Origin of the sequence: Uliginosibacterium sp. 31-16, from assembly GCF_030730865.1 — a bacterium.
Taxonomy (GTDB): domain Bacteria; phylum Pseudomonadota; class Gammaproteobacteria; order Burkholderiales; family Rhodocyclaceae; genus Uliginosibacterium.
Map to the genome: position 1 here is coordinate 457,908 of NZ_JAVALZ010000001.1, position 115,343 is coordinate 573,250.

Annotated in this window: 98 protein-coding genes (1 of these 98 only partly in view); 39 read left to right on the forward strand and 59 right to left on the reverse strand. The window is 62.7% G+C overall.

Going from position 1 to position 115,343, the window contains the following annotated elements; translation table 11 throughout:
• Positions 1-148 carry the start of a BMP family ABC transporter substrate-binding protein gene (locus tag Q9Q94_RS02190; protein WP_305978378.1) on the reverse strand. Its footprint begins 938 nt before the window's first position, so the window shows 148 of its 1,086 coding nt (coding positions 1-148); its start codon is at positions 146-148; the stop codon falls past the left edge of the window.
• A gap of 152 nt (positions 149-300) precedes the next feature.
• Here Q9Q94_RS02190 and Q9Q94_RS02195 point away from each other — a divergent pair, with 152 nt between their 5' ends.
• The 9 genes from Q9Q94_RS02195 (at position 301) to Q9Q94_RS02235 (ending at position 12,436) form a co-directional block, all read left to right on the forward strand.
• On the forward strand, positions 301-780 hold the full coding sequence (locus tag Q9Q94_RS02195; protein WP_305978379.1) for a nucleoside deaminase: 480 nt from the start codon (positions 301-303) through the stop codon (positions 778-780).
• Positions 781-855: 75 nt separating this feature from the next.
• Positions 856-2,313 carry a xanthine dehydrogenase small subunit gene (gene xdhA / locus Q9Q94_RS02200; RefSeq protein ID WP_305978380.1) on the forward strand — a complete coding sequence of 486 codons (1,458 nt, stop codon included), beginning with the start codon at positions 856-858 and terminating at the stop codon, positions 2,311-2,313.
• On the forward strand, positions 2,310-4,589 hold the full coding sequence (gene xdhB, locus Q9Q94_RS02205) for a xanthine dehydrogenase molybdopterin binding subunit (protein ID WP_305978381.1): 2,280 nt from the start codon (positions 2,310-2,312) through the stop codon (positions 4,587-4,589). The genes xdhA and xdhB overlap by 4 nt, the downstream gene beginning before the upstream one ends.
• The gene (gene xdhC, locus Q9Q94_RS02210; RefSeq protein WP_305978382.1) at positions 4,586-5,647 is read left to right on the forward strand and encodes a xanthine dehydrogenase accessory protein XdhC; all 1,062 of its coding nucleotides are present in this window, start codon (positions 4,586-4,588) and stop codon (positions 5,645-5,647) included. Before xdhB ends, xdhC begins: the two co-directional genes overlap by 4 nt.
• Complete coding sequence (locus Q9Q94_RS02215) at positions 5,641-7,197, forward strand: ABC transporter ATP-binding protein (RefSeq protein WP_305978383.1); 1,557 nt, start codon at positions 5,641-5,643, stop codon at positions 7,195-7,197. The genes xdhC and Q9Q94_RS02215 overlap by 7 nt, the downstream gene beginning before the upstream one ends.
• Before the next feature lie 20 nt (positions 7,198-7,217).
• A complete protein-coding gene (locus tag Q9Q94_RS02220; RefSeq protein ID WP_305978384.1) occupies positions 7,218-8,300 on the forward strand; it encodes an ABC transporter permease in 1,083 nt (360 codons plus the stop codon).
• Positions 8,297-9,217 carry an ABC transporter permease gene (locus tag Q9Q94_RS02225; RefSeq protein WP_305978385.1) on the forward strand — a complete coding sequence of 307 codons (921 nt, stop codon included), beginning with the start codon at positions 8,297-8,299 and terminating at the stop codon, positions 9,215-9,217. The genes Q9Q94_RS02220 and Q9Q94_RS02225 overlap by 4 nt, the downstream gene beginning before the upstream one ends.
• A gap of 377 nt (positions 9,218-9,594) precedes the next feature.
• Positions 9,595-10,923, forward strand: coding sequence for a guanine deaminase (guaD, locus tag Q9Q94_RS02230; RefSeq protein ID WP_305978386.1), 1,329 nt, complete (start codon positions 9,595-9,597; stop codon positions 10,921-10,923).
• Between the two features lie 133 nt (positions 10,924-11,056).
• A complete protein-coding gene (locus tag Q9Q94_RS02235) occupies positions 11,057-12,436 on the forward strand; it encodes a phosphomannomutase/phosphoglucomutase (protein ID WP_305978387.1) in 1,380 nt (459 codons plus the stop codon).
• Positions 12,437-12,761: 325 nt separating this feature from the next.
• On the opposite strand, the gene Q9Q94_RS02240 is transcribed toward Q9Q94_RS02235, so the two are convergent.
• The 3 genes from Q9Q94_RS02240 to Q9Q94_RS02250 form a co-directional block, all read right to left on the reverse strand.
• A complete protein-coding gene (locus Q9Q94_RS02240; RefSeq protein WP_305978388.1) occupies positions 12,762-14,153 on the reverse strand; it encodes an ABC transporter substrate-binding protein in 1,392 nt (463 codons plus the stop codon).
• Between the two features lie 164 nt (positions 14,154-14,317).
• Positions 14,318-17,725 (reverse strand): EAL domain-containing protein, encoded by a 3,408-nt coding sequence (locus tag Q9Q94_RS02245; protein ID WP_305978389.1) that lies wholly within the window; start codon positions 17,723-17,725, stop codon positions 14,318-14,320.
• 244 nt (positions 17,726-17,969) lie between these two features.
• Positions 17,970-18,587 (reverse strand): OmpW family protein, encoded by a 618-nt coding sequence (locus tag Q9Q94_RS02250; protein ID WP_305978390.1) that lies wholly within the window; start codon positions 18,585-18,587, stop codon positions 17,970-17,972.
• Between the two features lie 412 nt (positions 18,588-18,999).
• Between Q9Q94_RS02250 and Q9Q94_RS02255 the strand changes: the two genes are divergently transcribed.
• Genes Q9Q94_RS02255 through Q9Q94_RS02270 form a run of 4 tightly spaced genes read left to right on the forward strand, consistent with a single transcriptional unit; the run spans position 19,000 to position 23,244 of the window.
• The gene (locus Q9Q94_RS02255; RefSeq protein ID WP_305978391.1) at positions 19,000-20,781 is read left to right on the forward strand and encodes an alkaline phosphatase; all 1,782 of its coding nucleotides are present in this window, start codon (positions 19,000-19,002) and stop codon (positions 20,779-20,781) included.
• A 3-nt stretch (positions 20,782-20,784) separates the two neighbouring features.
• A complete protein-coding gene (locus tag Q9Q94_RS02260; RefSeq protein ID WP_305978392.1) occupies positions 20,785-21,258 on the forward strand; it encodes a hypothetical protein in 474 nt (157 codons plus the stop codon).
• Positions 21,255-22,037 carry an ABC transporter ATP-binding protein gene (locus Q9Q94_RS02265; protein WP_305978393.1) on the forward strand — a complete coding sequence of 261 codons (783 nt, stop codon included), beginning with the start codon at positions 21,255-21,257 and terminating at the stop codon, positions 22,035-22,037. Before Q9Q94_RS02260 ends, Q9Q94_RS02265 begins: the two co-directional genes overlap by 4 nt.
• A complete protein-coding gene (locus Q9Q94_RS02270; RefSeq protein ID WP_305978394.1) occupies positions 22,030-23,244 on the forward strand; it encodes an ABC transporter permease in 1,215 nt (404 codons plus the stop codon). Before Q9Q94_RS02265 ends, Q9Q94_RS02270 begins: the two co-directional genes overlap by 8 nt.
• Positions 23,245-23,281: 37 nt before the next feature.
• On the opposite strand, the gene Q9Q94_RS02275 is transcribed toward Q9Q94_RS02270, so the two are convergent.
• From Q9Q94_RS02275 to alaS, 4 genes are all read right to left on the reverse strand, one after another.
• Positions 23,282-24,313, reverse strand: a complete 1,032-nt coding sequence (locus Q9Q94_RS02275; RefSeq protein ID WP_305978395.1) for a low specificity L-threonine aldolase — start codon at positions 24,311-24,313, stop codon at positions 23,282-23,284.
• A gap of 144 nt (positions 24,314-24,457) precedes the next feature.
• Positions 24,458-25,201: a carbonic anhydrase gene (locus tag Q9Q94_RS02280; RefSeq protein WP_305978396.1), complete on the reverse strand. Its 744-nt coding sequence runs from the start codon at positions 25,199-25,201 to the stop codon at positions 24,458-24,460.
• Positions 25,202-25,459: 258 nt separating this feature from the next.
• Positions 25,460-25,768 carry a hypothetical protein gene (locus tag Q9Q94_RS02285; RefSeq protein WP_305978397.1) on the reverse strand — a complete coding sequence of 103 codons (309 nt, stop codon included), beginning with the start codon at positions 25,766-25,768 and terminating at the stop codon, positions 25,460-25,462.
• A gap of 14 nt (positions 25,769-25,782) precedes the next feature.
• A complete protein-coding gene (gene alaS / locus Q9Q94_RS02290; protein WP_305978398.1) occupies positions 25,783-28,434 on the reverse strand; it encodes an alanine--tRNA ligase in 2,652 nt (883 codons plus the stop codon).
• Between the two features lie 230 nt (positions 28,435-28,664).
• Between alaS and Q9Q94_RS02295 the strand changes: the two genes are divergently transcribed.
• Genes Q9Q94_RS02295 through Q9Q94_RS02305 form a run of 3 tightly spaced genes read left to right on the forward strand, consistent with a single transcriptional unit; the run spans position 28,665 to position 30,558 of the window.
• On the forward strand, positions 28,665-29,351 hold the full coding sequence (locus Q9Q94_RS02295) for an energy transducer TonB (protein WP_305978399.1): 687 nt from the start codon (positions 28,665-28,667) through the stop codon (positions 29,349-29,351).
• 53 nt (positions 29,352-29,404) lie between these two features.
• On the forward strand, positions 29,405-30,133 hold the full coding sequence (locus tag Q9Q94_RS02300) for a MotA/TolQ/ExbB proton channel family protein (protein WP_305978400.1): 729 nt from the start codon (positions 29,405-29,407) through the stop codon (positions 30,131-30,133).
• Positions 30,133-30,558, forward strand: coding sequence for a biopolymer transporter ExbD (locus Q9Q94_RS02305; protein WP_305978401.1), 426 nt, complete (start codon positions 30,133-30,135; stop codon positions 30,556-30,558). Before Q9Q94_RS02300 ends, Q9Q94_RS02305 begins: the two co-directional genes overlap by 1 nt.
• A gap of 226 nt (positions 30,559-30,784) precedes the next feature.
• On the opposite strand, the gene Q9Q94_RS02310 is transcribed toward Q9Q94_RS02305, so the two are convergent.
• From Q9Q94_RS02310 to Q9Q94_RS02375, 14 genes are all read right to left on the reverse strand, one after another.
• The gene (locus Q9Q94_RS02310; protein ID WP_305978402.1) at positions 30,785-31,240 is read right to left on the reverse strand and encodes a bacterioferritin; all 456 of its coding nucleotides are present in this window, start codon (positions 31,238-31,240) and stop codon (positions 30,785-30,787) included.
• A gap of 14 nt (positions 31,241-31,254) precedes the next feature.
• On the reverse strand, positions 31,255-32,511 hold the full coding sequence (locus Q9Q94_RS02315; RefSeq protein ID WP_305978403.1) for a DUF2325 domain-containing protein: 1,257 nt from the start codon (positions 32,509-32,511) through the stop codon (positions 31,255-31,257).
• Between the two features lie 142 nt (positions 32,512-32,653).
• A complete protein-coding gene (gene rpsD, locus Q9Q94_RS02320; RefSeq protein WP_305978404.1) occupies positions 32,654-33,265 on the reverse strand; it encodes a 30S ribosomal protein S4 in 612 nt (203 codons plus the stop codon).
• Between the two features lie 10 nt (positions 33,266-33,275).
• Positions 33,276-33,467, reverse strand: a complete 192-nt coding sequence (locus tag Q9Q94_RS02325) for a hemin uptake protein HemP (RefSeq protein WP_305978405.1) — start codon at positions 33,465-33,467, stop codon at positions 33,276-33,278.
• Positions 33,468-33,477: 10 nt separating this feature from the next.
• The gene (locus Q9Q94_RS02330) at positions 33,478-33,774 is read right to left on the reverse strand and encodes a hypothetical protein (protein ID WP_305978406.1); all 297 of its coding nucleotides are present in this window, start codon (positions 33,772-33,774) and stop codon (positions 33,478-33,480) included.
• A gap of 20 nt (positions 33,775-33,794) precedes the next feature.
• Positions 33,795-34,193: a DUF2149 domain-containing protein gene (locus tag Q9Q94_RS02335; RefSeq protein WP_305978407.1), complete on the reverse strand. Its 399-nt coding sequence runs from the start codon at positions 34,191-34,193 to the stop codon at positions 33,795-33,797.
• A complete protein-coding gene (locus Q9Q94_RS02340; protein ID WP_305978408.1) occupies positions 34,190-34,684 on the reverse strand; it encodes a MotA/TolQ/ExbB proton channel family protein in 495 nt (164 codons plus the stop codon). Before Q9Q94_RS02340 ends, Q9Q94_RS02335 begins: the two co-directional genes overlap by 4 nt.
• Positions 34,681-38,667: a cobaltochelatase subunit CobN gene (cobN, locus tag Q9Q94_RS02345; RefSeq protein ID WP_305978409.1), complete on the reverse strand. Its 3,987-nt coding sequence runs from the start codon at positions 38,665-38,667 to the stop codon at positions 34,681-34,683. The genes Q9Q94_RS02340 and cobN overlap by 4 nt, the downstream gene beginning before the upstream one ends.
• Position 38,668: 1 nt before the next feature.
• Entirely contained in the window at positions 38,669-40,951 is a 2,283-nt protein-coding gene (locus Q9Q94_RS02350) for a TonB-dependent hemoglobin/transferrin/lactoferrin family receptor (RefSeq protein WP_305978410.1), read from the reverse strand.
• Between the two features lie 311 nt (positions 40,952-41,262).
• Entirely contained in the window at positions 41,263-41,691 is a 429-nt protein-coding gene (locus Q9Q94_RS02355) for an energy transducer TonB (RefSeq protein WP_305978411.1), read from the reverse strand.
• Between the two features lie 2 nt (positions 41,692-41,693).
• Positions 41,694-42,830, reverse strand: coding sequence for a DUF1513 domain-containing protein (locus Q9Q94_RS02360; protein WP_305978412.1), 1,137 nt, complete (start codon positions 42,828-42,830; stop codon positions 41,694-41,696).
• A gap of 55 nt (positions 42,831-42,885) precedes the next feature.
• On the reverse strand, positions 42,886-45,144 hold the full coding sequence (locus Q9Q94_RS02365) for a TonB-dependent siderophore receptor (protein WP_305978413.1): 2,259 nt from the start codon (positions 45,142-45,144) through the stop codon (positions 42,886-42,888).
• Positions 45,145-45,484: 340 nt separating this feature from the next.
• On the reverse strand, positions 45,485-46,219 hold the full coding sequence (gene ugpQ, locus Q9Q94_RS02370) for a glycerophosphodiester phosphodiesterase (protein ID WP_305978414.1): 735 nt from the start codon (positions 46,217-46,219) through the stop codon (positions 45,485-45,487).
• 4 nt (positions 46,220-46,223) lie between these two features.
• Positions 46,224-47,522 (reverse strand): extracellular solute-binding protein, encoded by a 1,299-nt coding sequence (locus Q9Q94_RS02375; RefSeq protein ID WP_305978415.1) that lies wholly within the window; start codon positions 47,520-47,522, stop codon positions 46,224-46,226.
• 190 nt (positions 47,523-47,712) lie between these two features.
• Here Q9Q94_RS02375 and Q9Q94_RS02380 point away from each other — a divergent pair, with 190 nt between their 5' ends.
• The 3 genes from Q9Q94_RS02380 to Q9Q94_RS02390 all read left to right on the forward strand — a co-directional run bounded on the left by Q9Q94_RS02380 (position 47,713) and on the right by Q9Q94_RS02390 (position 51,049).
• Positions 47,713-48,120: a hypothetical protein gene (locus tag Q9Q94_RS02380; RefSeq protein WP_305978416.1), complete on the forward strand. Its 408-nt coding sequence runs from the start codon at positions 47,713-47,715 to the stop codon at positions 48,118-48,120.
• Between the two features lie 255 nt (positions 48,121-48,375).
• Positions 48,376-49,488: a 23S rRNA (cytidine(2498)-2'-O)-methyltransferase RlmM gene (gene rlmM / locus Q9Q94_RS02385; protein WP_305978417.1), complete on the forward strand. Its 1,113-nt coding sequence runs from the start codon at positions 48,376-48,378 to the stop codon at positions 49,486-49,488.
• Between the two features lie 76 nt (positions 49,489-49,564).
• Positions 49,565-51,049, forward strand: coding sequence for a DEAD/DEAH box helicase (locus Q9Q94_RS02390; protein ID WP_305978418.1), 1,485 nt, complete (start codon positions 49,565-49,567; stop codon positions 51,047-51,049).
• Between the two features lie 71 nt (positions 51,050-51,120).
• On the opposite strand, the gene Q9Q94_RS02395 is transcribed toward Q9Q94_RS02390, so the two are convergent.
• From Q9Q94_RS02395 to Q9Q94_RS02405, 3 genes are all read right to left on the reverse strand, one after another.
• Positions 51,121-51,558, reverse strand: a complete 438-nt coding sequence (locus Q9Q94_RS02395; protein WP_305978419.1) for a DUF192 domain-containing protein — start codon at positions 51,556-51,558, stop codon at positions 51,121-51,123.
• A 68-nt stretch (positions 51,559-51,626) separates the two neighbouring features.
• Positions 51,627-52,163 carry a pseudouridine synthase gene (locus Q9Q94_RS02400; RefSeq protein ID WP_305978420.1) on the reverse strand — a complete coding sequence of 179 codons (537 nt, stop codon included), beginning with the start codon at positions 52,161-52,163 and terminating at the stop codon, positions 51,627-51,629.
• A gap of 78 nt (positions 52,164-52,241) precedes the next feature.
• Positions 52,242-52,448, reverse strand: a complete 207-nt coding sequence (locus Q9Q94_RS02405; RefSeq protein ID WP_305978421.1) for a cold-shock protein — start codon at positions 52,446-52,448, stop codon at positions 52,242-52,244.
• Between the two features lie 390 nt (positions 52,449-52,838).
• On the opposite strand from Q9Q94_RS02405, the gene clpS reads away from it, so the two are divergent.
• The 5 genes from clpS (at position 52,839) to Q9Q94_RS02430 (ending at position 58,512) form a co-directional block, all read left to right on the forward strand.
• Entirely contained in the window at positions 52,839-53,150 is a 312-nt protein-coding gene (clpS, locus tag Q9Q94_RS02410) for an ATP-dependent Clp protease adapter ClpS (RefSeq protein WP_305978422.1), read from the forward strand.
• Positions 53,150-55,423, forward strand: a complete 2,274-nt coding sequence (clpA, locus tag Q9Q94_RS02415; protein WP_305978423.1) for an ATP-dependent Clp protease ATP-binding subunit ClpA — start codon at positions 53,150-53,152, stop codon at positions 55,421-55,423. The genes clpS and clpA overlap by 1 nt, the downstream gene beginning before the upstream one ends.
• A 362-nt stretch (positions 55,424-55,785) precedes the next feature.
• Positions 55,786-57,087: an isocitrate lyase gene (gene aceA / locus Q9Q94_RS02420; RefSeq protein WP_305978424.1), complete on the forward strand. Its 1,302-nt coding sequence runs from the start codon at positions 55,786-55,788 to the stop codon at positions 57,085-57,087.
• 89 nt (positions 57,088-57,176) lie between these two features.
• The gene (locus tag Q9Q94_RS02425; RefSeq protein WP_305978425.1) at positions 57,177-58,046 is read left to right on the forward strand and encodes a DMT family transporter; all 870 of its coding nucleotides are present in this window, start codon (positions 57,177-57,179) and stop codon (positions 58,044-58,046) included.
• Positions 58,047-58,134: 88 nt separating this feature from the next.
• Positions 58,135-58,512 (forward strand): STAS/SEC14 domain-containing protein, encoded by a 378-nt coding sequence (locus tag Q9Q94_RS02430; protein ID WP_305978426.1) that lies wholly within the window; start codon positions 58,135-58,137, stop codon positions 58,510-58,512.
• Positions 58,513-58,652: 140 nt separating this feature from the next.
• On the opposite strand, the gene Q9Q94_RS02435 is transcribed toward Q9Q94_RS02430, so the two are convergent.
• The 7 genes from Q9Q94_RS02435 to msrA all read right to left on the reverse strand — a co-directional run bounded on the left by Q9Q94_RS02435 (position 58,653) and on the right by msrA (position 67,681).
• Entirely contained in the window at positions 58,653-60,197 is a 1,545-nt protein-coding gene (locus tag Q9Q94_RS02435; protein WP_305978427.1) for a response regulator, read from the reverse strand.
• Between the two features lie 25 nt (positions 60,198-60,222).
• The gene (locus Q9Q94_RS02440; RefSeq protein ID WP_305978428.1) at positions 60,223-61,125 is read right to left on the reverse strand and encodes a response regulator; all 903 of its coding nucleotides are present in this window, start codon (positions 61,123-61,125) and stop codon (positions 60,223-60,225) included.
• Positions 61,122-64,958, reverse strand: coding sequence for a PAS domain S-box protein (locus Q9Q94_RS02445; RefSeq protein WP_305978429.1), 3,837 nt, complete (start codon positions 64,956-64,958; stop codon positions 61,122-61,124). The genes Q9Q94_RS02440 and Q9Q94_RS02445 overlap by 4 nt, the downstream gene beginning before the upstream one ends.
• Positions 64,959-65,040: 82 nt before the next feature.
• Positions 65,041-65,403 carry a sirohydrochlorin chelatase gene (locus tag Q9Q94_RS02450; RefSeq protein WP_305978430.1) on the reverse strand — a complete coding sequence of 121 codons (363 nt, stop codon included), beginning with the start codon at positions 65,401-65,403 and terminating at the stop codon, positions 65,041-65,043.
• 3 nt (positions 65,404-65,406) lie between these two features.
• On the reverse strand, positions 65,407-66,186 hold the full coding sequence (locus Q9Q94_RS02455) for a tRNA threonylcarbamoyladenosine dehydratase (protein ID WP_305978431.1): 780 nt from the start codon (positions 66,184-66,186) through the stop codon (positions 65,407-65,409).
• The gene (locus Q9Q94_RS02460; RefSeq protein WP_305978432.1) at positions 66,165-67,112 is read right to left on the reverse strand and encodes an MBL fold metallo-hydrolase; all 948 of its coding nucleotides are present in this window, start codon (positions 67,110-67,112) and stop codon (positions 66,165-66,167) included. Before Q9Q94_RS02460 ends, Q9Q94_RS02455 begins: the two co-directional genes overlap by 22 nt.
• The gene (msrA, locus tag Q9Q94_RS02465) at positions 67,109-67,681 is read right to left on the reverse strand and encodes a peptide-methionine (S)-S-oxide reductase MsrA (RefSeq protein WP_305978433.1); all 573 of its coding nucleotides are present in this window, start codon (positions 67,679-67,681) and stop codon (positions 67,109-67,111) included. The genes Q9Q94_RS02460 and msrA overlap by 4 nt, the downstream gene beginning before the upstream one ends.
• 92 nt (positions 67,682-67,773) lie before the next feature.
• Here msrA and Q9Q94_RS02470 point away from each other — a divergent pair, with 92 nt between their 5' ends.
• Positions 67,774-68,937, forward strand: a complete 1,164-nt coding sequence (locus tag Q9Q94_RS02470; RefSeq protein ID WP_305978434.1) for an aldose epimerase family protein — start codon at positions 67,774-67,776, stop codon at positions 68,935-68,937.
• A gap of 661 nt (positions 68,938-69,598) precedes the next feature.
• Here Q9Q94_RS02470 and Q9Q94_RS02475 read toward each other — a convergent pair.
• The 14 genes from Q9Q94_RS02475 to Q9Q94_RS02540 all read right to left on the reverse strand — a co-directional run bounded on the left by Q9Q94_RS02475 (position 69,599) and on the right by Q9Q94_RS02540 (position 85,400).
• Positions 69,599-70,489, reverse strand: a complete 891-nt coding sequence (locus tag Q9Q94_RS02475) for a symmetrical bis(5'-nucleosyl)-tetraphosphatase (protein WP_371929810.1) — start codon at positions 70,487-70,489, stop codon at positions 69,599-69,601.
• The gene (locus Q9Q94_RS02480; RefSeq protein ID WP_305979469.1) at positions 70,447-72,327 is read right to left on the reverse strand and encodes a nucleoside-diphosphate sugar epimerase/dehydratase; all 1,881 of its coding nucleotides are present in this window, start codon (positions 72,325-72,327) and stop codon (positions 70,447-70,449) included. The genes Q9Q94_RS02475 and Q9Q94_RS02480 overlap by 43 nt, the downstream gene beginning before the upstream one ends.
• Positions 72,327-73,361, reverse strand: a complete 1,035-nt coding sequence (locus tag Q9Q94_RS02485) for a glycosyltransferase family 4 protein (RefSeq protein ID WP_305978435.1) — start codon at positions 73,359-73,361, stop codon at positions 72,327-72,329. Before Q9Q94_RS02485 ends, Q9Q94_RS02480 begins: the two co-directional genes overlap by 1 nt.
• 4 nt (positions 73,362-73,365) lie before the next feature.
• The gene (locus tag Q9Q94_RS02490) at positions 73,366-74,307 is read right to left on the reverse strand and encodes an NAD-dependent epimerase/dehydratase family protein (protein WP_305978436.1); all 942 of its coding nucleotides are present in this window, start codon (positions 74,305-74,307) and stop codon (positions 73,366-73,368) included.
• The gene (locus tag Q9Q94_RS02495; protein ID WP_305978437.1) at positions 74,304-75,437 is read right to left on the reverse strand and encodes a glycosyltransferase family 4 protein; all 1,134 of its coding nucleotides are present in this window, start codon (positions 75,435-75,437) and stop codon (positions 74,304-74,306) included. Before Q9Q94_RS02495 ends, Q9Q94_RS02490 begins: the two co-directional genes overlap by 4 nt.
• Positions 75,438-75,439: 2 nt before the next feature.
• Positions 75,440-77,395, reverse strand: coding sequence for an asparagine synthase (glutamine-hydrolyzing) (gene asnB, locus Q9Q94_RS02500; RefSeq protein ID WP_305978438.1), 1,956 nt, complete (start codon positions 77,393-77,395; stop codon positions 75,440-75,442).
• A gap of 14 nt (positions 77,396-77,409) precedes the next feature.
• Positions 77,410-78,546 (reverse strand): glycosyltransferase, encoded by a 1,137-nt coding sequence (locus Q9Q94_RS02505; RefSeq protein ID WP_305978439.1) that lies wholly within the window; start codon positions 78,544-78,546, stop codon positions 77,410-77,412.
• 199 nt (positions 78,547-78,745) lie between these two features.
• Entirely contained in the window at positions 78,746-79,846 is a 1,101-nt protein-coding gene (locus Q9Q94_RS02510) for a glycosyltransferase (protein ID WP_305978440.1), read from the reverse strand.
• On the reverse strand, positions 79,843-80,403 hold the full coding sequence (locus Q9Q94_RS02515) for a glycosyltransferase family A protein (RefSeq protein ID WP_305978441.1): 561 nt from the start codon (positions 80,401-80,403) through the stop codon (positions 79,843-79,845). The genes Q9Q94_RS02510 and Q9Q94_RS02515 overlap by 4 nt, the downstream gene beginning before the upstream one ends.
• Positions 80,400-81,359 (reverse strand): glycosyltransferase, encoded by a 960-nt coding sequence (locus Q9Q94_RS02520; RefSeq protein ID WP_305978442.1) that lies wholly within the window; start codon positions 81,357-81,359, stop codon positions 80,400-80,402. Before Q9Q94_RS02520 ends, Q9Q94_RS02515 begins: the two co-directional genes overlap by 4 nt.
• Entirely contained in the window at positions 81,356-82,297 is a 942-nt protein-coding gene (locus Q9Q94_RS02525; RefSeq protein WP_305978443.1) for a class I SAM-dependent methyltransferase, read from the reverse strand. The genes Q9Q94_RS02520 and Q9Q94_RS02525 overlap by 4 nt, the downstream gene beginning before the upstream one ends.
• Positions 82,294-83,574, reverse strand: a complete 1,281-nt coding sequence (locus Q9Q94_RS02530; RefSeq protein ID WP_305978444.1) for a lipid II flippase MurJ — start codon at positions 83,572-83,574, stop codon at positions 82,294-82,296. Before Q9Q94_RS02530 ends, Q9Q94_RS02525 begins: the two co-directional genes overlap by 4 nt.
• 5 nt (positions 83,575-83,579) lie before the next feature.
• On the reverse strand, positions 83,580-84,593 hold the full coding sequence (locus Q9Q94_RS02535) for an NAD-dependent epimerase (RefSeq protein WP_305978445.1): 1,014 nt from the start codon (positions 84,591-84,593) through the stop codon (positions 83,580-83,582).
• A gap of 54 nt (positions 84,594-84,647) precedes the next feature.
• Entirely contained in the window at positions 84,648-85,400 is a 753-nt protein-coding gene (locus Q9Q94_RS02540; RefSeq protein ID WP_305978446.1) for a glycosyltransferase family 2 protein, read from the reverse strand.
• 65 nt (positions 85,401-85,465) lie between these two features.
• On the opposite strand from Q9Q94_RS02540, the gene waaC reads away from it, so the two are divergent.
• On the forward strand, positions 85,466-86,434 hold the full coding sequence (waaC, locus tag Q9Q94_RS02545; protein WP_305978447.1) for a lipopolysaccharide heptosyltransferase I: 969 nt from the start codon (positions 85,466-85,468) through the stop codon (positions 86,432-86,434).
• Entirely contained in the window at positions 86,431-87,705 is a 1,275-nt protein-coding gene (waaA, locus tag Q9Q94_RS02550; protein ID WP_305978448.1) for a lipid IV(A) 3-deoxy-D-manno-octulosonic acid transferase, read from the forward strand. Before waaC ends, waaA begins: the two co-directional genes overlap by 4 nt.
• A gap of 173 nt (positions 87,706-87,878) precedes the next feature.
• Here the strand turns inward: waaA and Q9Q94_RS02555 are convergent, their stop codons facing one another.
• From Q9Q94_RS02555 to Q9Q94_RS02580, 6 genes are read right to left on the reverse strand one after another with little or no spacing between them, the layout of a single operon-like run.
• On the reverse strand, positions 87,879-89,189 hold the full coding sequence (locus Q9Q94_RS02555; RefSeq protein ID WP_305978449.1) for a TolC family outer membrane protein: 1,311 nt from the start codon (positions 89,187-89,189) through the stop codon (positions 87,879-87,881).
• A 20-nt stretch (positions 89,190-89,209) separates the two neighbouring features.
• Positions 89,210-89,533 (reverse strand): rhodanese-like domain-containing protein, encoded by a 324-nt coding sequence (locus Q9Q94_RS02560; protein ID WP_305978450.1) that lies wholly within the window; start codon positions 89,531-89,533, stop codon positions 89,210-89,212.
• An 11-nt stretch (positions 89,534-89,544) separates the two neighbouring features.
• Entirely contained in the window at positions 89,545-90,192 is a 648-nt protein-coding gene (locus Q9Q94_RS02565; RefSeq protein WP_305978451.1) for a protein-L-isoaspartate O-methyltransferase, read from the reverse strand.
• 36 nt (positions 90,193-90,228) lie between these two features.
• Positions 90,229-93,369, reverse strand: a complete 3,141-nt coding sequence (locus Q9Q94_RS02570) for an efflux RND transporter permease subunit (protein ID WP_305978452.1) — start codon at positions 93,367-93,369, stop codon at positions 90,229-90,231.
• Complete coding sequence (locus Q9Q94_RS02575; RefSeq protein WP_305978453.1) at positions 93,366-94,460, reverse strand: efflux RND transporter periplasmic adaptor subunit; 1,095 nt, start codon at positions 94,458-94,460, stop codon at positions 93,366-93,368. Before Q9Q94_RS02575 ends, Q9Q94_RS02570 begins: the two co-directional genes overlap by 4 nt.
• Positions 94,457-95,110, reverse strand: a complete 654-nt coding sequence (locus Q9Q94_RS02580) for a TetR/AcrR family transcriptional regulator (RefSeq protein WP_305978454.1) — start codon at positions 95,108-95,110, stop codon at positions 94,457-94,459. The genes Q9Q94_RS02575 and Q9Q94_RS02580 overlap by 4 nt, the downstream gene beginning before the upstream one ends.
• A 158-nt stretch (positions 95,111-95,268) precedes the next feature.
• On the opposite strand from Q9Q94_RS02580, the gene Q9Q94_RS02585 reads away from it, so the two are divergent.
• From Q9Q94_RS02585 to Q9Q94_RS02605, 5 genes are all read left to right on the forward strand, one after another.
• Positions 95,269-95,505, forward strand: a complete 237-nt coding sequence (locus Q9Q94_RS02585; protein ID WP_305978455.1) for a FeoA family protein — start codon at positions 95,269-95,271, stop codon at positions 95,503-95,505.
• On the forward strand, positions 95,498-97,348 hold the full coding sequence (locus Q9Q94_RS02590; RefSeq protein ID WP_305978456.1) for a ferrous iron transporter B: 1,851 nt from the start codon (positions 95,498-95,500) through the stop codon (positions 97,346-97,348). Before Q9Q94_RS02585 ends, Q9Q94_RS02590 begins: the two co-directional genes overlap by 8 nt.
• Positions 97,345-97,629 (forward strand): DUF6587 family protein, encoded by a 285-nt coding sequence (locus Q9Q94_RS02595; protein WP_305978457.1) that lies wholly within the window; start codon positions 97,345-97,347, stop codon positions 97,627-97,629. Before Q9Q94_RS02590 ends, Q9Q94_RS02595 begins: the two co-directional genes overlap by 4 nt.
• A 124-nt stretch (positions 97,630-97,753) precedes the next feature.
• Positions 97,754-98,281 (forward strand): hypothetical protein, encoded by a 528-nt coding sequence (locus Q9Q94_RS02600; protein ID WP_305978458.1) that lies wholly within the window; start codon positions 97,754-97,756, stop codon positions 98,279-98,281.
• Positions 98,282-98,481: 200 nt separating this feature from the next.
• Positions 98,482-99,102, forward strand: coding sequence for a LysE family translocator (locus Q9Q94_RS02605; protein WP_305978459.1), 621 nt, complete (start codon positions 98,482-98,484; stop codon positions 99,100-99,102).
• Between the two features lie 6 nt (positions 99,103-99,108).
• Here Q9Q94_RS02605 and Q9Q94_RS02610 read toward each other — a convergent pair whose 3' ends face one another.
• A complete protein-coding gene (locus tag Q9Q94_RS02610) occupies positions 99,109-99,504 on the reverse strand; it encodes a membrane lipoprotein lipid attachment site-containing protein (RefSeq protein WP_305978460.1) in 396 nt (131 codons plus the stop codon).
• 136 nt (positions 99,505-99,640) lie between these two features.
• Positions 99,641-99,967 carry a multidrug efflux SMR transporter gene (locus Q9Q94_RS02615; RefSeq protein ID WP_305978461.1) on the reverse strand — a complete coding sequence of 109 codons (327 nt, stop codon included), beginning with the start codon at positions 99,965-99,967 and terminating at the stop codon, positions 99,641-99,643.
• A 231-nt stretch (positions 99,968-100,198) separates the two neighbouring features.
• Between Q9Q94_RS02615 and Q9Q94_RS02620 the strand changes: the two genes are divergently transcribed.
• The 6 genes from Q9Q94_RS02620 to Q9Q94_RS02645 all read left to right on the forward strand — a co-directional run bounded on the left by Q9Q94_RS02620 (position 100,199) and on the right by Q9Q94_RS02645 (position 106,803).
• Entirely contained in the window at positions 100,199-100,573 is a 375-nt protein-coding gene (locus Q9Q94_RS02620; RefSeq protein ID WP_305978462.1) for a YggL family protein, read from the forward strand.
• A gap of 165 nt (positions 100,574-100,738) precedes the next feature.
• Complete coding sequence (locus Q9Q94_RS02625; protein WP_305978463.1) at positions 100,739-101,452, forward strand: YebC/PmpR family DNA-binding transcriptional regulator; 714 nt, start codon at positions 100,739-100,741, stop codon at positions 101,450-101,452.
• Positions 101,453-101,590: 138 nt separating this feature from the next.
• On the forward strand, positions 101,591-102,937 hold the full coding sequence (locus Q9Q94_RS02630; RefSeq protein ID WP_305978464.1) for an esterase-like activity of phytase family protein: 1,347 nt from the start codon (positions 101,591-101,593) through the stop codon (positions 102,935-102,937).
• Positions 102,938-103,260: 323 nt separating this feature from the next.
• Positions 103,261-104,745 carry an efflux transporter outer membrane subunit gene (locus Q9Q94_RS02635; RefSeq protein WP_305978465.1) on the forward strand — a complete coding sequence of 495 codons (1,485 nt, stop codon included), beginning with the start codon at positions 103,261-103,263 and terminating at the stop codon, positions 104,743-104,745.
• 8 nt (positions 104,746-104,753) lie between these two features.
• Positions 104,754-105,872, forward strand: a complete 1,119-nt coding sequence (locus Q9Q94_RS02640; protein WP_305978466.1) for an efflux RND transporter periplasmic adaptor subunit — start codon at positions 104,754-104,756, stop codon at positions 105,870-105,872.
• 82 nt (positions 105,873-105,954) lie between these two features.
• The gene (locus tag Q9Q94_RS02645) at positions 105,955-106,803 is read left to right on the forward strand and encodes a DMT family transporter (protein WP_305978467.1); all 849 of its coding nucleotides are present in this window, start codon (positions 105,955-105,957) and stop codon (positions 106,801-106,803) included.
• Between the two features lies 1 nt (position 106,804).
• On the opposite strand, the gene Q9Q94_RS02650 is transcribed toward Q9Q94_RS02645, so the two are convergent.
• The 4 genes from Q9Q94_RS02650 to Q9Q94_RS02665 all read right to left on the reverse strand — a co-directional run bounded on the left by Q9Q94_RS02650 (position 106,805) and on the right by Q9Q94_RS02665 (position 110,162).
• Positions 106,805-107,665, reverse strand: coding sequence for an EamA family transporter (locus tag Q9Q94_RS02650; RefSeq protein ID WP_305978468.1), 861 nt, complete (start codon positions 107,663-107,665; stop codon positions 106,805-106,807).
• Between the two features lie 207 nt (positions 107,666-107,872).
• Positions 107,873-108,172, reverse strand: a complete 300-nt coding sequence (locus tag Q9Q94_RS02655; protein ID WP_305978469.1) for a DUF3861 domain-containing protein — start codon at positions 108,170-108,172, stop codon at positions 107,873-107,875.
• A 68-nt stretch (positions 108,173-108,240) separates the two neighbouring features.
• A complete protein-coding gene (locus Q9Q94_RS02660; RefSeq protein WP_305978470.1) occupies positions 108,241-109,239 on the reverse strand; it encodes an MBL fold metallo-hydrolase in 999 nt (332 codons plus the stop codon).
• 101 nt (positions 109,240-109,340) lie between these two features.
• Positions 109,341-110,162 (reverse strand): helix-turn-helix domain-containing protein, encoded by an 822-nt coding sequence (locus tag Q9Q94_RS02665; protein ID WP_305978471.1) that lies wholly within the window; start codon positions 110,160-110,162, stop codon positions 109,341-109,343.
• A 74-nt stretch (positions 110,163-110,236) separates the two neighbouring features.
• Here Q9Q94_RS02665 and Q9Q94_RS02670 point away from each other — a divergent pair, with 74 nt between their 5' ends.
• Positions 110,237-111,349 (forward strand): pectate lyase, encoded by a 1,113-nt coding sequence (locus Q9Q94_RS02670; RefSeq protein ID WP_305978472.1) that lies wholly within the window; start codon positions 110,237-110,239, stop codon positions 111,347-111,349.
• A 230-nt stretch (positions 111,350-111,579) separates the two neighbouring features.
• On the opposite strand, the gene metH is transcribed toward Q9Q94_RS02670, so the two are convergent.
• A complete protein-coding gene (gene metH, locus Q9Q94_RS02675; RefSeq protein ID WP_305978473.1) occupies positions 111,580-115,269 on the reverse strand; it encodes a methionine synthase in 3,690 nt (1,229 codons plus the stop codon).
• Positions 115,270-115,343 lie beyond the last annotated feature (74 nt).

The window sequence follows — 115,343 nt, forward strand, 5'->3', positions numbered from 1 at the left end:
GGGCATAGGTCCAGCCGTGATCACCGGTCGGGCCGATGTAGATGAACCCGGCCTTGAGCGGATCTGCGGCCTGCACAGACGCAATGGCAAACACACCGGCACACACTGCAAGCATGCGCGAAAGCTTTGAAAAACATCCATATGGCATTCTGATCTCCTGGTTTGGGGGCTGACAAAATGGAGCCGACCGGGACACTGTAGTCATCCGCCGGGCACGCGCCTATGGCTGCTTGCTTATGTGAGTTATCAGGGCACGCCGCACCGATAAGGAGCACGATCCAGCTTCGACAAGGAGAGATGATGAGCGATCAGGATTTGCATTGGCTGCGCCGCAGCTTTGAGCTCGCGCTGGCGAGCAGGAATGCCGGCAAACACCCGTTTGCCGCGCTGGTCGTCGCCCCGGATGGCCGCGTGGTGGCCGAATGCGGCAATGACTCACGCCCGCCGGGCAACCCGACCCGGCATGCAGAACGCGTGGCCGCCGCTCGCGCAGCCACCCTGCTGAGCCCGGCCGAGCTGCATAGCTGCACCCTGTATTCAAACGCCGAGCCCTGTGCAATGTGCGCCGGTGCCATCTATTGGTGCGGCATCGGGCGGGTCGTGTATGGGCTGGCAGAGTCCAGCCTGCTCGCGCTGACCGGTAATGATCCGGAAAACCCCACGCTATCCCTGCCATGCCGCAGCGTCTTCGCCAGCGGTCAGCGTCGCATAGAGGTCATCGGCCCCTTGCTGGAAGAAGAAGCGGCTATTGCACAAAAAGGGTTCTGGATTCCGGGATAAACACTATTCCAGATTCGCAGGGGCGCTGGGCATGGCAAATGCTAGAAGTCAGGGACAACAATGGAATCCAAAAACATGTCCCAACGCCCCATCCAGTTCTGGTTCCGCGGCCGCCTCACCGAGGTCCGCGACGTATCACCGCAGCGCACCGTGCTTCAATGGCTGCGCGAAGACATTCACGCCACCGGCAGCAAGGAAGGCTGCGGCGAAGGCGATTGCGGTGCCTGCACCGTGGTCATCGGCAGCCGTGACGACAGCGCCCGCGGCGGTGTCCGTCTCGAAGCCGTCAACAGCTGCATCCAACTGCTGCCGACGCTGGACGGCAAAGCCTTGTTCACGGTCGAAGACCTCGCCCGGGCGGATCAGCTGCACCCGCTGCAGCAGGCCATGGTGGAAACCCATGCGTCGCAATGTGGTTTCTGCACGCCTGGCTTCGTGATGTCCCTGTGGGCGGATTACGAGTCGCGCGACGCCGCCCCGACGCGCGACGAGATTGCAGGCTGCCTGTCGGGCAATCTGTGTCGCTGCACCGGCTATCGCCCCATCATTGATGCCGCCCAGCAAGCCTGGCAGCAGCCGGCATGCAAGATGGATCGCCAGCCCCTGCGCGCCACGCTCGACACCTTGGCAGCCATGCCGGCGCTGGATTATCAGAGCCACGGCCAGCGCTTCATCGCACCGCGCAGCATCGCCGAGCTGGCCCGGCACTGCGAGGCCATGCCGCAAGCGCGCCTGCTGGCGGGCTCCACCGACATCGGCCTGTGGGTCACCAAGCAGCTGCGCCAGCTCGGCGACATCATTTATCTGGGCGCGCTGGAAGAGCTGAAGGCCATCGTGCGCCAGGACGACTGCACCGAGATCGGTGCGGGCGCCTCACTGAGCTCGGCCTTCAGTGCCCTGACGCAGGATGAGCCGCACTGGCAGGAACTGGCGCAGCGCTTCGCGTCTTTGCCCGTCCGCAATGCCGGCACCCTGGGGGGCAACGTGGCGAACGGCTCGCCCATCGGCGACTCGATGCCCGGGCTGATCGCGCTGGGGACCCAGATCGTCCTGCAGAAGGGCGAACAGCTGCGCAGCATGGCACTGGAAGACTTTTACCTCGCTTACCAGAAAACCGCGCTGGCCCCCGGCGAGTTCGTACGTGCGCTGCGCATTCCGCGCGCCGTGCCCGGTCGCCTGTTCCGCAGCTGGAAGGTGAGCAAGCGTCAGGATCAGGATATTTCCGCCGTGTGTGCCGGTTTCGCCCTGACGCTGGGCGATGCCGGCCGCATCACCAGCGCCCGTCTCGCCTTTGGCGGAATGGCCGCCACGCCGCGCCGCGCATCGGCTGCCGAGGCTGCTCTGCTCGGCCAGCCCTTCGAACTGCGCAGTGTCGAAGCGGCGATGGCCGCCCTCGACACCGATTTCCAGCCACTGGACGACATGCGTGCCTCGGCCGCTTATCGCCTGATGGTGGCGCGCAACCTGCTACGCCGCCTGTGGCTGGAGCACAGCAACAATGCACCACTGCGTATTGCCGAGGTGTCAGCATGAGCGTCGGCCAATCCATCCAGCACGACAGCGCGAAGTTGCACGTCAGCGGTCGCGCGACGTATATCGACGACCTGCCGGCGCCCGCGGACTGCCTGCATGCGGCCTTCGGCCTGGCAAGCTGTGCCCATGGCCGCATCCTCAGCATGGATCTGGCGCCGGTACTGGAATCACCGGGGGTCATCACGGCGCTCACCGCCCGGGACATCCCGGCTCACAACGACTGCGGCCCCATCGTTCACGACGACCCGATCCTCGCAGACGGACTGGTGCAGTTCATGGGCCAGCCGATTTTTCTCGTCGTTGCCCGCAGCCATGAAGAGGCGCGTCAGGCAGCACGCTGCGCGCGAGTCGAATACGAAGCTCTGCCCGCCATCCTCGACATTCCGGCGGCAATCGCAGCCGAATCCTGGCTGATGCCACCAGTACAGGTCGCCAAAGGCGATGCCGCCGCGGCGCTGGCTGCGGCACCACACCGCCTGCAGGGGCACGCCACCCTGGGCGGACAGGAACACTTCTACCTCGAAAACCAGATCGCACTCGCCTTGCCACGCGAACAATCCAGCCTGCATGTGCACTGCTCGACCCAGCACCCCACCGAGATGCAGCACGGCATCGCCCACATGCTGGGCTGGGCCGCGCACCAGATCAGCGTGGAATGCCGGCGCATGGGTGGCGCCTTCGGCGGCAAGGAATCCCAGTCTGCCCAGGTCGCCTGCGCCGCCGCCCTGGCCGCCTGGAAGACCGGGCGGGCCGTGAAGCTACGCCTCGATCGCAACGATGACATGTGCATCACCGGAAAACGCCACGATTTTGCCTACGAGTGGGAGGTCGGCTTTGACGATCGCGGCCAGCTGCAGGGGCTGGCGATCACACTCGCCTCACGCTGCGGTTTTTCCACTGACCTCTCCGGCCCGGTGAACGACCGCGCGATCTTTCATCTCGACAACTGCTACTACCTCGACGCCCTTGCGGTACGCAGCCTGCGCTGCCGTACCCACACCGTCTCGAACACGGCCTTCCGTGGTTTCGGTGGCCCGCAAGGCATCTTCGCCATCGAGTACCTCCTCGACGATATTGCGCGCCATCTCGGTCTGGATCCGCTGGATGTCCGGCGCGCAAATTTCTACGGCCTGCCGGGCAATGAATCCTGCACCATGACGCACTACGGCATGTCGGTGCAGGACAACGTCGCCCCGGCGCTGGTCGATGAACTCGCTGCCGACTGCGACTACGCAGCGCGGCGCGAAGCCATTGCCTGCTTCAACGCGACAAGCCCGATCCTCAAGCACGGCATCGCCCTGACCCCCGTAAAGTTCGGCATCTCCTTCACCGCCACGCATTACAACCAGGCCGGCGCCCAGGTGTGCGTGTACGCCGATGGCTCGGTGCTCATCACCCATGGCGGCACCGAGATGGGACAGGGTCTGCACACCAAGGTCGCGCAGATCGTGGCACAGGAGCTGGGGCTGCCCATGGAGCGGGTGCGCCTCTCCGCCACCGACACCAGCCGCGTGCCCAACACCTCGGCCACCGCAGCCTCCAGTGGCACCGACCTCAATGGTCAGGCAGCCCTCGACGCCGCACGCAAGATCCGCAAGCGCCTGGCCAGTTTTTTCTGCCTGCGGCATGGTCTGAAGCCGGGCAAGGTTGAATTCACACTGGACGGCGTACGCGCAGGCGAGGTACGCGAGGACTTCGCCAGTCTGGTCGCCGCGGCCTACCGCGCGCGCATTCAGCTGTGGGACTCCGGCTTTTACGCCACACCCAAAATCCACTACGACGCGGGCAGTCTGCAAGGCCGGCCCTTCTTCTACTTCGCTTATGGCGCCTGCTGTGCCGAGGTGGTGATTGACACCCTCACCGGCGAATCGCGTGTGCTGCGCGCCGACATCCTCCATGACGCCGGCCGCTCGATCAACCCGGCGCTGGATATCGGTCAGATCGAGGGCGGCTTCATGCAGGGCATGGGCTGGCTGACCAGCGAAGAACTGGTCTTCCGCAAGGATGGCTGGCTCGCCACGCATGCCCCGTCCACCTACAAGATCCCTGCCGTGTCCGACTGCCCGCCGGTTCTCAATGTAAAGCTCTATGACAATGCCAACACGGAGAACAGCATTCACAAATCCAAGGCGGTCGGTGAGCCGCCCTTGATGCACGGTTTCGCGGTTTTCTTTGCCTTGCGGGATGCGGCCTGTGCGGCAGCCGGGCGTGCCGTGGCACTGCAGGCCCCGGCCACCCCCGAGGCCATCCTGCGGGCCATCGGAGAGTTGCCATGAATGCCTGGCAAGCCCTGCCGGACTGGCTGGCACACGAAGGCACGCTGATGCTGGTCAGCGTCGCCGGGGTACGCGGTTCGACCCCGCGCGAAGCAGGCGCCAGCATGCTGGTCAGCACACAGCACTGCTGCGACACCATCGGAGGTGGCCGCCTCGAATGGGAAGCTATCGCCCATGCGCGCGAGTTGCTGCTGCAAAAACCCGCATCCCCAAGCCTGCTGCGCCTGCCGCTGGCCGCCAGTCTGGGGCAATGCTGCGGCGGCATAGTCTGGCTGCTGTTCGAACGCATCGAGCACAGCGAAGCGGACGCCTGGCAAACACGCGTAGCAGCGCTTGAGAATGGCTGCAATCTGTCGCGCCAATGCGTCGAAGGCTCGGCTTCGGAATGGCACATCGAATTCGCAAGCGGGACGGATGCGGCAACGGCGGCAGCACTTGATCTGGGCGCTGACGCGACCGCTGGCAACTTCCGCGTGAGCGCTACTGCGCCGTGGCGCTTCCATCAGAAAATTTCCTTGCCACAGTTCCCGGTCACGATCTTTGGCGCGGGTCACGTTGGTGAAGCCATCGTGCGCGCCCTGCTGCCGCTGTCGGCGCAGATCCGCTGGGTGGATACACGCGAAGACGTATTCCCTGCAGAGCTCGCTTCCACAGTGCAGTGCATCCAGACCGACGACCCGGTGCAGGAGGTTTGTACTGCCAGGCCCGGCAGCATGCTGCTAGTGCTGACCCACAGCCATGCGATAGATCTGGAGTTGTGCGCGGAAGGGCTGCAACGCAAGGATCTCGCCTTCTTCGGCCTGATCGGCTCGCAAGCCAAGCGCACGCGCTTTGAGCAACGCCTGCTCATGCGCGGACTTGGCGCTGAGCAGCTCGCTGGCATGACTTGTCCGATCGGCATAGCAGGAATCCGCAGCAAGCAACCCGCAGTGATCGCCGCCGCAGTGGTCGCACAACTCCTGCTGGTGCGCGAAGACGTCGCACGCCCCCGTAACACAGTCATCTCCCCCCGCTCCGACGCACACCTCAACACCAAAATCGGGCTTCCCCTATGCTGATCCCGCCGCCCCCAAATCACCCGCGCCCGCTCCCCGCCGGTGAGCCACGCCTGCAGCTGCTCAATATTTCCAAACGCTATCCGGGCGTGCTGGCCAATGATCAGGTGAGCCTGAATGTGATGCCGGGTGAGATCCACGCCGTGCTTGGGGAGAATGGTGCCGGCAAGAGCACCCTGATGAAGATCATCTATGGTGCTGTCCAGGCGGATAGCGGGCAGATCCAGTGGAACGGCCGTGAGGTCAGCATCGCCAATCCCGCAGTGGCCCGCGAACTGGGCATCGGCATGGTGTTCCAGCACTTCCAGCTTTTCGAAACGCTCAATGTCACGGAGAACATCGCGCTCGCCCTGCCTCCCGACACAGACCTGAAAACGCTGGCCGTGCGCGTACGCGAGGTCTCCGAAAAATACGGTCTGCCACTGGACCCGGAACGTCTGGTACATGCCTTGTCGGTGGGCGAGCGCCAGCGCGTGGAAATCGTGCGTTGCCTGCTGCAGAACCCGCAATTGCTGATCCTCGATGAGCCCACCTCGGTACTCACCCCGCAGGCGGTACGCAAGCTTTTTGAGACCCTGCGCAAGCTGGCCAGCGAAGGCGTTTCAATTCTCTACATCAGCCACAAACTGCATGAAATCCAGGCGTTGTGCGACCGCGCCACGGTAATGCGCGGCGGCTGCGTAACCGGCGGCGCCAATCCGCGTCAGGAGTCTACGGCCAGTCTGGCGCGCATGATGATTGGCCGCGATCTGCCGGTCTGCCACGCCCCCGTTTATGCCGGTGAGGTCAAAGCGGCGCTGGAAATAGACAGCATCAGCCGCCCCAAGGACGACCCTTTCGGCGTCACTCTGGAAGACATCTCGCTCACCGTGAACAGCGGCGAAGTCGTTGGCATCGCCGGCATTTCCGGCAACGGCCAGGCCGAGTTGCTGGCCGCCCTGTCGGGTGAGAGCACCGGTCGGTCCGATTCGGTCCGAATCGCCGGCCTCCCAGTCGGACATCTGCATGCCGGGCAGCGGCGCGATCGCGGCTTGAGCTTCGTGCCCGAAGAGCGTCTGGGTCGCGGCGCAGTGCCATCCATGTCTCTGACCCAGAACGCCATGCTCACCGCACACCGCCAGCCCGGACTGAGCCGCTTCGGCCTGCTGGACTTCAAGGCCGCGCGCGACTTTGCCCTGCGTTGCATCGAACGCTTCGACGTACGCTGTAACGGGCCGCAAGCGGCGGCGCGCAGCCTCTCCGGCGGCAATCTGCAGAAGTTCATCGTCGGACGCGAAATCATGCAGGCGCCGAAAGTGATGATCGTCGCGCAACCGACCTGGGGCGTGGATGTGGGCGCTGCGGCCACCCTGCGCCAGACCCTGCTCGATCTGTCCCGCGAGGGCGTCGGCGTGCTGGTCGTCTCGGAGGAGCTCGAAGAACTTTTCGAAATCTGCGACCGCATCGCCGTGCTGGCCGGAGGACGCCTGTCTGCCGCCATGCCCAGGAACGAAACCAATGCCGAACAGATTGGCTTGCTGATGGCCGGCCAGGCCGCGGCAGCATCCGTCTGATCAGGGAAAAGAGAAAACCCATGTCCTTGCTCACGCCCCGCACCAATCCATCCAAACTCATGCAATGGGCCGCGCCACCGCTTGCCATCCTCGCGACCTTGCTGACCGCAACCGTCCTGTTCTATGCGCTGAACAAACCTCCGCTGCAGGCCTTTTACGTCTTCTTCATCGAACCGCTGGAAACCGAAAATGGCTGGAGCGAGCTGGCGCTCAAGGCCTCGCCGCTGATCCTCATCGCCCAAGGTCTGGCCCTGGGTTTTCGCGCAAGGATCTACAACATCGGCGCAGAAGGACAGCTGCTCATGGGCGCGATCTGCGCCTCAGGCGTCGCCATCTACACCGATGGCATGGATGGCGACTGGATTCTGCCGCTGATGGTGCTCGCCGGTGCCATTGGGGGCGGCCTCTGGGGCGCACTGCCGGCCTGGCTCAAGACGCGCTTCAACGCAGAGGAAACCCTGACCACCCTGATGCTTACCTATGTTGCAGTCCAGTTGCTGGCCTGGCTGGTCAGCGGTCCCTGGCGTGACCCCGGCGGCAGCAACTTTCCGCAATCCATCATGTTCAGTGAACCCGCCTTGTTCAATGCCTTGTTCGAAGGCCTGCGCATCAACAGCTCGGTCATCATCACGCTGCTGGCTGTCCCCTTGCTGTGGTTATTCGTGAAACGCAGTTTTCTCGCCTATCAACTGGCTGTCGGGGGGCAAGCCCCCAGCGCCGCACGTTATGCCGGCTTCTCGGCCCAGCGCACGGTGTGGATCAGCCTGGTCGTATCGGGCGTCACGGCGGGCATCGCCGGTGCCGCCGAAGCTGCGGGGCCGGTCGGGCAACTGACCCTGTCACTGTCGCCGGGTTACGGTTTTGCCGCCATCATCGTGGCCTGGGTGGGTCGTCTGCATCCGATCGGGATTGTCTTTTCCGGCTTGTTGATGGCGCTGATCTACATTGGGGGTGAAGCTGCACAAGTCTCGATGCAATTGCCCTCAGCCGTCAGCTGGCTGTTTCAGGGCATGCTGCTGTTCTTCCTGCTCGGGGCCGATGCATTTGTCGATTATCGCCTGAAACGTCGCAAGCCATTTGTCATCAAGGAGGCACAGGCATGATTGAACACCTCATCCCGGTGCTGATCGGCACCCTGGCAGCCGCAACACCATTGATATTCGCCGGACTGGGCGAGCTGGTAACCGAAAAGAGCGGGGTCATCAATCTAGGCGTCGAAGGCATGATGTTGATTGGTGCGGTCGCCGGTTTCGGCGCAGCCTTGCACTGGGGCCTCTTCGCAGGATTTGTTGCGGGTGCGCTGGCCGGTGCCTTGGCAGCCCTGCCCTTCGCCCTGCTGACCCTGAGTCTGGGCGCGAACCAGGCGGCATCAGGTCTGGCGCTGACCATCTTCGGCAGCGGCTTGTCGGCCTTCGTCGGCCAATATCTGGTCAGCGAAAGCCTGCCCGGTCTGCAGCCCTGGCCGATCCCGGGCCTCTCTGCGATTCCGGTGCTGGGCCCCATTTTCTTCAACCAGACGGTCGTGGTTTACCTCTCCTATGCCGCCGCGATTTTCGTCACCTGGGTGCTGGCGAAAACACGCTGGGGGCTGGTGCTGCGCGCAGTGGGCGAAAGCCCGGAAGCCGCACACACCATCGGCTATCCGGTCACATCCATCCGCTACGCTGCTGTGTGCTTCGGTGGTGCCATGGCTGGAATTGCCGGCGCCTATCTGTCCACGGTCTACACGCCACTCTGGGTGCAGAACATGACCGCCGGGCGCGGCTGGATCGCCGTGGCGCTGGTGGTTTTTGCCACCTGGAAACCGCTGCGTCTCCTGCTCGGCGCCTATCTTTTCGGCGGCATGACCATCCTGCAATTGCACGCCCAGGGGCTGGGCGTCGACCTCCCCTCTCAATTGCTGTCAGCGATCCCCTACGTCGCAACCATCGTGGTGCTGGTGTTGATCTCGCGTGACCGGGCGCTCCTGCAACTCAACCTGCCCGCCTCGCTGGGCAAGCCCTTCATTCCGGGGGGCTAGGGCGTGTTCACAGTAGGCAAGGGGATTGCGTTGAGGCATGGAGCTTGCGGGACAAGGCACGCGCCGCAGTACGGGGTGCTTCCCCCGTACAAGAAGCGTAACGCCGTAGCGCGGGCTCCATGCCTCAACCCGGAGGGCGCGCACGAAATGACGCCCTGGCCGCGTTACAGCTCCTCGTCAGGGGGCCACCCTGTCTTCGTCACTGTGCCTTGCCACGCCGCCATTTCGTGCGCGCGCAACCCCTCGCCTACTGTGAACACGCCCTAGACTCCGTTACCAATCACTCGCCGGATGGACGGATGATTGACAACCGCCCCCGGTGCGCACGGCGCCCGCAGCGCGGATAATCAGACATCACAATCATTCGGAGTGAGCTCATGAACCCTTTGCCCGGCGCGATACTGGTACGCGGCTCGATCCTGCATTTCCTCGCCGATCCCGGCCCGGAAGATGACTCCTCAGCCTGGCAGTACTTCGAAGACGGTGGCCTGCTGGTGCAGGACGGCCTTGTCAGCGCGTGCGGCAACTGGAATGACGTGCTTGCCACCCTGCCGGAACTGAGCCGAGACGCCGCCCGCTACTTAGATTATCGCGGCAAGCTGATCCTGCCCGGCTTTGTCGACAGCCACGTGCACTACCCCCAGATGCGGGTCATGGGCTCCTTCGGACGTCAGCTGCTGGACTGGCTGGAGGACTACACCTTCCCCGCCGAGGCCAGCTTTGCGGATCGCGCGGTCGCCGAACAGACGGCCAGCTTTTTCCTCGACCGCCTGCTCGCCCACGGTACGACCACCGCATCGGTTTTCGCTACGGTGCACCCCCACTCGGTCGATGCGTTTTTCGAGGCCGCCGAAGCACGCAATGTGCGCATGCTCTGCGGCAAGGTCCTGATGGACCGTAACTGCCCGGACGATCTGCGCGACGACCCGCAATCCGCCTGGGCTGATTCGCGCAGCCTGATCGAGCGCTGGCACGGCAAGGGCCGCCAGCGCTACAGCGTGACACCGCGTTTTGCGCCCACCTCGACCGAAGCCCAGCTCAAGGTCGCCGGCGATCTGTTCGCCAGCGCCCCGGATCTGCATCTGCAATCGCACCTGTCGGAAAACCAGCGCGAAGTCGCCTGGGTCGGTGAGCTATTCCCCGGCCGGAAAAACTATCTTGATGTTTATGCCCACTTCGGCCTGATCGGCGCACGCAGCATCTATGGCCACGGAATCCATCTGGACGCAGGTGAGCTTGCCCGCATGGCGGAAACCGGCACAGCCATCGCGTTTTGCCCGAGTTCCAACCTCTTCCTCGGCAGTGGTTTTTTCCACTACCGTGCGGTCAGCGCTGCGGGAGTGCCGGTCGGTCTGGCCAGCGACGTGGGTGGCGGCAACAGCTTGTCCAGCCTGCGCAGCATGGCTGCCGCCTACATGATCAGTCAGGCCCAGCATCACGCCTTGTCGCCCTGGCGAGCCTGGTATCTGGCCAGTCTGGGTGGCGCCCGCGCGCTGTCGCTGGACACGTTCATCGGCAACTTCACCCCGGGCAAGGAAGCCGACTTTGTCGTGCTCGACGCGGCGCCAATCCCCGAACTGGCTTTCCGCTGGAGCTTTGCAGACAGTCTGGCAGATCGCCTGTTTGCACTGATGATGCTGGGCGACGAACGCTGCGTGGCCGCCACCCATGTCATGGGCCAATGCGTACACAAGCAAGCTGCCTGAGCGCGTGAGGCAGATCCGGCATCCGGATTTCCAGTGTTTCCAGTACCCGGACGGACCGCACACACCACGCCTTTGCCGGCACGTCACAATCCCCCCGGTATAATCCGGGCATTGTTCAAACAGGGCTTCAAGCATGGCTTCTCCCGCACCCGAAATCTTCAAGGCCTACGATATCCGCGGCATCGTCGGCAAATCCCTCACCGTCGACACCGTACGCGCCATCGGCCAGGCACTGGGCTCCGCTGCCATCGAACAAGGCCAGAAAACCATCGTCATCGGCCGCGATGGCCGCCTGTCCGGCCCCGGCTTCGCTACCGCGCTGGCGGAGGGCATCATCGCCACCGGCACCGACGTGATCGACATCGGCTGTGTGGCCACCCCGATCACCTATTTCGCGGCCTACCACCTTGGTGCCAACTCCTGCGTGTCGATTACCGGCAGCCACAACCCGCCGGATTACAACGGCCTGAAGATGGTGCTGGGCGGCCAGACCCTGTATGGCGCGATGATTCAGGATCTGCGCCAGCGCATCGTGGAAGGCCGGCTGACACATGCCTTTGCCCCGGGCAAGATCACTCACACCGACGTGCGCCCGGCCTACATCGAACGCATCCTGAGCGACGTGAAGCTCGCCCGCCCGATGAAGATCGTGCTGGATTCCGGCAACGGTGTGGCCGGCAACACCGCGCCGGAACTCTTCAAGCGTCTGGGCTGCGAGCTGACCGAGCTGTTCTCGGAAGTTGACGGCAACTTCCCGAACCACCACCCGGATCCGTCCAAGCCCGAGAACCTGCAAGACGTGATTGCCGCCCTGAAAGCGGGAGATGCTGAAATCGGTCTGGCCTTTGATGGCGACGGCGACCGCCTTGGTGTGGTCACCGAGGATGGCGAGATCATTTACCCGGACCGCCAGATCATGCTCTTCGCTGCCGACGTGCTGTCGCGCGTGCCCGGCGGCCAGATCATCTTTGATGTGAAGTGCACCCGCAACCTCGCTCCGTGGATTCGCAAGCACGGTGGCGTGCCGCTGATGTGGAACACCGGCCACGCACTGGTGAAGACCAAGCTGCGCGAAACCGGCGCCCCGCTGGCGGGTGAGATGAGCGGCCACATGTTCTTCAAGGAGCGTTGGTACGGTTTCGACGACGGCCTGTACACCGGCGTGCGCCTGCTCGAAATCCTGTCGCGCAGCCCGGACGCCAACGCCATTCTCAAGGCGCTGCCAGACGCGCTGTGTACGCCCGAGCTGAACATCAAGATGAGCGAAGGCGAACCCGTCGCACTGGTCGAAAAACTCAAGGCCGTAAAGTTTGAAGGCGAAGTCGAGCGCATCACCATCGACGGTCTGCGCATCGAGTTTGCCGACGGCTTCGGCCTGGCCCGCTCCTCCAACACCACACCGGTCGTCGTATTGCGCTTCGAAGCGGATACCGCTGCAGCACTGGAACGCATCCAGGTCGAGTTCCGCAACAAGATCAGCGCCGCCTGGCCGGGGATCAAGCTACCGTTCTGAGCGGCATCAAGCATGCAAAAGGCCAGCCCGCAAGGCTGGCCTTTTTTGTATGTATCACACCCTGGAAGCCGCATGTAGCGGAGGCCTACGGGCAGGTCGCCCGAAGACGCTTGCGTACCGGTCTTTCCCGGCACACCGCGCTGTAGAACAAGGCGGGAAGCGGCTCTGCGAACGCCACGAAGTCCGCCCTTGTCCGCGGCATCAAATCGACTGTCGTGGTAGGCAACCGGCAGATGCCGGACGGGGAGTCCCCTGCGCAACTCACGCGAAGCAGGTGACTCCCGTCTGTTCTCGCCCTCACATGGCCAGAGAGAAGAGCCCGACGCTACTCTTTGGTACGGGTGATCAGCGATGCGCTCTCATCTTCCTTGTACGCGTAGAAGAACCGGCCATTATGGATTTCACCCATGACGACCATGTTGGCGCTGATCGCCTCGTGGTCTCCCGGCGTAAAAGGCTGGTCATAACGGGTGACCACGGTAGAACGTGCCGAGTACTGAAGATTTTCCAGCGCGGAACGAATGCGTTCGCTGTCGGAACAATTGCACTGGTACATCGCCAGGAACAGCAGACGCAGGGCATCGTATGTCTGCGAAGCGGCCACGCCAGACGGAATGCTGGTCACCATGTTGACCTTGCGATAGGTTTGGCCAAATGCGTATGTCACCCCGCCCCGTTCGTCTTCAATGAAGGTCACGGCGGCACGCGCGCCCTCTGCAGCGGGGCCCGCCAGATCGGTAAACGAGCGCTGCGACATCGTCCAGGTCCCCACCAGCGGCACTTTCCAGTTCAGCTTGACCAGGCTTTTTGCCACCATCGCGTCTTCGGCGGCGAGACCGTAAAGAGCGATGGCTTTGGCACCGGCTGCGCGGGCCCTGGCCAGTTGCGCAGTCATGTCCTGATCGCCGATCTTGAAGCTCTCGATGGCAACCGGCTTGATCCCGCGTGCGGTCAGATCAGCCATGGCGTTTGCCTTGCCGCCCTCACCGTAGGGAGTAACGTCATGCAGGATGGCGATTTCGGTGATCCTTCGCCGATCAACCAGATCCTTGAACATGGCCTTGGTCTGGAGTGAATCCCGGCCTGCTACGCGGAAAATGAAGTTAGGCGTATTGGGCGGCAGATTGGCTTGGCGCGTGATTTCGCCGCCTGCGGCAGCGGAAACGATCAAGGGAATTCTGGCTTTCTGCAGAAGCGGGACGGCCGCATTTGCCACGGCAATATTTGCAAAGCCGACAACTGCTGACACCTTGTCCTTCTCGATGAGTTCCTTGGTCAGGTCCGCGCCAATATTGGCTTTTGCCTGATCGTCTTTTTCGATCAGCTCGATTTTCCGCCCCAGAACACCACCAAAGCGATTGACCTCATCCGCAAAAACACGCGCCCCTCCGCGAATGCTTTCGCCCATATCGCTTGAAGACTGGCCCGTGAAGGGGCCGATTACACCAATTTTTATTGTCTCCTGCGCGTGTGCTACACCCGCAATACAGACTCCCAGAGCAACGACATATTGCCTAAGCATTTGGTTCTCCTTTGAAAGCAGCTTGTCTCGAATCTTCGCTATTTTTTCAGTTTTATCGGTTATCGCATTTTCATTCCAGCGAGTTAGCGATATGCAAATTGGGACACTATTCCAGCCTTCAGTCTTTCCATATACGAGAAAACCGCATCTGTACGAACACCTGCAAAAAGGTAGCGTAATCCTTGGCGGCGGCATGGCAGGTCTATCGCGCAACGGACGGGACCGAGGCTATTGCCTGCTGTGGCAGGGCCAGCGCAGATGCAGGCGGGGTGCCGCTCACGCGTACGCAGCTCCAGGCAACGGCTCGAATGCAGATTTTGCTGCATGAGATTGATGCCCCGCCTATGGCTTGAGACGTGTCAAATCTGCAACAGCTTCACGAACTCCTCGGCTGGCACCGGCTTGCTGCGGAAGTAGCCCTGATACATGTCGCAACCGTGTGCCTGCAGGAAGGCCAGTTGCTCGGCGGATTCGACGCCCTCGGCCAGCACCTTGAAACCCAGTGCGTGGGCCATGCCGATGATGGCGAGGGTGATCTCGCGATCGTCACGGTCGTGACAGATGTCATCAATGAAACACTTGTCGATCTTCAGCACATCCAGCGGGAAGCGCTTCAGGTAGGCCAGCGATGAATAGCCGGTACCGAAGTCGTCAATCGCCAGGCGGATCTGGCGTTTCTGCAGCCACTCGAGCAGCGCGCCGGCATCGTGGCTCTCATCCATCAGGATGGATTCGGTCAGTTCGAGTTCCAGGGCCGTGGGGGGGTAACCCGTCTCATGCAGAACGGCCTCCACCTGCGCCCCAAAAGAGCCGTGCCGGATCTGATGGCCGGACACGTTGACTGCCAGCACCAGTGGCGGCAGGCCGGCATCCAGCCAGGCACGGCCCTGGCGACAGGTTTCATGCAGCACCCAGGCGCCGATTTCGCTGATCAGCCCGGTTTCTTCAGCAATCGGAATGAAACGTCCCGGCGGAATCAAGCCTTCGTCCGGATCCTGCCAGCGCACCAGAGCCTCGGCGCCGACGATGCGGTTGCTGCCAATATCCACCAGCGGCTGATAGAAAACCCGCAGCTCGTGCCGCACCAGCGCCCGCCGCAAGCGCGCATCCAGGCGGATGCGATCCTGTGCGGCGTGGGTCATGCTCTCCGAGTAATACTGGAAGCTCCCGCGCCCTTCCGCCTTGGCGCGATACATTGCAGCATCCGCCTGCTGCAGCAGACTCTCGGCGCTATCGCCATGGCTTGGGAAAAGGCTGATGCCGATGCTGGCACTGCTTTGAACTTCGATTCCGTTATCCAGCTGAAAGGGCTGGTCCAGCGCCGCAAGCACCTCGCCGGCTACCCGTGCGGCATCTTCCAGACGGTTCAGCCCTTCGAGCAGGATGGTGAATTCATCGCCACCAAGGCGCGCAAAGAAATCGCTGGCGCGCAAACGGCCGGACAGACGCTTGGCGACCTGCTGCAGCAACTGGTCTCCGAGCAGGTGACCAAAGCTGTCGTTGATGTCCTTGAAACGATCCAGATCGAACATCAGCAGAGCCAGCAGACCACCATCGCGGCGGGCCGTCGCCAGAGCATGATCGAGCCGCGAGAACAGCAGCAGGCGGTTGGGCAACTGGGTCAGCGGATCATGATGGGCCAGATAATCGAGACGCTCTTCGGAGGCCTTGAGGGTCGAAATATCGGTAAACACCTGCACGTAACTGGTGACTTCACCGTTTTCGTCGCGCACGGCGTTGATGCTCAGCAACTCGGGGAAGGACTCGCCGCCTTTGCGCCGGCTCCACAGCTCGCCCTGCCAGCTGCCCTGTTCAAGCACCTGTTTCCAGATATCGGCATGAAACGCCTCATCGTGCTGCACTGCGTACAGAAAGGACGGCTGCCGGCCCAGGACTTCATCGGCACTGAATCCGGTCAGCCGGCAGAAGGCCTCATTGACCATCACGATCGCCTGCGCCGCATCGGTCACCATCACGCCTTCCTGCGTATTCTCGAACACGGTTGCGGCTTGCCGAAGCGCCGCCTCCGCGCGCTTGCGCTCGGAAATATCGGTATGCGTGCCGGACATGATCAGGGGCTTGCCATCCGTATCCCACTGAACGAGCTTGCCGCGCGTCAGCACCCACTTCCAGTCGCCCGTGGCGGTGCGGATACGCATCTCCACCTGATGCGCAGGGGTTTTGCCGGCCAGATGCGCCTCAATCGACTCCATCGCCCTGGCAAGATCGACGGGATGAACATGCTCGCCCCATTTCTCCGGAGAGATATCCAGGCCACCGGGTGGATAGCCCAACATGCTGGCAAAACGCGGGCTGATATCGAACTGACGGGTTTGCACATTCAATTCCCAGAAGCCCTGATCCGAACCTTCGATCACCCGGGCGTAGCGCGCCTCGCTTTCCCGCCAGGCATCGGCAGTCTGCTTCTGCACGCTGATATCCTGCAGCGCTCCGCGAATCTTGACCAGCAAGCCATCGACATAGACCGGTACGGCGACCGAACGCACCCATTTGCGCTTGCCAGTCGCCGTGGTCAGCTCCAGCTCCAGATCGTAGGGCGTACCGTCGCGGATCAGCCGCGCCAGGGCGGACTCGATCAGTACCTGCCAGCGCCCCTCGTAAAACTCCAGTCCGAATTCGATATCCGGCCGTTTTTCAAGATCCACTTCGTGAATCTCTGCCAGCTCGCGGGTCCAGGTGCCACGCCGGCTGACCGGATCCATTTCCCAGCCGCCAACGTGCGCCATCGCACTCATGTCCTGCAGCAAGGCATTGTTCTGCCGCAAGTTCTCCTCCATGCTGCGACGCTCGGTTTCATCGCGCGCCACCAGCACCCAGCCGACACAGCTGCCGTCATCCAGCCGCACGGCAGCACCACGCAGATGGACCGGAATGCGGCGTCGCTGGCCGTCGATCAGCACCCCGTCACAGGCGAGGCCCTCTTGCGCCGCAAGAATGCGGGGCCCCAGATCGCCCAGAGGGTGCACACCAGCCTCGTCCAGCGGGGCAAACACCACGGCCATGAACTGCCCGTGCGCTTCTCTGGCCGGCCAGCCGGTGAGCTGTTCAGCGGCTGCATTCAGATAGGTAATCCGTCCATCGGGATCTGCCGCAATGATTGCATCACCAATGCTGTCGAGGATCACCGCGCGCAGCTGGCCACCGGCCTCCAGTCGCCACCAGGCACGTCGCAGAACCTCGCACAGGGCACTGACCATCAGACCATTGGCGAGCAGGAAGCACCACTGGAACAGATCGTGGAGCTCGGCAAAACGAAAACTGAAGCGCGGCTGGATCAGGAAGAACTGCGCCCCCAGAGAACACACCAGGGTCGCGCTCAGGCCCGGCCCGAAACCGCCTGCCGTTGCGCTGAGGATGATCGGCAACATCAGGATGATCAGCAGCGGACGCTCGCCGTCAGGGATACCGATGGCCGCCAGCACGAACAGGAAGGCCCCGCTGGCAGATACCGCAAAGCCATAGCTCAACCAGCTCGGCCAGCCCAGCAAGGCCTGCTGCCGGACCGGCACGGACTCCCGTCCGCGGGGCGGCCCACCCGCTCCCGGCACAGAGCGCAACGCAAAAAACAGCAGCAGGGAGGTGACCAGAACAAAGCTCACCCCTTTGGCATTCGATAACCAGACGATACGGGACACGTCTGCTATCTCGGCCAGCAGCTGGTCGGACAGGAAGATCCACGCCAGCGCAAAAATGGCATAGCCCACGGTGACGCGCAAAATGAACCGCTGACGAGCTGTTGAAGCCATCAAATCCTCACAAGAGCAGCCGGATCCGAGTCAACGCACACACGTTTTCGGGCGAATCAGCGATCCGGGAGTGACACCGAGGGGAAGCGTCGCTGCAACCTGCAGAACAACGCCTGTCTTCAGCATACTCAGGCCTTGCAGACATGACAATGAGCCAGACCGGCAGGGGCGGAACATCTGCCGTGAATGCGCAGACGCAAAAAGGGCGCCCGCAGGCGCCCTGTCATCCCCTCTGCAACGATGCTCAGAAACGGTAGCCGAAGCCCAGGCCGGCGGTCACCGGGTTCAGGCCGACCTTGCCAACCTTGTCGCCCCCCACGGTCACATCGGTATCCATCCTGATGTACTTGAGGTCCAGATTGATCGACCAGTGCTTGTCGAGCATGTAATCCATCCCGATCTGGAAGGCGGGTCCAAAACTCGAACGCTCAACCTGCGCTGCACCGTCCAGAATGTTGCTGCGCTTGCTGAAGATCGTGTAGTTCAGGCCCAGACCAACGTAGGGCTTGAACGCGCCCAGGTCCGTAGCGTGATATTGCAGCAGCAGCGAAGGTGGCAAAGCCCTGATCCGCCCCTGCTTGGTGCCTCCCACCTCGATGTCGATGCCTTGCGGATAGGTCAGCACCAGTTCGGTCGCGATGTTCTTGGTGAAGAAGTAGCTGATGTCGACTTCCGGAATCCAGCGGCTTGCCGCCTCGACCCGGACGGAGCCGCCCAGAGGCAGACCTTCGGACTGGGCGTTGTCGAAATCAACGAACACCGCACGGGCACGCACCTGCCACGGGCTTTCCTGGGCGAATGCGGAAGACGTTGAAAAAGCAGCCGCCATGGCCAATACCGCAGCCAGCATTGTTTTATTCATGAAGCTTCTCCTCTGTTGGACTGAATGACACGCCTGCCTCATTGGGCAGTGTTTTTGATTTTAATCAAAAAGCCCTTTTTGACAATATGGGAATAGCCCTTACCTTGTTCGTGCATTCCCAGGCGTCGCCTCAGTGCCGATCGCGAAAACTCACGCGGGGGTCCGCCCCGGCGCCAAAGCGGGTACGCAGCCCGCTGCGCGAGGAATGTGCGCAAGAAACCCGCGTGCTCGCAGAGGTCCGACGTAAAAGGCTCTCGAAGCCCCCTGCCTGCAGAGGCACGTCAGATGCGGCTGTGCAGGCGGGGGAATTGTGACAAGACCATGACCGGCAGATGACGGCGGTCTGTCAAAATCATGTAACGTGCAACGCCTACCCTGCGGACCTTGCCTTTCCTCCTTCAAGGATTCCGCCATGCGTTTCACCCGTCTTCCGCTTGCGGCCGCGCTCTGCGCCGCAGTGCTCGCTCTGCCTGCCGCAGCTCAAAGCATTTACCCCTTGAACCGTGCCGAGATCCTTGCCGGCTCGCGTTTCGATCTGAAGGTCGAATTCCCCGGACTGGTCGACGCCTCCACCGCCAAACTCAGCATCAATGGCAAGGATGCCGCAAGCGTTGTCGGGAAAAGTGCTGACTTCATCTACCGTGAGGATGGCAAGGACGTCACCAGCCTGATCCTGCGCGATGTCGCACTCAGCAAGGCCGGCAAATATACGGTCGAAGCCAGCGACGGGACGAACACGAAGAAGGTGGTCTGGAATGTTTACGCCACGCCCGCCAAGGCTGCGGCAAAGAACGTGATCCTCTTCATCGGTGACGGCTTCTCGGTCGCCCACCGCACCGCGGCACGCATCCTCTCCAAGGGCATCGAAGACGGCAAGCTCAATGGCAAGCTGGCCATGGACGAGTTGCCGGCAATGGCCCTGCTGAGCACCCAGGGCACCGATTCGATCATCACCGACTCGGCCAACGCAGCGCACGCATACACCACCGGCCACAAGAGCTGTGTCAATGCGCTGGGCGTATATTGCTCGCGCGCCGCCGGCTCGCTGGATCACCCCAGGGTCGAAACCCTGGGCGAGCTGGCCAAGCGTCAGGGCTACGCCGTCGGCGCCGTGACCAATTCCGAGATCGAGGATGCCACGCCGGCCGCGATGATCGCGCATACGCGTCGTCGTTCGGACTTCAACGACATCGTGAAGATGTTTTACGACAGCAAGATCGACGTGATCATGGGCGGCGGCTCGCCGAACTTCCTGCCGCAATCCACCCCGGGCTCCAAGCGCAAGGACGACGTGGACTACATCGGACAATTCAAGAGCGCCGGCTACGCCTTCGCGACGACGAAAACCGAAATGGCCGCAGCCGCAGACAATGACAAGACCACCCGCCTGCTCGGCCTGTACAACACCGGCAACATCGACGGCGCACTGGACCTGAAATTCCTCAAGAAGGGATCGGTCAGCAAGTTCCCGGATCAGCCGGATGTGGTCGAGGAGATGAAGGCCGCAATCAAGATCCTGTCGCGCAACAAGAAGGGCTTCGTGTTGATGGTTGAATCGGCCCGCATCGACAAGTATTCGCACTCGATGGATGCCGAACGCGCGATCTACGACACGATCATGTTCGACAAGGCCGTCGCCGAAGCGAAGAACTGGAGCAAGGCCAACGGCAACAACACCCTGATCCTTGTCACGGCAGACCATTCTCACGGCGTGAGTGTCGTCGGCACGGTCAATGACGATGCACCGGGCAACGACATGCGCAACAAGATCGGCACGTACGAGGATGCCGGCTTCCCGAACTACCCGGCGCCGAACGCCGAAGGCTATCCGGAAAAGGTGGATGTCTCGAAACGCCTGCGCCTGGTCTTTGCCAACACGCCGGACTACTACGAAACCTTCCGTCCCTACATGGATGGCGAGAACGTGCCGGCCATCAAGAACGCCGACGGCGTGATGGTGGCGAACGAGAAGTACAAGGACGTTCCGGGCGCCGTGTTCCGCACCGGCAACCTGCCCAACACCGGCCCGCGCGGCGCTAACCAGGGCGTGCATACCGGCGACGATGTGGTGCTGACCGCTGGCGGCCCGGGCTCCGAAAAGGTCCACGGCCAGATGGAAAACACCGACCTGTTCCGCGTGGTGGCCGATGCCCTCGCGCTCGGTAAACCGGCGGCGGCCAAGGCCAAGAAGTAAGCAATGCCCTTTGCACCTCGAACCGGCGGCGCGCGCCGCCGGTTTTTGCTGGCACTCCCCGGCATGCTCGCCTTGCTTGCCAGCCCGCTCGCACGCGCGGCCGAACTGCTGACATTTGACGGTCTGTACAAATCCAACACCGTGCTGGGTCTGAAGTTCGCCGACCGCACTCTCGCCCTCAAGGGCGAAAGCGTACGCCTGCGCGGCTACATGGCACCGCCACTCAAGCCCGAAAGCAAGTTCTTCGTGCTCACCCGCGAACCGGTGGCAATCTGCCCTTTCTGCTCCTCGGACGCCGAATGGCCCGTCGACATCGTAGTCATCTACGCCAGCAAGACCGTCATTCCCTCCAATTTTTCCGAGCGCCTCGAAGTCGAAGGCCGGCTAGAAGTTGGTAGCTACACGGATCCGGTGACCGGCTTCGTCAGCCAGCTGCGCCTGCGCGATGCGGTGTTTCACAAGATCAAGGACCAATGAAGCACGGCAATCTGCGCCTCAGTGCGCTCCGTTTCCGTTTTCCCGGCGCCCCCGCTGATCTGCTCGCCATCGAGCATTTCGCACTGGCCCAAGGCCAGACCCTGGGCGTCCGTGGCGCATCCGGCGCGGGCAAGACCACCCTCCTGCATTGCCTCGCCGGGATCGAGTCCGTCAATGCCGGCAGCATCCTGTGGGGCGATACCGATATCGCAACACTGAGCCCGCGAGAACAGACGCGCTGGCGTCAGCAAAACCTGGGCCTCGTCTTCCAGGACTTCCACCTCGTCGAAGGCCTGTCCGCGCTGGACAACGTACTCCTGCCAGCCAGCTTTACGGGCTGGAGAGCTTCACCCCGCCTGCGTGAGCGGGCAGGCGATCTGCTCAGCCGCGTCGGCATTGCCTCTCCGGGCCGGCGAGCCGAACTGCTCTCGCGCGGCGAACGCCAGCGCGTGGCCGTCGCCCGCGCACTCCTCTTCGCGCCACGGGTGCTGCTGGCCGACGAGCCCACCGCCAGCCTCGACCCGGAGAACCGCGCCATCATCGGCGAGCTGTTGTGTGAACTGGCAGGCGAGCACGGCGCCACGCTGGTTGTCGTCTCCCACGAAGACAGTCTGCTGGCGCGCATGGATCAGCAGATGGATTTGCGCGGCGGCACGCTGCAGGAGATCGTTCCCACGCTCCTGCGTGGGAGCGCAAAGCCGGACGCTCTGCGTCCCGACGCGGAGCGTCACCCACCGAGCTCCCACGCAGAGCATGGGAGCCATCCGAGCCATGTTTAACCCCTTTCCCATCGTCTTCGCCGACTACCGCCGCAACCGCCTGCTGGTCGGCATCACCCTCGCCCTGATCGCTCTCGCCGTCGCCATCGGCGTCGCGGTGATCGCGCAAGAACGCGCCTTGCGCCAGGGCAGTGCTCGCGCGGCAGACGATTTCGATCTGCTCGTCGGCGCCCCCGGCAGCCCGACCCAGCTGGTGCTCACGAGCGTCTATCTCAAGCTGCAGTCGATTCCCCTCGTCAGTGGTGAGGTGCTGGCCAGAGCGAGCACGGCGCGCGGCGTGCGCTATGCCGCACCGATTGCCTTCGGCGACAATTATCGTGGCCACCCGATCGTCGGCACCATCGCCGACTTCGCCAGCCGTGTCAATGCCTTGCCACCTGTCGAAGGGCGGCTTTTCGCGCAACGCGGCGAAGCCGTGATCGGCGCCGATGTGTCACTCGCTCTGGGCGCGCAGATTCACCCCGAGCACGGCGCGCATCACCACGACGATGACGAGGACGCTCACAAGCACGCGCTGAGCTATACGGTCGTTGGCCGCCTTCCCGCACGCCATAACGTATGGGACAGCGCGATTCTCGTACCCGTCGAAGACGTGTGGACGCTGCACGAATTGCCCAGCGGCCACCCTGCCGGCAGCACGCAGATCGGCCCGCCCTGGGACGTGACGCAATTGCCGGGCGTGCCGGCCATCGCCGTGAAGCCGGAATCGGTCGCCGCCGCCTACGGCCTGCGCGGCCAGCTGCGGACGAATGAAAGCATGGCGCTGTTCCCCGCCGAAGTCCTCAACGATCTGTACAGCACGCTGGGCAATGTGCGCGACGTGATGTCGCTGCTCGCCATCGCGACGCAGATCCTCGTCGTCGTCGCAGTGCTGATGGCCCTGCTCGTCGGCTTTCTCGCCCGCGCACGCCAGTTCGCCGTGCTGCGCGCGATTGGCGCTGGCAGCAACTATGTGTTCACGGTGATCTGGCTGGAAGTCAGCCTGCTGGTGGTCAGCGGCGCAGCCATCGGGCTCCTGCTCGGCTACGCCGCATCCTGGCTGCTGATGCAATGGATCGCACCACGCATGGGCTTTGCCATGCCGGTGTCGATCGGATCAGAGGAGTTGCTGCTGGCCACGAGTCTCGCCGCCTCCGGCCTGCTGATCGCCACCCTGCCGGCCTGGCTCTCGCTGCGTCGGCCGGTGGCGGAAGGACTGAAGGCTTAGAGGCTGCAGAGCCAGGCTGGACGCGGCTCGTCAGGCATCAGCCAGCCACGCAGAGGCTGCGCAGATCGTCCAGCAACGCATCCACCGTCTCGGCCTCGATATCCCAGGAGCACATGAAGCGCGCCGCGCCGCCAATGAAATTGTAGAAGCGCCAGCCACGCCGGCGCAGCTCGGCCGCCACCGCATCAGGCACGTCGACGAACACGCCATTGGCCTCGGTCGGTGCGACCAGGCGCAGACCCGGCAGGTCAGCCAGCCCTTGCGACAAACGCTGCGCCATCGCGTTGGCATGCGCGGCGTGGCGCAGCCACGCACCCTCTTCCAGCATGCCCAGCCAGGGCGCGGCGAGAAAACGCATTTTCGAGGCGAGCTGCCCCGCCTGCTTGCAGCGGTAGGCAAAGTCTTCGGACAGACGCCGGTCGAAGAACACCACCGCCTCGCCCACCGGCAAGCCCATCTTGGTGCCGCCGAAGCACAGCACATCCACTCCGGCGCGCCAGGTAATGTCTGCCGGACTCACCCCCAGCGAGGCCACCGCGTTGGCAAAGCGTGCGCCGTCCATGTGTACGCGCAAGCCGTAATGGCGGGCCTGGGCGCAGATCGCCGCAATTTCTTCCGGGCGATACAGCGTGCCGAGTTCAGTCGCCTGGGTCAGGGTCACCACCTTCGGCTTGGGGTAGTGAATGTCCGTGCGCTTTTCCACCAGCCGCGCCACCTCGCCCGGGTTCAGCTTGCCGAACTCTCCCAGGGCAGGCAGCAGCTTGGCCCCGTTGGAGAAAAACTCGGGCGCGCCGCATTCATCGGTGATCACATGCGCCAGTTCATGGCAGATCACGCTGTGATACGACTGGCACAGGGAGGCCAGCGCCAGCGAATTGGCCGCCGTGCCGTTGAACACGAAATACACATCACAATCGGTCTCGAAGATCGCGCGCATGCGGTCCGATACCCGCCGCGTCCACTCGTCATCGCCATACGCCATGGCGTGCCCGGCGTTGGCTGCGACCAGCGCGCTGAAGGCCTCCGGGCAGACGCCCGCATAATTGTCACTGGCAAAGTGTTGCGGCATGGTGTTTCCGATGCGGCAGAGCCGGAAAAGTACGAGAAGCAGACATTCTAGGTGGCTGCGCGAGGCTTGAGGCAATCCGCATCAATGCGGCGGCAACAAAAAGCCCGCACGCGGCGGGCTGAAAACATAACGGCGATGCGGATCTCAGTTGATCACAACGCGGGCGTTCAGGGACTGAACCGGACGGTTGTTCGGATGGTGCATCGTGTGCGAGAAGTGCTCGAACTGGGCTTTTTCGGCCTGCACCGGGCTCTTCAGCACGATCCAGGACACGCCTTCGCTGCATGGAGGCGTGGTGAGTGAACCGCTGAAATAGTAGTACGCGTGGTTCTTCGGCAGCAGTTCAGCGGCAGAAAGTTTGCCAGAGAATTCGTGTTTCTCGCCAGCTGTCTCAGGCATCTGATCCCAGATGCGGGCAATCGCGCTCTGTGCCTTGCCCGGGACGAACATCACGGCCACCACAGCCAGCTGGCCATTTTTGTCCTGGTGAACAAGATGCCCCTCCATCGGGAAGGCCTTGCCATGAATTTCGTTTTCGCTCGGCGCATGAAAGTGCGCCTGCTTGAGTTCATAAGCATGCCCACCCAGCTTGACCCAGCTGCCGGGAGCAAAGTTCGCCTGGATCGTGTGGCCGTTATTGAGGACTTCGGTAGCCTGCGAGGTGTAGGAGAACGTCAGTTTCGGTACTGCGGCTTTGACTTCGCCGGTGATATTGACCGGAGACTGGTTCTTGCCCAGCGAACAGCTGGCGAATTCAGGCGCCAGCTCGCCCCAGTGCTCGGGCGCCGCCTCACCCTCATAACCCCAGTGCGCACCTTCCGCAGCCATGACTTGCGACATCGTCAGCGCAGCCGCGCTACCCAACAGCCAACCAGAAAGCTTCTTCATTTGAACACTCCGTTTTTATTTGAGGGATCGGTGCCGCTGACGCGTCCGCGCCAGTCTTGCACCGCAGCAATTCTGTTCCCCTGCGATACCGCATGTCTGTGTGACAGATCAACACGCACCAGAAAAACCAGACTCATGTGAAGAAAACCCGGACACGAGCTGCTGCAGGCCTGATCCACAGGCAACAAAAAGCCCGCACGAGGCGGGCTGAAGAATGAGGCTGGACGCGGGTCTTCGGGCAGTTCTCAGGGCAGGAAGCTAGCGCGTTTTCGGGCTCAGCGAACCACGGTTGTAGTCCTTGTCGCCGGGCATCAGCGTGCGCCCCACGCCGAACAAGCCGCCCTGCGCTTCAGCCGGACGGACATTGTTCTCGGGATACTGCGCGGCCGCTTTCCTGGCAACTTCGGCCTTCTTGGCATCGACAAATTCCCAGCGTCCAGTCGGGTACAGCAGCACCTTGTCGCCGCTGGCTGTGGTGGCCTCGACCGGCGTGCGATCGGGTTCCGCGGCAGGCTGACTCTGCGCCTGCGCGGCGGCACTCAGGCCGCAGCACAGACACCAGATCAAGGCGCGTGACAGCCTCACAGCTTGCCCGCCACCCAGGTCGCCACCCCGGCCAGCGCACCGGGCAAGCCCGCCGGATCGGTGCCACCGGCCTGGGCCATGTCCGGACGACCACCGCCCTTGCCGCCCACCTGCTGGGCGACGAAGTTCACCAGCTCACCGGCCTTCACCTTGGCGGTGAGATTGGCGGTGACGCCGGCGATCAGCGAGACCTTGCCGTCGTTGACGGCAGCCAGCACCACGGCGGCAGAGCCGAGCTTGTCACGCAGCTTGTCGACCGCTTCGCGCAGGGCCGGTACGTCCGCGCCTTCCAGCGTGGCCGCCAGCACCTTGATGCCATCCACATCCACAGCCTGATCGAGCAGCGCATCGCCCTGATTGCTGGCGAGCTTGCCTTTGAGCGCGGCAATTTCCTTTTCCAGCGCGCGCACGTTGTCCAGCGTCTGCGCCAGCTTGGCCGGCACTTCGCTGACTTGCGCCTTGAGCACGCCGGCCACTTCAGAGAGTGCCGCGTCACGCTGCAGGATGTAGTTCATCGCGCCTTCGCCGGTCACCGCTTCGATACGACGCACGCCTGCGGCCACGCCACCTTCGGCCACGATCTTGAAGAAGCCGATGTCACCGCTGCGCGCCACGTGCGTGCCACCGCAGAGTTCGCGGCTGGAGCCGATATCGACCACACGCACGCTCTCGCCGTACTTCTCGCCGAAGAGCATCATCGCGCCGGTCTTCTGTGCGTCCTCGATGCCCATCACGCGGGCCTGCGCCGCGGCGTTCTGGAGGATTTCGCGATTGACGATCTGCTCCACCTTGAGCAGCTCGGCGTCGGTCACCGGCGCATTGTGAGCGAAGTCGAAACGGGTCTTGTCGGCGTCGACCTGCGAGCCCTTCTGCTGCACGTGGTTGCCCAGCACTTCGCGCAGGGCCTTGTGCATCAGGTGGGTGGCAGAGTGGTTGCGCGTGGTGGCGGTGCGGCGGTTGCCGTTGACGCGCGCGTCGATGGTGTCGCCAATGCGGATTTCACCTTCCATGACACGGCCATGGTGGCCGAACACGTCGGCCTGAATCTTGATGGTGTCTTCCACCGCGAAACGTGCGGTAGCGTTCTGCAGCGCGCCGGCATCACCCGCCTGACCGCCGGACTCGGCGTAGAACGGGGTGTTGTCGAGCACCAGCACGGCGTCGTCGCCGGCACGAATCACTTCGACAGGGCTGCCGTCGACGTAGAGGCCAGTCACCTTGGCGTCTTCCACCATGAGTTTTTCATAGCCATGGAAGTGAGTCGCCGCGCCGTTGTATTCGAGGCCCTGCGCCATCTTGAACTTGCCTGCAGCGCGTGCCTGCTCGCGCTGGCGATTCATCGCGGCATTGAAGCCGGCCTCGTCTACCGACAGGCCGCGTTCGCGCAACACGTCGGCAGTCAGATCCAGCGGGAAGCCGTAAGTGTCGTGCAGTTTGAAGGCGAGTTCGCCATCCAGCACCTGCGAGCCGGAAGCAGTCATCACGCTCAACGCGGACTCCAGGATTTCCATGCCGTTGGCGATGGTCAGGAAGAAGCGCTCTTCTTCATTCTTCAGAACCTCGGTGACGCGGCGCTGCTGATTGACCAGTTCCGGATAGGCCTTGCCCATCTCGCTGGCGAGTACATCGACCAGCTTGTAGAAGAAGGGGGTACGCGCGCCCAGCTTGTAGCCATGGCGGATGGCGCGGCGGGCAATGCGGCGCAGCACGTAGCCGCGGCCTTCGTTGCTCGGCACCACGCCGTCAGCCACGGTGAAGGCACAGGCGCGGATGTGATCGGCGATCACCTTCAACGAGGGCGAAGCCGGGTCGATCTCGGTGGCGCCAGCAGCCTTGAGCACGTCCTGCGTGGCAGCCAGCAGAGTCACGAAAAGATCGATCTCGTAATTGGTGGCAACGTTCTGCAGCACGCGGGTCAGCCGCTCCAGGCCCATGCCGGTATCGACGCTGGGCTTGGGCAGCAGGTCCATCACGTAGTTACCGTTCTCGTCGATGCGGCGGTTGTACTGCATGAACACGTTGTTCCACACTTCGGTGTAGCGGTCGCCGTCTTCATCCGGGCTGCCGGGAGGGCCGCCAGCCACGCTCGGGCCGAAGTCGTAGAAAATTTCGGAGCACGGACCGCACGGGCCAGTGTCGCCCATCATCCAGAAGTTGTCACTGGCATAACGCGCGCCCTTGTTGTCGCCGATACGCACCACGCGCTCGGCCGGCAGGCCGATTTCCTTGGTCCAGATTTCGTAAGCCTCGTCGTCTTCCGCATACACGGTGGCCCACAGCTTGTCCTTGGGCAGCTTGAAGACTTCGGTCAACAGCTCCCACGCGTACTTGATCGCGTCCTGCTTGAAGTAATCGCCGAAGCTGAAGTTCCCCAGCATCTCGAAGAAGGTGTGGTGGCGCGCGGTGTAGCCGACGTTTTCCAGATCGTTGTGCTTGCCGCCGGCGCGAATGCACTTCTGCGCGGTCGCCGCACGCGTGTAGGGGCGCTTGTCGAAGCCGAGGAAAACGTCCTTGAACTGGTTCATCCCGGCATTGGTGAACAGCAGGGTCGGGTCGTCCCCTGGCACCACCGGGCTGGACGCCACGATCTGGTGACCTTTGGATTCGAAATAGTTCAGGAAGGTGGAGCGGATCTCGGAGGCTTTCATGGCAGGCCGATACGAAAAAATCGTTGGAAATCAGAGCCCGCGATTCTAACCCGGATGCCGCTGCGAGGCGAACCCGCGCGTACCGCGCGCAGGGGCGCCATGGCCCGGACACCACGGGAGCGACTTGACGCCACCCAAACAAATGCGAATAATTCGCAACTGCAAATCAGATTTATTCCCGACGACCACCTCCACTCCGGGCGGTCGCCGTTTCCCGCCGAAAGCCCGTCATGCATGCCAACCTTTCCGCCCCGCAATTCTCCGACCGCGCACTCAGCCTGGCGGCCGTGATCGGCCTGCACATTGCGGCTGGCGCAGGCATGCTAATGCTCGCCCAGCCAGTGATCCAGCAGATGCTTGCGGCGCCGGTGCTGATCGAACTGGTTTCGCCCGCACCGCAAGAACCGAGCGCGCCCGAACCGCCCCGGCCGGCTCCGATGAAACCACGCAGCGCGCCGGCACAGCGGCCGCAGGCTGCGCCACAAGCCGTCGCCCCCAAATTGGTGCAGACCGCAGCCCCGGCACCTGCCGATGCGCCGACCATCAGCGCCGCACCCGTCCAGAAAGAAACCCCCGCCGCGGCCGTGCCTTCCGAAGCCGTCGCCAAAGCTGGTCCGGCGGTGGTGGAAGCCATCCAGGCGCCCCGCCATGACGCGGACTATCTGCTGAACCCGAAACCCGACTACCCGCGCGCTTCGCGCTCGCTGGGGGAAGAAGGCAAGGTCTGGCTGCGCGTACAGGTCAGCGAGGATGGCAGGCCCCTGCAGGTCCTGATCGACACCACGTCCGGTTACCAGCGTCTGGATCGCGCCGCACGCGAAGCGGTCTCCAGCTGGCGTTTCGTGCCAGCCCGTCAAGGCCAGACCAATGTGGTTGGCTGGGTCCGGGTACCGGTCCTGTTCGAGCTGAATCACTGAGGAATCGCTGATTTTTCGCGGCGGAAGCCGCTCCCACCCCCGAGAAAAACATCATGCAAACGCAAACGACTCTGGGCTTTGCCCACTTCATCACCCAGGCAGATGGTCTGGGCAAGACCCTGTTCGTGATCCTGATCCTGATGTCCCTGGCATCCTGGTACTTCATCCTCACCAAGGCCATTGCCAAGCTGCGCCAGCGCCGCGCCTCGCACAAATTCGTCGAACTGTTCTGGAATGCCAGCTCGCTCGACGAGGTGCGCAACGAGATCAACACCCACGGTGCCCCGGAACCCTTCTCCCACCTGACCAGCCACGCCCTCTTCGCCCGTGAGCACCACCAGCGCACCGGTGGCGGCAAGCTCGGCGAAGCCGGCGGTCTGGGCGAATTCCTGACCCGCAGCATGCGCAAGGTGATCGACGAAGAAACCGCCAAACTCGAAAACGGCCTGACCGTACTCGCCACCGTGGGCGCCACCGCCCCCTTCGTCGGCCTGCTCGGTACGGTGTGGGGCGTATATGGCGCTCTGGTTGCCATCGGCATGAGTGGCGCCGGCACGCTGGACAAGGTCGCCGGCCCGGTCGGAGAAGCGCTGGTGATGACCGGTCTGGGTCTGGCCGTGGCGATCCCGGCAGTCGTGGCTTACAACAGTTTCACGCGTCACAACCGTCTGACTCTGTCCAGCCTGGATGCCTTCGCCCATGACCTCTTCGCCTACCTCACCACCGGCGCTCAGGTCGGCCAGCAGGCCGGCAAGCTGCACAGTCTGCAAGGAGCCGCGTGATGGCTTTCGGCGGATTCAACAAGGAGGGCAACTCAGCCCCCATGGCCGAGATCAACATGGTCCCGCTGATCGACGTGATGCTCGTCCTGCTGGTGATCTTCATCCTCACAGCGCCGCTGCTCACCCACGCCGTGAAGGTGGAGCTGCCCCGCACCTCCAGCAGCGAAAACCGGGTGCAGGCCGAACGCATCGAAATCGCGCTGACGCCGGAATCCGACATTTTCTGGAATGGTGAAAAGCTCGACGCCGCCGGGCTCGACGTCCGCATGGCCAGCGCCGGCGCTGGCGTGACCGATGCAGCCAGCGCGCCGGAAATTCACCTGCGTGCCGACAAGGCCACGCCGTATGACGCGGTTGCCAAGGTGATGGCGGCGGCGGCCCGGGCCAAGCTCAGCAAGATAGCTTTCGTCAGCCAGCCCGAGTAAGGCTGACAAGCAAAAAAAGGCGACATACGAGTCGCCTTTTTTGTTCGCCCTGCCAGGGCATGCCCCGAAACCCGCATCCAGACTGACTCTGCAAGCACTCACCTCGAATAGTATTGTCTGGCAAGCCTTTTCAGGCATGCACTCTGAAAACACCCGCCCGCATCGGGTCTTCAGACAGGCACAAAAAAGCGGCCCGCAGGCCGCCTTGCTGGATGCTGCTCTGCGATCAGTTTTCAAACGGGCTCAAATCCCCCGGCTTGCGCAGCATCTTGTTCACTTCGTCCAGATGCAGTTCCTCGGCCACGATCATCTCGCGCGCGTATTCCTCGAGCAGCACGGAGTTGCCTTCGGCGATCTTGAGCAGATCGTAGTAGCCGGCCAGTGCATTCTTCTCGTGTTCCAGACTCTCACGCAGGATGTCGCCAATGTCATGCTGTTCGGTTTCCAGAAGGGCGCCGATTTTCAGCGAGGGATGCCCGCCCATGAGCGTCACCAGTTCGCCCGCCTTGTGGGCATGGGCCAGACCTTCGCTGGCGTTGTCCTTGAGCCAGGAGACGATCGGGATGCGGTTGTAGCCATACACCATCAGCGAATAATGGGTGTAGCGCACCACGCCTGCCAGCTCGATTTCCATGATGCGGTTGAGCGCGGCAATGGCTTTCTTGGTGTCTGATTTGTTCATGTGGGGCTCTCCTGTCAGGTCTGCTGAAATCCGGAACTCACGGCGGTACCGGTAGATGCAGTCTGGACGGAGTCCGGGCTCTCTACAAGTACGTCGCTTAACAGACACCGCAAACCACGTGCCAGACCGGCAGCACTGGGGTTTTCGACAAAGGTGCAGCGCTTGCCGGTGCGCTTGCAGTGGTCTTTCACCCGCCAGTAGGCGTTATGGCTGATGCAGCCGGTCTGGCAGATCACCAGATCGGCCGCGCCAAGTGCGGAGTCGAGTTGCCCGAAGCGATCCTCGATGCCCCCGTCGTGGTGCAGAAATTGCCCGCCGGCCTGCTCGACCAGCTTGCGATACACCACCACCACGCTCTCGCGGCCACCCACACAGAGGATGCGATGCCCCTCCAGCGAAGCCACCGGCTCCGCGGCACGCGGCAGGGCCACAGAGCTGGCCGCCGGCGCAGGGGCGCGCACCGGCTCGGTCATGGCTTTGCGCAGACGTTCATTCTCCAGGCACAGGCGGGCGTTGCGCTCTTCCTGATACGTCAACTGCTGCTCCAGGCGCCGCCGGATCTGCGTATCGGGGGCTGCGCGCAGTGCGGCAAGCTCCTCGCGCACGCCAGCCAGTTCGCTGGTCCGGCTGATCAGTTCGCTACGCGTACGGATCAGCTGCGCCTGCACGCGTTCAAGCTCTGCCGCTTTCTCCTGCACATTGCGCTCGCAACGCTGCTGCGCCGCAGCCAGCGCACGCCCCAGCGTGATGTTCTCGTCCTGCAACGCGTGATAGTGCGCAATATTCAGGCGCAGTGACGCACCGGCCTGATGCTGGATCATGTGCAGTTGCTGGCTCACCTGCTCGGCAAACTCGGCATCACAGGCCGGATGCGTCAGCACCGCCCACAACGCACCAGCGATTTCGCCCGCCGCGATGGCCTGCTGCCAGGCCTCCTCCAGCCCGGCACGCCCGCGCAGTTTGCGCAACACCTTCACCACCGGCGCGTGGCGCAGCTCCAGATCATCCTGGATGACCTCGGCCATCCGGTTGCGTGTACGCGCCAGCTGAACAACAGCCGAGTGCAGGGCATAGTCATCCATGCGCGCGGTTTCCGGTAGCGCCTTGCCCGCCAGGCGACGCAACACCGGCAGCGGCAGACACACCCCGATCACCGGGCAATGCACATGCGAAGGCAGCTCCCACAGGCGACGGCGCCTCGAACCCTGCTTCAGCACCACCGGCTGCGCAGCCGGCGCGAAGGTCTGCTTGATGAAACTGGTTGTGAACATGGCAAATTCCCCGATCAAGACGGCATCAGCCAGAAGGTCCATTCCGTTGCAGGATCAAGCCGATCGCGAAGACAAGCCGCAGACAGTGCACCGGGCACGGCAAGGCGAAGTCGACAAAGAGCGGATTGATCCTGCGACGGAATCAAAGGCGCTGGGCGTAGTACTCCACGACGAGCTGCATCTCCAGCGGAAAGGGAATGTCGTTGATGTCCGGCAGATGACTTACCGTGACCGCGCAGTTCGCTTCGTCAAAGCTCAGCCACTCCGGCCGGCTCAAGGCCAGATCGGCCAGGCTGGCTTTCACCACCAGCAGTTCGCGACTCTTCGCCCGGATGCTGACGACATCCCCGACGCGCACACGGAAAGACGGGATGTTGACCGGTTTGCCATTGACCAGCAGATGGCAATGATTGACGAGCTGGCGCGAGGCCGGAATCGAACCGGCAAAGCCGGCGCGGAACACCACGTTGTCCAGCCGGCGCTCCAGCAACTCCGCCAGCTTGGCACCGGCAGAATCACGCGAGCGCCGCGCATCCGTCACCAGAATGCGCATCTGGCGTTCGGACAGACCGTAGTTGAAGCGCAGCTTCTGCTTCTCCAGCAACTGCAGGCCGTAGCCGGATTTGCGCTGCTGCTTGGCGCCATGCTGGCCGGGGCGCTGATTGCGCTCGGCGATGGTCTTGCGCGACAGGCCGGGCAGATCGACGCCCAGGGCGCGCATGACTTTGAGACGGGGGCCGGTATAACGGGACATTGAATTCTCCTTATTTGGTGAGGATCAGCTTGCCGTTGCGCGTGGCGCGCAAGGTGTAATGCATGCCCTGATGCTCGATGATCAGGGTACTGGCCGCACCGAGCAGGCTGCGGCTGGAAATGACAGGTTCTGCGGGCTGCAGCGTTGCCGCAGCGGATGCGTTGCGCGGCAGAGGCATGGCCGGGGCGAGTGCGGTGCTCATGCGCGTCCCCTCAGTGCAGCACGGCATGCTGCGCACGTTCGGCCAGTGCCTTGCGCTGGGCCGCCTCGTCCTGCTGGCGGGCATCCAGTTCATTGCCCAGACGCAGCCAGACCTCCGCCAGCTCGTCGCAAGCCCGCGCCAGCAACGGATCGGTATCCGGCCGCCCGGCCAGGGTTGTCAGGTGCTGGACCAGCGCTTGCGCCTTGGCACTGCTCATGCCGTGCGCCGCCGAACAGGTCAACAGATGCAGGGCCGCCGCCATCAAGGTGGCCGGGCGGGCTGCGGCGAAATCGGGATCGATATTCATGAGCGTGCTCCTATCAGGATTCAGGGTTGTGCAGCGGGCGCGCTGGCCGTGCCTTCGGGCACGTACACCATCGAACCATCCTTGAGCCGGTAAGCCACCCCGGCTTTCTCTCCATCACCGCTGCCAATCTGGCCCTTGGCCTGGTAGCGGGTGATATTCTGGCCTTCCTTCATGGTGATTTCCATGTCCGGCTGGCCCGGATTCTTGATGACGGTGACGTTTTCCGCGCCGAAGGGATTGGCCGGGCTCTGCGCCACGCTCACGAGCAGGGCGGCGATGATGACGAGGAACACGTCGATCAGATTCACCACCGAAAGGATCGGGTCGTCGCCTTCGTCCTCGTGCAGGAAGCTTGAGGTCCGTGCGCGACGCGGCACGGCGGCAACGGCCTGCTCGATGGCCGCCTCGGGCGCGTTCATGCGAGCACCTGCTGATTCAGCCAGACCATTTCTTCGGCCAGCCAGCGACGGCGCACACCCACGACGAGGAAGGTGATCGAGGCGGCAATCAGCGCCAGAATCACCGCCGAGAAGGCGATAGTCAGGCTCATGCCGACGTTGCCGAGATTGCCGTCGGACAATGAACGCAGCGCCGGGCCCATCGGAATCATGGTGGCCACCAGCCCGAGCATCGGTGCCACGCGGGTGGCGATGCGCGCCTTCTCCAGCAGTTTGTGGGCGGCCACGTCGAGCGCTTCCGGATCATGCAGGCGATGCTTGCGGGCATGCGCGATCAGCGCGTAGCCGCGCCCGCTGGCAGGCTGATGGCGATAACGCAGATACGCCTGGATGCAGAATTCCCCCAAGGCCCAGAAAGCGTAGAGAAAAAGAATGGCGATCAGGGCCAGCACCGGCAGCAGAAAGAGCTGGCCGATGTCATACATCATGGTTTCAAGCGGATTCGGGGTCATGCGGATACCTTGCGAAAAGCGGGGTTGAAAGAAGGAGACAGAAAACTGCGCAACGCGCCGCCGCCAAAGGCGCAGAGCATCAGCGCGCCACCGAGCAGCCAGGCCAGCGAGGCGGGCGGCGGCACAGGCGGTTCGACCTTTTCGAGCTTCATGCCCTGCACCGGTGGCGGGCTGGAGAGCGGCTCCGGGCGGGCCTCTTCAGCCTGCCTTCCTGAAGATGAAGGCTGCGTCTGCCCTGCAGCCGTTGCCGCCTGCAGACCGAAGCCAGGCGCGGCTGTCGAGGCATTGGCCTTTACAAACTCGCGGAAGGCGGCATTGCTGCTGTGGATGTCGAAACGCTTGGAGAGATTCTCGTAACGCTGGGCCAGCTGCTTGAGCGTGGCCGCGTCGGTCTGCCAGTAGTCCTTGCGCGCGGCCTCCAGCATGCGTTCGATCATCTGCGCCTGAGCCTGCGGCGCGTGCTGCTCGAACCACTTGTCCATGCCGAGCTTGTACTTGTCGCGCACATAGACCTCGGCGAATTCCTGCCACTGGTCATCGCGCACGATTTCCGGCGCCACCGCCGTCCAGCCCCAGAAATTGTTCATCGAGTCGAGCATGTTCAGCGCACCGGAGTAGCCCTCGGCCTGCATACCCTTGATCCAGCCCGGATGGAAATTGCGCGTGCGCAGCTCGGTGGCGAGGAAGCCCGCTGCCGTCTCGGTGCGCGCCGCACGTGGATCACGCAGATTGGAGATCAGCAACTCCGGCGCCCGGCCGGTGAGGTGGCGCACCGCCAGGCCAATGCCACCCAGATACTGGAAGGGGTCGTCGGTGGTGAGCATGCCGTAGAGGTTGGACGAGCGCGCGAGCAGCGCCGCCTCCACGCCCTTGAGGTTCTCGGCGTAGAGATTCACGCCATCGAGCTTCTGGCCCCAATCCTTTTCGTCCGGACCGTAAGCGTATTGCATGCGCGCCAGATACAGATTGGCGAGCTTCGCATCGGCTTCCTTGCCCTTGCTGGCAAAGCTGTCGGAGGCGAGCGTGGCGTCATTCAGTCCGGTGCCATAGCCGCCGGATTCGCCGCTGAAGATGCGCGTATCCGCCCAGGCCGCGAGCCTGGCCTCACTCAAGCCGCGCCCGGCAAGCGCGGCGCGGATCTTGTTGGAGGCGGCACGCACGGCGTTGTCCGGCTCGTTCTGGCCAGCCGCCAGTTTCACCGCCTCGGCCAGCCACTTCATGGTGTTCGGAAAGTGGTCGCGATACAGGCCGGTGGCGGAGAGCACCACATCGACGCGCGGACGCTTGAGTTCTTTCGCCGGGATCAGCTCCACGCCATTCAGGCGCCCGCCTTCGTCCCATTTCGGGCGCACGCCGAGCGCGGCCATGGCCTGCGCTTCGAGCACGCCGGCATGGCGCATGGTCTCCACGCTCCACAGCGAGTACGCGAGCTTCTGCGGCGCCTTGCCGTGGCGCTGACGATACTCGGCAATCATCGCTTCGGTGGCGAGCTGGCCGGCTTCCCAGGCCGCCCTGGTCGGAATCTTGGAGGGGTCGAAACCATACAGATTGCGCCCGGTAGGCAGCGAATCCGGATTGCGCACCGGATCACCGCCGGTGCTGGTCGGCAGGAATTCGCCATTCAGGCCGGCGAGCAGACCAGTGATTTCCGGGTTGGCATCCAGACTCGTCCACAGCGCCTGGGCACGCTCCACATCGGCACGCAGGGCGGCGTCGCGGATCTCGCCGATCGGCGCGCCCTCGAGCAGGTGGTGACGCAGCAGCGCGAAGGGCTTGCTGACGGCGAGCTTCTCGTAATCGACCGCAAAGACTTCCTGCGGCTCATTCGGCTCCAGGCGCTTGTAGAAGTCATTCCCCAGCATGGTCATGACCGTATAAAGCCGCAGCTCGTCGGACTTGTTCACGCCGAAGCTGTGCAAGCCGTAGGGCTGCAGCGTCGCCGCCAGCGCGTGCAGGTGATCGTGCAGCGCGGTGATCCAGCTGGCGAAATCGGCCTCGGCGCGCGCCGGCGTCCAGCCCATGTCCTCGAACATATGCAGTTTCGCGCCGGTGCGCAGCAGATCGCGCTTGAGTGCCTCCTTCACGCCGCCTTCATCCTGCTGAACCCAGGTATGCAACTGGTCGTGCATGGCGTTCAGTTCGGTGTGCAGACCGGCCGGACGGAAGCTCGGCGTCTGGTGACTGACGATGCTGGCACGCCCACGCCGCTTGGCCTGCAGTGCCTCGCCCACGTCGTCGACAATGTAGGGATAGACCACCGGAATGTCGCCGAGGACCACGAAGGGCTGATCATCCATCGACAGGCCGCGCTCCTTGCCCGGCGTCCACTCCTGCGTGCCATGAGTGCCGAAATGCACCAGCGCATCACGATTGCTGCGCGCCCACAGATAGGCAGCCATGTAGAAATGGTTGATGGATTCCTTGGTGGAGTGATACAGCGCGGTCTCCTGATCCTCCTTGCGTTCGCCACGCGGTGGCACCGGCATGAAACTCACATTGCCGACCTGCAGACGCGGAATCACGAAGCCCGCCTCACCCTTGAGCGTGTAAGCCATGCTGCTCTGCTCCGGCTCGCCCCAGCGCGCCAGCACTTGAGCGCGCAACGCTGGCGACTGTGCCGCAAACCAGCGCCGGTACTCGCTCATCGGCAGCCATGCAGCGAGACCCGCATCCAGCAAGGGTTGCAGCTGACCATCCCTGTAGAAGGCCGCCAGAAGCCGGCCTAGAGACTGCGTCAATTGCGTTTCGTCCACCGCCTCGGTGCGGTAACCCGCAGCCTGCATGGCGGTGAGCGTCTGCGCAAGGCTCCTGGGCAGATTCAGGAAAGAGGCCGAGAGATTCTTCTCACCCGGCGGGTAGTTGTAGAACAGGATGGCCACGCGCTTGTCGGCGTTCGCCGTACGCCGCAGCTGGGCGAGATTCATGGCCTTGGCGGCGATCGCGCGAACCTGCGGAGCGATGGCTTCGACCTTGCCGCTCTTCTTCTCGATGGCCGAGGCAATCATCGGGTCCATCGCCCCGGCGATTTCGGCCTGCACCAGATAGAAAGGCAGGTCGATCAGGCGCATGCCTTGCGGGTCTGCCTGCCAGTCAGCGGTGTCGCCACGCCGGTAGGGAATGGCCTGAATCACCGGCACGCCGAGGCGCTCGAACTCGGCCTTGCGCCCGCCCGCGTCGTACATGATCTGGCTGGAGACCAGCACGTCGATCAGGCGCTTGCCACCCGGCGCGGCCATTTTCAGGAAAGCGTCCTCGACCATCACCGGCGTGTAGAACACCAGTGCGCGACCGCCGAGGCGCTCGACATCGGCCACCAGCGCATCGACATAGGCGGCATCCACGGCCGAGATGTAGGACTGATGGATCGCAATGCCCACCACCGGCTGACCCGGCTTGCCCGAAACAGCCAGCGCCTCGTCAGCACGCGTGGTGACGATGTCGGCCAGCTTCGGGTGATAGTAGGCAGCCGCCGGCAGGGTCTGCAGCGCGGCAATGCCTTCGGCGCTGCGCAGCTTGAAGACGCGTGCGGCAATCAGCTGGGCCGCAGCATCCAGATTGCGTCGCCCGCCATTGCTGATGTAGCGCTGAATGTCCTGCGCCAGCGCACGATCCAGCCCGCGCGCCTCGACGCGCTCTCCATCCAGCAGCAGGCGCGGCGTGCTGCGCTCGCTCCAGGCCGGGCCCAGCTTGCCGAGCAGGAACTCCAGCAGACCGGGACGCGGCGTGTCGACAATCAGCAGATCAGCATCCTTCGCAAAGCGGGCCAGGCCCGCTTCGTCGAGCTTTTCCACATAGCGCGCATCGAGTTCGAAGCCCTGCTCGCGTGCGGCCTGCGAGAGTACCTCGAACTTGCCGGCCGGGGCTGGCGCAGCGGTCAGCCAGGCCACACGCGGCTGCGCGGCGAGCGCCGGATTGACGCCGATGAGCAGCAGGAATCCGCACAGGACCAGCAACGCACCGAGAAGCTTTTGCCACGGATGCATATCAGTAATCAAACTTCACGCTGAGGGCAATATTGCGCCCCGGCTGGGTATAGAACTCGGGCGACGGATCGGACGCGCTCATACCGGAACGACGCACGTCGCTCCACAGGTAATAGGTCTTGTCGAAGACGTTGTTGAGCGCCAGATTGACGCGCAGCTTCGGCTGAACCTGCCACCACGCAGCCAGATCGTTCACCCCGTAACCGGGCGTGCGGTAGTAGTTGGTGCTCGAGTCGTCGATATGATCCTTGCCCGCCGCCGCACGCAGACGCCACTCCGCGCCCCACTGCTCCGAGGGAGTCCATTGCGCGGCGAGATTCATGCGCTTGGGCTCGATGCTGTTGAGCGGCTTGCCGCTCGACTGGTCGTAGCCATGCGTGATGGCGAAACCGGCCGACAGGCGCAGCGCCGGAGTGGCCTGCCAGTAACCACGCCAGTCACCGCCGCGGATCACCACGCGCGAGAGATTCTGGTACTGATAGGTGCTGAACGTGACACCACCGCTGACCACTGCGTTCGGGTCACCCGCCGGCAGGATCACGGAGTCGATGAAGTTCTGATAGCGGTTCTCATACAGGGCGAACTGGCTGCCCCAGTGCTTGCCCGAATACTTGGAGCCAATCTCGAAACTGCGGCTGGTTTCCGGCTTCAGATCCGGATTGCCGACCAGCGCGTAGCGCTGCGAGTTGTTGTAGAAGTAACGATTCACTTCCTCGTAATTCGGGCCGCGATAGCCTTCCAGATACTGGGCGTACAGGTTCCAGTCCGCACTCATGCCATACAGGGCGGCAAGCTTGGGCGAGATGTGGCGGCCATCCTTGCTCACCGCAGTGCGTCCATCGGTGCGGTTGTAGAGCGGATCGCTCTCCGGCTGCAGCTTGAACTGGTCATAGCGCAGACCCGGCGTGAGCTTGAACTGGCCGAAGCTGATCTCATCCTGCACGAACAGGCCCAGCTGGTCGGTATGGCCGCGCGGATAGTCCGCCTTCGGGAAGACCTCGCCGATGAACACATTGGAGCTCACACCCGTGGCGAGATTGGTCCAGGTGGTGGTTTTGGATTCCTCAGTCTCGGAGCGCAGGAAGTCCGCCCCCCAGATGGCCTGCTGCGGCAAGCCGAGCGTGAAGGATTTTTCCTGCAGCAGATTCAGCCCGGTATGCGTCTGTTCGTACTTGAAGCGCTGATCCACACTGCAGTTGGCCGTGCCGATGGTGCTGGCCGAGCATGTCGCCGAGGTATTGGTCCGGCGCTGGAAGTTCTGGTTGTCAGTCGTCTGTTTCTGCGTGTACAGCTTGGTGCCGAGGCGATCAAACCAGCTGGCGTCCGGCGTGTAATCATGATCGAACACAATGCGGTCGCGCGTGATCGAATCGATACCGGTGTTGGTGGTAATCCGCGTCAGCGTATTCGGCGACGTCGCACTGGTATTACCCATGCGCTGTGCGTCGATCTCGCTCTCGCCTTCCTTGTGCTCCAGCGTCAGCTTGAAGCGATGCGCCATGTTCGGCGTAAACACCAGCTTGCCCAGCACGTTGCTCTGTTCATACTTGAGCGGGTTGGGCGTGCTGCGCTGCAGCCCCTGCACATCATTCGCCCCCTGATTGTCGCTCTCCTCGCCCTTGGCATGCCCGAGCATCAGCAGAGTCTGGAACTTGTCGCCGCCCGTGGCGACATAAGCCATCGCGCGCTTGCTGTTGTCCACCGAGTGATAACCCAGCTTGCCGCCGGTAGCGAAGCTGCGCCCCTTGAGCAGATCGGCCGGATCAAGAGTCAGGAAGCCCAGTACGCCACCAATGGCGTCTGAACCATACAGGCTGGAAGACGGTCCACGCACCACTTCGACCTGCTTGAGGAATTCGACAAAAGGAATGTCGCGATTGCTGGCGTCGTAATTGGTGGTGCCGGGGCTGCGGAAATCCGCCACCCGTACCCCATCGGTCAGCATCAGCACGCGGTTTTCTTCGATGCCACGAATATTGACGTGACTGGAACCGAAGCGGCGCGGATCCGACGGCAGACTGACGTCCGGCTCGTCGGCCAGAGCGTCAGCCAGACTACGCGAACCATGCTGCTCGATCTGCTTTTGCGTCACCGCAGTAACCGTACCCGCGACATCATTCGCGTGTACTTGCGAGCGCGTGGCCGTCACCACCACCGGTTTCAGTTCCGTTGCGTCCGCCGCCGGAGCGCTTTGCTGCGCCACCGCCATCACCGGCAGAGATCCCATCACCGCCATCACCAGTCGGGACACACCCGAAACACCCCCAGCCATCATCTTTTTCATCGCACCAATCCCGAAACGAAAAGACGCTGGCTGGCTGACACTGGATCGCTGGCTTGCGTGAATCAAAAAGATTGCCGGCCGAGCCGGCCGGCAACCCCAGGACGTGGGCCGCCCCCCCCCCACAGGAGCGCTGTCCTCACGCCACAACTCATCATCCTGAAGCCCCTACGGCGCCTTGATGATGAAGCAGATTATACATTAATGAGAATCATTCGCAACAAATCCAAAAGCATCCCTCTGTCGATCCGGTCAGTTTTGCTTTGTATATCGCCACCTGCCCTGCCTTTGTACAAAAAGACAGGGCCAGATGCTCAGGGCGCCGCTGGCGAAGACCCGCGGATACCGGGCACGATGTCAGGCACGCCTTTGAGTGGCAGCTCGACACGCTTGCTGAAGTTCACCGGCATCACCACGCTGACCGCCCGCGGCTGGCCGTCGCTGGCCCAGGGCTGGAAGCGCATGTCGCGCGCACCACGCACGACAGCGCCATCAAGCTCCCGCGAACCACTTTCCTCAACCAGGCGTACTTGCTGGACGCGCCCTTGCTCGTCCACCCATAGCAGGCATACGACCCGCCCTGCCGGCAAGCCGAAGGTCCGGCTCGATGTCAGCCGTACATTGAGCGGCTCGCGAACCTCCATCCTGTCAAAGCTCACGACTTCGCCAGGCCATTCTCCGAGCTGGAGGCTTGCACACGCAGCCAGAAACAGGCCTAGCGCCATCAAGCACAGAGCACGCATGCTCATGCCTCCAGCAGCGCCCAGTGATTGTCCGGCGACATCGGAATCGGCCAAGCCAGCATCTGCGACTTGTCCCGCAGGTGCCAACGCACCGGGCCCTTCTCGCCAGCGATCAGGAATCCACCATCTTCATCCGGACCAGACAAGGCCCCGGCACGGTGGAACTCGCCAATCAGCGACAGTTTTGCCGCTTCGCCCGGATGCCACAGCAGCACTTTCCCGGAGAGTTGGGCGCTGAGAATGAAGCCTCCGCCGGGGCCAGCCATGATGTCGCCGGTGTAGCCTTCGCCCAATGGCGACTGGGTCGGGATGGAGAGTTCCTTGCCGTTCCACACAGCCAACGTTGGCGCGTTCTTGCGCGCTTCAGACGTTTCGTGCTCGCCCTGCATGGCAATGCCGAGCAGGACCTCACCCTTAGGCGTTTCATTCCAGGCCAGATGACGCAGGGACAGGCGCTGATCGCGCAAGGACCATTGGCCGAGCAGCTCGCCATTGGCAGGATTGATCCGCACCAGCGAGGAGGCCATCTGGTCCAGATCACGCTTGCTACCCTTGTCGGTGTAGCGGATGCCACCATTGGCTATCAGCAGCATGCCCTGCGCATCCTGCGTGAGCTGATGCGGATCCATGCCGTGCGTAGGCCACTCGGCTACTTTCGCGAGCGTGTCGACACGGCGCACGCTGACCCAACCCAGGCCAGTTTTCTGATCGATTTCGGTGGTAAAAAAGTGTCTGGCATCTGCCGCCAGCTCGATGTGCCCACCCGACACTCGCCCCGACTCTGTCGCCAGATCAAGCAGGCGCACCTGCTTGCCGTCGGCATCTGCACGCATCACCCACAGCCCGTGGCGATAGGCCAGCGCAAGATAGCCCTGCCCGCCCGGCAGACCCATCAGACCGTGCCCGCGCGAGGCCACCGGAATGGCGGACTCCAGACGAATTGCCGCCGCCGTCCAGTCGATGGCGAGTACTCCCACATAGTCGCCTGCCTCGCCCGCCAGCGGCGCAGGCAAAGATGCGCCGCTACGCCAGCCTGCCAGCAGGCGGGTCGGTTTGCTGCCTGCAGCCAGGGCCGGCAATGGAAGAGAGGCGGCGGCCAGCATGGCGGCGGCACTGCGCAGGAAACTTCGTTTGTCCATCAGAAACTCCAGAAAGCAGAAAGGCCCGCACGAGGCGGGCCCGGCAACAGAAAACTCAGAACTTGTAACTGGCCGTCAGCTGGAAGTTACGTCCCTTGCCCGGAATGTAGTGCCCCCGGTAGACGTTGTCCGCATACAGCTTGTTGGTCAGATTATTGGCATTGAGCTTGAGGCCCAGTTCGCGTGTGACCTGGTATTCGAGCATCGCGTCATAGGCCACATAACCATCCACCTGGAAGCTGTTGACCAGTTGCGGGTACATCTTGGTGCGGCCGGTAGCGCCCGCACCCACGCGCCAGTCGGCGCCGATCTTGTACGTCGTCCACAGCGAAGCCTGATGCTTCGGTATCAGCCCTGGACGCGTACCCACTGGTTCCGAACCGGTCAATGCGCCTTCACGAACTTTGGCAACCGGAATCCAGGTGTAGGAGAAGAAGGTCTCCCAGTTCGGCGTGATGCGACCAGCGATGTCGGTCTCGAAACCCTTGGCATAACGCTCGCCAGAAAGAACGTAGTTGTCAGCATTCACCGTGTCGGCATCGGTATTGCGCTCGTTGTACTTGGTCGAATGGAAGAGCGCGAAGCGTGTGCTCAGGTTGCCGCCAAAGAGATCAAGCTTGCTGCCGATCTCGATGTTGCGACTCTTTTCCGGATCGGTATTGCTGCCACGCACATCGTACTGATAGGTGTCACCTGCCGTATTGAAGGACGTGCCATAGGACAAGTGAAAGGAGGCTTCCGGCGTCGGCTGGTAGAGCACACCGAAACGCTTGGAGAGCAGCTGGTCGTGCCGGCTGCGATCTGCAGTGGGCGCTCCGGTCGTGGTGTTGTAGGTGAAGTATTGACCGCCCATGTAGTCCCAGCGCAAACCACCCAGCAGCTTCCAGTGCTCGGCCACCTGCAGCATGTCCTGGAAATAGGTGCCCGCAGACAGGGTCTCGAACTCGGCACTGCGCACCGCGGCACGCCCACCTTCGTTGACACCAGAAGTTCCATCCGTGTCGCCCAGGGTGGTCGTGCTCTTGTTGAAGGTTCCCAGCAGGCTGAACGTCGTCTTCTCTTCGTGGTTGGCATCCACACCGGCCAACACTTCATTCTTCAGACCGAACCAGGTGAACTTGCCCGAGAAGTCGCTTTGCAAAACCTGTGTGTCATAGTCCATGACCTTGTTGTTCGAACCACGGGTCAGCACGGTACTGTCGCTGATGTTCGAACCGAGTACCGCTTGGCCGTTCGGCTGCGAGGTGGCCCCGGCAAAACGCACCGCACTCGCACGCTGATCGCGCTCGTACTTGCCAGCACGGAAACTGGTCTTGAGCTCCCTGCCACCACCGAAACGATGGATATGGGTCACGGTGCCATGAGAGACATCGCTGTTGCTGTAGTCGCTATCCACTCCGTAGTAGGCACTCGGGTCCTTGTCGACCAGGGTGTTGCCGGTGTTGTCTGCATCCGGCTTCAACCAAGGCAGGCCGTAGTTGATGCCGTTCCGGTTTTTCAGGTAGTAAAGGCCAAGCTGGAATTCGTCGCGTTCACCGATTCCGTAGCGATAGTTGGCGGCCATGCCTTCCTTGTCGACCGAGGAGCCTGCGCCATTGTTTTCAGCCTGGTTTTTCACGCCGGTCAGACGCAGGGCCGATGCGGCCCCTGTGACAAAATTCAGGTCCGCCTCAACCCGGCCAAACTGATGACTGCCGTAGGTCACATCAATCTCGTGCTGATCCAGCATGAAAGCCTGCTTGCTGACCTGATTCACCACGCCGCCGGTCGAGCCACGCCCGAAGAGCATTGAGGCAGAACCACGCATAACTTCGAGACGGTCGTAATTGAAGGTATCGCGCTCGTAAATGGCCGGATCACGCATGCCATCGACCAGGATGTCGCCCGTCTGCTGCAGGGAGAAGCCACGCAAGCGGATGTCCTCTTCGCCACCCTCGGCCGCCAGAAAAGTCACACCTGAAGTCACGTGCAGCACGTCCTTGAGCGTATCCAGGCTACGGTCGTCGATAAGTTTTTCAGTCACCACGGTCACAGACTGTGGAATGTCGCGCAGAGCCTGCTTGCCCTTGCCAATGGTCGACGTGACAGCCTGATAGGTTTCCTTGGCCTCCGTCTCGACAGGCTTGTCCGCTGTCACTTTTACGGTGGGCAGCGTCTTTTCATCCTTGGATGCAGTCGTTTTGGCGGGTGTCTGAGCCATCGCACCAAGCGGATGGGCCAGTGCCAGAGACAGCAGCGCCAGACGCACGGCCTGTGTCAAACGCAATACCGGGTTAGGGGGAGGAACAGCGCCAGGCGCAACTGCGGCATGCATCGTGAAGATCTCCGTCAAGGTAATGGCTGCTTCGCAAGGAGCCAGAACACCCCGACCCGCGAGCAAACCGATTGTTTTAATTGCATGAATTAATTCGCGAATGCGAATGATTCGCAATTTAACCCGATTTTACAAAAGAGACAATGCTTGAGAAGATTTTTCCCGGGATGCATAGCGAAAACGCCCGGCAGTCCTGCCGGACTCCGGACCGGCCGGCCAGTGTGTGCCACACCACCTGCCGCTTGTGCGGAGGGAAGGACGTCGAGACAAGGGGATACGCTCTGTCAGACCGTCAATGTGCGCCTCTGCGGGAGGCTGCACAGTCAGGCCCGGAGCTGTTTCAGCCGCGCACGCGGTCAGGGCGGTCGGTAATGATGCTGTCGACACCCCAGCCAAAGAGTTCGCGAGCGCGAGACGGGGAGTTTTCGGTATAGACCGCCAGCAGATACCCGGCAGCCTTGATGGCACGCGCCTGCCCGATGTCGAGCCCGGCGCTGTCGACATGCAGGGCAATGACGCCCAGCCGGGTACAGCGCGCCTGCCAATCGGCGGGAAGATCTTCGACCAGCAAGGCGAGTGGCTGAAGAGGCGCTTCCCGCCTTGCTGCGCAGAGGGCCTCCTCGGAGAATGAGGACAGAAGCGGCTGTACCGCCATACCCTCATGAAACGCCCGCACCATGCGGGTCACCTGTGTGGCAGTTGCGACCTCATGGCCCATGGCCGGCTTGATTTCGATATTGGCGGCAAGTCCCAGCGCACGGCATTGCACCAGTGCCTCATGCAAGGTCGGCAAACGGGTAGCGGCAAAAGCCGGATGATGCCGGATGCCGGCATCCAGCCCGGCAAGTAGCGCATCGCAACTGTCACAGACCCGACCGGCACCATTGGTGGTGCGCTCCAGGGTTTCGTCGTGAATCAGCCAGGGCGTGCCGTCAGCGGAGAGCATGACGTCGAACTCAACACCCTGGCTACCGAATTGCGCCGCGATAGCCAGCCCTGGCAGCGTATTTTCCGGCGCCAGTGCACCGCCGCAGCGGTGCGCCATGACACGCGGACAGGGCCAGCCGGAACGCACGATCTCAGTTCATGCGGCCGCTGCGGATACGCTGCACCGCATCGTCCAGCCCCTGTTTGGAAGGCTTCTTGTCCGCAAACACCTGCTCCATCTCATCGGCCAACACACGGCGCACACCGGCGCGGTGGCCGTAGGCACTGGCGGCAGAGAAGGGGCTGACCGGCTTGAAGGTCAGCTGGGCAATGGCGACACGCTGGGCCGCCAGTTCATCCTTGAGCAGTTTGCTCGCCTGCGTGGCAAGCAGCCCCGCCGAACTGAGCGGCAGGTAACCGGCATTCACCTGCCAGTCGACCTGATTCTGTGGCGCCAGCCAGAAACGGACGAAGGCAGCGGCCAGCTTGTATTCCGACGCACTGCGGCCAGCAGCGACCCACAGCGCCGGGCCGTCAGCCCAGGTGTTCTGCGGCGCACCGTAGGCATCGTCGTGGTACGGATAGCTGCTCACTCCCACCGGGAACGCGGAACTGCGCACGAGGGTCGGGAACGCAGCGGAGGGGCCGACCAGCACCGCACACTCGCCCGTGGCAAAGCGGTCTTCGCCCTCGGTAGAACGGCCAAAGTAGTGCAGGTAGCGCGACTTGTACCAGGTGCTCATCTTGGCGATGTGCTTGACCTGAATAAGGCCGTTGACGGCAATCTGTTCGTTTTTGCCGCCCGTGACAAAGGCCTGATTGTTCCAAGCACTGGCGTTCTCGATCAGGGTGGAGACCGGTTGCGAAACCGTCATCGGGCAGGTCACGCCGTTTTGATAGAGCTTGCCGAGCACATCCTGCCATTCATTCCAGCTCTTGGGCAGGGCGCTCAGATCCGCGCCCGCCTTGCTCAGGGCGTCCTTGTTGAAGAACACCACCGGCGTCGACAAACCCACTGGCAGCGCCAGCGGACGCCCGCTGGCATCAACCGCCGACGGGACCATGAAGCGCGGCACTGGCAGGGTCTGCAGAGGCTCACCGGCATCCTTCATGACCTGCCACAGCGGTTTGAAACGCCGTGCGCCAATCAGGCTTGCCTCATCTTCGGCGTCGGCCAGAATCGTCAGTTGCGATTGGCCACCCTGCCCCCACGGACGGTCCGACAGGGCGATCCGGCCGAGTTTGCTCTGGGCATTGAAGCGCTCGACCAGCGCGGCAAGTTCATTCCCCTTGTCTGCCCCCAGCTGGTGACTGAGCTCAATTGTCAGGCTGGACGCCGCCGACGCCGCAGGCGCTTTCTGGGCAGGAGCGGCCTGCGCGGGGATGGCGGCCAGCGCCAGAACAAGGGAAACCAGCAAGCCTTGGCCTGCGCGAGAGGGAATTGCGTGCATGAAGAACTCCTGAAACACCACGACCGGGAAGCGAATTATAGGCACAGCCGCAAAGCGGGCCGAGACCACCGGACGCGCCGGCCTCCTCACGTGACAGACGGTTCCGGGGGATGTTCAGCAAAACATCTCTTGATTCAAGCCAGCGCTGGATGTGTCGTTAAAAACTGTATCCAGCCTGAACCTTGCGCCCATGAAAGCCTCTCGCCCCATCCTCCTGCCGTTGTTTGCCCTGCTGCTGAGTACGCTCACGGCCTGTGAACAACTGGGCATTACCGACCCCGCCAAACTGGCCGAAGCCAAGGATGCAGAAGGCAAAGCCATCGGCAGCGCCTGTCGTCACGCCGGTCGTGCGCTGGAAGACTGCTACACGCTGAACCCCGGCGCACTGAAAGCGTCGGTTTTCAACGGCTGGAAAGACATGAACGACTACATGGCGCAGAACAAGATCGAAACGATCAAGCCCGAACTGCCTGTCGCCCCTCCAGACAAACGCAGCAAGACTGCGGCGGCCGAGGAAGAAGATCCGGTCGAAGAAGCTCCGCCGGCAAAAACCAGCGCCCGCAAACGGGTGGTGAAAGCCGACTCGGGGGCGCACTGAGGCGAACGGATAAGACACCGCCTGAAGAGCCGCCCCGGACAAGGATCGCCAAGCACCTGCTCCAAAGACGCGCTCTACGCGCGGCTCTCCCAAGCCATTCCTTGCAGACCAAGGCCAGGTGCGGCTCACACGGCAGCGTCTCCCACGATTATCCGGCGAGAAATCCTTGCCACGACCCGTCTGCGGTAAAAGCATGGTCCTGCGCCCGGGGCTGGGCTACCATCCGGGCCTGCCAAATTGCTGTGAACCATCACGATGTCTGCCACCGCCAAGGGTTTGATCCTTCTGTGCCGTCCCGGCTTTGAAAATGAATGCGCCGCCGAAGCCGAGGGGCTGGCCCAGCGCGCCGGCATGCATGGCCGCGCCCGCACCGCTCCGAATTCGGGTAGCGTGCATTTCGTCTTCGACGAAGTTTTCGACTGGGATCTGGCCCTGCAGGCAGCCCCTTTCCATTCACTGGTTTTCGCCCGCCAGCGCAGCGTATGGCTGGAACGGGTCGCCAACATGCCGGAGGACGACCGCGTCACGCCGCTGATGCGGGCCATCCTTGATCTGGGCATCCGCTTCGGCCGCCTGGAAGTCGAAACCGCCGACACCAACGAAGCCAAGACCCTGTCCGGCTTCCTCAAGCGCTTCATCCCGCACATCGAACGTCAGCTCAAGGCGACCGGATTCCTGCGCAACAAGCCGGAGCTGCCGACCCTGCACCTGTTCTTCAAGGATTCCAGCCAGGTTGATCTGGGCCTGAGCAAGCCCGACGACGCCTCACCCTGGAACATGGGCATCGCCCGCCTGCGCATGCCACGCAACGCGCCGAGCCGCTCAACCCTGAAACTGGCCGAAGCCTTCGACGCGCTGATGACCGAAGAGGAACGCGAGCAAAGCCTGCGCGCCGGTCTTTACGCCGTCGATCTGGGCGCCGCCCCCGGCGGCTGGAGCTTCCAGTTCGCGGAGCGCGGCATACACGTTTTCGCCGTCGATAACGGGCCGCTGGCTGACTCGCTGAAAGCCACCGGCATGGTAGAGCATGTGAAGGCCGACGGCTTCAACTGGCGCGCGCCGCGCAAGCAAGTCGAGTGGCTGGTCTGCGACATGGTCGAACAACCTGCCCGCGTCGCCCAGCTGGTATCGGACTGGGTTGCCTCGGGCAAGGCCAAGCGCTGCATCTTCAACCTCAAGCTGCCCATGAAGAAGCGTTTCGACGAACTGAAGAAATGCCGTCAGATCATCGATTCGCGCTTCAAGCTGCATGGCGACAGCTACGTGCTGCGCATCAAGCACCTGTACCACGACCGCGAAGAAGTCACGGCCTATCTGGCAAAACTCCACCCACACGCAGCGGAGTCAGACAAGCAATACCGGCGATGAAACCGGTTGACGGTTATACTGTCTTGTTTTCCTTGAAAAAAGTCAGCGGCTCGTCTGCTGCGCACATCACACCAATATGAGTTTTGCCGATCTGGGGCTCAGCCCCGAACTGTTGCGCGCCGTCACCGAAGCCGGCTACACCGAACCCACGCCGATCCAGGCACAGGCCATTCCGGTCGTGCTGGCCGGCAAGGATGTCATGGGTGGCGCCCAGACAGGTACCGGCAAGACCGCGGGCTTCACCCTGCCGCTGCTGCAGCGCCTCCAGCCCTACGCCAGCACCAGCACTTCGCCGGCCAAGCATCCGGTACGCGCCCTGATCATTGCGCCGACCCGCGAACTCGCGGTGCAGGTGCACCAGTCCGTCGTGACCTACAGCAAGTACGTGCCGCTGCGCTCCACCTGCATCTATGGCGGCGTGGACATGAAGGCTCAGATTGCTGAACTCAAGCGCGGGATCGAAATCGTCGTCGCCACGCCCGGTCGCCTGCTGGATCACGTCGAGCAGAAAACCATCCTGCTGCAAAATGTTGAATTCCTGATCCTCGACGAAGCCGATCGCATGCTGGACATGGGCTTCATCCCGGACATCCGCCGCATTCTCAATCTGCTGCCGGCCAAGCGCCAGAGCCTGCTGTTCTCGGCCACCTTCTCGGAAGAGATCAAAAAGCTCGCCGACAGCATGCTGCGCCAGCCGCAACTGATCGAAGTCGCGCGCCGCAACGCGGTGTCGGAAAACATCACCCACCTCGTGCATCCGGTTTCCAGTCACGTGAAGCGCGATCTGCTCGCCGACATCCTGAATGCCGGTGCCGATGGTCTGGGCCAGACGCTGGTCTTCGTGAATACCAAATTTGGTTGCGCACGACTGGCTCGCCACCTGCAGAAAGAAGGCATCTCGGCCGACGCCATCCATGGCGACAAGAGCCAGCTGGAGCGTACTGCCGCCCTGGAAGCCTTCAAGAGCGGCGCAATCCGCGTACTGGTGGCCACTGACGTGGCTGCGCGCGGGCTGGACGTGGATGACCTGCCCTACGTGGTGAATTTCGAGATCCCCGGCACCCCGGAAGACTACGTGCACCGCATCGGCCGCACCGGTCGCGCCGGCAAGCAGGGTGCAGCCGTGTCGCTGGTAGCGCCGGACGAACTCTACAAACTGGCGCAGATCGAGAAACTCATCAAGTTCAAGATCCCGCAGCAGGAGATGCCCGGCTACGGTCCGGAAACCACGGTCGAGGAACTGCGTCGTTACCGCAACAGCCATAGCCGGCCGCGCGCCCAGGTAGCGGATGATGGTTTCGACTTCAACCGCCCCTACGACAGCAGCTCCGAATTGAAACCCACGAGCCGTCGTCCGGCCCGCTCGCAGCCCCGCAGCAGCGCACCTGCCAAGCCCCAGATCGCTGCAGACGGGTTTGATTTCAGCGCCCCCTACACCAGCAAGAAAACCCCGGAAGGCGCAGCGGTCACTGCGAGTGAAAGTCCGCTCGCCAAGGTCGAACGCAAAAAACCTTCACGCGGTCTGGCCTTCCTGCTGGGCGGCTCCCGCAAGACAGAGTAAGCCACAAGCCCCTGCCTGCAATGCAAAAGCGCCTGATCCGGGCGCTTTTGCATTGCAGGCAGGGCAAGGGTTCAGCGCTCTGCCGGCCCGGCGATACCCTTGACCGTCGTACCCGCTTTGATGCCCTTGGCGCTGAACCAGCCCTGGTTCATCTCCAGCGCATAGCGGATCGGCTTGGTCGCACAGTGATTGGTCTCTGTTTGCGGCTGCATGTCAGCCAGATTGACGATCTGTCCGGCCTCGTCGATGAACGCGATCGACAGCGGCAGCAAGGTGTTTTTCATCCAGAAGCAATACGGCTGTGACTGTTCGAAAACGAACAACATGCCGTTCTGCTGCGGCATGCTCTTGCGGTTCATCAAGCCGAGTTCGCGCTGCGCCTGGGTCGCGGCGACCTCTGCCTGAATCCGGTACATGCCGATCGACAGATCGACAGTTTTCGGTGCCTGTGCACCAATGCTCAGGGAGACAGTCGACAACAACGCGGCAAGCGCAAAACGGACATTCATGGCGTGCATCCTTTGGGGGTTCGCGTGCATTCTAACGGGCATTCAAGCCTCGCATCGGCCACTGTTGCTCAGGCGAGACGCCACTGCCCCGGCAGCAGATCGCCGAGCCGGTAATCCCCGATCGAGACGCGGATCAGGCGTAGGGTCGGCAAACCCACCTTGGCGGTCATGCGCCGCACCTGACGATTCTTGCCTTCACGCAATTCGATACGCAGCCAGCTGGTCGGGATGTTTTTGCGCTCGCGGATCGGTGGATCGCGCAGCCATAACCAGTCCGGCTCGGCAACCTGCTCGGCCCGACACGGCCGGGTCACGAAATCCCCCAGTTCAAGCCCTGCGCGAAGCCGCTCCAGTGCTTGCTCTTCAGGCACCCCCTCGACCTGCGCCAGATACACCTTGGGCTGTTTATGCTGAGGATCGGCAAGCCGGTGCTGCAGGCGTCCGTCGTCGGTCAACAGCAGCAGGCCCTCGCTGTCGGCATCCAGCCGGCCAGCCGCATACACACCTTTTTCGCTGACGCATTCGGCCAGCGTGCGCTGACCCGGCTCACCGGTAAACTGGCTGAGCACGCCGAAGGGTTTGTTCAGAAGAAGAATGCGTGACATGGCAAGGTATCAACAGGAAAACAAAAGGCCCGTCTAACGACGGGCCTTCAGGCTGCTCGTAGCGTGAGCAGCTCTGGATCAGGATGCGCGCTGGATGTTGGAAGCCTGCTTGCCCTTGGGGCCTTGCAGCACTTCAAACGAAACTTTCTCGCCTTCCTTGAGCGACTTGAAGCCGTTCATGTTGATGGCGGAAAAATGCGCAAACAGATCCTCGCTACCGTCGTCCGGCGTGATGAAGCCGAAACCCTTAGCGTCGTTGAACCACTTCACGGTACCAATAGCCATAACCCTCTACCTCTTCCTTCTTCCTTTGGTTTATCAGTCTCGATCCCGTTCGCACGGGTGTGCTTCTTGCGTCACCAGCGTCGCCGCCGATGCCATGTTGCGTGTTGCACCATGGCGGAGCACAGTCGGCTTTTACGCCTTGCCATCCGGGCCGTCAATAGACCCCGACCGCAGCGTTGGCATGAATACGACAGCACATCGACGCGGTGCACCAGAAACCTTCGGGCACGTGGATTGCTTGAGTCAGGACAACAGGGCACTTGTGCATCCAGGCCGCGGCGAGCAATCCGGAGGCTCTTGGCGCCCATTCGCGGGAAAGCCGGAATAGCGCGCTATTCCAGTGGAAGAACGGAACTTGATGTATGGGTCGGAGTCATTAGAATGGGGCTCATGGCACCTCGCAAACAACAAAACGCAACAACTCTGGAAGCGGAGCGCACCCGGCTACAAGCTCCGCCGATGTTCAAGGTTCTGCTGCTGAATGACGATTACACCCCCATGGACTTCGTCGTGAATGTGTTGCAGAAATTTTTCGGGATGGACCGCGAACAGGCTACGCGTGTCATGTTGGCAGTGCATCGTGAAGGCAAGGGCGTCTGCGGGATTTTCCCGCGTGACGTGGCGGCAACCAAGGTCGAGCAGGTCGGCAGTTTTGCACGTCAGAACCAGCATCCGCTGGCGTGCGTGATGGAGGAAGCATAATGATTGCCCAGGAACTGGAAGTAAGCCTGCACATGGCTTTCGTGGAAGCCCGGCAGAAACGCCACGAATTCATCACCGTGGAGCATCTGCTGCTCGCGTTGCTGGATAACCCCTCCGCCGCCGAAGTGCTGCGCGCCTGCGCCGCCAATGTGGACGAACTGCGCCGCGAACTGACCAACTTCATCAACGAACACACGCCGACGGTCTCGGGCAGCGAAGAAATCGACACGCAGCCGACGCTGGGTTTCCAGCGCGTGATCCAGCGCGCCATCCTGCACGTGCAGTCTTCCGGCAAGAAAGAAGTGAACGGCGCCAACGTGCTGGTAGCGATCTTCGGCGAAAAGGATTCGCATGCCGTGTTTTTCCTGCAACGCCAGGGCATTTCACGCCTGGATGTGGTGAACTTCATTTCCCACGGCGTATCCAAGGCCGGCCCGGCGGCGCCTACGGAAAAGAAATCTCCGGAGGGAGAGGGTGGCGAAAGTGGCGAAGGAGAGGCGGCCGGTGCAGGTGGCGCACTGGAGGCCTATACCCAGAACCTCAACCAGCAGGCTCTGGTCGGCAAGATCGACCCCCTGATCGGCCGCGACAAAGAGCTTGAACGCGTGATCCAGACCCTGTGCCGCCGCCGCAAGAACAATCCGCTGCTGGTCGGTGAAGCGGGCGTGGGCAAGACCGCGATTGCCGAAGGTCTGGCGCGCCACATCGTCGAAGGCCGCGTGCCCGAGGTGCTGGCCGAAGCGCAGGTTTACGCGCTGGATATGGGAGCCTTGCTCGCCGGCACCAAGTACCGCGGCGATTTCGAGCAACGCCTGAAAGCCGTGCTCAAGCAGTTGATCGACAATCAGAACGCGATTCTCTTCATCGACGAGATCCACACCCTGATCGGTGCAGGCGCTGCGTCGGGCGGCACGCTGGATGCGTCCAACCTGCTCAAGCCGGCGCTGTCATCGGGCCAGCTCAAATGCATCGGTGCGACGACCTACAACGAATTTCGCACCATTTTCGAGAAGGATCACGCCCTCTCGCGGCGCTTCCAGAAGGTCGACGTGACCGAGCCCTCCGTGCCGGAGACGATCGAGATCCTCAAGGGCCTCAAGAGCCGCTTCGAGGAGCACCACGGCATCAAGTATTCATCGGCGGCGATTACCAGCGCGGCAGAACTGTCGGCGCGTTACATCAACGACCGTCACCTGCCCGACAAAGCCATCGACGTGATCGATGAGGCCGGAGCAGCCCAGCGCATCCTGCCCAAGAGCAAGCAGAAAAAGACCATCGGCAAGGGCGAGATCGAAGAAATCGTGGCCCGCATCGCGCGCATCCCGCCGCGCTCGGTCTCCAACGACGACCGCGCCGCGCTCGCTACGCTGGACCGCGACCTGAAGAATCTGGTCTTCGGTCAGGAAGTCGCCATCGACGCGCTGGCCAAGGCCATCAAGATGAGCCGCTCGGGGCTGGGCAATCCGGCCAAGCCAATTGGCAGCTTCCTGTTCTCCGGCCCCACCGGCGTCGGCAAGACCGAAGTGGCCCGCCAGCTCGCCTACACCATGGGCATCGAACTGGTGCGTTTCGACATGTCGGAATACATGGAGCGCCATGCGGTCAGCCGCCTGATCGGCTCGCCCCCCGGCTATGTCGGTTTTGATCAGGGCGGCCAACTCACCGAGGCCATCACCAAGAAGCCGCACTGCGTGCTGCTTCTGGATGAAATCGAAAAAGCCCATCCGGACATCTACAACATCCTGCTGCAGGTGATGGACCACGGCAAGCTGACCGACAACAACGGACGCGAAGCCGACTTCCGCAACGTGATCATCATCATGACCACCAATGCCGGTCAGGAAACCATCCAGAAAACCACGATGGGTTTCACCAACAGCCGCGAGGCTGGCGACGAAATGGTCGAGATCAAGAAGCTGTTCACACCGGAGTTCCGCAACCGGCTGGATGCCGTGATTTCGTTCAAGGCGCTGGATCGCGAAGTCATCATGCGCGTGGTCGACAAGTTCCTGATGCAACTCGAAGGTCAGTTGCAGGAGAAGAAGGTCGAGGCCTACTTCACCGAGGCGCTCAAGACCTGGCTGGCCGACAAAGGTTTCGATCCGCTGATGGGCGCACGCCCGATGGCGCGCCTGATTCAGGACACGATTCGCTCGGCGCTGGCCGACGAGCTGCTGTTCGGACGCCTGGCACATGGCGGCAAGGTCAGCATCGATATCGGCAGCGAAGGAAAGGTCGTGCTGGAATTCGAAGAGGAAGAAGTCCACGCCTGAGCATTCAGGCGAATCACGCAGGGGCCGCGCAAGCGGCCCTTGTCTTTTGCTCTGCCCTGCTTGCAGAGCCTCATCTGGCGGACCTCTCCAGCCCTGCCGCCGCCTCAAGCAATGCTGGAGCTGTTTTCCAGTGCGCATGCCTGCAGATCGAGGCCGGGAGCGCCTCTCCGGACAGGGCATGTTCCGGTCGCCAACCCTCTTCGTTAACGGTTGACGTTCGCCACAATGCTGCTTTGCACACCAGCTAGAGCAAACCCCTAGGCTTGTTTTGCTGCTTTGCAGCAGCAGTTTTCCTATACTGGACTCGCACCGGTCACAACAACATATTCGCCGGTGAGCATCCACCCAACAGGAGAACCGGCATGACCCGCAGCGAACACATCAGGAAGATCGAGCAGGACTGGCAAAGCAACCCACGCTGGCAAGGCATCCGCCGCGGCTATTCAGCGGAAGACGTGGTCCGCCTGCGTGGCTCCGTGCATGTCGAGCATTCGCTCGCACGTCTGGGCGCCAACAAGCTCTGGCAACTGCTCAGGCAGGAAGCTTTCGTCAATGCACTGGGCGCGCTGACCGGCAATCAGGCCATGCAGCAGGTCAAGGCCGGCTTGAAAGCCATTTACCTCTCGGGCTGGCAGGTCGCGGGCGACGCCAATCTGGCCGGCCAGATGTATCCGGACCAGTCGCTCTATCCAGCCGATTCGGTGCCGGCCGTGGTGCGCAAGATCAACAATACCTTCACGCGTGCCGACCAGATCCAGTGGTCGGAAGGCCACAACCCGGGCGACGCCGGCTGGGTCGATTATTTCGCCCCGATCGTGGCCGATGCCGAGGCCGGCTTCGGCGGCGTGCTGAACGCCTTCGAACTGATGAAGGCGATGATCGAAGCTGGCGCCGCCGGTGTGCACTTCGAGGATCAGCTCGCCTCCGTGAAGAAATGCGGCCACATGGGCGGCAAGGTACTGGTGCCCACACGTGAGGCCGTCGCCAAGCTGGTCGCAGCACGCCTGGCGGCCGACGTACTCGGCGTGCCGACCCTGCTGGTCGCCCGCACCGATGCAGAGGCCGCCGACCTGCTGACCTCCGACGTCGATCCCAATGACCGGCCATTCTGCACCGGCGAGCGCACCCAGGAAGGCTTCTACCGAACCAGAGCAGGGCTGGAGCAGGCCATTTCGCGCGGTCTGGCCTATGCGCCGTATGCGGATCTGGTCTGGTGCGAAACAGGCAAGCCTGATCTGGCCTATGCCAAAGCCTTCGCCGAAGCCATCCACAAACAGTTCCCGGGCAAGATGCTGGCCTACAACTGTTCGCCCTCCTTCAACTGGAAAAAGAATCTGGACGACGCCACCATCGCCCGCTTCCAGCACGAGCTGGGGGCAATGGGTTACAAGTTCCAGTTCATCACGCTGGCCGGCTTCCACAGCCTGAACTACTCGATGTTCAACCTCGCCCACGGCTATGCGCGCAACAACATGAGCGCCTTCGTCGAACTGCAGCAGGCCGAGTTCGCCGCCGCCGAACGCGGCTTCACGGCAGTGAAACACCAGCGCGAAGTCGGCACCGGCTATTTCGATGTCGTCACGCAATGCATCGAAGGCGGCCAATCCTCCACAACGGCGCTGAAGGGCTCGACCGAGAACGAACAGTTCTTTGACAAGCATTAGAGCCGGCACAGCGCCACTCGCGCTATGCTGCATGCGGCGCCGGGCCTTCAGCCCGGCGCCGTTTTCATTTTGCTGCGACGGACTGTCTGATGAATGTGCTGTGGATGTTGCTGGCCTGTTTCCTGTTCGCCACCATGGGCGCCTGCGTCAAGCTGGCCGGGGGGCATTTCAACATCGGTCAGACGGTCGGGATCCGTGGCCTGGTGCCGCTCCTGCTGATCGGAGCCTGGGTGCTGTGGCAGCAGCAGACACTGCGCTCGATCCACTGGAAGAGCCACCTCTATCGCTCCACCGCCGGCACCCTTGCCATGCTGATGTATTTCTCGGCGATCTCGCGCCTGCCTCTGGCCACCGCTGTGACGCTGAACAACACTTCGGCCCTGTTTCTGGCAAGCATCCTCTCGCTGCGTCAGCCGCCGCCTCGCCTCGTGCTCGGAGCCCTGCTGCTGGGGTTCGTCGGTGTCGCGCTGGTGCTGCAACCCACCTTCTCGCAGGATCAGTGGCTGGGCGGGGTGTTCGGCTTGGGCTCGGCCATGCTGGCCTGCGTTGCTCAGCTCAATCTGCGTGAGCTTGGCCGGGCGGGCGAGCCGGAGTGGCGTACGGTATTCCTTTTCTCGGCCACCAACACGTTGCTGGCACTGCCACTGGCGCTGCTTCAGCCTTCATCGCCGGCACAGGCAGGCGGCGGCCAGTGGGCATTCCTGCTCGCCGTGGGGCTGTGCGGAGGCGTGGGACAACTGGCGCTGAGCCGGGCCTTCGGCCTTGGCAAGGCCATCGTGACAGCCAGCATCGGCTACAGCACGGTGATCTTTTCCAGCCTCTTCGGCATGCTGCTGTGGGGGGACAAACTCTCGCTGCTGTCCTGGCTCGGCATCGCCCTGATCATCGCCGCCAGTCTGATTACCACTCATCCAGCCACATGGGCACGCCACCCTGTGCAGCATGGCAGCCACGAGTGAGGGGTTCTATAGTCAGAGTGTGAAAGCCTTCCGGCTGAGCACGTCGCGAAGGGCTTTCCTCTACAAAACCTGCCCGAGGAGATGCTCCATGATCACCACCGACGTCAGCCCCGAACGGGTCGAGATGCGTGCCTACGGCACGGTGACCCTGGCCGACTGCAAGGCCTTTGAAGAGGTTTCAAACTACCGCGTGCTGTTCAACCGGCCGATCGACCTGCTTTTCGATCTGCGCAGCATGACCGGCTACTCGCTGGATGTCGCCATTGAGGAATGGCGTTACGTGCGTGCTCACCCGAGCGACTTCCGCAAGGTGGCACTGCTCACGGACGATCAGTTCGTGACTTGGGGGGCGTGGTTCTCGCAGTTTTTCACGGAAGCCGACATCCGCATCTTCGAAACCGAGCGGGCGGCACGCCACTGGCTGGACGGCGACAGCCTGCTTGAAGAGGATATCATCGTGCACTGACGGCAGGTCTGCCAAGCCGCACAGAGCGGACCTGTGCGGCATGCACGCCCGGAAAGCCGCACCAGGCAAGCCTGAGCGCGCGACACCCTTGTACAGACCCGCCAGAAGCGGCTCTCCAAGCAAGCGCTAGTGAGCTCGCCTCAACGAGGCAAATCCAGCAACAGCATCGAAATGTCGTCATGTCCGGCCAGATCGCCCAGGTGCCGATGCAGGGCCAGACGCAAGGCGTCCAGACGATTACCCGCTTCGGCAAGCAGCAAGGCACGCTGCACTCCCTCGAAACCGAAGGCCGTTCCGGCAGGCCCCTCGGCCTCGATCAAACCGTCAGAACACAGTAGCAGCTGGGCATGGTCACTCCACTCCAGCGCTTGCACCAGCACATCCTCCGCGCGCCAGGTCTGGATCCCCAGCGGCAGCTGGTCCGCCAGGAAACGCTGGGTCACTTCACCATCCGGTCCGATGCGCAGGACATCCGGCACGCCGCCCAGCCAGAGCGAACCACTGCGCACCTCCTGATCCAGCACGACCAGGGCGGCCGACACGAAACGGCCGACCGGCAGCAGTTCGGTCAAGGCGTTGTTGAGCATCAGCACCATGCGGCGCAGCGGCATTTCATCTTCCACCGCCCGATAGAAATCATTCACGATGGCCAGCCCGCTCATGGCCGCGGCCAGCCCGTGGCCCGTGGCATCGGCGAGCATTGCATAGAGCTTGCCGCGCTTCGAGCGCGCTGCCAGCACAATGTCGCCGGAGAAGCGGTGGGTCGGCATCACGCTATGCTGCACGCCGCTCTGCTCCAGCGCGTCACGGCGGATGTGGCGCTCCATGATGTCCTTGGCCAGTTCGGCCTCGGCCTCGGCCTCGTCGTGGTACTGCTGCAGGCGCGCAGCGTTGTCGGCGAGCTGACGCTCCACCCGCTTGCGCTCGCTGATGTCACGCACCACGGCAATGAACAGGCGGCGATCGGCGACCGGCAATTCACTGACACAGATTTCGCAGGGGAAGCGCCGGGCATCCAGACGTCGCCCGATGACTTCGCGCAGACTGCCAATGAAATGCTGATCCTTGCCATGCAGATGCGCACTGAAAGCATCTTCCCAGCGTCCGTCAGCCACCGCTGCATCAAGCAGCAGGCCGCGGATATCCATGCCCTGCAGCTCGCTCTCGCGACAACCGAATACGCCAGCCGCCGAGCGATTGGCGCCAACCACGCGAAACACCGAGTCAAAGGTCAGAATGCCATCCACCACGGCGTCGGACACCGCGGCTTCGCGCTGCCGCGCTTCCTCGCGGCTGACCTGGAACTCCAGCGCACGCGCCAGATTCTGCATCTTGGCGGCGAACACCTGATAGGACAAAGGCTTGTTCAGGTAATCGTCCGCCCCGGCCTCCAGCCCGCGCACCACGTCGTACTCGGCATCCATGGCCGAAACGATGACGATCGGCACCCAGCGGTCACCGCCCAAAGCACGGATCTGCCGGATGGCGTCAAAGCCATCCATCTTCGGCATCATCAGATCCATCAGCACAATATCGGGCCGCTCCGTTTTGCAGAGAGCGACCGCCTCCTCGCCATCCTCAGCCATCAGGATCTGGAACTCGAGGCGGTTCAGATAAGCACGCAACAGTGCCCGGTTGGCCTGGGTATCATCGGCCACCAGTACGCGGAAATTGCGGAAACTCACTTGCGACTCTCCATTCCAGATCGCATCACGCAACATCCTCCCCAAGCAGGAAGCTGACTTCCACGGTGTTGCCATTGCCCCTGTAGCTCAGATCGGCAAACGCCATCTGGCGTGAAACCGCAATTCCCCGGCCGTTCGGAGCAAACGCCCGGTCCGGCGAAATGGTCAGGAACTGCTGCCATTCGAAACCAGGCCCCTGATCTGCGATCACCACCTTCATCACCCTGGCATCACAGCGCACGCTGACCGACACCCGCTTGTCACGGTTTTCAGGCAGGGCCTGACGACGTTGCACTTCGTCGAGCCAGCTCTCCTCGCTTTTGAGACGCGCCTTGGTCTGAAAGTCGATTCCCAGATTCCCGTGCTCGATGCCATTCACCAGCAACTCGGCCAGCCCCATCGCTACGGTCTCGCCATCCTGTGCCGACAAAGCCAGCAAACCGGCCACCGCCTCGGCTTCGTCCAGCGTACTCAGCACGAATTGCGCTTCCCTGAGCAGCAGCACCGCCCGCGAGTGATTCGCCATGCGCTGCGAAACATCGGCCCAGCGCGCGCGATCATGCAAGGCGGCACGTACGATGGACAGCAACGCCTCGGAGCGGAAAGGTTTGGTCAGGTAGTAATGCGCGCCGGCGGCCAGGCCTTCGCTGACCTGCTCGGGATTGGCCGCAGCCGTCTGCATGATCACCGGCAGGTGTTTCATGCGCGCATCCGCCTTGATCCGCTTGAGCATGGACAAGCCATCCAGCTTGGGCATCATGCGATCCATCACCACTACATCGAAATCGTAGGGGCGTGCATCCAGCGTCTTCCAGGCCAGCTCAGGATCTTCAAAGAAGGTCAGCTGATAGCCGGTGTCCGACAGGTATTCGCCGATGATCTCAAGATTCAGCGGTTCATCATCCAGAACCAGCAGGGATGCACTCATGCATCGTTCCTCACATCAATTGATTCGGTAGCGCTGCCGGGTAATGGCTGCAGCGGCAAGCGCACCACGAATTCGGCTCCACCCTCGGGGCGGTTGCGCGCGCAGATGCGGCCGCGATGCGCCAATACGATCTCGCGACAGATTGCCAGACCCAGCCCGGTTCCGCCAGCCACTGATCGGGTCAGGCTGCTCTGGGTGAATCGGTCGAAGATCTGCTCCAGCTCTGCCGCCGGAATACCCGGCCCCTCATCGATCAGCGTGATTTCAACCATCCCGCCGGCAGGCACTTCGCCTGCCCGCCGCCCGCCGTCATCATCGATGATCCGGGTCTGCAAGCTCACCCGACTACCTGCGGGTGCAAATTTGACCGCGTTGGATAGCAGATTGCGCAGGACCTGCCCGATCCGGGGCACATCCATCCACACGGCCGGCAGACGGGCCGCATCAATGCGGCTCAGCGCCAGCTGACGCGCAACGAACAAGGCTTCAAATTCGCGTACCACGTCATCAAGCAAAGCAGGCAGATCTGCCGCCTGCAGTCGCAAACTGATACGCCCGGCTTCCAGTTTGGCCAGATCAAGCAATTCATCGAGCATGCCGAGAAGGCGCTCACCACTGTCCGCCACCCGCGTGAAGTAGTCGCACACCTTGTCTGGCGTCAGGCGCTCGGCGCGATCCACCCCGAGGCGGGCGAAACTCAGGATGGCATGCAGCGGCGTGCGCAACTCATGCGACAGCTGGGCGATGAAATCCGATTTGGCCGCACTGCCGCGCTCCGCGTTCTCCTTGGCCTGGAGCAGATCAGAAGTCTGCTCCAGCACCAGCAGACGCAGCTGGTCGCGATGTCGCAGCAGTTCATTCTCGGCCGCTTTCTGCTCGGCCAGATCCTGCACCAGCAACCAATACGCCACACCGTCTTCCGCCATTTCACCCTGCCCGACCATCACCCCGCTGACCATCACCGGAAGTTCCTGCCCCTCGGCCCCGAGCATGAACATCTCGAAAGGCTGCATCACCCCGGTGCGGCGGATTTCTTCGACCTTTGCTTCGCCCTGAACGAGAAACCGCCGCAGCACGAGGTCCTGATAGTTCATCTGCTGCAAGCACTCTTCACTGCGTCCAAGCAAGCGCTGCAGGGATGGATTAACGCGCAGGAACTGACCATCACGCCCCAGCAAGGTGATCCCCAGTGGCGCGTTGTGAACCAGCGTATCGAGACGCTCCAGCGCGTGACGCCGGGCTTGCTCGGCCTCACGCAGGGCGCTTACATCGTGGTGAACGCCGATGAGCACGCGCTTGCCATCGGCATCCCGAACGAGTTTTTCATACAGGACAATGTAACGCTCGCTTCCCAGCCGGTCCCGCAGCAGGAGCTCGCAACTGAGCACTTCACCATCGTCCCGCTCCAGCAAGGCACGATCCAGCGCTTCTATCTGTGCAGCCGCCGCCTCAGGCACGAATTCAGCCATGTGCCGACCATTGAAGGCATGCTTGGACACGCCGTGAAAATCGCTGAGGGCCGTATTGGCCAACACCCAGCACAGGCTTTCGTCCTTGACATAGGTGGCAAACGGCAAGGCGTCAAACACGGTCTGCAGAAACTCCCGGGTACGCGTCTGACGCAGCAGGCTGGAGGTCAAAGCCGCCTCTTTCTCCAGCAATTCGGTGACGTCACTGTTGGAGGTAATGATCAGGCGCGCACCATCCGGGTCCAGACATACCACCTTGCGCAGATGCACCCGATGCAGTTTGCCATCGGCATAGCGGATGGGAACCTCCCTTTCGCTCATCACGCCGGGCCCGATGGAAAACAGACGATCATCGGCCTGCACCGTTTCCTGCGCGACCTCGGGCAAATTGAAATCCCAGGTCGTCTTGCCGATCATCTGCTCGGGGGTCATGCCGTATGCACTGCCCAGCGCGCGATTGACCATCACATAAACATGACTTTCGTTCTTGACCCCCACTGGTGTCGGAATCGCATCGAACACGTCCTGCAGGAACGCCCGGTTGCGCGTCTGGCGTGCCAGCGTATCGCGCAACTCACGCTCCAGTGCGCGCGTCTCGCTCACATCCAGGGTCACCCCGATCACCACGCGCTCACCATCCGTACCGGTACAGGCGACCTTGCGGATCAGGGTCTGATGCGCATTTCCGGCGGCGTCCAGCAGCACATGCTCGCTCTCGATGACAGCATTGCCGGCAAACCCGTCAAAGATTGAATCCTCTTCCCGCTCCACCGCCTCGGCCACCTCAGGATCCGCGTGCTCGAAAGAAGTGGTACCGATGATTCTGTCGGCGCTGCAGCCATGAAAATCGGCATGCGCCCGATTGGTCATCACATAGCGATGCTGGCGGTCCTTGACGAACATCGGGTGTGGCAAAGCGTCAAACAGTTGCTGGAGGAACTGGCGCAAGCGTGTCTGGCGTGACAGGGTTTCGCGCAAATCAAGCTCGGTGCGCCGCAACCGGGTGATCTCGAAATTCGAGCCGATGATGATGTTCTTGCCGTCCACATCCGTGCAGGCCGCCTTTGTTACGGCCCAGTAACGCAACTCTCCGGTTTTGCGATCCGCAACGCAGTCTTCCTTGCTGATCACCTCGCCGGCAAAGATGCGCCGGTCTTCCTCCTCGATGGCGAGCCCGACCTCGTCACCAAACAATTCACGCGAAGACAGACCGATCATGTCCTCCACCCGCAAGCCCCACTGCTCGGCGATCGCCGCATTGGCCATCAGGTAACGGCTCTCGGCATCTTTCACGTAGATCGGATGCGGAATCGTGCGGATCAGGCGCTGAATGAAGGCTTCTACATTCATCGACAACTGCCCCATGCGCCGGGCGTAATCACGTACCTCGCTCTGATCCTCGTAGGTAGAGACCACCACATGCTGTGCGTTGCGGTCAATGCAGCGGCTTTTGGTAATCCGCAGAAAGACCCGGCGCTGCGCACGCGCGATGTCGAACCAGTCTTCCACAACATGGGGGCTGCCGGTTTCCAGAGTCAGGCGGTCCAGAGCCTCCAGGCGTTCGGCCATTTCACTGTTCACCATGTAGTGAGCACGCTTGCCGATGGCTTCGCCGGCCTGCATGTGCATGGCCTGGCAATAGGCACGATTGACCAGCACCAGCACACCTGCGGTGTTTTTTACCGACATGGGCAATGGCAAGGCATCAATGACGCCCTCCATGAAACTCTGATAATGCGCGCGCTCACGCGTCAGCTCGACCTCATCGGTCGCATCGGACAACGCACCGGTCACGAAGCTGCGGTCCGGCGTCACGCTGGCGCGCACCCGCAGCCAGCGTTTTTTGCCATCCGGCATGCTCACGGAGACCAGTTCATCAAACCGCCCGGCCTCATTCCATGCTTCACGCAAAGCGCGCAACAGGCGGCGACGCTGCTCGCGGCTCAGGCACCGCAGGAAACAGCGCAACGGCGAACCGCTGGCGTGCGTCTTGCCCATCAATCTCAGGCAGTGATCGGAACAGAACAGACTGTGGCGACGGGCATCGAACTCCCACACCCCGTCCTGTGTCGCTTCAAGCGCCCGCTCCAGACGCGCCCGGCTGTAAATCTGCCCCTCGGTCATCTCGCGCGCGCGCTGCTCGGCCCAGTGCTGACGATCAAACAGGCTCCAGGACAGGATGAAGATGACCCCCAGCCCCAGCGCAGCAAGCCCCCAGACCTGCCCCCCCAGCACCAGCAACACACCGCCAAGACTGAGCAGAGCCGCCAGCACGCTGGCCAGAACGCGGATCCCCGACGACCAGCCTCCAGCTCCGGCAAGGACTGCCTGCGCAGGACGGTCGGGCTTCGGGTTCGAGTGCATGCCGGGTTTTACAAATGAAGGGTGCAACCCGCTTATACGGCAGATATGCGCCGGAATGTACCTGCCCCCAAGGGAGGCAGGCTCAGCCCCCGCGCAGCACGCACGTCGCCATTGCCTCGATGACCTCGGGCATTTCACCCAGCGCGGCCCGCAATTCGAGTGTCAGTTCCGGATGACGTTCGCGTGCTGCCTGCAGAATCAAGGGCACATCGCGCCTCACATGCCCGCCTTGCGCAAGAAAAACCGGCACGATGTCGACCCGCGTCGCCCCAGCATGAACGCAGGCATCCACGGCCTCGGCCAGGCTCGGCCTCATGAACTCGAGGAAAGCTAGGCGCACATCCGCTTCCGGACTGCGCATCAGCACGACTTCGCGCAGACGCTGCAACGGGCGCGCCCATTCCGGATCGCGGGCGCCGTGAGCAAACAGGACGATGGAGTGCATGATTCAACCTTGCGAGAGGATGCGCAGCGCCGTCGCTGCGGCAAAAAAACCGAAGGGCGCCGTCACGCACACGCCCGAACCATAGCCGGCGCAGGACAGCCCCTGTGGCGCCTCCACCCCGTCTACCGTCTCACAGACAGCCGGCCGCTGGATCGGTTCGGTCGAATAGATCGCCGTGATGCCGAACTTGCGCTTCGGGTCTTTCGGAAACGCGTGCTCCTTGCGAAGCTGCGCACGCACCTTCGCGAGAAGCGCGTCCTGCGTGGTTCTTGAGAGGTCATCCGCGCAGATCCGCGCCGGATCCTGCTTCCCACCGGCAGCGCCCGCCATCACAAGCGGGGTGCGGGTCTTCAGACACCAGGCCGCCATGGCGACCTTCACACGGGCCTGGTCAATCGCATCAACCACCACGTCGTGCCCCGTCAGCAATTCGTCCAGATTGTCGGCCGTGACGAAATCTTCGACGACATGCACCGCACAGGCCGGATTGATCGCGAGGATGCGCGTGCGCATTGCATCGACCTTGGCCTGCCCCCACACATCGTCCAGCGCGTGAATCTGCCGGTTGGTGTTCGACTCGGCCACCATGTCCAGGTCTATCAGGGTGATCTGCCCCACGCTGCTACGCGCCAGGGCTTCGGCCGCCCAGGACCCCACCCCGCCGATGCCGACCACACAGACCTTCGCTTGCGCGAAACGCTGCGCGGCCGCCGCGCCATACAAACGCCCGACACCACCAAAGCGTCGTTCAAAATCGGGCTTCACGCCCTGTTCTTCAGCCATACCTGCAAACCCTGTGCATTCAGTTCCAGATCGGCGGCGTACAGCGCCACCACCTCATTACCCTGCAAACCCCAGCCCTGCACTGCCGCTTCACGTCGCAACAGCGCTTCCAGCGCCGCCCGGATCAGCGCCACCTGCATGTCTTCCGCCACGTTGCCGGCAGCGTTGGCTATCTCCACGAAAGCATCGATCAGACGATGCAGATCGGCCGCCAGACGCGCTACATCCGTCACCCGTGAATAGTGCGTCAGGAACATGCAGGCCGGCTCACGCGCCATCAGCTTGTCGATGCTCGCATGCATCGCGGCGGGCTCGAACTGCACGGGCGTCGTTGTCGGCAGCACGAAGGCACGCCCGCCAGCATGCACTTCACGATACGAGAGCCCGAACGCGTCACCCGTAAACCAGCCGCGCGAAGCTGTATCGAAGTAGCAGACGTGATGCCGTGCATGGCCCGGTGTATCGAGTACCTCGATCCAGCGTCCGGCCAGATCAATCATCAGCCCGTCCACCGCCTCGACCACGCGCTCCGCAGCCACCGGCACCAGTTCGCCATAGGCCTCACGCGCAAACGCCTCGCCATACACCGCTACCGTGCCGGCCCACAGCTTCGCCGGTTCGATCATGTGCCGCGCGCCACGCGGGTGCACCACCAGTTTCGCATTTGGCAGCACCTGCAACAGCGCACCGGCACCGCCGGCGTGATCCAGATGCACGTGCGTCAGCAGCAACCAGTCCACGTTTTCGGGCGCAATGCCGATTTCAGCCAGCGCTGCCAGCACGCGCGGCACCGAGTGCGTGGTGCCGCTCTCGACCAGTGCCGCACGGCCGTCCTGGACGATCAGATGCAGCGCATCCATGCGCGGGCGCAGGTAGCCGCTGTCAATGGCCCAGATGCCGGCACCGATATGTTCAATCTCGTTCATGCGTCCTGCTTCAGCAAAGAAACGAATTTCGTCCGGAATTTCGCCAATTTCGGCGCCACCACATAGGCGCAATAGCCCTGCCCCGGATGCTGGCGGTAGTAGTCCTGATGGTAGTCCTCGGCAGGGTGGAACAGCGTCGCCGGGCTCAGTTCAGTGACCACCGGCACGGCAAATGCCCCCGCCAGCCCGGTCAGCGCCTGCGCGGCCTCGTTGCGCTGTGCTTCGTCCAGCCAGAAGATCGCTGATCGGTATTGCGTACCCACATCGTTGCCCTGGCGATTGAGCTGGGTCGGATCGTGGATCACGAAAAACACCTCCAGCAGATCGCGGAAACTGATCTGTACCGGATCGAACACGATGCGCACGACTTCCGCGTGTCCGCTCGTGCCGGAGCACACCGCTTCGTAGTCCGGCGCAGGCAAATGCCCGCCCATGTATCCGCAAGTCACCTCGCGAACTCCGCGCAATTCCCGATAAACGGCATCGAGGCACCAGAAACAGCCGCCAGACAGCACGGCTACAGGCAATCCGGAATGAGCCGCTACGCCATCGGTCAGTTTGTCAGACATATTCGGGAAAACCCATGATGTTGTCAGATTTCAGATTCGTACAATGCGCTGGCAGTTTCACCATCCAGACAACCCGTCATCAGGAGGAAACCATGCGATCCATTGCTGTTGCAGTCGCCTTGGCCGTCAGTGCCATGGCCGTACCGAACGTTCAGGCCGCCAGCGTCAAGTATGCCCCGACCGTGGTCGAACTCAAGCGCGAGAATTTCCAGAAAGTGGTCGACGGCAAGCCGGTTGATCTCTACACCCTGCGCAACCGGAACGGTGTGACCATCAAGGTCACCAACTACGGCGCAAAGGTCGAGCAGATCCTGGTGCCGGATCGCAAGGGCGTTTTCGCCGATATTGCACTGGGTTTTGACAGCATTGATTCGGTAATGGCCGGCCAGCCCTCGATGGGCGCGTTCATCGGCCGCTACGCAAATCGTATCGGCAACGCGAAATTCACGCTGGAAGGCAAGGAATACCAGCTCGCCGCCAACAATGGCATCAACAGCCTGCACGGTGGCGCGAAAGGCTCGCGCTTCCAGGTCTTCAACGCCCGCCAGCTGTCGCCGAGCGCCGTCGAGCTGAGCTACGTGTTCAAGGATGGTGAAGAGAACTATCCGGGCACCCTGCCCGTGACGGTGGTGTATTCGCTCAACGACAAGAACGAGTTCAGCATCGACTGGGTCGCCTCGGCGCAGGACAAGGCCACGGTGGCGAATTTCACCGGTCATACCTTCTTCAATCTCGCCGGCGATCCGACCACGCTGAATACCGACTACGTGATGACGGTCAATGCGGACCGTTACCTGCCGGTCGACAAGAACCTCACCCCGACCGGCGAAGCAGCCGAAGTGGCTGGCACGCCAATGGACTTCCGCAAACCCAAGGCTTTCGGCAAGGATATCGGGGCCGATTTCGAACAACTCAAGCTCGGCAACGGCTACGACCATCACTACGTGCTCAATGCGCCTGCCACTGCCGGCGCACTGAATTTTGCCGCCAGCGCGGTGGACCCCAAGTCCGGCCGCAGCCTTGAGGTGTGGACCACCGAGCCGGGCGTTCAGCTCTTCTCCGGCAACAATCTGGCCGCCAAGGCGCCACTGGATGCAGGCAAGGGCGGCCGGCTGTTTGCCTTCCGTGGCGCATTCTGCCTGGAGCCTTCCCATTTCCCTGATGCGCCCAACAAGGCGCACTTCCCGACGACAACCCTCAAGCCCGGCGAGTTCTATACCGGCAGGATCGTCTACAAGTTCGGGGTCAAGAAGTAGGGTACGCGCCCCCGGGCGTGTGCTGCTGCGGGTGTTGCGGCTCTTGCGGAGGCTGCTGCGCTGTAGTCACTTATCTGCTCCTCCCCTTCGGGCCGTCACCTTCTCCGGTGACGGCCTTTTTTCTGTGCTCGAAGTGCGCCAAAAGGACAACCGTTCATCAGGTTGTCTTACAAAGCGGCAACCCCCTATTGTCAGCAGGGGGTAAGTTCGTACAATGCACCAATGCACTTTGTAGTGCACCCAAAGCAAAGTACAGACAGGCGCTTGCCCTGCAAACCCTGTCCGTCTTGCTGTCGTAACGGTTTTTGCAGAGACCGCTACGAGGTCTGTCTCCAAATCTGCCCTCCGTTGCGGCCGTCACTCCCCCGAGTGACGGCTTTTTTTGTTTACGGCAGCCCCTCTGAAGACCCGCATGCAGCGGACTTCTTCAGCCCCCCGCCCTGCACAGGCTTGCCCGGCAAGGCGGACGGGCATGCCTTGCCCAAGAGGCACGCCAGATGCGACTCTCCGGGGCATGGTCAAAAACTTGAAGAATTTCCGGGCAGATCACCCGCAGCAGACGAAGCCGTGTTCAGGCTTCACGGCGTGATCGTGAGTCACCTCCGCCGCGGCGCAGAAAGGAGTTCATGCAAACGCCCGCGAGATGACGTGGCCCACCGCCTCAGTCGCCGGCGAAGTGTCCTTGCGCCGCTGGCGCCCCTTGAACACTGAAAACCGCACGATCTTCCAGGCGCCAGGCTGTCAGACTGCCGCCCCAGACGCATCCGGAGTCCAGTGCCACCACGTCTCCCATCTCCCGAAAGCCCAGCGCGGACCAATGGCCGTGGAACACGGCATGGGTCCGCCAGCGCGCATCCGGAAAGTCGTACCAGGGGATGAGTTCAGGCGTGTCCTCGGGGCGGCCTTTGGGTTTGAGGTCGATACTCCCGTCCGGACGCAGGAAGCGCAGGCGGCACAGCGCATTGACGATGATGCGCAGGCGATCCGCGCCCGCCAGATCGTCACGCCAGAGCACAGGCTTGCCGCCCCACAGACCACGCAGAAAAGCTTGCCAGTGTTCGCCACGCAACTCGGCTTCCACTTCTGCAGCCAGGGCCTGCGCTTGCTGGATTGTCCATTGCGGAAGCAGGCCGGCATGCACCATGGCAAAACCGTCTTCGACGTGAAACAGGGGGCGCCGGCGCAGCCACTCGACCAGTTCGTCACGATCAGGCGCAGAAATCAGGTCTTGCAAGGTATCGCCCGGGCTTGGCTCGACCGCTCCGGCAAGCACGGCCAGGAAGAAGAAATCGTGATTCCCCAGCACGCAGGTCGCACGTTCGCCCAACGCCATCAGATCCCGCAATACGGCGACATTGCCCGGGCCACGATTGATCATGTCACCGGCGATCCAGAGGCGATCCCGGGCCGGGTCAAAGGCTGTTTTTTCGAGCAGGGCCACGAACTCGGCATGGCAGCCCTGAATATCGCCAATCACGTAGCGGTAGCGCGTTGCCAGCACGGCGCCTGTTATCCCTTGCGCAGCACGCCGTTGCGGTTTTCTGCGCGACACGGATGTTCCAGCGGCATGGGCTGGTACTCGGGCACCCAGCGGCGCAGCTCTGAACGCACCTGTTCGTCGCTCGGACTGGGCGTCGTATGCAGCCAGACATCAAGCTCCTGCACGAGGTCCGTCACGACCGGACGAGAGCGCGCAATGCGCAGCTTGGGGTGGTGGGTGGGACGGGTCTGCTCGGCGTCTGCGAGCAACTCTTCGTAGAGTTTCTCGCCAGGGCGCAGACCCGTGAATTCGATGCGGATCTCCTCCTCGGTAAATCCCGAGAGCCGGATCATGTTGCGCGCAAGATCAACGATCTTGACCGACTCGCCCATGTCCAGCACGAAAATTTCCCCTCCCTCGCCCATCGCGCCCGCTTGCAGAACAAGCAGCGCGGCTTCGGGAATGGACATGAAGTAACGCGTGATTTCCGGATGTGTCACCGTTACCGGCCCACCGCAGGCTATCTGCTCTTGAAATTTCGGAATGACGCTGCCATTGCTGCCAAGCACATTGCCAAAGCGCACGGTTTCAAACAGGGTCCCCGGCTCAGCGGCAGTCAGAGCCTGACACAGCATTTCGGCCAGACGCTTGCTTGCTCCCATCACGTTGGTGGGGTTGACGGCCTTGTCGGTGGAGATCAGTACGAAACGACTGGCGTGATGCTTTTGCGCGCAACGTGCAACATTCAGGGTGCCGAGCACATTGTTGCGCACCGCCTGCCAGGCATTGCCCACCTCCATCAAGGGCACATGTTTGTAGGCTGCCGCGTGAAACACGACACGCGGCGAGTAGGCGGCAAATATCTCGTCGAGACGGCCCCGGTCCTTCACATCGGCAGCAAGCGGAACAACCTCCATCTCGGGGTAGTGGCTCGAAAACCATTGCTCGATGGTGTACAGCGCGTATTCACTCTGTTCAACCAGAACCAGACGTGAAGGCAGAAAGTGCGCCAACTGGCGGCAGAGCTCGGAACCGATCGACCCCCCGGCCCCGGTAATCAGCACCGTATGCCCGGAAAGCAGGGCAGCGACCTCGGCACAATCGATCGAAACAGCTTCCCGCCCAAGCAGATCCTCGATCTCGACCCGGCGAATGCTGTTGACCGAGACCTTGCCGGACATGATGTCTTCCAACGCCGGCACGGTCATCAACTGCAGGCTGGCCTGGGCGCAAAGATCAGCGACCTTGCGACGCAGGCCGACCGATGCCGAAGGAATCGCCAGAATGACATGTCTGGCTTTCAGATCCCCTGCCACGTCAGGCAAGGAATCGATGGCACCAATCACGCGATGACAGCCCAGTTCGCGCCCCCATTTGTTAACGTTGTCGTCAAGAATGCCCACGACACGCCAGTCCGGGCTGCGCTCCATGTCCCGCACCAGCATGGAAGCTGCCCGCCCCGCCCCGATCAGGATCACAGGCTTGCCCTGGCCGACCAGAGCACCAAACATGCGATGCTCTTTCCACATCCGGTAGGCCACCCGCCCGCCCGCCATCATGACCGTGAGCAGCAGCGGGAAAAGCACGACAAAAGAGCGGGGCACCGACGGCTGCGGGTTGAAGAGCAGCGCATAGGCAACCATGGCGGCCAGCGCTCCCGCCACGGCTTTGAGCACCCGTTTCAGGTCCGGCAGGCTGGCAAAAATCCACAGCCCCCGATACAAACCGGCCAGCCAGCAAGCCAGTGCGTGTACAGGCACGATGACCAACAGCCCTGTCGCAATGGTGTGGGCATAGTCGTCCGGCCAGGCAAAATTGAAGCGCAACCAGAATGCCCCCGTCCAGGCCAGAGCGACAGCCGCAAGATCAAACACGAATACCAGCAGGGATTTACGACTGATTCTGTGCATCACGAAATATCCGGTTTTCTGTATTCAACTGGAGCTTCCGGCACCCCGGCACCGCAATGCCAGGCCAGACCAGAAAGTACGGCCACACTCACCAATGCTGCAGGAATGGCCCAGACAGGCCAAGCCTGAGCGGACAAAGCCAGGGGCCACAAGGCAAACAGATTGATGATCAGCACGGATAATGTCACAGGCCGATGCGCACCCGCACGCCGGGAGGCCCACTGGTAGGCATGCGTACGATGTGCATCGGTCACCCGCAGGCGACGCGCCATTCTGCGTAGTAGTGTAAGCGTGGCATCGACAAAGAACACAGCAATCAAGATCAGCCAGGGCCAGATCGTGGTAGCCCCGGAGACTGTTGCATGCAAGGCATGCACGGCCAATGCAAAACCAAGGAAGCCACTCCCGGCATCCCCCATGAAAATACGGGCAGGTGGCCAGTTCAACATCAAGAAACCGGTACTGGCTGCAGCCAGTAGCCACAGTGGCATCGCATCAGCGCCCGTCAGCCACAACAGGGCTCCACCGGCCCCGGCCACGAAAACCGCTTCAGAGCCCGCCAAGCCGTCGATGCCGTCCATGAAATTGTAGAAATTGATGGCCCAGGCAAGCAGCAGCGTGGCGCTGACATGCCCCAACCAACCCCATTCCAGTACCGCAAAACCCAGATCAAGATGCTCCCAGCCACCCAGCATCCACACAGAAAAAGCAGCCGCCAGCAGGTGAAAACCGAAACGCCAGCGCGCCGACAACGAAAAAAGATCGTCCAGAAAACCGACCACGGCAATCAGGCCTCCACCCGCTAACAGGCTCCAGAACAAACCTGAGGGCATTCCGTGCACGAACTGCCAGATCAGCAGCACGCTCAGATACGTCAGCACGATGGCCAAGCCGCCGCCGCGCGGTGTCGGCACCGTATGCGAACTACGGGCATTGGGCGTATCAATGATGTTCTTCGCCAGCGCGTAGCGACGGAGCAGGAAAGTTCCGATGACGCTCAACAAGAGCGACAGCGAACACAAGGCGATCTGCATGTGCTCAATCTTCCGGAGGATTCAGATAGCGTGAAACGGTGCGCCGCAGCCCCTCGTCGAGATCGATAGCCGGGCGCCAGCCCAGCATTGTACGTGCCTTCTCGGCACTGACCTCCAGCTCGCCCGTCAGACGGCTCACCGCAGCCCCGACAACAGGCAGATGCTCGCCACACGTCATCAGCCAGCGCGGGACCGGCAGCAAGCGCGCGCGCGCGCCCATCGCCTGCCCAATCCGTTTCACCAGATCAGATGTCGTCAGGGTGGCATCTTCGGCCAGAAAAACCTGGCGGCTGGCGGCCGGGTGTTCGCAGCACAGCAGGATCAGGTCCACCAGGTTCCACACATTCACGTAACTGCGCCGTGCACGCATCCGCCCCAGCGGCAGGGGGACACCACGTTTGACAAGGCCCATCAGACGCTCGAAATTACCGCCCACGCCCGCGCCATATACCAGAGGCGGTCGAATGATCGTCCACTCCATATCCAAGGCCTCGGCATGCTCGCGCACCTCTTTCTCAGCCAGCCATTTCGAGCGGCCATACAGATCACAAGGGGCTGGTTCATCGTTTTCCGTCAATGCCCCACCCACCGTGCGCTCCCCGTTCACCTTGATGCTGCTGATGAAGATAAAGCGCTTCACGCCGGCTTCGGCGGCCTGCTGCACAAGTCGTCGTGTAGCATCCACATTGATCTGCTGATAGGCTCGTACGGCCTCCTTGGGGTTTTCACGCATCTGATGCACACGTGCGGCCAGGTGGACAACAGCCTCGACACCTACAAACGCAGCAGACCAATCCTGTGTAGAGGCCAGATCACCCACAAAACAAGCGTCCTCCGACTGATCCGCCCGCCGGAACACTCGCCTCACGGCATGACCCGCAGCCTCAGCTCGTTCGCAAAACACTCTGCCAACAAAACCGCTCGCACCTGTAACGAGAATCTTCATCCTGGCAACAACTCCGTGTAGACGTCCAGCGTCTGCTGCACGGACAAGGCTAGCGCAAACTCTTGTTCAGCACGCTCGCGGCTGACCCGGCCCATGCGCTGACGCAGCTCCGCATCGCTCACCAACCGGGCGAACGCATCAGCCAATGCTGCCGGATCCCGCACCGGCACCAGCAAACCGTTGCCCTCATGCTGCACCACCTCGCGGCAGCCCGGTGCGTCTGTCGTCACGATGGCTCGCCCTGACGCCGCCGCTTCAAGTAATGACTTCGGGATGCCTTCACCATAAAACGAAGGCAGGCACGCTATGTGACAACCGGCATACAAGGCAGCCACATCTTCACGCCGTCCCAGCCAGCGCACGACACCTTCTGCGTGCCAAGCCCGCAATTGCTGCAGAGGAATGGCCGCCGGATTTGCCACATCGGGCTCACCGACCAGCACGCACTCTGCGACAACCCCACGCTCGTGCAGCAAACGTGCAGCCGCGACAAAATCACCCACTCCCTTGTCCCACAACATGCGTGCCACCAGCAGGATACGCGGCACACCGGAGGGCTCCGGCTGTACGGCAAATTCGGCCAGATCGACCCCTGCCCCTCGAACCAGGCGTATCCGTTCAGCCGGCACGATACCGGCCTCGGTCATCTCAGCCACGTTATCCTGATTCTGCAGGATCAGAAGCTCCCGCCGGTCGCCCAGCAGCAACCGGAACACCGTTTTGACCAGAGGCCTCAACAGGCGTGCTTTGGACGAGTCAGAACTGAACAATATCCCCAATCCGGCCATGGCATTCACGATCGCACGCATCCCGGCAAGCTTCGCCACCAGACTGCCGTACAGCACCGGCTTGAGGGAGACGTGGTGCACGATGTCAGGCCGCTCTGTCCGGTAAACCCGCCACAAGCGCCACAGCACGCCCAGCTCGGCCAGCGGATTGGCACTGCGTCGACTCATCTCGAACGGAATCAAACGCAAGCCTGCTGCAGTGATGCGTTCGCCATGCTCGCGCACTCGCGTCACCACCACCACGTCATAACCCGCCGCACGCGCGGCCACACCCAAGGGCAGGCGATGCGAGCAGAAGTACCAGTCTTCCGTCACGAAAAACAGCAGCTTGCGAGACCCCACGCTCAGCTCACCCCTTCGTGAGCCAGCCATTGCTGGAACATCAACACATCCCACAGCGGATACTGCCAGTTGCGCCGGCCCGAGAGATGTTCGGTCCAGCGCCGGCGAATTTCTTCTGGCCGCAGATAACCTTCACGGCGCAGGCGCGACTCGTCCAGCAGGTCTTCCGCCCAATCGCGCAAGGGGCCGCGCAACCAGTCGCCAATCGGCACGCCAAAACCCATTTTCGGGCGCTCGATCAGCTCGCGCGGCACATGGCGATACAGCACCTGGCGCAACGCCCATTTGCTGTCATGGCCGCGGATCTTCATGTTCATCGGCAGGCGCCAGGCGAACTCCACCACGCGATGGTCCAGCATCGGCACGCGGGTTTCGAGCGACACCCCCATCGCCGCGCGATCGACCTTTACCAGGATGTCATCCGGCAGATAGCCCGCCAGATCGAGCGCCATCATCTGTTCAACGAAGCCTGCTTCGCCAACGATCATGCTGCCATCGGTCATGCGCACCGGCGGCTCATGAGCCCCGATCACCAGCGCCGCCGGATCATGCCAGTGCGAAATCAGCATCTGGTACAGGGTCAGCGGCGAATCCGCCGCCAGCACGCGCGCGCCCTTGTGCAGCTTGTCGCCGATATTGCCGTGGCGCATCGCACGCGGCATGACGGGCGTGAGCGGGCCAAGCAGTCGATTCCAGACGCGCGGCGAAAGGCCGTGAATCGCCCCGCCCAGCGCCTTGCGCGCAAAGCCCGGCAGGCGTGAGAGCTTGCCCCACATGCGCAGCGCCAGTAGATAGCGCGTATAGCCACAGAACAATTCATCGCCCGCATCGCCGGAGAGCGAAACGGTCACGTGCTGGCGTGCGAGTTTTGAAACCAGATAGGTCGGAATCTGCGAAGCGTCCGAAAACGGCTCGTCATACAGTTCCGGCAAGTGCGGAATCACATCCATCGCCTGCTGCGGCGTCACGTACAGCTCGGTGTGCTCGGTCCCCAGATGACGGGCGACGGCCTTGGCGTGCTCGGCCTCGTTGTATTCCTTTTCGTTGAAGCCGATGGTGAAGGTTTTCACCGGGCGGGCAGACTGTGTCTGCATCAGCGCCACGACCAGCGAGGAATCCACCCCGCCAGACAAGAAAGCCCCCAGCGGCACATCGGCCACCATCTGCTGCGCGACGGCATCCTTGAGCAGACGCTCCAGTTCGTCGACCGCTGTTTCGTGCGCGCGGTGATCCAGCCCGGCCAGCCCGCCAGCCACCGCCTCACGCGGATCCCAGTAAGACTCTTCGCCCAGAACCCGTTCGCCTGTCTTCAGGCTCAGCAGGCAACCTGGGCGTAATTTGCTGATCCCGGCGTAAATCGAATGCGGTGCGGGGATGTAGTTGTAACGCAGCAACAGCGTGATCGCATCGCGATTGATCTCACCCACGCACGCCGGATGCGCCTTGAGCGCCTTCAGCTCCGAGCCAAACAGCAAGCAGTCCCCCTGCCAGCCGTAATACAGCGGCTTCTCGCCGATACGGTCCCGCGCCAGCACCAGTTCGCGTGTTTCGCGATCCCACAGGGCCAAGGCAAACATGCCGGTGGCCCGTTGCAGGGTTGCTTTCACCCCCCAGTGTGCGCAGCCGGCCAGCAGGGTCTCGGTATCCGAATGCCCGCGCCAGGCCGGCGCAGCGCCTGCCGCCTCCAGCTCGGCACGCAATGCCATATGGTTATAAATCTCGCCATTGAAGGCAATCACGTAACGTGCGCAAGCTGAAACCATCGGCTGGTGCCCGGCGGGCGAAAGATCCAGAATCGAAAGCCGCCGATGCCCCAGCGCAATCCCCTGCTCTTCGTCCCACCAATACCCGGCATCATCCGGCCCGCGATGCACGATGCGATCGTTCATCGCGCGCAGCACCGCCTCCGCCACCAGGCCGGAACGCCCCACCGTCAGATAGCCCGCAAATCCACACATCGCCCGCTCCATCCTTACGCCTGCCGCAAATGCGCCAGGTGCTCAAAAATTTCTTCGTACAAGCTCGCCACATGCCGGATCTCGAATCCATCCAGCATGCGCTGGCGCGCACGCAAGGCCATACGGACACGCTCCGCCGCCGGCAAAGTCAGCATGGCCTGCATCGCCCCGGCAAACGCCGCCACATCGCCCGGCACCACCACCCGGCCGCAGTCGCCAACGATTGACTCGGAATCGCCCACGTCGGTCGCCACACAAGGCACGCCGCAGGCCAATGCCTCGCCCAGCACATTCGGAAACGCCTCGCCGAAAATGGAGGACAGACAAGCCAGATCCAGTGCTGCCGTGATCCGGGGCACATCCTGCCGCAAGCCCAGGCAATGCACACGCCCCTCCAGCCCATACGCGCGGATCAGCGCAGCAAGCTCGGCATTATCAGGCCCAGCATCCAAGCCAGCGAGCAGAAAATGCTGCGCCGGACATTGCTGCAAGACCTGCGCCGCCGCTGCGAGAAAACCTGCATGATTTTTCTGCGGTGAATAGCGCGCAATCATGCCCGCCAGCGGCACGTCCGCCGCAAGCCCCAATTCAGTACGCAGGGACAGGCGCGCCTCCAGGTCCGGCTTGAAGGCATCGAGATCAAAACCATTCTGGATCAGACAAAACTTGTCCGACGCATAGTGCTCTGCCACGTGAATATCACGCGCCCGCACCGAACAGCTGATGATCGCATCCGGCACGAAACGCGAAAGCCTGCCGCACAACTTGACCACCGCGCGCGTGGCCCGACTGGTCAGGCGTTCATCCACCGCCGAGTTGCGAATCCCCCAGGCCACGGGAATGCCAGCCAAGCGAGCCGCCAGGCCGCCAATCAGGTCGGCGTGGTACATCCAGGTCGACACCACATCCGCGTTCAGCGCGCGCAAGCGCCGCGCCAGTCGCCAGATCGCAAGGGGATTGGGCCGACCCGGATGCATGTTCAGCGTTTCCACCCTGATGCCTGCCGCCTGAAACCTCGGCAAAAGATCGCCACCCGCCTTGAGCGTGATCACCGTCGCGTTTTTCAGATGCGGGCCGTTCAACAACAGCTTGAGCAGCATGTTTTCGGCGCCGCCAGCAACCAGGCCGGTAATGACAAATACGACTTTCATGAGTGAAGGAACACGGGCGAGGGGTAAATCCTGCTCATCCAGCCACCCGAAGAGACGCACCGGACAACCCTGTGCAGGCATGCATCGCGAAGAACCTCACCGGACAAGGATCTTCGGACAGGATTGCTGAAGATCCTTGTCCCGCGAGGCTCTTCAGGCAGTCTGCACGCCATTTTCCGCCTAACTCCGATTCCGCTTCTCATTGCCCCCCCGCCGCCAGCAACAATTCCTCGTACTGTCCCACAATAGCCTCGACCGCATACGGCGCCACCACCTCCGCCGGTACTCGCGCCGGACCACGTACTGCCCACTGTCGCAGCGCATCCGCCAGAGCTTCTGCGCTGACCTCGCCTGCGATCTCGCAGCCCGGTACGCCCGTCAGCGCCTCGCGCACGCCACCCGGGCACGGTAGGGCGACCACAGGCGTGCCGGACGCCAGCGCTTCCAGCACCACATTCGAGAACCCTTCGTAGCGAGAACTCAGCACAAAACCATCCGCCGCCGCGAACCATGCATACGGGTTCGCCTGAAAACCGCGCAGACAAATGCGCTCACCCTGCCCGGCAGCGTCGATCTGCGTCTGCAGCGCCGCACGCTCCGGCCCCTCACCCAAGATATCGAGCTGCACATCCAGCGCCGGGCATTGAGCCAACGCCGCCACGAGCAGATCAAAACCTTTCTGCGCCACCAGCCGACCAGCCGCCACCAAGCGCAAACGCCCCGCCACACGCGCTGCGAACTCGGCAGGCAAAGGCTCTGCACAACGCGCCCGAATCACCGCCAATGCTAGTGGATTACGGATCACCCGGGTCTTGTCCGGCGGAAAACCAAAACGCCCAACCAGATCATCGCGCATGTCGAAAGACTGGCACACCAGCCGGTCAACACGCCGATAGGCATGCCGGTACAGCAGCGCCCACAGGCGCGGGCGGCGGAATTCGCGCAGGTATTCACTGACCACCATCGTCTCGCGCGCCACATGGCGCACCCCACACGGAAACAGGCTGCGCACCAGACTCAACGCCAAATTCAGGTGGCCCAGGGTCGAGAAGAGCAGATCCGGCCGCCGCGCCCACAGCAGGCGAATGATCTTGGGCAAAGCGGCCAGCACCCGCGTACATCCCAGATCAATCAGTTCCACATCCGCCGGCACCGCATCGCGGTACGCCGCATTGCGCATATCAACCACGGCCAGCACCGGCCTGATGCGCGCGCGATCAAAATGCTGCAGCAAGGTCAACATCACCCGCTCGGCCCCGCCGCCGTGCAGCGACGGAATCACGAACAGCACGGTCTTCACGCCGCGCCTCCGCAACACGCCCGGTCACGCCAGGCCAGCGCGGCGCCCACAGGGAAACACAGTGCACACAACGTCCACGCAGCGATGCCTTGCGGCCAGAGCAGTGCGACGCCACGTGCGGCGAGATCATGCAGACTGAAGCGCCCCCAGTTAATTGCCATCCGCACGAACCACTGCGGCGCGAAACGAAACCAGCCGAAATCATCCGATAGAGCCTGACGCGCCCAGCAAGCCAGCCCTGCAGCATTGCGCCGCGCATCGGGCAGACAAGCGTCGTCGCTGTCGAGCGTCAGAAACAGCTCGCCACGCGCCTCGGCTGCGCCGCGATTCATCGCGGTTTTCTTGTGGCCGTTCTTCTGCCAGACGTAATGTATCGAAAAACCTGCTTCAGACTGCCAGCGAGCAACAAGCTCACGTGTGTCATCCGTCGAGCCATCATCAACGATCAGCCATTCGAAGTCGCGGCAGGTCTGGGCACAGAGGCTGTCATACAGCACAGCGGCACGGTTGTAGGTCGGAGTAAACACCGTAAACAAAGACCGATGGGATCCGTTCATGCCCGACCTTCCCCTGCCGGATGACGCCAGCGATAGTAACCAAGAAGGCTCGCAACTACCCGCAAAGTTGCCGGCAGATACAAGACCCAAGCCAGCATCCGGACGCCAAATGTTGCCCACGCCCTGCACAAGAGCTCCGGCACGGCAAGCGCGCCTTCGCGCGAACAGGCCACACACACCGCAGACAGACCATGCGCCTCGCAGCACAGGCGCAACCAAGCTACACGCCACACCGCCATGCCCGCAGCACGCGCCGCGTCGGCAATCGCCGCCCAAATCCGCAAATTGTCGAGCTGCTGAGTGAGCTTGGCCGTGGCCGTGGTATTACCGCCATGCTGGCGCCAGACGCCAACACAGCGATCAAGCAGTACCACACTTCCCTGCGTCGCCAGTCGATAGAGCGACTCCCAGTCCGAACTGATCGCAGGGGAGCGATAGAAATCAAGGGCCAGCGCCCGCTTGCGGTCGTACACCACCCCCATGTGCATAAGCTGCTGCGCAGCAGGTAATTCGGCCAGCAGCCTCAAGCCACTCAAGCACCGTACACTACCCGTCACGCCAAAATCCTTTCCGCCCTCATCGGTAGCAGCATGCCCGGCAACCAGCACGCACTCCGGATCCCGGGCAATAAAGGACATGGCCTCCGTAATGAAGCCGGGGTCACGGAAATAATCGTCACCATCGAGATTGACGACATAATCCCCGCCAGCCAGTTCGTGGAGCAAGCGACGGTAATTCCCCACCCGCCCGAGATTGCACTCATTCCGGACAACCCTCAGGCGCGCATCGGTGAAACGCGCCAGCCGCGCAACGGTATCGTCCGGCGACGCATCGTCACACACGATCACTTCAAGATTCGGCCAGGTCTGTGCCAGCGCCGATTCGACCGCCTGCTCGACGAATCCCGCCTGCGCGTAGGTGGGAATCATGACGGTCACGAGGGGACGTGCGCTCATTTTTCAGCCGCTCGCGCCCAGACAGTCATGCGCCCCGTCTGGCCAAACAGTGCCAGCAGACAGGCCAATGGATGCAGCAACAGAGACAGGCGGCTGGCGCAGAAGCGCTCGATCAGGCGGGCAAACCGACTCAGGCCTTTATCATGCGCGGCATACGCGAGACTGAGCAACAGATTGGTCAGCAGGCGTTGATGCAGGATGCGCTCGACGCGCCAGCCCGCCTTTTCCAGCAAGGCGGTCATCGTTTCAGGCGTGAAGTGATAGAGGTGTGTCGGCAGCTGCAAGGCATACCAGCGATCCTTGAACACACGGAATTCCAGTGCGCCGGCATTCGGCACCGAGAGAGCCAGGTGTGCGCCGGGTTGCGACCACTCCCGCAACTTCTGCAGACAGGCCAACGGATCGTGCAGGTGCTCGATCACCATCCAGGCCACGATCAGGTCAAAGCGCTCGGCAGGTGTCGGTGCGTCCTCCAAACTGCCAGCATGGACCTCGAAACCACCTGCCCGCGCCGCCGCCGCGGCGGACGCGGAGAACTCAATCCCCTGCACGGACCAGTCCTGATCGGCCATTTTCCGGAGAAAACGCCCCGAAGCACACCCCACCTCAAGCATCCTGCCTGGTGGCAGAGTTGGCACCCGTTCACCATTGTGTTCAAGCAGGCGAATCAGCGCCCGTTTGCACCAAGAACGCTGGCGCGGCGCCACGATCCGCGTACCCACGTAAGGACCATAGTCATCTGGATAGAACAACCCAATGCTCTCCGGCACTGGGCGCGGATTCGTGCGGAGCAGCCCGCAGCAGTGGCATTGCACGACATCAAAAATCCCCGCGCGGCCGGTCAACCGATCCGCCCCGGAAAACAGACGTTGATCCGCACGCACGCAGCCCATCGGACAAGCACAATCTTCGAGAACGACTTCCTGCTCAGCACTCATTTGCGCCCCCTGCCCAGACATACCCATCCCTGCAACACCACAACCACCCCGTACATCACAGCCGAAGACAAGACCACGCCACGCACGCCGAGCCAATCAACCAGCGCCAGGTACGCCAGACACTTGGCTACGATGGCCGCTGCGGTGATGGCTACGATGACGCCATGCTGCTGCCTTGCAGCCAGCACCATCGAAAAAAAGGTCGACAGGAAGTACACCGGCAATTGCAGCAGACTCCAGCGCAGCACTTCACTGACCTGCCGGGTATCCTGCGCCGAAAAAGCCCCTCGTTCAAAAAGCACCTGCACGCCCACAGGCGCGAACAGCGCAGCCAGCAACGCCAGCAACGCGCCAGCCGCAACGATCATCGCGGTCCAGCGCAGCAGCCCGCCACGCAAATCACCCCCGCCTGCCACCATGGCGGACAACACTGGCAGGCTGGCCCGTCCAAGGCTGGTTGCCCCCAAGCCGAGAATCAACGCCATGATCCGGCTGGCATACCCCAAGGTAGAAATCGCCCCCTCACCCAAAGAGCCACAGAAGAACTGATCGAGCATCGGCAACAGGGCGGTAAGAGCCTGCCCGAAGATCATGATCCCCAGGCCACGGCGAAAATCCACCCAGAGGGGGGCGCGCAGAGACAAACGCGGCCTTGCGAGGCCAGCACCACGCCCAAGCAATACCGAAAAAAAGACGGTCTGACACACAAAACCTGCAATTGTCCCCCAAACCAGCACCTCCACCCGCGATCCGGCCACAAGCAAGGCAAGCAGCAACAGCAGCGAAGGCACCGCTTCCAGCAGGGTATTCAGGTGTCGTCCAGCAGCCAGCATCCAGGATGCCAGCAAACTCGACACCAGACCGAAAGGCACGACGAGTGCCAGAGTACGAAGCATCTCCTGGCCCATCAGCCCCCCTTGGCCTTTCACCAGCACAGGCAGCAGCGGCGCACACAAAACAACACCGGCACCGATAAGCAAACCCGCCAGCAAGGTCCAGCCTAGAAGCTCCCCGTGAAACCGGCGCAGATCGGCTTCAGGCGCCCCTTGCGCCCGCGCCGCCAGCGGCACCAGAACCAGACTCACAACCCCCAGCGCCAGCGCCACCGGATAGTTCACGACATTGAAGGCTACCAGATAGCCATCGACCACCGGCCCCGTGCCAAACCCGGCAGCGACGGCCATCTCTTTGAAAGCCCCGGCAAGCTTGGCGAGGAATACAAAACCGCTCACCCACAGCATGCCGCGCAGAATGCTGCGACCCGGACTGGTTTTCACCCCGGTCATGCCGACAGCTTGAAATACCCGCGATACCACTCAACAAAACGCTTCACGCCTTCCGGCAGTGGCGTACCCGGTGTGAAGCCGGTCCAGGCGGTCAGTGCGCTTACGTCTGACGAGGTGACCGGCACGTCGCCCGGCTGCATGGGCTGGAAATCCTTCTCGGCGGTCTTGCCGGTAGCGGCTTCGATGGCTGCGATGAAGTCCATCAGCGGCACCGGATCCTGATTGCCGATGTTGAAGACGCGATAGGGCGCGCGGCTCGTTGCCGGATTCGGGTTGCGGCCGTCGTAGGCGGCGTCCGGTTCAGCCGGGCGGTCCAGCGTGCGCAGCACACCCTGCACGATGTCGTCGATATAGGTGAAGTCGCGCAGCATCTTGCCGTGGTTGAAGACCTTGATCGGGCGATCTTCGAGGATGGCGCTGGTGAACAACCAGGGCGCCATGTCCGGCCGCCCCCAGGGCCCGTACACGGTAAAGAAGCGCAGGCCGGTGGTCGGGATACCGTACAGATGGCTGTAGGTGTGCGCCATCAGCTCATTGGCTTTCTTGGTCGCCGCATACAGGCTCACCGGATGATCCACCGGGTCCTGCTCGGAAAACGGTGTCTTCTCGTTGCCGCCGTACACACTGGAGCTGGAGGCATACACCAGATGCTGCACGGCGTTGTGGCGGCAGCCTTCGAGGACGTTCACAAAACCGACGAGATTCGAATCCACGTAGGCATGCGGATTCTGCAGCGAATAGCGTACTCCGGCCTGCGCCGCCAGATGCACCACGCGCTCGAACTTCTCATCAGCAAACAGTTTCGCCATGCCTTCGCGGTCCGCCAGATCAAGCTGAATGAAGCGGAAGTTGGCGAAGGGTGCCAACTGGGCAAGGCGATCCCGCTTGATCTGCGGATCGTAGTAATCATTGAGATTATCGATGCCGACCACCTCGTCGCCACGCTGCAGGAGCAGGAGCGAGGTGTGCATACCGATGAAACCGGCCGCACCGGTTACCAGAATTTTCATGGGAGCAGACTTTCTCGGGTCACCGCGACGCGGTGAAGAATGACAAGGCGCGCATCAACGCCTTGAAAACTCGATCATTTTCGCATACTTGGCGAAGCTGTTGAAACAGCCGATCAGGATGTGGATCAGGCCGGGCAGGCCATCCAGAAAGCCTGCGCGCAAGCAGTAAAACTTGATGAAGCGAAAGAAGGGACTGAGCAAAAGCTTGCCGAAGGGGGCCTGCACGCCTTCGGCAATCAGCGCCTTCGCGGCCAGGGTGGTGTAGCGGTTCTGTTTGGCCAGATAGGTCTCGATGTTGTCTTCGGAATGGTGCAGCAGATCACCCTGCAAGCGCCCGACGATACCGAGGGTTATGACCTTTTCGTGCACGAGGTCGTCAGACCAGCGCGCCTGGCGCCGGTCGAACAGGCGCAGGGACAGATCCGGATAGCCTTCGCCGTGCTTCAGATAACGACCGAGAAAACGATTGCAGCGCGGAAATTCGTAGAACTGGAAGCTCGGCTGGATCAAGACAGTGTCGATGCTGGCGCGCAACTCGCCGGACACGATCTCGTCAGAGTCGATGCACAGCACCCAGTCATGCGCCGCCTGCTCGATGGCGAACTGTTTCTGCGGGCCAAAACCGCGCCAAGGCTCTACGACAAGCTTGGCGCCAAATTCCTGCAGCAGTTCCTGCGTGCCATCGGTGCTGCCCGAGTCGACCGCCACGATTTCGTCGCAGAAACTCAGGGACTCCAGCGTCGCACGCAGCGAGTTCACACAATTCAGGGTGATCAGAACGGCCGACAACGGCAGGCGTGCAGTCATGAAGGAGGCCAAGGGTTACAATCCGGCCCACATTCTAAGCCAGACCCGGCCGATCTCCTCATCGCATGCGTTCCATCCTGCTCGTCAAAACCTCTTCGCTCGGCGACGTGATCCACAACCTGCCGGTCGTCAGCGATCTGCGCCGCATCTGGCCGAACATTGCAATTGACTGGGTGGTGGAAGAGAACTTCGCCGAGATTCCGCGCCTGCATCCGGGCGTACGCACCGTGTTCCCAGTGGCGATCCGGCGCTGGCGCAAGGCGCTCGGGCAGAAGTCGACCTGGCAGGAAATCGCCGCCTTCCGCCGCGCGGTGCGGGCCAACTGCTACGACATCGTGCTCGACACGCAAGGGCTGGTGAAAAGCGGCGTGCTGACCTGGCTGGCCGATGGCCTGCGCTGCGGCTACAGCCGCGAAGTGGCACGCGAACCGCTGGCCGCGCTGTTCTACGACTGCAAATACGCCATCCCGCCGAATGCCCACGCGGTGGAGCGCAACCGCTGGCTCTCTGCAGCAGCATGCGAATACGAGCAGCCTGCCGCCTTGCGCTACGGCATCCATGCCCCGCAAACCGCGCCCGGCGCGGCTCTCCAGACACCCTACTGTGTATTGCTGACGGCCACCAGCCGCGACGACAAACTGTGGCCGGAGGAGCACTGGCAGGCGCTGGGCGGCCTGCTTGCCGCCCAAGGTCTGCGCTGCGTGCTGCCCGCCGGTTCGCCACGCGAACGCGAACGCGCCACGCGCATCGCCAGCACGATCCCCGGCGCCGAAGTCGCGCCACCCTCCTCACTCAACGCGTTGGCGAGCTTGCTGGCGGGTGCTGCCGGCGTGGTCGGCGTGGATACCGGCCTGACGCATCTGGCCGCCGCACTGGATCGCCCGGTGGTGGCACTGTACGTCGCGACCGAGCCTGGCCTGACGGGCGTATTCGCCGGGCCGCAAGCCGTCAATCTGGGTGGCAAGGGGCAGATTCCCGCACCCGATACCGTGCTCGCCGGCCTGCAAGCGCTGCTCGCGAAAGCGAAGTCATGAATCGCCTGCTCTATTCCGTGCTGTGGCACCTCGGCCTGCCCCTGATCGGCCTGCGCCTGCTCTACCGGGCGCGCAAGCAGCCGGAATATCTGCAACATCTGGCCGAACGTTTCGGTGCCGCGCCGCTGGCCGGAACTGACGCAAATGCACGCCCGCGCATCTGGCTGCACGCCGTGTCGGTCGGCGAAACCCGCGCCGCCCAGCCGCTGGTGAAGGCGCTGCTCGCGGCCTATCCGCAGCACGAAATCCTGCTCACGCACATGACGCCGACCGGCCGCGCCACCAGCGAGGAGCTGTTCGGCAAGGAGCCGCGCGTCACGCGCTGCTATCTGCCCTACGACTTCCCGTGGGCGCAGCGCCGCTTCCTCGCCCGCGCCAAACCACTGCTCGGCGTCGTGATGGAAACCGAGGTCTGGCCGAACCTGATGGCCGCCACCGAGCGGCTCAAGATCCCAATGCTGCTGGTGAATGCCCGCCTCTCGGCCCGCTCGGCGCGCGGTTATCAGAAGCTGGGCCGCCTCGCCCGCGATACCTTCGGCCGCTTCGCCAAGGTGCTGGCACAAACGCAGGACGACGCTGAGCGCCTCGTCGCCTGCGGCGCAAAGACAATCGAAGTCAGCGGCAACGTGAAATTCGATGTGGAGCTGGCGCCGGCCCTGCTCGCGCTGGGCGAGCAATTCAAGGCGGCAGCAAACGGGCGGCCGATCATCCTGGCCGCGAGCACCCGCGAAGGTGAGGAAGAGCCGCTGCTGGCGGCCTTCTCCAGGCATGCCCCAGCGGAAGCCTTGCTGGTGCTGGTTCCGCGCCACCCCCAGCGTTTTGATGCCGTCGCGGCAATGGTTTCCGCGCAGGGTCTCGCCAGCACGAGGCGCAGCGCCGGTCTGCAGCCGATCTCGGCGGACACCCGCGTCTGGCTGGGCGACTCGATGGGCGAGATGGTGGCCTACTACCGCATGGCCGACGTGGCGATCATCGGCGGCAGCTGGCAGCCGCTGGGCGGGCAGAACCTGATCGAAGCCTGTGCCGCCGGTACGCCGGTGCTGGTCGGCCCGCATACCTTCAACTTCACCGAAGCCGCCGCCAAGGCCATCGAGGCGGGAGCCGCCCTGCGCTGTACCGATCTGGATGCGGCGCTGGCGAGCTGCGTGCAGCTGCTCGACGATGCTGCCGCCCGCCAGACGATGGGGCGTACGGGCAAGCACTTCGCCGACAGCAACCGCGGCGCCACGGCCCGCACGGTGCAGGCGATCAGCCAGGCACTTCCAGCCTGACGCCTCCTGAAGAGCCGCCTGTGGCGGACTTCTTCAAGCCCCCTGCCTGAAAAACCGCACGCAACGGTCATCTTCAGCCCCTCTATCGCAAGATCCGCTCCCGTGGCCGGTCTTCAAGAGCATGAAAAAGGGCGCTTGCCGCGCCCTTTTTTCTGTGCAACTCATTCCGCCGCTCAGTGATCCAGCAAGGCGTTGATTTCTTCCAGATCCTTCAGCGACAGCACACCCACTGCCTGCTTGAGCTTCACCTGCGCGAGGATCGTGTCGTAGCGTGCCTTGGCCAGCTTCTGCGACGCATCCGCCAGTTTCGACTGAGCATCAAGCACGTCCTTGTTGATCTTCACACCCACCTGGTAACCGAGCTTGTTGGATTCGAGCGAGCTGGTGGTCGAGGCCACCGCCGCCTCATAACCCTTGACCTGGGCAACTCCGCTGGTCACCCCGAGATAGGACTGGCGTGCCAGCTGGGCTGCCGTGCGGCGCACGGTTTCGGCGTCATCCTTGGCTTTTTCCGACAAGGCCAGCGACTCACGCACCTTCGACTGGGTGCCGCCACCGGCAAACAGCGGCAGCGTGGCCTGCACACCGACTTGCCAGTTGCGGGACAGGGATTCGGACTGCGACGAAGTCGAAGCCGTCGAGTGCGTGCGCGAGAGGGAACCCACTGCATCGACCGTCGGCAAGTGGGCGGCCCGGCTACGCTGTACTTCGCGCGCGGCGATTTCGCGATTGATTTCCTGCGCCTGCACATCCGGATTGTCCTTCCCGGCGGCCTGCGCCCATTGCTCGGCATCCGCCGGTTGCGGCAGGGCCAGGGTCACGCCCTGGCGCAGACGGGCAAGCTCGGGCGGCTCCTTGTTGATCAGCACGCGCAAGGCTTCGCGCTTGACGTTCACGTCGTTCCTGGCCGCGATTTCCTGGGCCGAAGCCAGGTCATACTGGGCCTGCGCGTCATTCACGTCCGTCACGGTGACGGTACCGACCTCAAAACTCTTCTTCGAGAGCTGAAGCTGCTCGCTGGCGGCCGTCTTGAGCTGGCTCACGGTATTGAGCGCATCCTGCGCGTTGAGCAGATCGAAATAGGCTTGCGTCGAGCGCTGGATCAGATCCATCTGCGCGGCAGCGTACTGTGCCTCGGCCAGACTGACCTGCAATTCCCCCTGCTTGAGCGCAATCCAGCTCTGCGGGCGGAACAGCGGCTGGGTCAGCTGCAGCGTGACGACGTTGGTGTTGTAGCCATACTCGCGCACCGCAGCCAGACTGGCATCAAGATTGGTATAGGTGCTCGACCCCGTCAGGCTCAGGGTCGGCAGCAGCGCAGCGCGCGCCTGCGGGTATTTCTCGCGCCCCGCCTCCAGGGCCATGCGGGCGCTGGCAAATCTGGTGTCACTCGAGGTGGCATCACGATAGATATCCAGCAGATCCGCTGCCTGCACAGCACCGGCGGCACACGCCGCCACCAGAACCACAACTGCACGTTTCATTTACTTCTCCTGATGAATCTCTAGTACGTCGGCATTGACGGATCGATTTGCCTGGCCCAGGCATCCACGCCACCACTCAAGTTATACACTTTTTCAAACCCCTGTTGCGCCAGGTAAGCCGCCGCGCGTTGGCTGCGCACACCGTGATGGCAGATGCACACGATTTCACGCTCGCGATCCAGCGTCGCACTCTGCGCCGGCACATACGCCAGCGGCACCAGCACGGCGCCTTCGAGCGCACAGAACTCATGCTCCCAAGGCTCCCGCACATCCAGCAAGAGCGGCGCCGGCCGGGCCGGATCGGCTAGCCAGGCCTGCAACTCCACGACACTCAAACTATTCATCAAGCCTGCGCTCACAGCCTGAACTGCGTTGCCCGTGCCAGCCGGAGTGGCGGCACCACGGTTTCAAACACATCCCTCTCACGGTATCCGTTACTCACCCGCGTAAGCATGCGCGCCTTCATCACCGTCCCGGTGCCCACAAAGGCAAACACCCGGCCACCCATCTTGAGCTGCTCCAGCCAGACCTGCGGAATATGCTCGACCGACCCCGAAGCCAGAATCAGATCATAGGGAGCACATTCAGGCTCGCCCGCAGCGCCGTCGGCGTCTTCCACCAGCACATTGTCCACACCCGCCCGGTCCAGATTGATCCGCGCTTGCGTGGCCAGCGTCGGCTCGATCTCCAGCGAGCGCACCAGCGCCCCACGTGCCGCCAGCAAGGCGGCCATGAATCCGGAGCCAGTGCCGATCTCCAGTACGTTCTCGCCGCGCCTGATCTGCAGCGCCTGCAGGACCCTTGCTTCGTTTTTCGGCTCCAGCATGAATTGCCCTTTGCCTATCGGCAGTGCCAGATCGGCAAAGGCGAGCGCCTGCAGCGCCGGGGGCACGAAACGTTCACGCCGCACCGCCGCCAGCGCTTCCAGCGTGCCCGGCTCCAGCACGCCACAGGTGCGGATCTGCTGCTCGATCATGTTGAAGCGGGCTTGCTCGATATCCATTTTCTTGTCCTCAGCTCCCGGCAGGGGTGTCCGATTCTAACCGCTTCGGCCGACGACCGGCGTGCGATACCAGGCGGCATAGAGCGCCGGCAGGAACAGCAAGGTCAGCACGGTCGCAATCAACAATCCGCCCATGATCGCCACCGCCATGGGGCCGAAGAAAGCCGAACGCGACAGCGGAATCATTGCCAGGATGGCCGCTGCTGCCGTCAGCATGATCGGGCGGAAACGCCGCACGGTCGCCTCGATGATGGCCTTGACGGGCTCCACGCCGGCTTTCTCGTCCTGATCGATCTGATCAATGAGAATGACCGAATTGCGCATGATCATGCCCGACAGGGCGATCGTGCCGAGCATCGCGACAAAACCGAAAGGCTGGGCAAACACCAGCAGGGCAAGCGTCACCCCGATCATGCCGAGCGGCGCCGTCAGCACCACCATGATGACCCGCGAGAAACTCTGCAGCTGCAGCATCAGGATGGTCAGAACAACCAGAATGAACAGGGGCACACCTGCCGCCACCGAAGTCCCTCCCTTGGCACTCTCCTCCACCGAACCACCGACGGCCAGGTGGTAGCCCAGCGGCAAACTCTGCTCGATCTGTGCGATCTGTGGTGCCAGCGCCTTGACGACCTCGGAGGGCTGTACCGAGCCATACAGGCTGGCGCGCACCGTGACGGTGGGCACCCGGTTACGCCGCCAGATCAGGCCCGGCTCGAAGTCATAGACCAGGGTAGCGATCTGCGACAACGCTACCCCGCGTCCGTTACCGATGGCGATGTTCATCTCGGACAGGCGATCAATACTCATATCGCTACGCCGGCCACGCAGATACACCTCGATGGTTTCAGTGCCCTCGCGGAACTGGGTGACGGAGCCCCCATTCAGCGCGGTCGCGAGAAAGTTCTGCACCTCCTGCCGCGACAAACCGGCAATCCGGGCCTTCTCGGTATCGATCCGGATACGCACGACCTTCGAGGCCTCATCCCAGTCTTTCTGCACGTTTGCCAGATGGACGTTGCCCCGCATCAGCACCGCAATCCGGTCCGCAATCTGCTGGATCTGCCCCTCATCCGGGCCACTCACCCGGTACTGCACCGGGAAGCCCACTGGCGGGCCATTCTCAAGCCGGTTGATCGAGGCGCGCAACTCCGGAAAGTCGGTCTGGAACAGCTGGATCAGGCGATTGCGCAATGCCTCGCGCTCCGGAGAGCCCTTGGTCAGGATCACGAACTGGGCGAAGTTGGCCTGCGGCAGTTGCTGATCCAGCGGCAGGTAGAAGCGCGGGCTGCCACCGCCCACATAGGCTACATAGTTTTCGATACCGTCCTGCCTGGCGAGATATTGTTCGACCCGCTTCACCGAACGTTCCACCGCGCTGACCGATGCTCCCTGCTGCAGACGCAGATCAACCAGCAATTCAGGACGGACCGAATCAGGGAAAAACTGCTGCGGCACGAAACGGAAACCCCATATCGACACGGCAAAACTCGCCAGCGTGGCGCCGATGACCAGCCAGCGATGTCGCACGCACCAAGCCACTGCGCGCCGGAAATGATCGTAGAACGGAGTGGAGTAAATCGCCGCCTCGGCATGCACATGCGTCGAGCGCTCGATCAGACGTACCGCCAGACGTGGCGCTATCTTCGCCAGCACGCGGACCAGCAGACTGGTCTTGCCGGAGCGTTTGCTGAAATCAGGCAGCAGGTAGTAGCCAATGAAAGGCACGAACAATACCGCAGCCACCCAGGACACCAGCAGCGCAATCACCGTCACTTCAAAGATCGAGCGCGTGTATTCGCCAGTCGACGAAGCCGCGGTAGCAATTGGCAGAAAACCCGCCGCCGTAACCAGCGTGCCAGAAAGCATCGGCATCGATGTCGAGGTATACGCAAACGCGGCGGCGCGCGCACGCTCCCAGCCCTGCTCCATCTTGGTCGCCATCATTTCGACCGCAATGATGGCATCATCCACCAGCAAGCCGAGTGCAAGGATCAGGGCCCCCAGCGAAATCTTGTGCAGCCCGACGTTGAACAGGTACATGAACAGGAAAGTGATCGCCAGCACCACCGGGATCGAGATCGCCACCACCACACCGGTACGGAACCCCAGTGACAGCAGGCTGACCGCCAGCACGATCACCACTGCCTCGGTCAGCGAATGCACAAAATCCTGCACCGACGCCGTCACCGCTTGCGGCTGGTTGGCGACCCGTTCCATTTTCACGCCCAACGGCAACTGTGCATCAATACGCCGGGTCACCCGATCCAGGTGTTTGCCCAGAGCGATGATGTCGCCTCCTTCGCGCATCGAGATGCCGATCCCCAGCGCCTCATGACCCTGAAACCGCATCTTCGTTGCCGGTGGATCGATATAGCCGCGCTTGATTTCTGCTACATCTCCCAGGCGGATGGTGCGGCCTCCGGCGCGGATGGGCAGCGCGCGGATCGCTTCAAGATCACCGAATTCGCCGGCCGGGCGCAGATAGATGCGTTCGTCCGCAAGTTCGAAATACCCACTGGAAACCTTGGAATTCTGCTCGGCGATGGCGGCCATGAGGACTTTCGGATCGATCCCCAGAGCGGCCATCTGCATCGGTGAAAATTCGGCGTAAACGCGCTGCTCCTGCTCGCCGAAAAACTCAACCTTGGCCACATCCGGCACATTCAGGAATTCCTGGCGGATGGCTTCGGCATAGCGTTTGAGTTCAGTATAGGAAAGACCATCCCCGGTCAAAGCGAAGATGTTGCCGAAGGTGTCGCCGAACTCGTCATTGAAGTACGGGCCATTCACGCCGCTCGGCAGGCTCTGTCGGCTGTCACCGATTTTCTTGCGCACCTGATACCAGATGTCTTTCATCTGGCTGGAGTGCAATGAATCACGCGCTACCACAATGATCTGCGAATACCCCGGGCGCGAAAAACTGCGCAGGGTCTCGATCTCGTTCATTTCACGCAGCTTTTTTTCAAGCTTATCGGTGACCTGCAACTCCACCTCGCGGGCGGTCGCCCCCGGCCAGTTGGCCGTCACCACCATGACCTTGAACGTAAAGGGCGGGTCTTCACTCTGCCCGAGGCGCGTGTAGGCGCCCATGCCAATCAGGGTGAGCACCAGCATCATGAACAGCACGAGTTGCGGGTGACGCAAGCCCCAATCCGAGAGGTTGAACTTTTTCATCGCTTCGCATCCAGAACGACCGGCGCCGTCTGTTCAACGGGATTGACCTTCTGCCCGGCACTCAATGTATGTGCCCCCACGGTCACGATGCGCTCGCCGATATTCAGACCGCTGCGCAGCACGACCACCTCATCGCGATAGCTCTCCACTTCGACCTGACGCGCCTGCACCACATTGTCGCCCCCCACGATCCAGACCTGCGCCTTGTCATCCCCGCCACGCACCACGGCAGCCTGCGGCACGCGCACGGCACTGGCCGCGCTAGGCTGCACAAAACCCACAGCGGCTGTAGCCCCCAGGCTCAGCGTCTCATCTGCCGCAGGCACACTGACCCGGGCGGCATATGTGCGGGTGCTTGTATCGGCACTGGCTGCGATCTCGCGCAATACCCCCGGGTAGGTCTTGCTCATGTCTCCCCATACTTGCACCAGCGCCTGCTGTCCCGGCTTGAACTGGCGTGCGCGCGATTCCGGAATCCAGGTAAGCACTTCACGCTGGGCCGGATCGGCTATCCGCACGATCAGCTGTCCCGCAGTCACCACCTGACCAACCTCTACCGGCAGCGACGTGACGACACCATCACGCCCGGCCAGCAAGGTGGCATAGCCCACTTGATTGTCCGACACGCTGTTTTGCGCCTGCGCCTGCCGGAGCTTCGCCTGCGCCGCCTCGAACTGGGTACGCCGGCTATCCACCGCACTGCCACTGAGAAACTTCTGGGCAAACAGGTTCTGGGCTCGTTCGTACTCGGCCTTCGCCAATGCCAGATCGGCCTGTGCAGCGGCCACTTGCGCCACGGCGCTGGAGGCACTCAACCGGACATCCTGAGCATCCAGCCGCGCAAGCACCTGTCCCTTGCGAACCGTATCCCCCAGATTGACCTGACGTTCAATCAGCTTGCCCCCGATCCGGAAGCCCAGATCTGCCTCATAACGCGAGCGGACTTCACCGGAGTACGCCAGAAGATTGCCGTCGGCACCATCCTTGACCGTCATGACCACGGCCGGCCGTGGCGCAGCAACCGGTGCTTCGGTCTTGTGGCAGGCCAGCAGGACAAGGGAACTCCCCAGAGCAAGCATGACTGTTTTCATTCGACATTCCTTCCGCCGGCCGGTACGGCCAGCAAACCACGCATGAACATATCCAGATGCGTCTGGACGAAAATTTCAGGATCAATCTGGCGGTCATCACAGCACGCAAGCGTCTGCCGCCACATGCAACTGAACATCAATGGCGCAATTGCCAGATGACATATCACCAGTGGGTTGCAGGGGCGGAAGACCCCCGCCTGGATACCCCGCTCCAGTACTGCAATGAACAAGGCACGGCCGCGCTCCACCACATTCTCGTGATAGAAGGCCGCAACCTCCGGGAAGTTGCCCGCCTCAGCCATCACCAGCTTGGGAATTCCGGCCAGCCGCGCATCGCCCAGGACCTGCCAGTAGCGACGCAACAGCTCTCGCAAGAGTTGCGCCGGGTCACTGTCAGCCGCCTCGGCCAAAGCCTCGCCCGCAGCAAGATGCGGTACCACCGCCTCCTGCACAACAGCCCGGAACAACGCTTGCTTACTCTCGTAATAGAGAAATACGGTGCCTTTGGAAACACCGGCACGCTGAGCGATTTCGTCCATGCGGGTGGCCGCAAAACCTTTCTCGACAAAGACGTCGAGCGCAGCCGCCAGCAACTCTGCAGGACGTGCATCCTTGCGGCGCTGACGGGGTGCTGACGGGGGAGCGGGCATGGGCGAAACGTCCTGTGTAGCAAAGGCTACAAATAATAACTAACCGGTCAGTAATTATCGACGGAGAAACAGATTTTCGCAAACACATGAGAAATCCCTCTTCACAAAACAGTCATTGAGAAGTATTCTCATCTGCAACAACCATCAGGCGCTGCATCATGCATCTTTCCGATCTTCCTCTGGGCACCCGTGCCACCGTTGTTGCGGTCAGCAACCTGACCGAGCCGGATCCCATTGCCTCCCGCTTGCGTGACCTCGGCTTTGTCGCTGGCGAGCCCGTTAGTCTGGTCGCGCTGGGGCCGTTCGGAGCGGATCCGATCCTGGTGCAGATCGGTTTTACGCGCTTTGCGCTGCGCCGCAGCGAAGCAGCCCGGATCGAGGTACAACATGTCTGAAGCCGTTCTCGCCCTGCCCAAATCGATCGCGCTGGTCGGCAACCCGAATTGCGGCAAGACCGCCCTGTTCAATCGCCTGACCGGCAGTCGCCAGAAGGTCGCAAACTACGCAGGCGTCACGGTCGAGCGCAAGGAAGGAAGGCTGGAATTGCCGTCCGGCCGAAAAATCCGCATTCTCGATCTTCCCGGCGCCTACAGTCTGAATGCCACCAGCCCGGATGAAGCCGTCACGCGTGATGTCTGCCTTGGTCTGCATCCCGATGAACGCCAGCCGGATCTTCTGCTGTGCGTGGCAGACGCCACCAACCTGCGCCTGCACCTGCGCTTCGTTCTCGAGCTCAAGCGTCTTGGCCGACCGATGGTGCTGGCCCTGAACATGGCCGATGCCGCCCGTAAACGCGGCATCACGATTAATGCCAAAGTGCTGGAGCAGGAACTCGGATTCCCGGTCGTCGAGACCATCGCCGTACGCCGCGAAGGCGCCGCTGCACTGATCGCCGCACTGGACGCACAGCACCCCATCACGCCGCCGGCTTCTTCTGCCGCGGAAACGGATCTGCACGCCGAAGCACGCCACCTGCTTGCCCGCGCCGTGCACATGCCGGATCCAACCAGTCCGCTGGATGCGGCAATTGACCGCTGGGTACTGCATCCGGTTATGGGGCTGATGATCCTTGCGGTCGTGATGCTGCTGGTATTCCAGTCAGTCTATGCGTGGGCCGGACCGTTTTCCGACGGCATAGAGTCCGGCATCGGCTGGCTCGGACAAAGCCTCGCTGGCCAGTTGCCGGAGGGCCTGCTGCGCAGCCTGCTGGTCGACGGCATCATCGCCGGAGTCGGCGGGGTGCTGGTCTTCCTGCCGCAGATCCTGATCCTGTTCTTCTTCATTCTCGTGCTCGAAGAGTCAGGCTATCTACCGCGCGCAGCCTTCCTGCTGGATCGCTTCATGGTTGGCGCAGGTCTGTCCGGACGCGCTTTCATCCCGATGCTGTCCAGTTTCGCCTGTGCGATCCCCGGCATCATGGCGGCACGCAGCATTCCGAACCAGCGCGACCGCTTCCTGACTATCCTGGTCGCGCCGATGATGACCTGCTCGGCCCGTTTGCCCGTGTATGCCCTGCTCATCGGCGCATTCATTCCGGATCGCACGATCGGCGGCATGTTCAATCTGCAGGGCCTCACGCTCTTCATCCTGTACATGGCCGGCATCCTCGGCGCCTTGAGCGTGGCCTGGATCGCCCGCTTCTTCGGCCGTCACAACGAAGAACAGGCGCTGATGCTGGAAATTCCGGCCTGGCGTCTGCCCAACCCGCTTGACGTGCTGATCGGCCTGAAAGAGCGCGGCATGATCTTCCTGAGCCGTGCCGGCACCCTGATTCTCGCCCTCTCCGTGCTGCTCTGGGTGTTGTCCACCTTCCCGACGCCCCCTGCCGACTGGACCCGCCCGGCCATCGAGTACAGCTTCGCCGGCCACATCGGACACGCGCTGGCCGTGATCTTCGAACCGATCGGCTTCAACTGGCAGATCTGCGTCGCGTTGATTCCCGGCCTTGCCGCTCGCGAAGTCGCCGTGGCAGGGCTGGCCTCGGTCTATGCCATCAGCGCACCGGAAGGTCAGGCCGAACAGCTGCTTTCTGCCGCACTCGCCAGCCAGTGGTCGCTGGCTACCGCTCTCTCGCTGCTCGCCTGGTACGTGTTTGCACCGCAGTGTCTGGCGACCCTGTCCGTCGTCCGCCGCGAAACCAACTCCTGGCGCGCCACCGCTTTCTGGGCCGCGCTGCTCGTCGGGCTGGCCTATCTGGCCTCCCTGATCGTGTATCGCCTGACGCTGATTCTGGCATGAGCACCTACGCCTTCATCGAACCCGTGCTGGTCGGCCTGATCATCGCCGCCAGCATCGGTTTTGCCCTGCGCCGTGCCGCTCCGCGTCTGTTCGCGCGCCTCGGCAATCGCCTGCAGGCAACCCTCCTGCCTGCCTGGTTCAAGACGCTGGGCGGCAAGCTTCTCGGCGATCCGGCCAGCTGCTCCAGCGGCTGCGGCAGCTGCAACAGCTGTGGCCCAAGCTCCGCCAAAGACAGCCAGGTTGTTGTTCTGCACCGCAACAAGCCCGTCAGGCCGGTCTGACACGCTGCGCTCGTAACAAATTACTACCGTTCCCGCCCCTTTCGATCTCAACCCATCCGCCTTCCGGCCGTTAACAGACTCAAGCGCAGGTGATTGGCCACCTGCCGGCATCGGGAGCACGGCAATGAGACTCTGGAATGGCATCGTGATGTACGCACCGCGTTCGCCGGACTATTACGCCCTGCCCGACACGGAGCACTGCATCTTCCGCCTGATGCACAAGTACGGCGATGCTCAGGCCTGGAACCTGTACTGGCTGAGCCAGCCACAGACTGATCTGATCCCCCTGCATCGCAATGACTGGCACAGTCACTACCAATCCTTCAGCGGCGCCCAGACCCGCGCGTTCTACGAAGCGCTGGATACTGCCGTCGTCAACCGGATGACCCTGGCCAGCATCATGAGCGGCCCGCCCCGCGAAGCGATCCGTCTGTTGCGCGAAGCCCGTCTGGAACGCACGCGTTTCTACGCGATGATGGGCGGCGAAGAATGGCGCAGCCTGATGCTGGGGCGCCTGTTCCTCGCGGAACGCCTCAACGTCACCCGCCCGCCCAAGGAAGAAACCGGCGATGTCGTCGTTGCCGATTTCATCCTGCATCGCTACGCCCGCCTGGGCAGCCACGACTACAAGCACATCAAGCGGCCCGCCTGATGAACCGCCAACGGAATCCGGGAAGCCCCATCAGGGGCTTCTTTTTTATTTATGCATGCCGGAGAACCGCTTCTGACGACGCTTTGCAAGCAGGCATCGCGCCCAGGCTCACCCCATGCGGCTGTGCAAGCAGGACGCCCTGAAATGTAGTCAAGCGGCGCGGACTGGAGCATGATCCGGCAGGCAAGGAGAGTGAGCCCATGTTCCAGATCCACAACTACCTCAGTTTCATCGCCGCCATACTCGTCTTCCAGCTCATTCCCGGGCCGGGCACCATCGCCATCCTGAATGCCACGGCACGCAACGGTATCCGCGCCGGCTTTGGCGCGGTATTTGGCACCCTGCTCGGAGACATGGTGTTCATGCTCGCCGCCGTTGCCGGGCTGGCCGCCGTGATGAACGCCAATCCGATCCTGTTTCAGGCCCTGCAAGCCTTCGGTGCCGCCTATCTGGTGTGGATGGGCGTGCAGTTGCTGCGCGCCCGGATCGACGAAACGGCACAGAAAGCCGAGCCCCTCCGCTCCGCCTGGATATATTTCCGCCAAGGCTTCGCCGTGAGCCTCACCAACCCGAAAGTCGTGTTGTTTTTCGTCGCCTTCTTCCCGTTGTTCCTGCGTCCGGATTCGCCCGCCAGCACGCTCGCAGCGATGATGGCTCACGTCACCCTGATCAGCCTGGCCTACCAGAGCCTGCTGGTGCTGGCTGGCAACGCAATCGCCGGGCGGCTGCGCAGCTGGCCGTTTGCCCGCCGGCTGGCAACCCGCTTCGCCGGGCTGGCACTGATCGGCTTCGGACTCAAACTGGCGGCCAGCAACCGCTAGGCCACGCTACTTCAGCGCCGGCGTCAGCACGCGATAGCCGGCCAGCACCGGCTCCTGATTCTCGTCCGCACGAATCACGAACTCTTCGGTAGCCAGGCCGTTGGCGTAGTTCGACGTATAGGTCAGAGTCACCAGCCGGCCGGCCACCTTCGTTGCCGTGCGTTCCGCGCCCTTCACCTCGCCCAGCGTCCGCCGCACTGCCTGCAGGTAACGCACGAATTCCTGCTGTGACTGGCTGCGCTTCAGCTCACCTGCTGCGCGGCTGTAAATGCCGTCGAAATCCCCGTCGATCAACGCCATGTGAAACTGCGGAACGGCCTGCTCGGCCAGATCCGGGTCGGCCGGTTTGCTGCACCCGGCCAGCGCCAACAGCGCGAGCGTCACCACGATGATCCTGCGCATCCCCGTCTCCTCTTCCGGCTTGCCGGCAAATGTCCGGCGCCTGTTGTCACGCGCATCTTCGCACAGGCGGATCGGGCGCGCGCCGGGCGGTTCAGGCGGTCGTCACTCGGGTGGTCGTCACTCGGGTGGTCGTCACTCAGGTGGTTGTCAGTTTCATGCCCACCACACCGATGATCACCAGCGCCATCGAGGCGATCTGGCCGGCATTGAGGTTGTCGCCAAAATATACGGCGCCGAAGATTGCCACACCCACCGCGCCCAGACCGGTCCATACGGCATAGGCCACGCCGACGGGAATCCCGCGCATGGCGAAGGACAGCAGCGTCATGTTCACTGCGGTCAGGCAGACGGACGCAGCGATCGGCCACCACTGGCCGGGCTGCTGCTGAATGAGTTTGAGGCTCATGGCCCAGAGGATTTCCGTGACGACGGCCACGGCGAGGACCAGCCAATAGCTGAACATGCATGCTCCTGAAGAGAAAGGCTGGGCTCATGAATCATCAAGCCGCGCCCCCGGAAACCCGCAAGAAGGAAGCGCCGCCCGTGGCGGACAGCCACTCTGGAGGAGGCGCGATTATCCCATGCCGCCCGCAGGCGTGGCGAGCCAGCCGGGCCTCTTCCTGCGCAATTGCCTGAAGGGTGAGGCGGGATGCGTGGCAGAATGCGCAGCAGTCCACCTTCAAGGAAACTCAGCATGTCTCGCCTTCAGCCTACCTCGCGCCGCTGCATCCGCCGCCTCAACACCCGCCAGCGCAAGAAACTCTGTGTTGCCGAGTTCCAGGAACTCGCCTTTGAACTGGCGCTGGAATTCAAGGCCCCGGTGGAAGACGCCGCCTATGAGCAATTCATCCACGCCTTCATTGATTTCACCGAAGCCCGTGGTCTGGCCCTGAGTGCCTTCGGCGGCCGCCTGCCAATCAGCAAGACCGACGGACTGGTGACCGCCCAGCGCGGTTCGACCAGCGAAGAAGACCGCAGCGCACTGGTCGCCTGGCTGCAGGCCCGCGCCGAAATCGCCGCCGTCACCCCCGGCCCGCTGCGCGACGGCTGGTACGGCTGGACGTTTTAACCTCCTCTGTACAGCCGCGCTGCGCCTCGTTCCCGGGGCGGCCTGGCTGTACAGGCAGACGGCAAGCGGCAGCGCGCGGCACATGCCTGAAAAGCCTTGCCGGTAGCGGGTCTTCAGGCCCCCTCTACACACATCTTCAATCATTTACAGCCAGGAGCACGCGTCATGGGCGCACAGTGGAAAGCCAAACACAAGGACATCGCCGCCAACATCAAAGGCAAGGTCTTCGGCAAGCTGGTCAAGGAAATCCTTGTGGCCGCACGCGGCGGCGCCGATCCGTCGATGAACTCGCGTTTGCGCCTAGCGGTTGAGCAGGCCAAGAAGGCCTCGATGCCCAAGGACACGCTGGAGCGCGCGATCAAGCGCGGCGCCGGCCTGACTGACGAACCGGTCAATTTCGAGCACGTCATTTACGAAGGCTTCGCACCGCATCAGGTCGCGGTGATGGTCGAATGCCTCACCGACAACGTGCGCCGCACCGCGCCTGAAATGCGCGTGCTGTTCCGCAAGGGCCAGCTCGGCACCTCCGGCTCCGTCGCTTGGGATTTCGACCATCTCGGCATGATCGAAGCCGCCCCGCTCGCCGCCGGTGCCGACCCCGAAGAGGCCGCCATCGAAGCCGGCGCGCAGGATCTGGAACCCGGCGACGAAGAGGGCACGACCCTCTTCTACACCGACCCGACCGAGCTGGATCTGGTCAGCAAGGCGCTCGGCACTCACGGCTTCAACGTGCTCTCCGCCAAGCTCGGCTACAGGCCGAAGAACCCGGTCAGCGCCGCCAGCCTGAGCCCTGAGGCACTGGAAGAAGTCGAAGCCTTTCTCGCCGCGATTGACGAGAACGATGACGTGCAGAACGTCTACGTCGCCCTGACGGAGTAAGTCCGGCCCGCTTCACATCGGCCACGTCTGCCGGGACGCCGCGCATGGCGTCATCCAGACGACATTATCCGGTCATCTGCGCGTCACGGTCGGCGTCGGAGAATGCGGCTTCCGCATTCTCCGACCCTGCACACCATCATGCGCCCGATCCTGAGCACTCTCTTCGCCTGCCTCTGCGTGGGCAGCGCGGCCCACGCCGCCGACAACGCAGCCTTCCCCGCCACCCTCGCCGGTCATGTCGTGATGCCGGCGCAAGGCTTCATCGCCGCACCCGCAGACGCCCCGGCCGACCTGAAGGTTTCAGGCAAATACACCACCGGCAAACGCGTCGAGCAGGTCGGCAGTATCGAGGGGCTCTCGGCCAACCGCCCGACCGGTCTCTCGCTGCCCTTCAAAGGCCAGCCACTGCAAGGCCACTCCGGCATCAAGCACATGCCGGATGGCAGCTACTGGGTGCTCACCGACAACGGTTTTGGCAGCAAGGCCAACTCGCCCGACAGCATGCTTTACCTGAATCATTACCGCCTCGATTTCGCGCACGGCACAACCCGGCATCTGGGCACCATCTTCCTGCACGATCCGGACAAGAAAGTACCTTTCCGCATCGTGCATGAAGGCACATCGAAGCGTTACCTCACCGGCGCCGATTTCGATACCGAGAGCTTCCAGTTCGCCGGCGGCGCACTGTGGATCGGTGATGAACTCGGCCCCTGGCTGATCAAGGCCGATCTCAAGGGCAAGGTTCTCGGCGTGTTCGAAACCCTGGTCGACGGCAAACCCGTGCGCTCGCCCGACAATCCCTACGTCAGCTCGCCTGCAGCACCGAACGCCAGCGGCGGTTTCGAGATCCGTCGCTCGAAGGGCTTCGAAGGCATGGCCGCCTCGCCCGATGGCAGCAAGCTCTACGCCCTGCTCGAAGGCCCGGTCTGGGACGCCAGCACCAGGGACTTCGAGAAGCTCGACGGCCGCGACACCCTGCGCGTGCTGGAATTCGACGTAGCCGCCCAGAAGTGGACCGGTCGCCACTGGAAATACGTGCTGGAGCAGAACGGGCTGGCCATCGGCGACTTCAACATGATCGACGCCAGCACCGGCCTCATCATCGAGCGCGACAATGGCGAAGGCATGCAGGCCTGCCCGGCCGGCAGCATGGACACCACCCATTGCTTCAAGGATCCGGCGAAATTCAAGCGCGTCTACAAGATCGAGCTGAGCGACGCAAACGCCGGCGGCCCGCTGCGCAAGATCGGCTACATCGATCTCCTGAACATCGCCGATCCGCGCAAGCTCGCCCGCAAGCCGCTGGATAACGGCGCGCTGGCCTTCCCCTTCTTCACCATCGAGAACGTCGACGTCGTCGATGCGGCCCACATCATCGTCGGCAACGACAACAACCTGCCCTTCTCGAGCAGCCGCGAACCGAACAAGGCCGACGACAACGAATTCATCCTGCTCGAAGTCCGCGACTTCCTGCAGGCCCTCTGAGCGAATCGCTGCGCCTGGCGGGGTCGCGCAAGCGGCCCCGTTTTTTTGCCTGCAGCAAACGGCATTCCGGACAGACAGGCTTGACCGGTCTCTCCAGCGCCGTGTCGATACAGCTGCTGCGCGAACCGTGCAAGACCTCCGCAACCCCATCCCGCCGCCTCGCCCGTTTCACCACCGGACCTGTCCGGCTTGACACTCCGCAATCAAGGTCGCATCTTGCAGGACGGTTTTGCCCCGGCGGGGAACTCTGCCCCATCCGCGCAGACCAACCAGCTTCTGTTCCCGGCGCCGCAGCCCAGCCACGCCAACCCAAAGGATCACGCATGTTCAGTCGTATCGCGCCCCGCAGCAGATCGGGCGCGCTGTGTTTCACCCTCCTGCTGTGCGGCTGCAAGGCCTTCGGCCCGGACTATAAAGCGCCGCAACTATCCACCCACGATGTGCCGGCACGCTGGACCTCGCCCATCGACGCGCCCGGCGCCGCCACGACGGCCAGCACGGCACCGGCGACACAGTGGTGGAGTGAGCTCGGTGACGCCACGCTCGACCGTCTGGTCGCCGAAGCCTTCAACAACAGCCCGACGCTGGAAGCAGCCCTGGCCCGCCTCAACGAATCGCGCGCGCTGCACAGCGAAGCCAGGAGCGCAGCCCTGCCGGGCGCGGACGCCGAAGCCGGCACGCGACGCTCCTCGTCGGATGACAGCGGCCCGGGCAACCAGCGCTGGCTGGGGCTGAATTCGTCTTGGGAACTGGATCTCTTCGGCGCCGTACGACGCGGCGAAGAAGGCGCGGCCGCCCGTGAGGAAGCCAAGCGCGCGACCCTGGCCGACGCCCGCGTCAGCCTCGCCGCCGACGTGGCCGACGCTTACCTGAGCTATCGCGCCTGCCAGTCCAACCTCGCACTGAGCGAGCAGGACGTTGCCTCGCGCGAGGCGACCCGCAAGCTCACCGCCGACAGCATCGAGGTCGGCTTCACCGCGCCCTATCAGGGCATCCGCAGCGCGGCGTCGGTGGCAGAAGCGCGCACCCGGCTGGCCGAGACGCGCGCGCAGTGCCAGCAACTCGAAAATCTGATCACGCGGCTGACCGGCATTCTCCGCCCGGCGCTGGCGCAGGTGCTGGCCGTGCGGCCAACCGGGCTGGACCGCCTGCCGGAGCCGAAGCGCTTCGACATCGCCGTGCCGACCCAGGCCGTCTTGCAGCGACCCGACGTGCGCTTCGCCGAACGCAGCCTGGCAGCCGCCTCGGCCGACATCGGTCTGGCGGTGGCCGACCGCTTCCCGCGTCTGGCCCTGGCCGGCTCGCTGGGCTACTCCACCAGCGGCAGCAACAGTGCGGGTTACCTGTCCTTCGGCTCATGGTCCTTCGGCCCGACCATCAGCCTGCCGGTCTTCGATGCCGGGCGCCGCGCCGCCGCCGTCAAGGCAGCCGAATCACGCTATGACGAAACGCTGGCGACCTACAAGGCCAAAGCCCGCGACGCGATCCAGGAAATCGAAAACGCCCTGACCCGCTACGCCGCTGCCAATGAACGAGCCGACAATGCCCGCGTCGCGGCCAGCCAGTACCAGCACTTCTTCGAAGCCGTTGAACAGCGCTACCGTGAAGGGGCCAGCAACCTGCTCGAACTCGAAGACGCCCGCCGCACCATGCTCGACGCCCGACAGACCCTGCTCGGCGTGCAGAAGGAGCGGCTGCAGGCCTGGATCACCCTGAACCGCGCCACCGGTGGCGCGGCGCAATACGCACCCGAGCCCACCCCGGGCACGCCCGCCAAACCTCCTGCAAGTCAGCCCGTCAGTTCATGAGCCCCGCCATGTCTCCCTGCATCCCGAAATCCATTCTTGCCCTCCTGGTCGCCACATGCAGCCTTGGCTCCGCCGGCGCCGCCGAACCGGTCGTCTCCGCCGCGCCCCTGCCGCCCGGCGTGGTGCTGATCAGCCCGCGCGTGGAAGTGTGGCCGGAGCGTATCGAGATGGAAGGCAATGTGATGCCTTGGCAGGAGGTGCGCGTCACCACCGATTCCGGCGGCTTGCGCCTGCTCAGCGTCGAAGTGGATGTTGGCGACATGGTGAAGAAAGGCCAGGTGCTGGCGGTGCTCGACACCGCCAGCGTCGAAGCAGAACTGGAAGGCATCAACGCCCAGCTGATGGAAGCGCAGGCCACCCTGACCCAGGCCGAGGCCACGCTCAGCCGCGCCAAGCGCCTGGCCGCCTCGGGCGGCGTCAGCCAGCAGGACCTGACTCAGTACGAGACACAGAAACAGACCGCCACCGCGCGCCTCGCCGTCGCCCAGGCGAAGGTCAAGGCCCAGCAGATCAAGCTCGCCTCGGCCCAACTCGTCGCCCCGGCGGATGGCCTGATCTCTGCCCGCGCGGCTGACGAGGGCGATCTGGTGCGCGCCGGCGCCGAACTGTTCCGCCTGATTCGCGGCGGCCGCCTGGAATGGCGTGCCGAGGTGAAGGGCGATACCTTGCTGAAGATCGAGCCGGGCCAGGAAGCGCTGATCGACAGCCCGCTCGGCGACGAGGTGAAGGGCCGCGTGCGGCGTGTCTCGCCGACGGTCGACATCAAGACCCACACCGGCGTCGTCTACATCGACCTGCCTGTCGACACCGCGTTCAAGGCCGGTCTACGCGTGGGCGGCACCCTCACCCTGAAGCGCCGCGCACTGGTGCTCCCGGCCACGGCGATCCGCCATGACACGGATGGCGACCGGGTGTTCACCCTGGGCAACGACGGCACGCTGCAGACGATCAAGGTGGAGCTGGGCCGCAACCAGGACGGCAAGTGCGAGATCACCGGCGGCCTGTCAGCCCGCACCCGCGTCGTCGCCAGCGATCTCGCCGGGCTCAGCGCCGGCGCACCGGCGCGCGAACAGCTGCCGGAACCCCGCAAGGCGGCGCAGGACGCCAGCGCACAGAGCAAATCTTGAGCATTCCGGAGAGGCGCGCCCGGCGGGCCTCTCCAGCCACCCTTGCCGCACAGGCCCGCCCTGTGCGCCTCTTCAAGCAGCCATGTCTCACTCCCGCGCCCCACTTCTCGCTGCCGGTGAAGTCGCCCTCGCTCAGGTTCTGGTGAACACCGGCGCAGCCTTCGCCAAGCAGCTTTTCAGCAGCGTCGGTGCTCCGGGCATGACTGCGCTGCGCGTCGGCCTCGGGGCACTGATCCTGCTCGCTCTGTGGCGGCCCTGGCGCATCCGCCGCACATGGAGCGAGCGCATGAATCTCGCCCTGTATGGCCTGTGCATGGGCGGGATGAATCTGCTGATCTACTTTGCCTTCGCCCGCATTCCGATCGGCCTCGCCGTCGCCATCGAGGTGACCGGCCCGCTGGTCGTGAGCCTCTGCGCCTCGCGCCGGCTGCCGGACTTCGCCTGGCTCGCCTGCGTGCTGGCCGGCCTCGCCATCCTGCTGCCGATCCGCCAGCATGCCGACGCCCTCGATCCGCTCGGCGTGGCCTGGGCGTTCGGCGCGGCAGTCTGCTGGGCCGCCTACATCGTGTTCGGCAAGCGCGTCGCCCACATCCCCAGCGGTGAAGCGGTCGCCTGCGGCATGCTGACCGCCGCGCTGTTCACCGTGCCACTGGGCATCGCCAGCGCCGGCAGCCAGCTACTTGCGCCAGCCACGCTGGCCAGCGGACTGCTGGTCGCCGTGCTGTCGAGTGCGGCGCCTTTTTCACTGGAGATGCGCGCACTGCGCCACCTGCCACACCGCGTGTTCGGCATCGTGGTCAGCGCCTCACCGGCCATCGCCGCTCTGGCCGGCGCCGTGCTGCTCGGCGAGCGGCTCACGACGCTACAGATGCTCGCCATCGCGATGATCGTCGCCGCCTCGGCTGGCGCGGCGATGACGGCACGCCGCTGAATCAGGCCCGTCCCAGCGCGATCAGGCCGATGGCGAGGATGGCCAGCGCAATCCCTGCGCGGTTCAGGCGCGACAGCGGCTCACGGAAGGCGAACACCCCCACCAGCGTACCCAGCACCACCACGCTGATGTTCATCGTCGCAAACACCACCGCCGGCTGGGCGGACAGCGCGCGATGCGCCTGCACGTAGAAAAGGATGTTGCCGAAATTGACTGCGCCCAGCAGCAGCCCGGCCAGCGCGCTGCGCAAGGTCAGCCGCCCCCGGCCCAGCGCGGCACGGATTCCCAGCCACAGCGCCATGCCGACGAAAGCAATGCCGAAACTCACCTGCAGGGAATCCGCAAACGGCGTACCGGCCGCGGCGATCTGCTTGAGCATCACATCAATCAGCGCGAAGCCCGCCCACACTGCAAGCAGCGCGGGCCAGACTGCGCCACCCGCCGCCCCGGCCACCTGCGGCCGCCACAGGATGCCCAGCACGGCGAGCAGCCCCAGCGCCAGCCCTGCCAGCTTCAGGGCACTGACGGTTTCACCGAAGAGCAGAAAAGCGGCCAGCAGCGAGAGCAGCAGCGACAGGCGCTGAGCAATATCTGTCAGCACGATACCGCCCCTGCGCACACTGACCGCCAGCACGAGAAACAGCGTCGGCAGCATCACGCCCAGCCCGAGCAGCGAAAGCTTCGGTGCATAAGGCTCGATCAGGCTGCCAAACTGCGGCTTGAACAGGAACCAGCACAACACCGAGGCGGCCAGATAATTCCAGCCAACGGCCTGCGCCACATCGATGTCATGACGGCGCGCCAGCTTGAGCAGCACGGAGACCAGCACGCTGCAACAGGCAGCCAGCAGAACATAAAGCATGAGGAGCCAATCCGGAGACACAAAGGCCGCCATTGTGCCGCAAAGACGCGGCTTCACCGCCTGCCCTGCCTCCTCGCTGAAAAGCCGCTTCCAGCCTTGATCTGCAAGGAGCCCCGCCGCAAACCAAGGCAGCGCGCGACGATCCACGGCATGCAGCTGAAGATGCACACCCGTAGCGGCTTGGCGGACAGCCTGCTGCAGAAGCACTCAATCCACAGCGGGGCCTTTTTTCAGCGTTTGCATGAATTGCCCGAAATGCTCTTTGAAACCTGCAAACAGCGGGTGTGCCTTGTTCTCCAGCATCACCTCGCTGAACAGCTTGAGGCCAATGGCCAGCGCAGCCGCCGTGTCGGCATCGAAATCGCCGCGCCCGCGCATGCGCTCGACAATGGCAAACAGGTCATCATGGTTGCCGGCCTCGAACTGCAAGGGCGCTGCGTAAGTGGAAGGCTCGCCCTTCGCGTCGGCCAGATGTTCAACGGTAATGCGATAGCGGTGTTGCTTCATCAGGAATGCTCTCCGGTTGTCGAGGCGAAAAAAGGGTGGCGCACCGGCCACCCTGCAGGGCGGATGCCTCAGCGATCCGTACGGATCGGCCCGAACTCCACCGGCACCCAGGCATAGCCTTGCGCATCCTTGCGGATGTGCCCCAGCCCCGGGAAGGGCAGATGTGCACCGGCAATTCCCCAGCCTGCTTTGGCGGCCTTCTGGAACAGCGCCTTGCGCGATGCGATCGCTGCCTTCTGATCGGTATCGAATTCGATCGACACTTCCGGATGGAGGAACTGCACCGAATGGCTATGCACGATGTCACCCCAGATCAGCAGGTTCTGCGCCTTCGAACTGAACAGGTAGGACGTGTGACCCGGCGTATGTCCATGCGTGGGCAGCACGCTCACACCTGCCAGCGGCGTATCACCGCCCTTGAAAGTACGGAAGCTTCCCGCCGCCTGATAGGGGGCCAGCGTGTCACGCGCCATCTTGAAGAAGGGCTGATTACCCTCCGGCGCAGCCGCCGCAATTTTCTCGCTGAGCCAGAAATCTGCGTCTTCCTGCGCGGCCCAGACCGTCGCCTTGGTGAAGGCCGGTTTGCCATCCGCACCCAGCAGGCCGCACAGATGATCAGGGTGCAGGTGGGTCAGCAACACCGTATCGACCGCGTCCGGGCTGTAACCGGCGGCGCGGATGTTATCGACCACCTTGCCCAGGGTGGGGCCAAAGCAGCTCGCCGCGCCCGCATCGATCAGCACGAGGTGCTCACCGGTATTCACCAGATAGGCATTGACGGCAGTCTGCACGCCCTTGATGTCGGCCAGGAACATGCGCGCCAGCAGGGTCTGCACCTGCGAAGCCTTGATGCCCTTGAGCAGCTTGGCGTCCAGATCGACATAACCGTCATACAGTGCGGTGACTTCCAGATCACCTGCGGCGTAACGGTAGTAACCGGGCACCTGGGTTTTCTGTGCCGCCGGTGCAGCCGCGCTGGCAACGTCAGTCAGACCGGCAACAGCCAGCAGCGCCGCGGCGACAAGCAGGGTCTTGCGTGAGCGCGTGAGGATTGAATACAGTGTCACGTGAATCTCCTTCGGGGATTGTCCGGAACGAAGGTGTCCGGTACAGGTGAAAGATACAGCCCGACCCTCACGCGAAACGCTCAGACTCGCTCGCGAATCGCTCAGGCATTACCGACACGCGAAGGCTCAACCCCGTAACGCGCGGTAAAGCGCTTGCTGAAGCTCGTCGCCGACGCATAGCCTACGCGTTGCGCGACCGCCTTGATCGGTAGACGCGTGGTATAGAACAAGTTCAGCGCATGCGCCAGACGCGCATCCACGATGATCTCGCGCAGGCTGGCGCCCTCGGCGGCCAGGTGTCGGCGCAGACTGGCGCCGCTCATGCCCAGCGCCGCCTCGATATCACTCGAACTCCACTCCCGCGCCGGGCTTTCCAGCACCATGCCGCGAATCCGCGAAGCCAGTGTCGGCGGGCTGACACTCAACAGGCTGTGATAACCCATCGCATGCAGGCGCATCACCACGCCCTGCATCGCATGGCAGGCCATCGCGATTTCGCCAGCACGCAAGGCGTCACACCACGCCAGCAGCGGCTCGCACAGATCTCCGATGGGCACCGAGGCAATCTGCCCCGGCTCGCCTTTCGGCCGCTCCCGCATCAGGTGCCGCGCGGCTTCCAATACCGCCTTGTCGAGCCCGATACCGATTGCCACATACTCCCCGGTCTGCGCATCCGGAATGTTCTCCACATCCACCGAACGCGGCCCGGTTGCCAGGAAGATCTCGCCCGGCTCCACCGAAATCCAGCGGTCTCCGTCAAGCACCCGCTTGCGCCCCTGCAAAGGTAGCGCGATCACCGGCTCGGTGACCTCGAAAGCCTTGATGGTGTGCGCATGCACCGCCCGCAAGGACAGGCATGGCAGGGGATCGTGCTGCCGGATGAGATCCAGCAAACGGCTCAGCAACTGATTCTGACGGGTCATGGCAGCAGTCAATCCAGCGCTCCGGGAGATGGCAAGGCATTCGGCAGCCGCGCTGCCAATGCAGCAACGATGCCATGTCATCGCTCTCGGGGCAACGAGGGTCCGCCATCCAGCCGTTACTGTTGATCCAACAAAATCCGCTCAATAAGCACAAAGTGATAGCTCCTTCTCAACAGAAAAAGATGTCACTTTTTGATTCGGATGTTGACCCGATTCACTACTCAGGGAAAACTGATCGCGAACAAAACGGGCGAGCCTTTATTAAAACGCCCATTTTGTTCGAAACGACAATTATCTATAAATTTGAAGCTGGAGTAGACAAAATGAATGGTTTTTCAAAAGCGGCACTGCTGTGTGCAATGCTTCTGGGCACAGGTATGGCACAGGCCGCCAATTCCCGCTGCGTGGCTGGTGCAACCTTTACAAATGAAACCGTGGATTGCGGTGGGCAGTACATCAGTGGCGGCTGGTGCAACGGCGACGATGACAATCAGGCGCCGATCATCAAGCTCTACAACGCCAAGATCATCAATGCCAAGTTTGCACAGGGTAAAGCGGGCAAGGGCATCCAGTGCTGGTCAGGCACCTGCTCCGTCGAAAACGTGACGTTTGATGAAGTCTGTGAAGACGCGATCAGCACCCGTGCAGACGGTGTCACGCTCAACATCAAGGGCAGCACCTTCAAGAACACCATGAGCACTGATCTGGCTTATGGCAAGAAGCCGGATAAATTCATCCAGGTGAATCAGAAGAACGTCAAAGTCAGTATTTCGAACTCGCATTTCTACATCGTGCCCGCCACGTCCTCCACTCCAAAGCCGCTTACCGGCAAGGCTGGCAAGATCGTCCGCACCTGCGGTAACTGCTCCGGCAACATCGGCCCACGCACGATTACGATGAGCAATGTCTACGCGCATGGCCCGTTCAGCTCGATTGCCGGGGTGAACTCCAAGTATCGTTACAACTCGACCATCGACACAGTGACGATCAGCGGCCTGCAAGTAGAAGGCTACAAGGCACCGGCAAGCGGCAAGGTCGAATCAACCCCTCCGATCTGCGAAGAGTTTGAAGGAATTGACAAGGCGAAAGACGGCAGCGGAGTGGATTCGCCAAAGATCGGTCAGGCTTGGAAAGACAAGAGCAAGAGCTGCCTGGTCACCCCTGCAGACGTCACCGCATTGAAGTAAACGTACCAATCTGATCGGAACGACAAGCCCCTCACCGGGAAATTCGGGAGGGGCTTGTGTCGTTAACAGCTTCATCGCGTTGATGAGGACAGTCAGCCTTGCGAAGACCAGCAGGGCATTAGCCCCCCAGTTTCACGAGGGAAAACGACTGCGCAGTCTGGAAGTCTTGAGGCTGCGCAGCCGGTGATGGATCCGAAGAAGTTCCGCCCGAAGCCAACCCGACACGTGGCCTACAAGACAGGTGCCAGCCAGCGCTTCGCCTCGGCCTCCGAGAACCCCGCCCGCAGCGCCCAGTCCTTCAACTGGTCTTCGCCGATCTTGCTCACCGCGAAGTACTGCACATCCGGGTGGGCAAGGTAGAAACCGCTGATGGCCGCAGCCGGGTACATGGCAAAGGTTTCGGTGAGTTCCAGACCAATGGCTTCCTGCGGGTTGAGCAGCCTGAAGATTTCGCCCTTGGCGGTGTGGTCCGGGCAGGCCGGGTAGCCGGGCGCCGGGCGCACGCCGCGGTACTGCTCTTTGATCAGGGCTGCGACATCCAGCTTTTCGTCGGCAGCATACGCCCAGTAATCAGTACGCACACGCTGGTGCAGCCATTCGGCAGCTGCTTCGGCGAAGCGGTCAGCGATCGCCTTGAGCATGATGGCGTGATAGTCGTCGTGCACCGCTTCGTATTCGGCAATCTTCTTCTCCAGGCCGCGCCCGGCACTGACGGCGAAGGCGCCGATGTAATCCGGCACGCCGGAGTCGGCATCGGCAATGAAATCGCTGAGACAGTAGTTCGGCTTACCGGCCGGGCGCTCGTGTTGCTGGCGCAGGCCGTGCCACTGGGCGATCACCTCGGAGCGGGACTCGTCCTTGTAGATCAGCACACTGTCGTTCTGCGCGGCCGCCGGATAGAGGCCGAACACGGCATGCACCTCGATCCACTGCTGGGCAATGGCCTGCTTGAGCATTTTCTGCGCGTCGTTGAACACATTGGTCGCGGTCTCGCCCACCACCTTGTCACTGAGGATGGCCGGGTAGGCCCCCGCCAGATCCCAGGTCTGGAAGAAGGGACCCCAGTCGATGTATTGCTCCAGCGTGGCCAGATCGATGTTGCGCAGACGCTGGATGCCGGTCCGGGAAGGCTTGGCCGGCACATAGCTGGCGTCAGCATTCCACTTGAAGCGATTGGCACGCGCGGCCTCCAGCGACACCATCTTCACGCCAGTCTTGGCCGCATGTTGCTGGCGCAGTTTTTCGTAGTCTGCCGCAATTTCAGCCGCGTAACTTTCGCGCTGCCCTTCGGAGAGCAGGCTGGTCACCACGCCGACGGCACGCGAGGCGTCCGGCACGTAAACCACCGGATGTTCATAGTGCGGGGCGATCTTGATCGCGGTATGTGCGCGGCTGGTCGTGGCGCCACCGATCATCAGCGGCACCGTGAAGCCCTGACGCTGCATTTCAGCGGCAACGAAGCTCATCTCTTCGAGCGAAGGGGTGATCAGGCCGGACAGGCCGATGGCCTGCGCACCGTGCTCCTTCGCGGCGGCGAGAATCTTTTCGCAGGGCACCATCACGCCGAGGTCGATGACGTCGTAGCCGTTGCAGCCAAGCACCACGCCAACGATATTCTTGCCGATGTCATGCACATCGCCTTTTACCGTAGCCATGATGATCTTGCCTTTGGCGGCAGCGCCGGTGCGCTTCTTCTCTTCCTCGATGTACGGAATCAGATGCGCAACGGCCTGCTTCATGACCCGGGCGGATTTCACTACCTGCGGCAGGAACATCTTGCCCGCACCGAAAAGATCGCCCACCACGCCCATGCCGTTCATGAGCGGACCTTCGATCACGGCCAACGGAGGCTTGCCCTCGCTGAACAGTTTGGCACGCACTTCTTCGGTATCTTCGACTACGAACTGGGTGATGCCCTTGACCAGCGCGTGCGACAGGCGCTCCTCGACCGGCCACTCGCGCCAGGCAAGATCCTGCACGTTTTCCTTGGCCTGCCCCTTCACCGTGGTGGCGATCTCAATCAGAGCCTCGCCGGCATTCGGGTGACGGTTGAGCACCACGTCCTCGACCTTTTCACGCAGCGCCGGTTCGAGATCGTCATACACGCCGAGCTGGCCGGCGTTGACGATGCCCATGCTGAGACCGGCCTTGATGGCGTGGTACAGGAACACGGTATGGATCGCTTCGCGCACCGGATCATTGCCGCGGAAGGAAAAACTCACGTTCGACACGCCACCGCTGGTCTTGGCGTGCGGCAGGTTCTGGTGAATCCAGCGCACGGCCTCGATGAAGTCGACGGCATAGTTGTTGTGCTCTTCGATGCCGGTGGCGATGGCGAAGATGTTCGCGTCGAAGATGATGTCTTCGGGCGGGAAGCCGATTGTCATCAGCAGATCGTAGGCACGCTGGCAGATCTCGATCTTGCGCTGGTAGGTATCCGCCTGACCCTGCTCGTCAAAAGCCATCACCACGGCGGCTGCGCCATACTGCATGCACAGCTTGGCGTGATGCAGGAACGCAGCTTCGCCTTCCTTCATCGAGATGGAATTGACGATGCCCTTGCCCTGGATACATTTCAGGCCGGCTTCGATGATCTCCCACTTGGAGGAATCGATCATGATCGGCACACGCGAGATATCCGGTTCGGAAGCGATGAGCTTGAGGAAACGCTCCATCGCCGCCTTCGAATCCAGCATGGCTTCGTCCATGTTGATGTCGATGACTTGAGCGCCGTTTTCCACCTGCTGACGGGCCACCGCCAGCGCGTCGTCGAAACGGCCTTCGATGATCATCCTGGCAAAGGCGCGCGAGCCGGTGACGTTGTTGCGCTCGCCAACGTTCACGAACAGGCTGTCGCGGCCGATGGTGAAGGGTTCAAGCCCGGACAGTCGCTGGCGCACCTCGATCTCTGGAATGACACGCGGTTTGATGCTCGCCACCGTTTCAGCCACTGCGCGGATGTGCGCCGGAGTAGTGCCGCAGCAGCCACCGACAATGTTGAGCAAGCCGCTCTGGGCCCATTCGCGGATGTCGGCAGAAAGCTGTTCGGGTGTTTCGTCGTACCCGGTCGCTGCCAGCGGGTTGGGCAAGCCCGCGTTCGGATGCGCTGAAACGAAAGTGTTGCAGACCCCCGAGATCTCGGCGATGTATTGACGCAGCTCTTTGGCGCCCAGGGCGCAGTTGAGACCGAAGGAGATCGGCCGGGCATGCGCCAGCGAATTCCAGAAGGCAGTAGCAGTCTGACCGGACAGGGTACGCCCCGAGGCGTCGGTAATGGTGCCGGAGATCATCACCGGCAGCGTTCGACCGAGATCGGCAAACAGCTTCTGCACGGCAAAGACAGCTACCTTGGCATTGAGCGTATCGAAAACGGTTTCGATCAGCAGGATGTCCGCGCCACCTTCCATCAGGCCCTTGGCGGACTGGTAATAATCTTCGGCCAGCGCGTCGAAGCTGATATTGCGGAAACCGGGGTCGTTCACGTCCGGCGAGATCGACAGCGTGCGCGAGGTCGGGCCCAGCACGCCGGCGCAGTAGCGGGGCTTGGCGGGGTTTCTGGCAGTGAATTCGTCACACAGTTCGCGCACCAGACGCGCACCTTCCACGTTCAGCTCGTAGGCAACATCCTCCAGCCCGTACTCCGCCTGTGACACGCGCGTGGCATTGAATGTGCAGGTCTCGATGATGTCGGCACCGGCTTCGAGGTAGTCGCGGTGAATGGCCCTGATCACCTCGGGCCGGGTCAGCACCAGCAGATCGTTGTTGCCCTTGATGTCGCGGTTGAAATCCGCGAAGCGCGTCCCCCGATAGTCCGCCTCGCCAAGCTTGTACTGCTGGATCATGGTGCCCATGCCGCCATCCAGAACGAGGATGCGCTGAGCGAGAAGGGCTTTGAGTTCGGCGGTGCGATCGACTTGCATGGGAGGTCTCCGGGGCGTTGCAATCAACGCTTCGGCAGACTTGGGGGCGGGGAGTTTCTGGCTCACCGGCGTTC

Bases quoted from the DNA above. Each gene is read 5' to 3' on its own strand.
- Q9Q94_RS02195 (WP_305978379.1), top strand. From the start codon at position 301: ATGAGCGATCAGGATTTGCATTGGCTGCGCCGCAGCTTTGAGCTCGCG.
- xdhA (WP_305978380.1), top strand. From the start codon at position 856: ATGTCCCAACGCCCCATCCAGTTCTGGTTCCGCGGCCGCCTCACCGAG.
- xdhB (WP_305978381.1), top strand. From the start codon at position 2,310: ATGAGCGTCGGCCAATCCATCCAGCACGACAGCGCGAAGTTGCACGTC.
- xdhC (WP_305978382.1), top strand. From the start codon at position 4,586: ATGAATGCCTGGCAAGCCCTGCCGGACTGGCTGGCACACGAAGGCACG.
- Q9Q94_RS02215 (WP_305978383.1), top strand. From the start codon at position 5,641: ATGCTGATCCCGCCGCCCCCAAATCACCCGCGCCCGCTCCCCGCCGGT.
- Q9Q94_RS02220 (WP_305978384.1), top strand. From the start codon at position 7,218: ATGTCCTTGCTCACGCCCCGCACCAATCCATCCAAACTCATGCAATGG.
- Q9Q94_RS02225 (WP_305978385.1), top strand. From the start codon at position 8,297: ATGATTGAACACCTCATCCCGGTGCTGATCGGCACCCTGGCAGCCGCA.
- guaD (WP_305978386.1), top strand. From the start codon at position 9,595: ATGAACCCTTTGCCCGGCGCGATACTGGTACGCGGCTCGATCCTGCAT.
- Q9Q94_RS02235 (WP_305978387.1), top strand. From the start codon at position 11,057: ATGGCTTCTCCCGCACCCGAAATCTTCAAGGCCTACGATATCCGCGGC.
- Q9Q94_RS02240 (WP_305978388.1), bottom strand. From the start codon at position 14,153: ATGCCGCCGCCAAGGATTACGCTACCTTTTTGCAGGTGTTCGTACAGA.
- Q9Q94_RS02245 (WP_305978389.1), bottom strand. From the start codon at position 17,725: ATGGCTTCAACAGCTCGTCAGCGGTTCATTTTGCGCGTCACCGTGGGC.
- Q9Q94_RS02250 (WP_305978390.1), bottom strand. From the start codon at position 18,587: ATGAATAAAACAATGCTGGCTGCGGTATTGGCCATGGCGGCTGCTTTT.
- Q9Q94_RS02255 (WP_305978391.1), top strand. From the start codon at position 19,000: ATGCGTTTCACCCGTCTTCCGCTTGCGGCCGCGCTCTGCGCCGCAGTG.
- Q9Q94_RS02260 (WP_305978392.1), top strand. From the start codon at position 20,785: ATGCCCTTTGCACCTCGAACCGGCGGCGCGCGCCGCCGGTTTTTGCTG.
- Q9Q94_RS02265 (WP_305978393.1), top strand. From the start codon at position 21,255: ATGAAGCACGGCAATCTGCGCCTCAGTGCGCTCCGTTTCCGTTTTCCC.
- Q9Q94_RS02270 (WP_305978394.1), top strand. From the start codon at position 22,030: ATGTTTAACCCCTTTCCCATCGTCTTCGCCGACTACCGCCGCAACCGC.
- Q9Q94_RS02275 (WP_305978395.1), bottom strand. From the start codon at position 24,313: ATGCCGCAACACTTTGCCAGTGACAATTATGCGGGCGTCTGCCCGGAG.
- Q9Q94_RS02280 (WP_305978396.1), bottom strand. From the start codon at position 25,201: ATGAAGAAGCTTTCTGGTTGGCTGTTGGGTAGCGCGGCTGCGCTGACG.
- alaS (WP_305978398.1), bottom strand. From the start codon at position 28,434: ATGAAAGCCTCCGAGATCCGCTCCACCTTCCTGAACTATTTCGAATCC.
- Q9Q94_RS02295 (WP_305978399.1), top strand. From the start codon at position 28,665: ATGCATGCCAACCTTTCCGCCCCGCAATTCTCCGACCGCGCACTCAGC.
- Q9Q94_RS02300 (WP_305978400.1), top strand. From the start codon at position 29,405: ATGCAAACGCAAACGACTCTGGGCTTTGCCCACTTCATCACCCAGGCA.
- Q9Q94_RS02305 (WP_305978401.1), top strand. From the start codon at position 30,133: ATGGCTTTCGGCGGATTCAACAAGGAGGGCAACTCAGCCCCCATGGCC.
- Q9Q94_RS02310 (WP_305978402.1), bottom strand. From the start codon at position 31,240: ATGAACAAATCAGACACCAAGAAAGCCATTGCCGCGCTCAACCGCATC.
- Q9Q94_RS02315 (WP_305978403.1), bottom strand. From the start codon at position 32,511: ATGTTCACAACCAGTTTCATCAAGCAGACCTTCGCGCCGGCTGCGCAG.
- rpsD (WP_305978404.1), bottom strand. From the start codon at position 33,265: ATGTCCCGTTATACCGGCCCCCGTCTCAAAGTCATGCGCGCCCTGGGC.
- Q9Q94_RS02325 (WP_305978405.1), bottom strand. From the start codon at position 33,467: ATGAGCACCGCACTCGCCCCGGCCATGCCTCTGCCGCGCAACGCATCC.
- Q9Q94_RS02330 (WP_305978406.1), bottom strand. From the start codon at position 33,774: ATGAATATCGATCCCGATTTCGCCGCAGCCCGCCCGGCCACCTTGATG.
- Q9Q94_RS02335 (WP_305978407.1), bottom strand. From the start codon at position 34,193: ATGAACGCGCCCGAGGCGGCCATCGAGCAGGCCGTTGCCGCCGTGCCG.
- Q9Q94_RS02340 (WP_305978408.1), bottom strand. From the start codon at position 34,684: ATGACCCCGAATCCGCTTGAAACCATGATGTATGACATCGGCCAGCTC.
- cobN (WP_305978409.1), bottom strand. From the start codon at position 38,667: ATGCATCCGTGGCAAAAGCTTCTCGGTGCGTTGCTGGTCCTGTGCGGA.
- Q9Q94_RS02350 (WP_305978410.1), bottom strand. From the start codon at position 40,951: ATGAAAAAGATGATGGCTGGGGGTGTTTCGGGTGTGTCCCGACTGGTG.
- Q9Q94_RS02355 (WP_305978411.1), bottom strand. From the start codon at position 41,691: ATGCGTGCTCTGTGCTTGATGGCGCTAGGCCTGTTTCTGGCTGCGTGT.
- Q9Q94_RS02360 (WP_305978412.1), bottom strand. From the start codon at position 42,830: ATGGACAAACGAAGTTTCCTGCGCAGTGCCGCCGCCATGCTGGCCGCC.
- Q9Q94_RS02365 (WP_305978413.1), bottom strand. From the start codon at position 45,144: ATGCATGCCGCAGTTGCGCCTGGCGCTGTTCCTCCCCCTAACCCGGTA.
- Q9Q94_RS02375 (WP_305978415.1), bottom strand. From the start codon at position 47,522: ATGCACGCAATTCCCTCTCGCGCAGGCCAAGGCTTGCTGGTTTCCCTT.
- Q9Q94_RS02380 (WP_305978416.1), top strand. From the start codon at position 47,713: ATGAAAGCCTCTCGCCCCATCCTCCTGCCGTTGTTTGCCCTGCTGCTG.
- rlmM (WP_305978417.1), top strand. From the start codon at position 48,376: ATGTCTGCCACCGCCAAGGGTTTGATCCTTCTGTGCCGTCCCGGCTTT.
- Q9Q94_RS02390 (WP_305978418.1), top strand. From the start codon at position 49,565: ATGAGTTTTGCCGATCTGGGGCTCAGCCCCGAACTGTTGCGCGCCGTC.
- Q9Q94_RS02395 (WP_305978419.1), bottom strand. From the start codon at position 51,558: ATGAATGTCCGTTTTGCGCTTGCCGCGTTGTTGTCGACTGTCTCCCTG.
- Q9Q94_RS02400 (WP_305978420.1), bottom strand. From the start codon at position 52,163: ATGTCACGCATTCTTCTTCTGAACAAACCCTTCGGCGTGCTCAGCCAG.
- Q9Q94_RS02405 (WP_305978421.1), bottom strand. From the start codon at position 52,448: ATGGCTATTGGTACCGTGAAGTGGTTCAACGACGCTAAGGGTTTCGGC.
- clpS (WP_305978422.1), top strand. From the start codon at position 52,839: ATGGCACCTCGCAAACAACAAAACGCAACAACTCTGGAAGCGGAGCGC.
- clpA (WP_305978423.1), top strand. From the start codon at position 53,150: ATGATTGCCCAGGAACTGGAAGTAAGCCTGCACATGGCTTTCGTGGAA.
- aceA (WP_305978424.1), top strand. From the start codon at position 55,786: ATGACCCGCAGCGAACACATCAGGAAGATCGAGCAGGACTGGCAAAGC.
- Q9Q94_RS02425 (WP_305978425.1), top strand. From the start codon at position 57,177: ATGAATGTGCTGTGGATGTTGCTGGCCTGTTTCCTGTTCGCCACCATG.
- Q9Q94_RS02430 (WP_305978426.1), top strand. From the start codon at position 58,135: ATGATCACCACCGACGTCAGCCCCGAACGGGTCGAGATGCGTGCCTAC.
- Q9Q94_RS02440 (WP_305978428.1), bottom strand. From the start codon at position 61,125: ATGAGTGCATCCCTGCTGGTTCTGGATGATGAACCGCTGAATCTTGAG.
- Q9Q94_RS02445 (WP_305978429.1), bottom strand. From the start codon at position 64,958: ATGCACTCGAACCCGAAGCCCGACCGTCCTGCGCAGGCAGTCCTTGCC.
- Q9Q94_RS02450 (WP_305978430.1), bottom strand. From the start codon at position 65,403: ATGCACTCCATCGTCCTGTTTGCTCACGGCGCCCGCGATCCGGAATGG.
- Q9Q94_RS02455 (WP_305978431.1), bottom strand. From the start codon at position 66,186: ATGGCTGAAGAACAGGGCGTGAAGCCCGATTTTGAACGACGCTTTGGT.
- Q9Q94_RS02460 (WP_305978432.1), bottom strand. From the start codon at position 67,112: ATGAACGAGATTGAACATATCGGTGCCGGCATCTGGGCCATTGACAGC.
- msrA (WP_305978433.1), bottom strand. From the start codon at position 67,681: ATGTCTGACAAACTGACCGATGGCGTAGCGGCTCATTCCGGATTGCCT.
- Q9Q94_RS02470 (WP_305978434.1), top strand. From the start codon at position 67,774: ATGCGATCCATTGCTGTTGCAGTCGCCTTGGCCGTCAGTGCCATGGCC.
- Q9Q94_RS02480 (WP_305979469.1), bottom strand. From the start codon at position 72,327: ATGCACAGAATCAGTCGTAAATCCCTGCTGGTATTCGTGTTTGATCTT.
- Q9Q94_RS02485 (WP_305978435.1), bottom strand. From the start codon at position 73,361: ATGCAGATCGCCTTGTGTTCGCTGTCGCTCTTGTTGAGCGTCATCGGA.
- Q9Q94_RS02490 (WP_305978436.1), bottom strand. From the start codon at position 74,307: ATGAAGATTCTCGTTACAGGTGCGAGCGGTTTTGTTGGCAGAGTGTTT.
- asnB (WP_305978438.1), bottom strand. From the start codon at position 77,395: ATGTGTGGATTTGCGGGCTATCTGACGGTGGGGCGTTCCGGCCTGGTG.
- Q9Q94_RS02505 (WP_305978439.1), bottom strand. From the start codon at position 78,546: ATGAAAGTCGTATTTGTCATTACCGGCCTGGTTGCTGGCGGCGCCGAA.
- Q9Q94_RS02515 (WP_305978441.1), bottom strand. From the start codon at position 80,403: ATGAACGGATCCCATCGGTCTTTGTTTACGGTGTTTACTCCGACCTAC.
- Q9Q94_RS02520 (WP_305978442.1), bottom strand. From the start codon at position 81,359: ATGAGCGCACGTCCCCTCGTGACCGTCATGATTCCCACCTACGCGCAG.
- Q9Q94_RS02525 (WP_305978443.1), bottom strand. From the start codon at position 82,297: ATGAGTGCTGAGCAGGAAGTCGTTCTCGAAGATTGTGCTTGTCCGATG.
- Q9Q94_RS02535 (WP_305978445.1), bottom strand. From the start codon at position 84,593: ATGAAAATTCTGGTAACCGGTGCGGCCGGTTTCATCGGTATGCACACC.
- Q9Q94_RS02540 (WP_305978446.1), bottom strand. From the start codon at position 85,400: ATGACTGCACGCCTGCCGTTGTCGGCCGTTCTGATCACCCTGAATTGT.
- waaC (WP_305978447.1), top strand. From the start codon at position 85,466: ATGCGTTCCATCCTGCTCGTCAAAACCTCTTCGCTCGGCGACGTGATC.
- waaA (WP_305978448.1), top strand. From the start codon at position 86,431: ATGAATCGCCTGCTCTATTCCGTGCTGTGGCACCTCGGCCTGCCCCTG.
- Q9Q94_RS02555 (WP_305978449.1), bottom strand. From the start codon at position 89,189: ATGAAACGTGCAGTTGTGGTTCTGGTGGCGGCGTGTGCCGCCGGTGCT.
- Q9Q94_RS02560 (WP_305978450.1), bottom strand. From the start codon at position 89,533: ATGAATAGTTTGAGTGTCGTGGAGTTGCAGGCCTGGCTAGCCGATCCG.
- Q9Q94_RS02565 (WP_305978451.1), bottom strand. From the start codon at position 90,192: ATGGATATCGAGCAAGCCCGCTTCAACATGATCGAGCAGCAGATCCGC.
- Q9Q94_RS02570 (WP_305978452.1), bottom strand. From the start codon at position 93,369: ATGAAAAAGTTCAACCTCTCGGATTGGGGCTTGCGTCACCCGCAACTC.
- Q9Q94_RS02575 (WP_305978453.1), bottom strand. From the start codon at position 94,460: ATGAAAACAGTCATGCTTGCTCTGGGGAGTTCCCTTGTCCTGCTGGCC.
- Q9Q94_RS02580 (WP_305978454.1), bottom strand. From the start codon at position 95,110: ATGCCCGCTCCCCCGTCAGCACCCCGTCAGCGCCGCAAGGATGCACGT.
- Q9Q94_RS02585 (WP_305978455.1), top strand. From the start codon at position 95,269: ATGCATCTTTCCGATCTTCCTCTGGGCACCCGTGCCACCGTTGTTGCG.
- Q9Q94_RS02590 (WP_305978456.1), top strand. From the start codon at position 95,498: ATGTCTGAAGCCGTTCTCGCCCTGCCCAAATCGATCGCGCTGGTCGGC.
- Q9Q94_RS02595 (WP_305978457.1), top strand. From the start codon at position 97,345: ATGAGCACCTACGCCTTCATCGAACCCGTGCTGGTCGGCCTGATCATC.
- Q9Q94_RS02600 (WP_305978458.1), top strand. From the start codon at position 97,754: ATGAGACTCTGGAATGGCATCGTGATGTACGCACCGCGTTCGCCGGAC.
- Q9Q94_RS02605 (WP_305978459.1), top strand. From the start codon at position 98,482: ATGTTCCAGATCCACAACTACCTCAGTTTCATCGCCGCCATACTCGTC.
- Q9Q94_RS02610 (WP_305978460.1), bottom strand. From the start codon at position 99,504: ATGCGCAGGATCATCGTGGTGACGCTCGCGCTGTTGGCGCTGGCCGGG.
- Q9Q94_RS02615 (WP_305978461.1), bottom strand. From the start codon at position 99,967: ATGTTCAGCTATTGGCTGGTCCTCGCCGTGGCCGTCGTCACGGAAATC.
- Q9Q94_RS02620 (WP_305978462.1), top strand. From the start codon at position 100,199: ATGTCTCGCCTTCAGCCTACCTCGCGCCGCTGCATCCGCCGCCTCAAC.
- Q9Q94_RS02625 (WP_305978463.1), top strand. From the start codon at position 100,739: ATGGGCGCACAGTGGAAAGCCAAACACAAGGACATCGCCGCCAACATC.
- Q9Q94_RS02630 (WP_305978464.1), top strand. From the start codon at position 101,591: ATGCGCCCGATCCTGAGCACTCTCTTCGCCTGCCTCTGCGTGGGCAGC.
- Q9Q94_RS02635 (WP_305978465.1), top strand. From the start codon at position 103,261: ATGTTCAGTCGTATCGCGCCCCGCAGCAGATCGGGCGCGCTGTGTTTC.
- Q9Q94_RS02640 (WP_305978466.1), top strand. From the start codon at position 104,754: ATGTCTCCCTGCATCCCGAAATCCATTCTTGCCCTCCTGGTCGCCACA.
- Q9Q94_RS02645 (WP_305978467.1), top strand. From the start codon at position 105,955: ATGTCTCACTCCCGCGCCCCACTTCTCGCTGCCGGTGAAGTCGCCCTC.
- Q9Q94_RS02650 (WP_305978468.1), bottom strand. From the start codon at position 107,665: ATGCTTTATGTTCTGCTGGCTGCCTGTTGCAGCGTGCTGGTCTCCGTG.
- Q9Q94_RS02655 (WP_305978469.1), bottom strand. From the start codon at position 108,172: ATGAAGCAACACCGCTATCGCATTACCGTTGAACATCTGGCCGACGCG.
- Q9Q94_RS02665 (WP_305978471.1), bottom strand. From the start codon at position 110,162: ATGACCCGTCAGAATCAGTTGCTGAGCCGTTTGCTGGATCTCATCCGG.
- Q9Q94_RS02670 (WP_305978472.1), top strand. From the start codon at position 110,237: ATGTCATCGCTCTCGGGGCAACGAGGGTCCGCCATCCAGCCGTTACTG.
- metH (WP_305978473.1), bottom strand. From the start codon at position 115,269: ATGCAAGTCGATCGCACCGCCGAACTCAAAGCCCTTCTCGCTCAGCGC.